Origin of the sequence: Bradyrhizobium sp. WD16, from assembly GCF_024181725.1 — a bacterium.
In the GTDB taxonomy this organism is placed as follows: Bacteria; Pseudomonadota; Alphaproteobacteria; order Rhizobiales; family Xanthobacteraceae; genus Bradyrhizobium_A.
Window position 1 is genome coordinate 3,226,932 of sequence record NZ_CP028908.1, and the last position, 115,343, is coordinate 3,342,274.

Sequence of the window (115,343 nt, forward strand, 5' to 3'; positions counted from 1 at the left end):
GGGGGCTCGCCGGCAGTGTGGTCGGTGGCCATGGTGTTCTTCCAGACGCTGCTGCTCGCCGGCTATGCCTACGCCCATGGCTTGATGCAGCTGAAGAGCCGCAAGCTGCCGGTGGTGATTCATCTCGTCCTGCTGCTGGTGGCGCTCGCTTCGCTGCCGCTATCGGTCGCCAGCGGCTGGACGGCGCCGACCGGCGGCTACGCGCTGTGGCTGCTGGCGCTGTTCACGGTGTCGATCGGCCTGCCGTTCTTCGCGCTCGCCGCCAACAATCCGCTACTGCAGGCCTGGTTCTTCCGCACCGGTCATCCCGCGGGCTCCGACCCGTATTTCCTCTATGCGTCCTCGAATATCGGCAGCTTCCTCGCGCTGCTGTCGTATCCGGTGCTGCTCGAGCCGCTGTTCACCCTGCGCAGCCAGAATTTGATCTGGACCGGCGGCTATGTCGCCCTGGTCGTGCTGATCGCCGCCTGCGGGTTCCTGCTGTGGCGCTCGCCGCCCGTGCCGGTCGCCACGCTCGCCGAGACCGATGCGGGCTTGCCGGCGCCGGACTGGGCGACGCGTCTGCGCTGGATATTTCTCGCCGCGGTGCCATCGGGGCTTCTGATCGCGGTTACGGCCCATATCTCGACCGACATCGCCGCCGCGCCGCTGCTGTGGGTCCTGCCGCTATCGCTCTACCTGTTGACCTGGGTGCTGGTGTTCCAGGCGCGACCGCTGCTGCCGCACCGGTGGATGCTGATGCTCCAGCCGGTGGCGATCGCCGGCGACGTGGTGTTGCTCGCGGTGGGCGGCGAGCAGAACCTCCTGCTCACCCTCGGCGGCCATCAGCTCTGTTTCTTCATCATCGCCATGGCCTGTCACGGCGAACTCGCGCGCACCCGGCCGCCGGCGAGAGCTCTCACCGGCTTTTATGTGGCGCTGTCCCTGGGCGGCATGATCGGCGGCCTGTTCGCCGGGCTGATCGCGCCTTATGCATTTTCCTGGGTCGCCGAATATCCGATCCTGCTGGCGCTCGCAGCGCTGTGCCGGCCATTCGATCGCGAGCGCTGGCCGGCCCTGCGCGTCGCGCTGTGGGCGTTGATCGGCGCGGCTGCCGTGGCACTGGTCGTGCCGGCCTGGCGCGGCGGATCGATCGCCAGCTTCCTCGAGGATCACCGGGCTTGGCTCGCGGCCGCGGTCGCCGCCACCGCGGTGCTGTTCGGCGTTGGCTTCAAGGCGAAGCCGTTCAAGGTTGCCGCGCTGGTCGCCCTCGCGCTGGTGGCGATCCGCATCTATCCCGCTGACGAAGGCCGGGTCGAAACCGTGCGCAGCTTCTTCGGCGTGCACAAGATCGTCGAAACGCCGGACGGCCAGTACCATGTGCTGATGCACGGCACGACCATCCACGGCGCGCAGAAGATTCTCAACGCCGACGGCACGCCGGTCACAGGACGGCCGGAGCCGATCTCCTACTATCACAAGGACGGCGGTATCGGTCAGGCCATCGAGGCGGTGCGCGCCCGCAAGGGCGCGCCGTTGCGCGTCGCCGTGATCGGGCTCGGTGCCGGCACGCTCGCCTGCGCGGCGCTGCCCGGCGAGACCTGGAAGTTCTTCGAGATCGACCAGACCATGGTCGACACCGCGCGGGATCCGAAGAAGTTCTCCTATATCAGCTCCTGCATGCCCAACCTGCAGCCGGTGATCGGTGACGCCCGCCTGACCTTCGCCAGGGAGCCGGACGGCATCTACGACCTGATCGTCGTCGATGCCTACTCTTCGGACGCAATACCGATCCACCTCGCCACCGAGGAAGCGATGGCGATCTACAAGGCCAAGCTGGCGCCTCAAGGCGCAGTGGTGATGCATGTCTCCAACCGCCACCTCGAGCTTGCCAGCGTCGTGGTCGGGATCGCCGAGGAGAATGATCTCAAGAGCTGGGTTTACGACGAGGATTCCGGTCGCGACGACGAGTATATCTTCCCGACCAACGTGGTGGTGTCGGCGCGCGACGAGGCCGACGTCGGCACGCTGGCCGCGAGCAGCGTCTGGACGCTGACCGAGCCCGACGACAACCAGCGGGTCTGGACCGACGACTACTCCAACGTGCTCGGCGCGGTCTGGCGGCGGTTGCGTGGCAGCGAGTAGCCATTCGCTCCGATTCCATCGGAGCGAAAGCTCCAGCTCTCCGTTTGGGCGCGTCTTCTACGCGAGAACCGGTGCCCACTTCGCTCGAAAACGCTCTAACGCTCCGGCCAGTGCCACGGCGGCAGCTCGATGCGCTTGAGGCCCACCACCCGGGTCTCGCCGAAATCCTTCTCCAGTGCGGCCAGCCGGGCACTGGCCTCGGTCAGCGCTTCCACCAGCACTGCGTTGTGCGACACCACGATGACCTGGCTGCGCTGGGCCGCGGCGGCGATCAGGCGTCCGAGCGCTGGCACGAGATCCGGGTGGAGGCTGGTCTCGGGCTCGTTGAGCACCATCAACTCGGGCGGGCGCGGCGTCAGCAGCGCGGCCGTGAGCAGCAGATAGCGCAGGGTGCCGTCGGAGAGCTCGGCGGCTTTGAGCGGACGCAGCAGACCGTGCTGGCGCATGGTGGTCTCGAACCAGCCGTCCTCGTATTCGATTTCGACGCGTGTGCCGGGAAATGCGTCCTCGATCGCCGCGTCCAATTCCCGGCTGTTGCCGATTTCGCGGATGGTCTGCAGCGCTGCTCCGAGATCGGCGCCCTCGTGACTGAGAACGGGCGTGTGGGTGCCGACCTGACGTCGCCGGCAGGGGGCTTCGGCATCGGTACGAAAATGATCGTAGAACCGCCACGACAGGATCTTGTCCCGCAGGCGGATCATTTCCGGCGCGCTCCGCGGATCGGCGAAGGCCGTCATCATGCTTTCGAAGCCGGCGAGAGCGCCCGGGATGATTTCCCAGTTGCCGTCGCTATTGACCACGCGCAGCGAAGGTCCGCGACGGTCGATCAGCATGCTGGCGCGGCGGCAGAACGGCCCGGACCAGATGACCTCACGCTTGATTTCCGGATCGAGCATGAAGGCGGAAGTTGCATCGGGCATCGGGTAGCCGAGATCAATGGTGTAGCCGAAATCATCGGCGCCGAAGCCGAGGCGCAGATGATGGGAGTCCCTTCGAAGCGTGCCTTCGACGGCATGGCGGCCGCTGCGCACCGTCGCTCCGGTTTTTTCGGGGCCGGCCCAGAAGGTCGATTGCAGGCCGCCTTCGCGGGCCAGCGACTCGACCAGGCGGCCCCTCGCGGTATCGGCGAGCAGGCGCAGCGCGCGGTAGAGGCTCGACTTGCCGCTGCCGTTCGGCCCGGTCACCACATTGAGCGGCGCGAGCCCGATGACCAGATCGCGGATGGAGCGATAGTTCGAGATCGCCAAAGTCTGCAGCATGCGCAGTCCCTTATCCGACAGCGGCGAATGATCATGTCATTGTACAATCAGAGATGAGGGGCCGTCTTCCGTCATGGGTGAGCCGCGATGTCGCGGCGCGCCGACGCAGAAGGCCCGCCGGACGGCAGTCGGGCGGGCCTGCAACGGGAGGAGCGAGCCGCTCAGGCTGCGTCGGCGAAATCCACCTTGCCGCTGTCGAGATCGTAATAGGCGCTGATGATCTTCAGCCTGCCCTCTTTCGCGAGGCCGGCGAGGATCGCGCTGCGCTCGGTCAGGTGGGCCGCAGTGCGGCGTGCACTTTCGCGGACCGTATTGGTGACGAAGTCACCGGGGGCATCCTTGACCGCCAGCGCCGCCGGCAGGATCGGCTCGATCATCGTCCCGATCGCGCCCGGCAGGCTCAGATTCCTGGTTACCACCTCGCAGGCCGCCGAAACGGCACCGCAGCGCTGATGGCCCATGATGACGAGCAGCGGCGCGCCGAGCATGGCAGCACCGTATTCCACGGTCCCGAGCACGGCGGTGTCGACGAGATTGCCGGCATTGCGGGCGACGAACAGTTCGCCGAGGCCGAGGCCGCCGAACAGGAGTTCGGGCGGCAGGCGGCTGTCGGCGCAGGAGACGATCGTGGCCCAGGGGGCCTGGTCGCCGGCGACATGGGCGCGCTGGCCGCCCAGATCGGCGGCGCAGACCTCGGCATTGGCGACGAAGCGGGCGTTGCCCTGTTTGAGCTTCTCCAGTGCCTGGTCGGCGGTGAGTTCGGTCTTGTGGCCGGCCGCCGCTTCGGCAGGCGCGCTGAGCGCGAGACCCAACCCGCCCGCTGCGGCCGCCATGGTCGCGAGGGCGAGGAAATGACGTCGAGGAAGCGCCGCCGTGCGGCAGGAGATGCACATGTGAAAAAGGCCCTTTCGAAAAGCGAATGCTCGGCAATGCGAGCGGCGCCAGCATACAAGCGTCAGGTTTCAGACTGCTTGCGACTGGTGCGGTGGTTCATAAATCGACTTCATTGTCGCGGCTAGTGTCCCGTCTTCGAATGACCGTGCGAGGGTGAGGCAAATGAAGCGGTAATTCGGAGACAGGACACTAGTGTGGCGTCTCGCAATTGCCTATGCCCTTTACGGCAAGCCCCTGTAGGCAATTGCGAGACATAAGCCACACTAGCACTTTGATTTTGCTAGTGTCCCTATGTCTCCGAATGACCGTGCGAGTGCGAGGCAAACGTAGCGGTAATTCGGAGACAGGACACTAGTGTCCCTTGGTTTCCAACGTTCGTAGAAGCGCCCGCTGCAAGGGAATACGAATGTTGAAAACGATCGTTGCGTTGATCCGCGGGCCTGATCTCGGTCCGACCCGAAGGGCCTACTGGTTGAAAAAGAAGAACTGGGTCCGCGGCTGATAAGGCCGTCTGTAATAGGCATCCGACTCATAGCCGTCGTCGCGCTGAGCGGGCTGGCGGACCCGGCGGCCGCCATAGGACGAGCCGGCAAAGGGGTTCGCAACGTAGGCACGGTTGCGATTGCCGCCGAGCGGCCGGCCGTACTGGTCGACATAGACGTCGTCGGTGCGCGCATCCGCCTGGGAGTCGACGCTTCCCGGCGTCAATTGCACGGGATCGCCGACGTCGTCGCGGGCGGAGGCGGTTCGGCTGCCCGCACCGCGGGCGATGGCCACCTGCGACGAGCCGGTGAGCGTCACCGTGGTGTTGAGCACGCCCTCCCTCTCGACGAGGTCGTAGAGCGTTGCTGCGTTCTCGCGCGACAACCGCACGCAGCCATGGGACGCCGGCGAGCCGAGTCTGCGCACGGAATCGGTGCCGTGAATGGCGTGGCCGATCTTGGTGAAGAAGATCGAGTGGGGCATCGGAGCGTCGTCCCACTCCTTGGAATAGTGGTCCGCTTCCATCCGGAATGCACGGAAGCTGCCGTTCGGTGTCTCGTGCGACGGCACTCCGGTCGAGACCGGCCAGTTGTAGCGTTGCACGCCGTCGACAGCGACGGTCATCCGCTGGCTGTCCTTGTCGATGGTGACCTGCACGGCGGCGTAGGCTGCCTGGCCTGTCAGCGCAACGACGGCGATGGCGGCGATCAGGAGCAGACGGGCGAGAAAATGGCCCGAATGACCGACGGAGAGACCGACGGGGTGATGCTGACTCATGGCTGTCTCTGCTGTCTCTTTCGTCTGTCCCGGTTTGGTCCAGCTGTCTCCTCGGCCCAACACAGTATAAGCACGAAGGATGATGATGGTTCCAGCGCCTTACAATGAAGGTTTATTCATCTTTTTGCGAACGCGGCGAGTTTGACGCTCGCGCTGGGCCGTGTAACTTTGCATGCGCGGCCGCTTCGGTAGCAACAGCGCAACGACGAACGTTGGAAACGAGACACTAGTGTCCTGTCTCCGAATTACCGCTTCGTTTGCCTCACCCTCGCACGGTCATTCGGAGACATACGGACACCAGCAAAATCAAAAAGCTAGTGCGGCTTATGTCTCGCAATTGCCTACAAGGGCTTGCCGCAAAGGGCATAGGCAATTGCGAGACGCCGCACTAGCGTCACAATACCCAGCATCGACGAATGGAGCGCGAGCAGATGACACGTTATCGCAACCTTGAGGGGAAGAGCTGCCTCGACACGCGGCCGGTGCCGGCCCGCTGGCCCGTGATGGCGGCCTTCGCGGCGTTGACGCTGTTGGCGCTCCCGCACCTCGCGCAGGCCCAGGGTATCGTTGGCGGTGCCGAGGAGGGTGTTCGCCGCGGCAATCGGGCAGCCGGGCCGGTTGGCGGCGTTGTCGGCGGTGCCGTCGGCGGTGCCGTCGGTGGTGTGGTCGGCGGGGTCAAGGGCGTGCTCGGCGTGCCGGACCGGCGCTATCACCACCGTCGCCGCTATCATCGCCATTACTGATCCGGAGCCATCGACGCGAGACGAGCCGCCGCCTGAGGGCGGCGGCTGTCGTGGCCGATGCGGGAGCCGTTCCGGAGGATTTGGGGTACCGGCGTGAAATTTAAGCCCGCTGCACGAAGCTGTCGACGACGCGCTTCTCGCCGGCCTTGTCGAAGGCGATGGTCAGCTTGTTGCCGTCGACCACGGTGACCTTGCCGTAACCGAACTTCTGGTGAAAAACGCGGTCGCCGCGTGAATAGTCGGATTGGGTGCCGGTGGATTTCGCCACCAGTTCGCCCTCGATCGTCGTCGGCGCGCGCTTGTTGCGCCAGGAGCCGAAGGGCGCCTCGCCGCCGGACGTTTCCGTAAAACCGCCGGGCTTGCCCCGTCCGCGTTGCGCGCGTTGCCAGCCGGGCGTCTCGTAAGTCGAGCCGAAGCTCTCCATGGCGTCGAAGCGCGATGCGCCGTAACCGCCGGCGCCGCCCCAGCCGCCGCCCCCCTTGCTCTCGGTGATCTCGACATTGTCGGCCGGCAACTCGTCGAGGAAACGCGACGGCACGGTGGTGGACCAGGAGCCGTGGATGCGGCGGTTGGTGGCAAAATAGATCTTGGCGCGGCGGCGGGCACGGGTGATGCCGACATGGGCGAGACGGCGCTCCTCCTCCAGCCCGGCACGGCCCTGATCGTCGAGGGCGCGCTGATGCGGAAACAGGCCTTCCTCCCAGCCCGGCAGGAAGACGGTGTCGAATTCGAGCCCCTTGGCCGAGTGCAGCGTCATCACCGACACCGCGTCCTCTTCCGCGCTGCCCTCGCGATCCATCACCAGCGAGATATGCTCGAGAAAGCCCTGCAGGTTCTCGAATTCCTCCATGGAGCGCACCAGCTCCTTGAGGTTTTCGAGGCGACCGGCGGCATCCGCCGAACGGTCCTTCTGCCACATTTCGGTGTAGCCGCTCTCGTCGAGCACGACCTCGGCGAGTTCAGTGTGGCTCACCACCTCGCTCTGGCTGCGCCAGCGATCGAAACTCGCGATCAGGTCGCGCAGCGAGCCGCGGGCCTTCGGCTTGAGCTCGTCGGTCTCGATCACCGCGCGGGCGGCGGCGGTGAGCGGCACGCGGCGCTTGCGGGCGTGGTCGTGCAGGAGCTGCACGGTGGCGTCGCCGAGGCCGCGCTTGGGCACGTTGACGATGCGCTCGAAGGCGAGGTCGTCGGCGGGCGAATTGATCACCCGCAGATAGGCCAGTGCGTCGCGGATTTCGGCGCGCTCGTAGAAGCGCGGGCCGCCGATGACGCGATAGGGCAGGCCGAGGGTGACGAAGCGGTCTTCGAATTCGCGCATCTGGAACGAGGCGCGGACCAGGATCGCGATCTCGTTGAGGGGATGCCCCTTGCGCTGCAGCTCCTCGATCTCCTCGCCGATGCCGCGTGCTTCCTCCTCGGAATCCCAGGAGCCGGTGACGGTGACCTTCTCGCCGTCCACGTCCTCGGTCCGCAGCGTCTTGCCGAGGCGGCCCTCGTTGTGGGCGATCAAATGCGAGGCGGCGGCGAGAATGTGACCGGTCGAGCGATAATTGCGCTCGAGGCGGATCACCCGGGCGCCGGGAAAATCGTGATCGAAGCGGAGGATGTTGTCGACCTCGGCGCCGCGCCAGCCGTAGATCGACTGGTCGTCGTCGCCGACGCAGCAGATGTTCTTGGGGGCATTCCTGGGCGGTTCGGCGGGTGTCGTCTCCGCCGGCAGCGCGGCGCCAGCCATCTCGCCGGCCAGCGCCGGCGACGACGGCCGCGCCGAAGGTGTCTGGGACAGGAGCCGCAGCCACAGATACTGGGCGACGTTGGTGTCTTGGTACTCGTCGACCAGAATGAATTTGAAGCGGTTCTGATAGCTCCGCAGCACATCGGGATGTTCGCGGAACAGGCGGATGTTCTCCAGCAGCAGATCGCCAAAATCGGCGGCGTTGAGGATCTTCAGCCGCTCCTGATAGGTGGTGTAGAGCTTGCCGCCCTTGCCGTTGCCGAATACGGCGGCTTCGCCGGCCGGCACCTGCGACGGCGTCAGTCCGCGGTTTTTCCAGCCGTCGATCAGTCCGGCGAGCATGCGCGCGGGCCAGCGCTTGTCGTCGATATTCTCGGCCTGCAGCAGCTGCTTGAGCAGCCGGATCTGGTCGTCGGTGTCGAGGACCGTGAAGTTCGACTTCAGCCCGACCAATTCGGCATGACTGCGCAGGATGCGGCCGCCGATGGAATGGAAGGTGCCGAGCCACGGCATGCCTTCGACCGCCTGGCCGAGCATCTGGCCGAGGCGGTGCTTCATTTCACGCGCCGCCTTGTTGGTGAAGGTCACCGACAGGATCTCGCCGGGGCGGGCGCGGCCGAGCATGAGGATATGGGCGATCCGGGTGGTCAGCACCCGCGTCTTGCCGGTGCCGGCGCCGGCCAGCACCAGCACCGGCCCGTCCAGCGTCTCGACTGCGGCGCGCTGTTCGGGATTGAGCGCAGTCAGATATTGCGGCGCCGCCGCCGCGCGGGCGCGCGCGGCGATTCCCCCGGCCTGGGGCTGGTGAACGGGCGCCGCGATCGGGCGAGAGGGAGCTGGTTCGGTCATGCGAATCGGATACTCGCCACTGTGGCACCGTCGCCGCCGGCCAGCCAGCGGCCGGAGCGGCGCCGGGTCGGCGTCGGATCTGGACCCCTGATATAGGGAGGGTGGGCCATCGCGGACAGCGTGCCGGCGGTGTTGCCGGGCGCCAGGGACGCGGAAAGAATGGTTTTCCGCAGAAATCGCGTCGGAAACGAGGCGCAGGCCGGCCCAACCGCCTCTTCGTGGCCCTGGCCGGTCTCGCGGGAACGTTTGTTCCGGGCCGCGGTTGCTCCTGTGTGGGCCGCGCCGACCGGCTGGATCGGCCGACAGGGACCACCAAAATGCTGGGCTGGATCGCGATACTGCTGATCGTGGCAGCCATAGCCGGCTTTCTCGGCCTCACGGGTCTCGCCGGCCATGCGATCCATCTCGCCAAGGCGATTTTCTTCGTCGCCATCGTGCTGTTTCTGATCGTCGCCGTGATCAGCCTGGTGCGCGGCCGCACCCGGCTGCCGCGCCGCCATCCGGTCGAATAGCGTCTCCTCGGGCTCACCTCGCCGGCATGGCGATGCGCCGGCCGATGCCGTCCGGCCTCGGCACATCGGCCTGGGCAGCCACCACGGCCTGGATGCGCTCGGCGATATCGGCGGGGAAGGGCGCCACCCGGCGGACCGCCATGTCGATATGCAGCGTCATGTTTTCCGAGGTCGCCGAGACGAAGCCGTCCTCGGCGTGGCGCAGCTCCTCGAAGGTGTGCAGGCGCTTGTCGTCGGCGGCAAGCAGCAGCATGTGCACCCGCACCGGATCGCCGACGTGAATTTCGCGCAAGTAGCGCACATGGCATTCGGCGGTCATGGTCGACTTGTTGCGCCGGCGCAGGTAATCGGCCCCGATCCCGAGCATGGCAAGGAATTGGTCGAGCGAGCGGTCGAACAGTACGTTGTAATAGGCCATGTTGAGATGGCCGTTATAATCGATCCATTCCGGTTCGACCCGCATCGCCGAGCAGACGAAGAGGGCGGGTTCGAGATGCAGCGGCGGCGCGGCGGTCGAATCGGTCATGGCTCTCCTTGCAACAGGCTTGCGTTCGCATGGGCGGTTCGCCGCGGTGCGGCTTGACCCCTTATACATCCTTTGCCACGGTCAGCCGCAATCGCGCGGCCGCTGATGGCCGCTTCATAATCAACATCGGAATGCGGGGGCGGCCCGCGGCGCCGCGCGCGCCTGCCGCCTCCGGGAGGATCGATCGTGGTCGTCACTGCAGTCCCTTCATTGTCCCGGCCGGAGCCGCGCCAGCTCGCCAGCGCCCTCGAAGCCCTTGCGGCGCGCTTCGGCAATCGCCTCGTCACCTCGCAGGCGGTGCGCGAGCAGCATGGCCACACCACCACCTGGCTGGAGACGCAGCCGCCGGACGCGGTGGTGATGGCGCAGGAGACCGCCGACATCCAGGACGTGGTGCGGATCTGCGCCGCCAACCGGGTGCCGGTGATCGCCTTCGGCACCGGCACCTCGCTTGAGGGGCAGGTCAATGCGCCGGGCGGCGGCATCTGTGTCGATCTGCGGGACATGAACAAGGTGCTCGCGGTGCATCCGGAGGACCTCGACTGCGTGATCGAGCCCGGCGTCACCCGCAAGGCGCTCAATGACTATGTCCGCGACCAGGGCGTGTTCTTCCCCATCGATCCCGGCGCCGACGCCTCGCTCGGCGGCATGGCTTCGACGCGGGCGTCGGGCACCAATGCGGTGCGCTACGGCACCATGCGCGAGAATGTGCTGGCGCTCAAAGTCGTGCGCGGCGACGGCGAGATCATCACCACCGGGACGCGGGCGAAGAAGTCCTCGGCCGGCTACGACCTCACTCACCTCTTCGTCGGCGCCGAGGGCACCCTCGGCATCATCAGCGAGCTCACCATCAAGCTGCGCGGCATCCCCGAAACCATCGCTGCCGCGGCTTGCTCCTTCGCCACGGTGGAGGGCGCCTGCCGCGCCACCATCATGGCGATCCAGACCGGCATTCCGCTGGCCCGGATCGAGCTGCTCAATGAGGCCCAGGTGAAGGCCTGCAACGCCTATTCCAAGCTGACGCTGCCGCAGACGCCTTTGCTGCTGCTGGAATTCCACGGCACCGAGGCCGAGGTCGCCGCCCAGTCCGAGGCCTTCAGCGAGCTCGCCGCCGAATGCGGCGGCGGCGGGTTCGAATGGACCACGCGGCCCGAAGACCGCACCCGGCTGTGGCAGGCGCGGCACGACGCCTATTGGGCGGTCAAGGCGATCCGTCCCGGCGCCGGTGTCGTCGCCACCGACGTCTGCGTCCCGATCTCGCGCCTCGCGGACTGCGTGGTCGAAACCGAGGCCGATCTCGACCGGCTCGGTCTCATCTCGCCGATCGTCGGCCATGTCGGCGACGGCAATTTCCACTGTTCGGTGATGGCCGATCTCAACGATCCTGCCGAACTCGTCCGCGCCGAGGAGTTCATGCACCGCCTGGTCGAGCGGGCCCAGTCCATGGGCGGAACCTGCACCGGCGAGCACGGCATCGGCCAGGGCAAGCAGAAATACATGCTCGGCGAACTGGGCCCCGAGGCGCTCGACGCCATGCGGGCGCTCAAGAGCGCGCTCGATCCCCTCAACATCTTCAATCCGGGCAAGATCATTCCGGCGGCGTGAGCAGCTGGGACTTCGCCATACTTCCTTCTATATAAGGAAGTGCGCGGCCGGGCCGGCCGCCTGTGAGGGGACACCGTGCAGACGACGCTGCTCGGACTGGCGATCGCCGTGATCCTGGCCTTGGTCGCCGCGCTGGTCGGTCCATATTTCATCGACTGGAACCAGTTTCGACCGCAATTCGAGGCAGAAGCCTCGCGCATGATCGGCGCCCCCGTCCGGGTCGCGGGTCAGCTCGATGCGAGGCTGCTGCCGACGCCGTCGCTGCGGCTGCGTTCGGTCGAGATCGGTCGCCCCGGCACCGCCAGCCGGCTCGGCGCCGACGAGCTCGACGTCGAATTCAGCCTGAGCGCGCTGATGCGTGGCGAGTGGCGCGCGGCCGAACTGACGCTGAACGGCGCCGTGCTCGACCTCGCCATGGATTCCCGTGGCCGCCTTGTGCCGCCGGTGTCCGCCGGCAGCTTCGATCTGTCGTCGCTGACCGTCGATCGCCTCGCCGTGAATGGCCGCCTTGCCCTGCATGATTCGGCGAGCGGTGCCTCATTCTCGCTCGACGGTCTCGAATTCGACGGCGATGTTCGTGCCGCGGCCGGGGCGATCCGCGGCGCCGGCACGTTCGGCCATGACGGCGTGCGTTACCCGTTCCACCTGTCGACGAGCCGCAGCGGCGATGCCGCCGGGCTTCGGCTGCGCTTCGGCATCGACCCGGGCGAACGTCCGATCAGCCTCGATCTTGAAGGTGTGCTGACCACCGAGGATCAGGTGCCGCGTTTCGAGGGCAGCCTCAACATCGCGCGCGCCATTGCGCTACGCGGCGCCAGCGCCCGCAGCGGGCTGCAGACGCCCTGGAAAGTCACCGCCAAGGTCAAGGCAGATCCGACCGCCGTCAAACTCGACCAGCTCGAGACCACCTATGGCACCGAGGAGGTCGGCCTCAAGCTCACGGGCGCCGCCAATCTTCGCTACGGCGCCGAGCCGTTGTTGCAGGCGACGTTGTCGGCCCGCCAGCTCGATGCCGATCGGCTGCTCGCCAAGGAGGCCTCCGCCACCGAGCCTACCCATCTGATTCCGCGACTGCGCGGCCTCGTCGCCGACGTGCCGCGCCCGATGATGGCGACGCGCCTCGCCATCGACGCGGAGAACGTGACCTTCGGCGGGCGTCCGGTGCAGGCCCTCAGCGCCGAGATTCGCGGCGACCGCGACGGCTGGACGCTCGAGCGTTTCGCCGGCCGCGCGCCGGGCGCCACCCAGCTGGCACTGTCCGGCCGCCTCGCGCTGGTGCCGGCCAGACACTTCGACGGCGATCTGCAGATCGAATCCGCCGATCCCGAATCCCTGTCGGCCTGGCTGCGTGGCCGCGGTGATGCGTCGTTCCGCACCCGCCAACCGCTTCGTCTTTCCGGTCGCCTCGGCGTCGCCGGCGAGCGGATGGCGCTCGATAACGCCAGCGCCGAAATCGAGGGCGACAAGCTCACGGGCCAACTCGCCTTCACCGATCTCGCCCAGGCCGGGACGGCGACGGCAACGCGTCTCGAGGCCGCGGTGGCCGGCGAGCGGGCCGACCTCGATCGTCTGCTGTCGCTGGTCCGCGCCTTCGCAGGACCGGCATCGGACTGGCCGGACGAAGCGACGCTGTCGCTCGATCTTCGCCGGGCGGTGGTCAATGGCCAGGAATTGAGCCCGGTTGCGGCACGCCTCGGCTATTCGGCGAAGGCGCTGACACTGAGCGATTTGAGGATCGGGGGCATCGGCGAGGTTGGCGTCGAGGGCGAGGGGCGCTTCGACCGCGGTGCCGCCACCGGCCACCTCGATCTCGCAGCCTATGCACCGAGCGCAGCCCAACTCGCCGCCTTTGTCACCCCGGCATTGCCGGCGCCACTCGCGGCTCGCCTCGATACCCTTGGCAGCCTGAAGGGACCGGCCCAGGCGAGGCTGTCCTTCGACCTCGCCCGGGGCGCGAAGCCGGATCGCTCCGCCGCGAGCGCGACCCTCGAGCTCGCCACCGCCGCGCTGAAAGCGAAGCTGCAGGGCACGGCATCGCCATCCGCAGCGGCGCTACGCGCGGCCGATCGCGCCGCCCTGCGAAGCGGCGAGGTGGCGCTCGCGGTCAAGCTCGACGGCGCCGGCCGGCAAGTTGCGGCGCTGCTCGGGCTCGAACATGCGATCGGCGTCGGCGACGCGCCGGTGACCGCCGACCTGAGCGCCACCGGCAGCTGGCAAGCGCCGCAACAGGTCGAACTCAGACTGTCGGGTGCCGATATCGATGCCGACCTCGATGGCCGGATCGAATCCGCCACCGATTGGCTGGCACCGCAGAAGGCGACATTCACGCTCGCGGCACGCCGGCTCGACCTCGCGCCCCTGTTCGATCTGCCGCCGCGGCGGCTGCCGGCGCTGGCCGTCGGCGGCCGCATCGGTCTCGATGGCGATCGCATGACGTTCGACGATATCGACGGCACGGTTGCCGGCAGCCGGTTGCGCGGCCACCTCGCCGTGACGCGCGGCAACGAGCCCGCCTTCAATGGTGACATCGGCGTCGATACCCTGGATTTCGGCCCCTCGCTCGCCGTGCTGCTCGGCGCCTCCGATCGTGGTCCCGACGAGCCGCTCGGCCGCAGTCCGCTCGCCGGCGCGCGCGGCGCCATCCAATTCCAGGCCTTGCGCGCCGTGCTGCCGGGCGGCGCCGAGTTGCGGCCTCTCGCCGGCACGCTCAGCGCGGCGGCGAACTCCGTCAGCCTCGGCGGGATGACCGGCCGGATCGGCGGCGGCGAGGTCCGTGCCGACCTCAGCGCCGTGCCCGGCAGCGATGGAACGGCGCTCGACGCGCGGGTGCAGCTTTCCGGGGTCGATGTCGCTGCGCTCGGCTATCGCGGCCTGTCGCTGCCGAGCGGCAAGGCGTCGTTGCAGATGACGCTCGCCTCGCGCGGCCGCACCGCCGGCGTGCTGATCGCGGCACTGTCCGGCAGCGGCACCATCGCGCTCGATCAGGCCGCGCTGCCGGGGCTCGATCCCGGCGCGTTCGACGCGGCGATTGCCGCGAGCGACGCGAGGAGCGCACTGAGCGAGGCGGCGCTGCGCGAGCTGGTAGGGGCGGCGCTGCTGAAGTCGCCGCTCGTCGTCGCGCCGGTCCAGATTCCCTTCACCATGCGTGACGGCAGCCTGCGGGTCGCGGCGACGACGCTCCAGGCCGAACGCGCCCGGGTCGTGATCTCGGGCGGTTACGATCTCGCCGCCGACCAGGCCGATATCCGCGCCAATCTGGCGTCGACCACCATCGGCACCGACACCAACCGCCCGGAGATCCAGATCTTCGCCCACGGGCCACCGGATCACCTCACCCGCACCATCGATGTCGGCCTGCTGTCGTCATGGCTGGCGGTGCGGGCAATCGATCGCGAGACGCGGCGCCTCGATGCCATCGAGCGCGGCGAGCCGGTGCCGCCGTCGACCGCGGCGCTGCCCGTTCCGTCGGCTCCGGCCGATGCGCCCGCCGTGACGGCGCCGTCCGGTACCGTGCCGGTGCCGGTGCCGCGGCGTGCCGCGCCCCGGCCGAAACCGGCACCGCCGGTCGAGCCGGCCCGTCCGGCGCCAGCCTCACCCGGCCTGACCGGGGCCGATGCGGCGCCGCCTTTGCCGCCGGCGATCGAGGTGCGTCCGGCACCACGGCCGCATCCGGCGCCTGCCAGCCCGGGGCCGCGGCCGCCGCTGGTGCTGACGCCCGCTTTGCCGAACTGATTATCTGGCCGACGAACCGGGCTGGAGGAACGGCACCCGCCAGATGTCGGCGGCGTATTCGGCGATGGTTCGGTCGGATGAGAACCACGCGACGCGTGCGACATTGAGGATGCAGCTGCGCGTCCAGGCGGCGCGGTCGCGCCAGCGGGCGTCGACGGCGCGCTGAGCGGCGACATAGGCGTCGAAGTCCCGGCTCACCATGTAGTAGTCGAGGTCGCGCAGCGCGTGGGCGATGGCGCGGAAGCGGCCGGGATCGTCCGGCGAGAAGTCGCCGCGTTCGAGGGCCTGGATCACCCGCGCCAGCCGCGGCGATGCCTCGATCGCGGCGCTGGCGTCGTGACCTTCGGCCCGCTTCTCGAGCACGGCGTCGGCCGTGAGGCCGAAGATGAAGATGTTGTCGTCGCCGACCCGCTCGCGGATCTCGATATTGGCGCCGTCGAGCGTGCCGATGGTCAGCGCGCCGTTGAGCGCGAACTTCATGTTGCCGGTGCCGGAGGCCTCCATGCCGGCCGTCGAGATCTGTTCGGAAAGGTCCGCCGCCGGGATGATCCGCTCGGCGAGGCTGATATTGTAGTCGGGCAGGAAGGCGACGCGGAGTGCGCCGCCGATCGCGGGATCGCTGTTCACGGTGTGGGCGACGTCGTTGATCAGCTTGATGATCAGCTTGGCGTAATGATAGCTCGCGGCCGATTTGCCGGCGAACAGCCGCACCCGCGGTGGACGATCGCGGCCCGTGCCGTCCTTGAGCTCCAGGTAGAAGGCGATGGTCTCCAGGATGTTGAGCAACTGGCGCTTGTATTCATGAATGCGCTTGATGTGGGTGTCGAACAGCGCATCGGGATCGATCATCAGGCCATGGCGTGTGACGGTGTAGCGGGCCATTGCCGTCTTGTTGGCGCGCTTGGCGGCTGCGAACTTGTCCTGAAAGGCGGCGTCGTTGGCGAGGGGCTCCAGCGCTTCGAGCCGCTGCGGGTCGTCGAGCACGGCGTCGCCGCAGGCCTCGCGCAGCAGTTCGGTCAGCGCCGGATTGGCCTGCATCAACCAGCGACGGAAGGTGATGCCGTTGGTCTTGTTGGTGATGCGTTCCGGGTAGAGGCGGTGCAGATCGTGGAACACCGTCTCCTTCATCAGTTCGGTATGCATCGCAGAGACGCCGTTGATGCGATGCGAGCCGACGAAGGCGAGGTGGCCCATGCGCACCCGCCGCTCGCCTCTCTCCTCGATCATCGACGCTGCCGCCCGCAGCGCGAGGTCGCCGGGGAACAGCTCGGCGGCGCGGTCGAGATGCAGGGCGTTGATGCGATAGATGATCTCGAGATGGCGCGGCAGCAGCGTCTCGAACAGCGCCACCGGCCAGGTTTCCAGCGCTTCCGGCAGCAAGGTGTGGTTGGTGTAGGACAGCGTTGCCGAGGTGATGCGCCAGGCGTCAGCCCAGGGCAGCCCGTGCTGGTCGAGCAGAATCCGCATCAATTCGGCGACCGCGAGGCTCGGATGGGTATCGTTGAGCTGGATCGCCGCGGCGTCCGGCAGGGCCTGCAGGCTGCCGTGGGTCGCGAGCTGGCTATGGAGGATGTCCTGGAGCGACGCCGAGACGAAGAAGTATTCCTGGCGCAGCCGCAGTTCGCGTCCGGCCGGCGTCTCGTCGCTGGGATAGAGAAACTTGCAGATCGCCTCGGCGCGGGTTTGTGCCGCGACGGCGCCGGCATAGTCGCCGCTGTTGAAACTGGCGAGGGATAATGGGTCGGCGGGCTTGGCCGACCATAGCCGCAGCGCGTTGATGTGGCGGCCGCGCCAGCCGACGATCGGCGTATCATAGGCGATCGCGCGGACCGTTTCCCCTGGATGCCAGATCCGGCGCGAGATGCCGCGGGCATCGGTCACGGTTACGATCCGGCCGCCGAAGCCGACATTGTAAACCGTCTCGGGTCGCTGGAATTCCCAGGGGTTGCCGAAGGTCAGCCATTCGTCGGGAAATTCCTGTTGCCAGCCATCGGCGATGATCTGGCGGAACAGGCCGAAGTCGTAACGGATGCCGTAGCCGGTGGCCGGGATATCGAGGGTCGCCAGGCTCTCCATGAAACAGGCGGCGAGGCGGCCGAGGCCGCCATTGCCGAGGGCAGCGTCGGATTCGCATTCGCGCAACGACTGGAAGTCGAGGCCGAGCTCCTCCAGCGCCTGGCGGAACGCCGGCAACAGACCGAGGTTCGACAGGGCGTCGGTGAACAGCCGGCCGATCAGGAATTCCAGCGACAGATAGCAGACGTGCTTGCGGCCGAGATTGCGCCGCTCGGTCTCGAGCCAGCGCGAGGTGATGCGTTCGCGCAGGGCCAAGGCAGTGGCCTGATACCAGTCCCGTCTGGTGGCGAGACCGACATCCTTGCCGATCGACAGAGCCAGCTTCTCGAGGATGGCGCCCTTGATTTCCGACGCGGTAACCGGGCTGAAGCCGGAGCGTGACGATGCAAGCAATTGTTCCAAGGCGGTGGGGTCTCCTGGTTCCGTTGCGCCGGTCATGTTGTCATATGGATGTGGCACAATCGCGGTTCCGTCAGGGTGGGGTCAGCCGGGGCGCCAAGAGGCTGTCCCCCCTGCGTAAATGTAGCAGCAGTCGCATCGAACACCATTTCAGTCGGGGGGGCCGTCCGGCTTGTCCAGCGGTTTGTCTGGTCCGGTTCCATCGGATGGAACAGGCGAGGCTGCCGCAGCGCTGGAGGAGCGGAACGGATCTTGCAGCGCAAGGTTGTGGGGCGCGGCGGATGGACGCAATGTCGATCAGGGTTCTCTTCGTCACTCCGGAGCTCGAGGACTATGTGCGGGTCGGAGGTCTCGCCTCCGTGTCAGCGGCGCTCCCGCGCGCCATGAGATCCCGCGTTGATGTCAGGTTGATGCTGCCGGGATACCGCGCAGTCCTCAGGCAGCTCGATCGGCTCGAGATCGTCGGCGCCTGCGAGCCCCTTGGCGAGATGCCGGCCTGCCTGATCGGCCGCACCGCCACCGCCGACGGGCTGGCGGTCTATGTCGTGATCTGTCCCGAGTTGTACGATCGCGAAGGCACCCCTTACGGCGACGCCAACGGCAGCGACTGGATCGACAATGATCTGCGCTTTGCGCGGTTTGGCTCGGCCGCCGCGTTTCTCGCCGCCGGTTTCGTCGATCCGTCCTGGTCGGCCGACGTCGTTCACGCCAATGACTGGCAGAGCGGACTGGTGCCGGCCTACCTCGCCTGGCACAAGCTCAGGGTCCCGAGCCTGCTGACCATCCACAACCTCGCCTATCAGGGCCTGTTCCCGCGCGAGACCCTGCGCCGGATCGGTGCGCCCGACAGCTCGTTTCATATCGAGGGCGTCGAGTTCTACGATAAGGTGTCGTTTCTCAAGGGCGGTCTGGTCTATTCCGATCATCTCACCACCGTCAGCGCCACCTATGCCCGTGAAATCACCACCGCCCAGTTCGGCTGCGGGTTGGATGGCCTGCTGAAGAAGCGGGCAAATGCCGATCAACTCACGGGCATTCTCAACGGCATCGATGAGAGCTGGGATCCGCGCGTCTGCCCTGAATTGGCGACGCCGTTTGGCGCCGGCGACTGGCGGCAGCGTCAGGACAACACCCGCCATGTGCGCAAGCAGTTCAATCTCGCGCTGTCGCGCGGGCCGCTGTTTGCCCTGGTGGCGCGGCTGGTCCATCAGAAGGGCGTGGATTTCGTGCTCGACGCCGCCGAGACCATCGTCGCCGCCGGCGGTCAGATCGTGGTGATGGGGCGGGGCGAGCCACGCTTCGAGCGGGCGTTGCAGGAGGCCCAGAGCCGGCGGCCGCAGTCGATCGGCGTCGCCATCGGCTTCGAGGACGCCGAGGCCCGGCGGATCTTCGCCGGCAGCGACTTCACCTTGATGCCGTCGCGGTTCGAGCCCTGCGGGCTGAGCCAGATGTACGCCCAGCGCTTCGGCTCGCTGCCCATCGGCCACAAGACCGGCGGCCTTGCCGACACCATCGTCGACGGCCGCACCGGCTTTCTGTTCGCCGAACCGTCGACCCAGTCCTTCCTCGGCGCGGTCTGCCGCGCCTTCGCCACCTTCGGCCGCAAACGGCGCATCAATGCGATGCGGACCGATGCGATGGCCTCGTCCTTCGCCTGGCGCGATTCAGTGGCGACCTATCATGGCCTGTACCGGCAGGTGCGGTCGCCGGCCTGAACGCATCGAACCTGGTGCAAGTAGTCCGCTGAACGGCGCGGCCCGCCTTATGCGGCGCGGACCGTGTCGAGGAAGTGGCCGACCTCGCCCTTGAGCCGGCTGCTTTCGCTGGCGAGCGACTGCGCCGCAGAGAGCACCTGCGAGGAGGCGGAGCCGGTCTCGGCGGCGCCACGCTGGACATCGGTGATGTTCGACGAGACCTGCTGGGTGCCCTGGGCCGCATTTTGGATGTTGCGGGCAATCTCCTGCGTCGCGGCGCCTTGCTCCTCGACGGCTGAAGCAATGGTGGCCGCGATTTCAGACATCTGACCGATGGTTGCGCCGATCTCGCGGATCGCATTCACCGATTCCTGGGTTGCCGTCTGCATTCCGGCGATCTGTTGGCCGATCTCGCCGGTGGCTTTGGCCGTCTGATCGGCCAGCGCCTTCACTTCCGTGGCCACGACGGCGAAACCGCGGCCGGCTTCGCCGGCGCGTGCCGCTTCGATGGTGGCGTTGAGCGCCAGCAGGTTGGTCTGGCCGGCGATCGTCGTGATCAGGTCCAGCACGTCGCCGATGCGGCTTGCCGCTTTTGCCAGTTCACCGATGCGCTCGTTGGTGCGATGGGCCTGCTCGACTGCGTGCTGGGCGATCCGGGCGGAGTCCTGTACCTGCCGGCTGATCTCGTTGACCGAGGAGGTCAGCTCCTCGGTGGCGGAGGCGACCGACTGGACATTGTTGGATGCCTCTTCCGAAGCCGAGGCGACGATGCCGGCCAGCTTCTGGGAGTGGTCGGCGGTCGCGGTCAGGGTGCTGGCCGAGGATTCCAGCTCGTGGGAGGCGGAGGATACGGTCTCGATAATCCGGCCCACCGCCTGCTCGAAATCGTCGGCGAGCTTGTGCATCTCGTGCTTGCGCGCTCCGGCAATGGCGCGATCCTGTCCGGCCCTGGCTTCGGCTTCCTCGCGCGCCTTTTCCGCAGCCGCGATCTTGAAGCCTTCGACGGCCCGGGCCATATCGCCGACCTCGTCCTTGCGCTCCGTTCCAGGGAGCTCCACGGTGAAATTGCCGTCGGCCAGCGCCTTCATGCCGCTGGTGAGCCCGGCCAGGGGCCGGGCGATACCGCGCGCGATCACGAATGCGGCGAGGGCCCCGAGGATCGTGACGATGGCGACGATGACCCGCTGGAGCGTCATCGTGGTGCCGATGCGCCGCTCGGTCGCCGCCGTCGTGTCCTGGAATGCCTCGCCGATCCTGGCCCTGATATCGGCCATCTTCGCGATCGCGGTCGCGGTCAGGGGCACGATCGACTGATAATAGATCTGATCGCCGGCGAGCAGGTTGACGGAAGCCTCGATGAGGTTGGCGGTGTATTTTTCGAAGGCGGCCTTGGCGATCGCGAGCGGCACGGCGATCGCCGGCGGTGGGGCGATCTTCTCGATCGCTGCGATCCGTTCCATCACGGCGGCGGCTCCCGCCTTGAGTTCGTCGATCGACTTCTGGTCGCGCGTGGTCTGCAACCGCCAGATCACCACGCGCACCTTGAGGATGGCCACTTCCAGCCTCTCGGCTGTGGTGTTGAATTCCGTTCCGCCAGCTGCGGCGAGGAACTTCTCGAATTCAGCGTTGAGCCGTGCGATTTCGCCGAGAGCGCCGGCCTTGGCCGCGGTCATCCTGCCAAGCGCCGCATGGAGCGTCTGCCGCTGGATGACGATCTCGGCCACCACCTTCTGCAGATCGGCATAAGCCTGGCGGCCCTCCGCATCGGAGGTCCGGGTCATGGCACCGTTGAGTGCATCGACGGTTTTCGCCAGGCGCGCGGCGGCCTCCTTGTCGGACGCATCGTCCTGGTCGACGACATAGCGCAGCAGCGCGCGGCGGATCGCCTGCAGTTCGGTCTCCGTCTCGGTGCCGCGGATCGTGTTGACCGACTGGGTGTCCATGACCGCGACCTGCTCGCGAATCTGGCCGAGCTGGTAGACGCCGAACCCGGCCATGGCGAGGCCGGAGAGCACGAGGGCGCCGAAGCCGCCGTAGAGACGACCGCGGATACGGAGAGTGAGAAAAGACATGACGAGGTCCTGATCGCGCGCAAAGGCCGGCCCGGTAGCCGGTCGACTGCGGCGCAATCTGGACGGGATTGCTTAAGATACCATTTGTTCCCGGACTTCTTGGCGCAATCAGGAAATTTAATTCATTGATATGGCTGTTCTTTTTTTTCTGTCTTGCCGCCGGTTGCCTGACCGGGCGCGTTCGCGCGAGGCCCGAGCCTCGATCCACGTAGAAGTTGTTGAGCTAGATCAAAAGCTTAGATCGATACTCGGCGAAAATGACGCCATGTCGAAGTTGATCGTTTTCAAGTGCCCGCGGACCGGGCTGCAGGTTCAAACGCCGCTGGCTCATGGGGCGGATGACGGCGACGGCGAACGGTTCGAAGCGGTCAAGTGCCTCGCCTGCACGCAGATGCATTTCGTCAATCGCCGGACCGGCAAGGTATTGGGTGACCGCGGCGGCTGAGTCCGGCGCGACCTGATGCCGCAAGCGGCGGAAAAACCGCTGATTCTGCTCACGAAGTGCCGCCGTTGCCGCGAATCCGAATCGATCCGGGGCTCGAACTCGTCTCGCCCTTGGACGTTTTGATTGCGCCAGATCGAACATCACCTATGTGAATTGGATGATGATCATCCTGCGAAATGGGGTTGGCGGGGGTGATTTGCGCCTCGTGCTGATATTACCGAACCATTGCCGCTGTTGACAGGGACGCAGCCTGACATGGGACAAAAGGACAGAATACGGGACGACTGTTCGGGGACGGCACCGCTCGACGCCTTCGGCGTCATGCGGAGCGATGACGTGGAATTTGCCCGGCATGCCGTATTGAACACCTACGGCGCGACACGTTTCGACAGGATCGGGCGGGCGGCGGATTTTGCGGCCAAGGCCAATTTCGTCAAACTCGGGCCGATCGCGCTGTCGTATTGCGAATATTCCGGGCACGTCGAAATCGATTTTCCCGGCGCGCGCTTCTTGCGGCAGCAGTTCTGCCTGGGCGGCGCCGGCCGTACCCGCTACGGATCGCGACAAATCGAGATCGATGCCGAGAACTGGTCGGCCATGGTGCCGGCCGGGGCCGATGTCAGCTTCGACTACAAGCCCTCGTTCCGCCAGGTGATCATGTGGCTCGACTGCGACGCGCTCGAGCGCGCCTACGCGGCGATGACCGGCGGGCTGAACGGCAGCCTTGCCTTCAACGTCCAGGGCGATCCGAACTCTCCCGCGATGCAGGCGTTGCGCCGCGCGGTTGCCTTTCTGGTCGATGAACTGGACGTCGCCGGCAACGATGCATCACCGCTGGCGCTCGCCGAAATCCAGGACGTGGTGCTGGGCCGCTTCCTGCTCGGCCACCAGCCCGAACTGATCCGGGACGAGCCGATCAAGGTGCCGCAGCGACCGCGGATGCGCCGGCTCGAGGAATATCTGCGCGAGAACTGGAACCAGCCGTTGACGATCGAGGTGCTGGCGGAAACCACCGGGGTCGGCGCCCGCAGCATCTTCCGCTACTTCAAGGAGACGCGCGGCTGCACGCCGCTCGATTTCATGAAGACCCTGCGGCTCGAGCAGGCGCGGCGCGCGCTGCAGCAGCCCGGCGACGGCACCACGGTATCGGCGGAGGCCTTGCGCTGCGGCTTCAACAATATGGGACATTTCGCCAAGGACTACCGCCGCAAGTTCGGCGAATTGCCGTCCGAGACGCTGCTCAAGGCGCGGATGCGCTAGTGTGGCGTCTCGCAATTGCCTATGCCCTTCGCGGCAAGCCCCTGTAGGCAATTGCGAGACATAAGCCGCACTAGCTTTTTGATTTTGCTAGTGTCCCGATGTCTCCGAATGACCGTGCGAGGGTGAGGCAAATGAAGCGGTCATTCGGAGACAGGACACTAGTCGCTCGCTTCAAATAATTTGAAAGGATGGAGAATTTGTGATTCGATTCGATCGTCTCGACGCGAGCGCCGGAGAGGATCATGGCTGCGACGGAAATTTCGGTAAAGAAGTATGTTGTGCGGCTGAGCGGCGAGGAACGCGAACAGCTTGAAACGCTGATACGGAAGGGCAAGAGCGCAGCTCAAAAGCTGCTGAAGGCGCGAATATTGTTGAAGGCCGATGTCTCGGAAGCCGGCGAAGGTTGGAGTGACAGCCGGATCATTAAGGCGTTCGATACCAGCGTTTCCATGGTTTACCGAGTGCGGAAGCAACTGGTGGAAGAAGGCTTCGAGGCGGTATTGAGCCGTAAGCAGCGCGCAACACCGGGGGTTGCGCGGATTTTTGACGGTGAGAAGGAAGCCAAACTGATTGCCCTGGCTTGTTCCGAACCTCCCAAGGGACGCGCACGCTGGACCCTGCGGCTACTGGAGCAAAAAGTCGTAGAACTCCATATTGTTGATCGTGCCAGCGACTCGACGATCGGGCGGGCACTAAAAAAAACACTCTCCAGCCCCATCGCCGACAGTGCTGGGTCATCCCGCCGAAAGCCAATAGTGCGTTCGTAGCCGCCATGGAGGACGTGCTGGCCGTCTACACCCGGCCACGCGATCCCGACTACCCGCTGGTTTGCCTGGACGAGAGCTCAAAGCAACTCCTCGCCGAGACGCGCATGCCGATTCCGATGAAGCGTGGGCGCCCGGCTCGTTGCGATTACGAGTACAAACGCAACGGCACCGCCAATCTCTTCATGATGTTTGCTCCGCTCGAAGGCTGGCGCCATGTCAAAGTCACCGATCGCCATACCGCCGTGGATTATGCTCACGTCCTGAAGGACTTGGCCGATGTCCACTTCGCCGGCGCCAAGACCATCGTTCTGATCCAGGACAATCTCAACATCCACAGCAAGGCGTCACTCTATGAAGCCTTTCCGGCCCCTGAGGCCAGGCGGCTGGTCGAGCGCTTTGAATGGCATTACACACCAAAGCACGGCAGTTGGCTTGATCTCGCCGAGTCCGAACTCGGCGTCCTATCGTCCCAATGCCTCGATCGACGGATTCCCGACAAACAGACCCTCGCCGAGGAAATCGCCGCCTGGGAGAAAGACCGCAATGCCAACCACACCAAGGCAAACTGGCACTTCACAACTCCCAATGCTCGCATCAAACTCAAGCACCTTTACCCTTCAATCTGAATGAATCGGGCGACTAGTGCGGCGTCTCGCAATTGCCTACCGCCTTTGCGGCAAGCCTCTCGTAGGCAATTGCGAGACATAAGCCACACTAGCACTTTGATTTTGCTAGTGTCCTTATGTCTCCGAATGACCGTGCGAGCATGAGGCAAATGGAGCGGTCATTCGGAGACAGGACACTAGTGTCCCCTTGTTTCCAACGTTCGTATCCCTTTGCAGCGAACGCTCATATCAGCGTCTTGCTCCCGCGAGGCGGTGCCGAGGTTCGCAGCTGCTATGGTTGCGAGAGCGCCAGTCCCGCCAATGCCAGCAGCAGCGCCGGGGTCATCACGACGGCGCCGATCATCAGGAAGCGCAGCGCCGAGATGTGTTCGCCTTCGCGGCGCAGCGCGATCAGCCACAGGATGGTGGCGAGCGAGCCCGTCACCGACAAATTCGGACCGAGATCGACCCCGATCAGGATGGCCGCGGTGATCTCCGGCGTCACCGCGGCGTTCTGACTGGTGGTGGCCGCGATCAGTCCCATCGGCAGATTGTTGATGAGGTTCGAGCCGAACGCCACGGCAAGGCCGGTCATCCAGGCGGTGGCATGCGGCGAGGCGGCGGCCGCCGCCTTGAGCGCGCGCGCCAGGGCCGGCAGGACGCCGGTACGGTTGAGGCCCTCGACCAGGATGAACAGGCCGGCCACCAGCGGCAGCACCGACCAGGAAATGCCGCGCAGGATCAGGATCGGAGGGATCCTGCCGATGGTCATCACCACCAGCGCGACCGCGACACCGGCGACGAAGGTGGGCAGGCCGAGATCGGCGCCGCGCGCCGACGCGGCGATCAGAGCGGCTGCGGTGGCCAGGATGCCGATCGCGGCGACGGCGCCGCCCTTCGACAATGGCGGGATCGACGGCGCCTCCGCAACTTTCTGCCTGAGCGCGTGCCGCTGGGTCAGGCGCAGTGCGACGTAGGTCGCGGCGATGGCGAGCGCCGAGGGCACGGTGAAGAGGCGCAGCCAATCGCGCAGCGGCGGCATGGCCTCGCCGAACACGACGAGATTGGCGGGATTGGAGATCGGCAGCACGAAGCTCGCCGCATTGGCGATGAAGGCGCAGATCAGGAGATAAGGCAGCGGCTCGACCTTCGCCGTGCGCGTGGCGGCATAGACCGCCGGGGTCAGGACCACCGCGGTCGCGTCGTTGGAGAGGAAGGTCGTGACGACGATCCCGACCGCATAGACGATCAAGAACAGCCGCTTGGCCGAGCCGCGCGCCTCGGCCGCGGCGCGCGCCGCCAGCCAGTCGAACAGCTTCTCCTCGCGGGCCACTTCCGCGAGCAGCATCATGCCGATCAGGAAGAGATAGACGTCGAGGCCCTTGCCGGCGGCAGCAACGGCGTCGGGCCACGGCAGCAGGTTGAGGGCGACGAGCAGCGCGGCACCGGCCAGAGCAAAGACGAATTCCGGCATGTTCCACGGCCGTGCGATCACGCCGAAAGTGGCGAGCGCGGCGATGCCGCAGGTCAGCGCCAGCGACAGGCTGGGATCGGCTGGCAGCATCAACGCTCTCCCGGCGCGCCGATGCCGAAACGGAAGAAGCTCTTGCGATCGTTCAAGTCCTGCATCGTCGTCCTGCGCCTTCTTCCGCCAACAGCTGCGGTGCGTCCCCGGGATGCCACGGGCGTGGCATTCGCCGACCTGCCCGGCGATTGTCGCCGCGGCGCAGGCTGTGCGGCCTTGATGGCGCCGCGTCAAGTCGAGCGTCCGTGACCCGCGCCCGTTTCGGTTTGGTGTTCCTGCGGCGAGCTTGTAGAACGGCCGGACTTCCGAAGCGGCGGTGAGACGCCCACGCTCAGCACATCGAGGCAATATCATGGATTATCGCAAGCTCGGCCGCAGCGGCCTTACGGTCTCGCCGCTCTGTCTCGGCACCATGATGTTCGGTGACGCGACCGACGAGGTTGCGTCCGAAAACATCATCGCCATGGCCCGGGAAGCCGGCGTCAATTTCATCGATACGGCCGATGCTTATTCGCAAGGCAGGTCGGAAGTCATCGTCGGCCGGGCGATCGCGCGCCAGCGGCACGACTGGGTGCTGGCCACCAAGGCCGCCAATGCCATGGGCGAGGGCGTCAACCGCCGCGGCCTGTCGCGCAAATGGTTGCTGCAGGCTGCGGACGAGAGTCTGCGCCGTCTCGGCACCGACTATCTCGACATCTATTACCTGCACCGGGAGGACCACGCGACGCCGCTGGAGGAGACGGTCCGCGCCATGGCCGACCTGATCCGGCAGGGAAAGGTGCGCTATTTCGGCGTGTCGAACCATCGCGCCTGGCGCATCGCCGAGATCTGCAACATCTGCGACCGGCTCGGCATCGACCGCCCGGTGGTGAGCCAGCCCTACTACAACGCCATGAACCGAATGCCCGAGGTCGAGCAGTTGCCGGCCTGCGGCTATTACGGCCTCGGGGTGGTGCCCTATTCGCCGCTGGCGCGCGGCGTGCTCACGGGCAAATACGCGCCCGACAGCCGGCCGGAGCAGGGCACGAGGGCGGCACGCAACGACAGCCGCATGATGCAGACCGAATGGCGGCCGGAATCCCTGCGGATCGCCCAGATGATCAAGACCCATGCCGAGGCTCGCGGCATCACCGCCGGGCAGTTCGCCGTCGCCTGGGTGCTGAACAACCGTCTGGTCTCGTCGGTGATCGCCGGCCCGCGCACGGCCGAGCAATGGGACGATTACGTCAAGGCGCTCGCTTATCGCTTCACCGCCGATGATGAAGCCTTGATCGATGCGATGGTGGTGACCGGTCATCCCTCGACACCCGGCTTCAACGATCCGGCTTATCCGATCGAGGGCCGTTCGCAGCGCAACGCCTGAGCGGACGGGACAAGGGATGGCGCGCGCAGCGAAACACTTCGGCTCACAGCACTCCGAGGCGCCGGCCTCGCGATGGGCATTTCGGTCCTTCCGGGGTTACCGCGCCAGGGATATCGGGCGGGACCTGATCGCCGGCCTGACGCTGGCGGCCATCGCCATCCCCGAGCAGATGGCGACCGCCGGGCTCGGTGGTTTTGCGCCGCAGATCGGCTTCTTCGCCATGATTGCCGGCTCGCTCGCCTTTGCCGCGCTTGGTGGCAGCAGGTTCTTGTCGAGCGGCGCGGACTCGACCATCACGCCGATCTTCGCCGGCGGACTGGCGCTGCTGGCGGCCCAGGGCAGTCCCGACTATGCGGCGATGGCCGCCCTGCTGGCGCTGATGGTCGGTGTCATGCTGATGCTCAGCGGCGTGTTCCGGTTCGGCTTCGTCGCCGATCTGCTGTCGGTGCCGGTGACGACCGGGTTCCTGGTCGGGATCGCCGCGCACATCGTCATCTCCCAGTTGCCGGCGATCCTCGGCGTCCCAACGCCCCAGGGGGCGATGCTGCAGCGGTTGCTCGTTCTCCTCGGTCATCTCGGTCACGCCGACATGGCGCCGGCCGTCACCGGTCTCGGTGTGCTTGCCGTCATCCTGATCGCCGAACGGATCGACGGTCGCATACCGGGGGCGCTGATCGCGCTGGCGATGGCGAGCGCGGCGGTGGCGGCGTTCGGCCTGTCGCCACGGGTCGCCGTGCTCGGCGCCGTTCCGGCGGCTTCGCCACACCTCAGCCTGCCGCTGGTCGATCCCACGGCGGTGCTGCGGCTATTGCCGCTCGCCCTGATCATCGCGGTGGTGGTGATGGTGCAGACTGCCGCGACCTCGCGCTCATTTCCCGATCATCAGGACAGGTCGCCGGACGTCGATCGCGACTTCGTCGGGATTGGAGCCGGCAGCCTGCTCGCCGGTCTGATCGGCGCCTTCCCGGTGAATGCCAGTCCGCCGCGCACGGCCGTGGCGGCCGAGAGCGGCGCGCGCTCCCAGCTCGCCGGGATCGTCTCGGTGGTGACGGCGCTGGTGTTGTTGCTGTTCGGCTCGGCGTTGCTCGGTCGCGTACCTGACGCAGGTCTCGCCGGCGTGCTGCTGTTCGTCGCCATCCGCATCACGCGCGTGCGCCAGATGGCCGATATCCTGCGTCAGTCGCCAGGCGAATTCATGCTGGTGGTTGCCACCGCGGCCGCCATCATCGTGCTGCCGATCGAGGAGGGCGTGGCGATCGGCATCGTGCTGTCGCTTCTGCACGGCATCTGGAGCATCACGCGCGCGCGCGCCATCCGTTTCGTCCGCGTGCCCGGCAGTTCGATCTGGTGGCCGACGCATCCGGATCTGCAGGGCGAGGACGTCCCGAAGGTGCTGGTGATCGGCTTTCAGGCGCCGCTGTCGTTCCTCAATGCCGATCTTTTCCGGCGTGACGCCGATGCGTTGCTGCAGGCCGCAGGATCTTCGCCACGGCTGCTCGTCATCGAAGCTACCGGCGTGGTGGAGATCGACTTCACCGCAGCGCAGGTGCTGCGTGGCGTCATCAGCCGTGCCCGCGCCGCCGGCATCGATGTGGCGATCGCCCGGCTGGAATCCGAACGTGCTCATGCCGCCATGCAGCGCTATGGCATCGTCGACCTGTTGGGCGCCGATCACCTCACCCGCAGCGTTGAGGAAGCGGTGCGGGTTTTCGGTCCTGACCAGCATCAGGCCGTTCCGCCGGCGGATACGGCAGACGCGTGACGCTTGGCGTCAGCCGGCGGTGTGAAGATGAGCCAGCGGCGCCACGTCGGGACGGATGTCGGCTTCCGCCTGTTCGGCGCGCTTGCGAAAGTGATCAAGCACGAACAGACGGATGGCAGACGAGAGGTTGCCCTGCTGACGGCGATTGTCGATCTCGCCGACAAGTTCTGAAAGAGTCAGGTCGCGGGCACTGGAAATTTCTTTCATGGCGCTCCAGAACGCCTCTTCCAGACTGACGCTGGTCTTGTGACCAGCAACGACGATCGAGCGCTTGACCACCGGCGATTTCATGGTTCGTCCTCGCGTGACAGGCGGTGTTGGTCGAGATGCGTATCGTCGCGACGCGCCTGAGCTTCGTCGCGGAGACGTTCAGCCTTGCTGCGTCCATACTTGGCGCGGTTGGCGCCGGCCTTGCTGTCGGCTTCGGCCCGGGCTGCGCGCTTTCTGAAGCGGTTGAGGTTGACGATCTCACCCATGGTCTTTCCTCATGACCGAGATCGGTAGGGCGGTGTTGATCTTTGTCAAAAAGTCCCCGACCGCTCGAACCACATTTCAATAAATGATAATTTAACCACGCTATCGACTCAATAAATGATAATTTAACACGCTATCGACGGTAAAAACAGCGCCAGATCCTGCCAATTCGACGGTCGTCGATTCCAGGCGGATGCAAATAGTGGCCTCATTTTTGCGACTTGGCGCGAGGGGGGATTGCCGCGTTGCAGCGTATGCCGCCCAGGCTCAGCCCGGGTGCGTCATTTTGCCCGGCCGAACCAGCCGGTCGAATTCGGCGGCCGTGACAAAGCCCAATCGCACCGCTTCCTCGCGCAGTGTCGTGCCGTTGGCGTGGGCCGTCTTGGCGACCTTGGCGGCGTTGTCGTAGCCGATCTTCGGCGCCAGCGCGGTGACCAGCATCAGCGAGCGCTGCATCAGCTCGCGGATGCGGTTCTCGTCGGCGCGAATGCCGACGACGCAATGCTCCGTGAACGAGCGCGCGGCATCCGCCAGCAGGCGGATCGACTGCAACATGCAATGCGCCAGCACAGGCTTGTAGACATTGAGCTCGAAATGCCCCTGGCTGCCCGCGATCGAGATCGTCGTCTCGTTGCCGAACACCTGGCAGCACACCATGGTCAGCGCCTCGCACTGCGTCGGGTTGACCTTGCCGGGCATGATCGAGGAACCAGGCTCGTTTTCCGGCAGGATCAATTCGCCCAGTCCCGAGCGCGGCCCCGAGCCCAGCAGGCGGATGTCATTGGCGATCTTGAACAGCGCCGTGGCGGCGGAGTTGATGGCGCCATGCACCGCGACATAGGCGTCGTTGGCCGCGAGCGCCTCGAACTTGTTGGGCGCGGTGACGAAGGGCAGGCCGGTGATGGCGGCGACCTTGCGGGCGAACAGGCGGGCGAATTGCGGTTTGGCATTCAGCCCGGTGCCGACCGCGGTGCCGCCCTGAGCCAGCGCGAGGAGTTCCTTTGCCGCCATGCGAATGCGCCGCCGGGCGTTTTCGACCTGGGCGGCGTAGCCCGAAAATTCCTGACCGAGGGTGAGCGGGGTCGCGTCCTGGGTGTGGGTGCGGCCGATCTTCACGATCCTGGCGAACTGCTTCTCCTTCGCCTTCAATGCGCCGTGGAGTTCGCCGAGCGCGGGGAGCAGGCCGGCGGTGATGCGCTCGGCCGCCGCGATGTGCATCGCCGTGGGAAAGCTGTCGTTGGACGACTGGCTCATGTTGACGTGGTCGTTGGGATGCACGGGGCTCTTGCTGCCGCGTTTGCCGCCGAGCAACTCGTTGGCGCGGTTCGAGATCACCTCGTTGACGTTCATGTTGGTCTGGGTGCCGGAGCCGGTCTGCCAGACCACGAGGGGAAAGTGATCGTCGAGTTCGCCGCCGATCACCTCCCGCGCGGCGCGGCCGATGGCGCCGGCAAGCCGCGGCGACAACAGGCCGAGTTCACGGTTGGTCTGCGCCGCGGCCAGTTTGACGATCGCCAGGGCGCGGATGATCGGCTGCGGCATGCGTTCGTCGCCGATGCGGAAATTGTTGCGCGAGCGTTCGGTCTGGGCGCCCCAGAGACGGTCCGAGGCGACCTCGATCGGACCGAAGGTGTCGGTCTCGGTACGGCTGGCGGGTTTACGGGCGGGACGAGCGGGAGCGGCGGTGCGGCGGCGAGCCATGGCGTATCCGTCCTGGCGCATCCATCCGGGCTGATCAACGAGGCGTCACACCCGATCGGCGATGCGGGCTTACTTTCTTGCAGGGAAGCTTATTTCTTGCGGAAACGGTCGAGCCGCACCACCTCGGCGCCCTCGCTCGGCTTGGCGGCCTCGTCGGCGGGCGGCACGGCGACTTCGGGCGGTGTCGGCGCGGCCGGCTCCTCGGCAGCCGGCGCGGCGGTGGCCTCAGGTTCCGATGGTTCGAACTGCAGTCCGAACTGTACCGAAGGATCGAAGAAGCTCTTGATGGCGCTGAACGGCACCATCAGCCGCTCGGGCGTGCCGCCGAACGACAGGCCGACTTCGAAATGATCGTCGGTGACCACCAGGTCCCAGAACTGGTGCTGGAGGATGATGGTCATTTCTTCCGGATACTGGGCGAGCAGGCGCGGCGACAGCTTCACGCCGTCGGCCTTGGAGAGGAAGGTAATGAAGAAATGGTGGTCGCCCGGCAAGCCATGCGCCGCCGCATCGGTCAGGACGCGGCGCAACACGCCTCGTAGCGCGTCGCGCGCAAGAACGTCATAGCGGATATGATCGGTGGGCATCGCTCGTCCAGTCGTTTCGGCCAGGAATAGAGGGTGAGCCGGTCCGGCGTCTCTCCGCGCTTCTACGGAATTCGCGGCATCCGTAGAAGATGCGGTGGCGGACGGCCGCCCGCAAGCGCAGGTCAGAACAATAGCTTCCGACTCACGCGGTTGTTCCATGGTAGCCCGGCGACGGGCGGTGCGCAAAAGCGGCACGTTCCCGCATCGGCCAGCCATGTGAGCGGCGGCGCGCCGGTGACGGACCCTGGAATGAACTTCCAAAACCAGAGCAGAACGAGAGCGAGCAAAACGAGAGAAGGAGGAAAGTGGAGGCTTCTGTTGCCAGGTGCCTCCGAACCCCGCCTGACGGAGCTTAACCCGTCAGGGCTTTAAAGTGGTCTTTCAAACTGCGTTACGCAGCCTGAGCAACCGGAGCAAAGTTGTCGTTGGCAACTATTGCATAGCCCGATAACGGCGGAACAATACCGGGAAAAAACACGCCCTTTACGCCCTCGTCGATCCTGCTTCGCCCCCGCCGAAACCCGTGATCCCTGCGGATCAATGCGGCGGGCTTTGGTGGAGGCGCCGGGTGCTGCCCCCGGGTCCGAATGGTTTATTGCGACGGTCGTTTATTTCCATAGCCGGCGAACCGGCACCCCCAATATAGGCATCCCTGGCCGGCTCTGCAAAGCCCGGCGCGACGATGCCCCCCCGATCGCTTGCCCGGCGCACAGGCCGCGCAATTGCCGTCCCCAGGCGAAAAGCTGGTTGCCGCTGAAGGGTTTGACAAACATCCATCGCGATGGTTTGCAGACTTTCGTCGAATGACGCGAGCGCGGGCTGATTGCGCGCCGGGGGGGGATGGTCGAGATGGGCGGGACTGTTGGGGGGCGGGGCAAACCGATCCGGGGGCCGCAGGATTTCGTCGGCGGACTGGTGTTGATGGGGGTGGCGCTGTTCGCGTTCTGGGCCGCCAGCGACCTTGCCGGCCAGCGCGGCTTTTCGTTTGGCCCGGGGACCGCGCCGCGGCTGTTCGCAGGGCTGTTGCTGGCACTCGGCGCCGCGGTGTCGCTGACAGGTCTCCTCAAGGATGGCAGCCCGCTGCAGCGCTTCGGCATTCGGGGCCCGCTCTTTGTGACTGCGGCGATCCTGCTGTTCTCGGTGGCCATCCGCCCGCTCGGCCTGATCGTCGCGGGCATCATCACCTTCTTGGTCGCGGCGATGGGCTCGCCCGAGACCCGCTGGGGCGAGGCCATCATCGTCGGCGTGCTGCTGACGCTGTTCTGCGCCTTCCTGTTCCCCTATGCGCTGGGACTGCCGTTCCAGCTGCTGCCCGCTTTCATGCAGTGAGGACGTGATGGGGGACGTTTTCGCCAATCTCGGTCTGGGCTTCCAGACGGTCTTCCAATTCGTCTGGTGGGCGCCGGCCTTCCTGCACGGCGTCTCCATTCCGGTGCCGGTCAACATCCTGCTCTGCCTGATCGGCGCTCTGGTCGGCACCCTGGTCGGCGTGCTGCCCGGCATCGGCACCATCGCCACGGTGGCGATGCTGCTGCCGATCACTTTTGGCCTGCCGCCGGTCGGCGCCCTGATCATGCTCGCCGGCATCTACTATGGCGCCCAGTATGGCGGCTCGACCACCTCGATCCTGGTCAATATCCCGGGCGAGGCGACCTCGGTGGTGACGACGCTCGACGGCTTCCAGATGGCCAAGCAGGGCCGCGCCGGCCCGGCGCTGGCGATCGCCGCCATCGGTTCGTTCATCGCCGGCTGCATCGCCACCGTGCTGATCGCCCTGCTCGGAGCGCCGCTCACCAGGCTGGCGCTGGCATTCGGCCCGGCGGAGTATTTTTCGCTGATGGTGCTCGGCCTCGTCTTCGCCGTGGTGCTCGCCAAGGGCTCGGTGCTCAAGGCGATCGCGGTGATTGTGCTCGGGCTGCTGCTGTCGATGGTCGGATCGGACATCGAGACCGGCGTCTCGCGCATGGCCTTCAACATTCCCCAACTGGCCGATGGCCTCGGCTTCGCCACCGTGGCCATGGGCGTGTTCGGCTTCGCCGAGATCATCCGCAACCTCGACCATGGCGCCGAGGAGGACCGCAGTCTGGTGCAGGAGCACATCACCGGGCTGATGCCGACCCGCAAGGACATGCGCGACTCCATGCCGGCGATCCTGCGCGGCACCGTGCTCGGCTCCATCCTCGGCATTCTGCCGGGCGGCGGCGCGGTGATCGCCTCCTTCGCCGCCTACACCTTCGAGAAGAAAATCTCGCGCAATCCTTCGCGCTTCGGCCGCGGTGCCATCGAAGGGGTCGCCGCGCCGGAGAGCGCCAACAATGCCGCGGCACAGACCTCCTTCATCCCGCTGCTGACGCTGGGCATTCCGCCCAATGCGGTCATGGCGTTGATGGTCGGCGCCATGACCATCCATGGCATCGTGCCGGGACCGCAGGTGATGCAGAAGCAGCCCGAGCTGGTCTGGGGCATGATCGCCTCGATGTGGATCGGCAACCTGATGCTCCTGGTGATCAATCTGCCGCTGGTGGGCATCTGGGTGCGGCTGTTGCGCGTCCCCTACCGCCTGATGTTTCCCTCGATCGTGATCTTCTGCGCCATCGGCATCTATTCGATCAACAACGAGCCGATGGACGTGGTCCTCGCCGGTGCGTTCGGCCTCGTCGGCTATTGGCTGGTGAAGCACGACTTCGAGCCGGCGCCGCTGCTGCTCGGCATGGTGCTGGGACCGCTGATGGAGGAGAACCTGCGGCGCGCCATGCTGATCTCGCGCGGCGATCCCACGGTGTTCTTCACGCGCCCGTTGTCGGCGGGGCTGATGGCGGTCGCCGTCGCGCTGCTGGTCGTCGCGGTGCTGCCGGTCCTGCGGCGCAAGCGCGAAGAGGTCTTCGTCGAATCCGAGAGCTGAATCTCGGGAATCTCGCGCGAGGGGCCGGCGGATCGCACCGCCGGCCCCTCGCGCCTTGAGGTCGTGGCTGCGGCGGTTTGGCCTCTTCCAAAGCTGCGGAACTCTGCTACCCCACGATCCCGAGGTGCCGGGCAACGCGGCACGTTTCGGGAGTGGGGCTCACCATGAAGGTTTTGACCGCGCGGCTGTCGGCGGTTCTGGTTTCGAAGCTGGCTGGCGGAATGGCTCGGTTCGCCGTTGGCCTCGTTGCTCCGCTGTCACTGGCGCTCGGCGCCACGGCGGCGGGCGCCGCCGATTATCCCGAGCGCCAGATCACCATGATCGTGCCGTTCGCCGCCGGCGGGCCGACCGACGTGGTGGCGCGCATCGTCGCCGGCCACATGTCGCAGACCCTCGGCCAGACCATCGTGATCGAGAACGTGGTCGGCGCCGGCGGCACCACCGGCTCGACCCGTGCGGCGCGTGCCGCGCCGGACGGCTACACCCTGATCACCGGCCATATGGGCACCCACGCCGCCGCGGTGCCGCTCTATCCGAAGCTCGCCTATAATCCGCAGACCGATTTCGAGCCGGTGGCGCTGCTCGCCGGCACGCCGATCCTGATTCTGGCGCGCAAGGACTTCCCGGCCGAGAATCTCCAGCAATTCATCGCCAACGTGAAGGCCAACACCGACAAGCTGAACATGGCCCACGCCGGTGTCGGCTCGGTGTCCTATTCGGCCTGCGAACTGTTCAATTCGGTGATCGGCGTCAAGCCGATCGGCGTGCCCTTCAACGGCACCGGGCCGGCGATGAACGCGCTGGTGGCGCAGCAGGTCGATTACATGTGCGACCAGATCGTCAATGCGGTGCCGCAGATCAAGGGCGGCACCATCCGCGCCTATGCGGTGGCAACTCCGACGCGCAACGCCTCGCTGCCCGACGTGCCGACCACCAAGCAAGCTGGCCTGCCGGCCTATCAGGCCTCGGCCTGGAACGCGATCTTCGCACCCAAGGGCACGCCGGTCGCCATTCTCGACAAGCTCAACGCGGCTGCGGCCAAGGCGCTCGACGACGAGAATGTGCGCAAGCGCCTGCTCGACCTCGGCAGCGACGTTCCCCCGCCCGAAGGGCGCACCCGGGACTCGCTCCGCGAGCTGGTGAAGAGCGAAGTGGCCAAGTGGAGCGCGGTGCTCAAGCCGGCGCAGTAGCGAGCCGGCGCCATGCGGCGCAGGACCGCCCGGGCAGAAGCTCGGGCGCCTTTCCAGGCTCCCTCGGCCGGTCGTGGGGTGTCTGGCTGGGACGGAACTGTCCACAGGGCGGGGCCGGGGGCGGGATAACGCCCGCGGCGGTCCGTCGGCGGTCTTGTCCTTTGGCGCCGCGGCGGCCATGTTTGGGGCAGCGGTGGGCCGGCGCCGAATCGCCGCGCCGGCTCCCTTCCGTTCCCTCATCCAGGCCGCCACATCCAGGCCGCCTCTTTAGGCCCTTCTTTCATTCAGGCCATCTCGTAAGGGCCATGCACCAGTACCACGACCTGCTCGAACGCATTCTCGCCGACGGCGTCCAGAAGGGCGACCGCACCGGAACCGGGACGCAGTCGATCTTCGGCCACCAGATCCGGTTCGACCTCGCCGCCGGCTTTCCGATGGTGACGACCAAGCGGCTGCCGCTGAAAGCGATCATTCACGAGCTGCTCTGGTTTCTGGCCGGTGACACCAACATCGCCTATCTTCACCAGCACAATGTCGGCATCTGGGACGAGTGGGCCGACGCCAACGGCGATCTCGGCCCGGTCTACGGCCGGCAGTGGCGCTCGTGGCAGGCGCCCGACGGCCGGACCATCGATCAGATCAGCAACGTCGTGGAGATGATCCGCAAGTCGCCGGACTCCCGGCGGCTGATCGTCAGTGCCTGGAATCCCGCCGACGTCGACAAGATGGCGCTGCCGCCTTGCCACTGCCTGTTCCAGTTCTATGTGGCCCGCGGCCGGCTGTCGTGTCAGCTATACCAGCGCTCGGCGGACGTCTTCCTCGGCGTGCCGTTCAACATTGCCTCCTATGCGCTCCTGACCATGATGATGGCCCAGGTCACCGGGCTCGCGCCGGGCGAGTTCATCCATTCCTTCGGTGACGCCCATCTCTACGCCAACCATCTGGAGCAGGCGCGGCTGCAGCTCACGCGTACGCCGAAGCCGCTGCCGACCATGAAGCTCAATCCGAAGGTCGCCGACATCTTCACCTTCCGCTACGAGGACTTCACCCTCGAAGGCTACGATCCGCATCCGCACATCAAGGCCGAGGTCGCGGTGTGACGGCGGCCGCCGAGCGCTATACGCCTGCTATCGTCTTCGTCGTGGCGGTGGCGCAGAACGGCGTTATCGGCCGCGACGGCACCATGCCGTGGCGGCTCAAATCCGATCTGCAGCATTTCAAGGCGCTGACCTTCGGCAAGCCGGTGGTGATGGGTCGCAAGACCTTCGCCTCGATCGGACGGCCGCTGCCCGGCCGCACCAACATCGTGGTGACGCGTGATCCGGCGTTTCAGGTTGCCAGGGTGGTGACCGCGCCCTCGCTCGATTCCGCCTATGACATCGGCTGCGGCGACGCTTGGCGCCGGGGGGCACGCGAGATCGCCGTGATCGGCGGCGCCGACATCTTCGCCCAATGGATGGCGCGGGCCGACCGGCTCGAGATCACTGAGGTCCATGCCCGTCCCGAAGGCGACACCGTGATGCCGGCGCTCGACACCGCGCTATGGCTCGAGGTCGGCCGGACCGATCACAAGGCCGGCACCGACGACAGTTGCGATTTCAGCTATGTCAGCTACCGGCGGCGGCAGCCCCGCGCTTGAGCGTCGCGCTCCCGCTCGGTGACGAGCCAAAAGCGCCTGTGACACCGTGTCCCGCTGCGCCGGCGCACATCCCCCTCCTAAATGCGCCTCCATGGCGCCGTCATGGCGCCCGATTAACCTCGTTAGTTGATGGTCGACCCGGCCTTCTGTCGCGGCGCCAGTCGCGTTGTAAGGGTGCCGGGCGTCCCCTATAAAGCCCACCGGATCGCGCCGGTCCCGCTGCCGCCCTCGCCGGTCGGCCAGTGAAGCCGCGCCAGGGAGAGTTTGATGTCGTGGAAGAACCAGGGTGGCGGTCCGTGGGGCCCGGGTCCGAAGGGGCCCTGGGGCTCGGGACCGCAGTCGTCGGGACCGCGTCCGCCGGATCTCGAGGACATTCTGCGGCGCGGCCAGGACCGTCTGCAGTCGCTGCTGCCCGGCGGCCACTTCTCGACCATGGGGATCGCGCTCCTGGTCGTCGCCGTACTCGCGGTCTGGGGCCTGTCGGGGTTCTTCCGGGTGCAGTCTGAAGAACTCGGCGTGGTGCTGCGTTTCGGCAAGCACGTGCGCACCGTCCAGCCCGGCCTGAATTATCACCTGCCTTATCCGATCGAGACGGTGCTGCTGCCCAAGGCGCTGCGCGTCTCGACGCTGAGCATCGGCATGCGCTACGACGAGGCGCGGCGCGGCGGCGGCTTCCGCGACGTGCCGGAAGAGAGCCTGATGCTGACCGGCGACGAGAATATCGTCGACGTCGATTTCACGGTGCTCTGGCGCATCAAGCCCGATGGGGTCGGCGACTACCTGTTCAACATCCAGAACCCGGAAGGCACGGTGAAGGCGGTGGCGGAGAGCGCCATGCGTGAGGTGATCGGCCGCACCAACATCCAGCCGATCCTGACCGGTGCGCGCGCACCGACCGAGGCGGCGGTGCAGGAGCTGATGCAGAAGACGCTGGATACCTACAAGTCCGGCATCCTGGTGCAGCAGGTGCAGATGCAGAAGGTCGATCCGCCGGCGCAGGTGATCGATTCCTTCCGCGACGTTCAGGCGGCCCGCGCCGATCTCGAGCGCCTGCAGAACGAAGCCCAGACCTACGCCAACCGCGTCGTTCCCGACGCCCGCGGCCGCGCCGCCCAGATCCTCCAGGTGGCCCAGGGCTACAAGGAGCAGGCGGTCGCCGAGGCCAAGGGCCAGACCGCGCGGTTCCTCAAGGTCTATGACGAATACAAGAAGGCGCCGGACGTTACCCGCCAGCGCATTTATCTCGAGACCATGGAGCGCGTGCTCGGCGCCGCCGACAAGGTGGTGATCGATCCGGGCGCCGGTGGCCCAGGCGTCGTCCCCTATCTGCCGTTGTCGGAGCTGGCGCGGCGGCCACCGCCGGCCCAGGCGCCGGCGCAATCGAATACCAGTGGGAGCAACCGATGAGATCCAGCGTTTCGGGCGTCGTCGCGCTGCTGGTGCTGCTCGCCGTCATCATCGTCGTCTATTCCTCCGCCTTCACCGTCCGCCAGACCGAACAGGCCCTGGTGGTGCGCTTCGGCGAGCCGGTCCGTGTCGTCACCGAACCGGGGCTGAACTTCAAGGCGCCGTTCGTCGACGCTGTGATCAGCATCGACAAGCGGATCCTCGACCTCGAGAATCCGTCCCAGGAAGTGATTGCCTCCGACCAGAAGCGTCTGGTGGTGGACGCCTTCGCCCGTTACAGCATCAAGGACGCGCTGCGGTTCTATCAGCGCGTCGGCTCGATCCAGGCGGCCAATCTGCAGCTGACGACGTTGCTCAACTCGGCGCTCCGCCGGGTGCTCGGCGAGGCCACCTTCATCCAGGTGGTGCGCGACGAGCGCGAAGCCTTGATGCGGCGGATCCGCGAGCAGCTCGACCGCGAGTCCGACATCTACGGTATTTCGGTGGTCGACGTCCGTATCCGCCGCGCCGATCTGCCCGAGCAGAACAGCCAGGCGGTCTACCAGCGCATGCAGACCGAACGTCAGCGCGAGGCCGCCGAGTTCCGCGCCCAGGGCGGCCAGAAGGCTCAGGAGATCCGCTCCACCGCCGACCGCCAGGCCACCGTGATCATCGCCGAGGCCAACTCCCAGGCCGAGCAGACCCGCGGCGAGGGCGACGGCGAGCGCAACCGTATCTTCGCCGAGGCCTACAACAAGGATAAGGACTTCTTCGCCTTCTACCGTTCCATGTCGGCCTACGAGACCGGCCTGAAGGCGGCCGATACCCGTTTCCTGCTGCGGCCGGATTCGGATTTCTTCCGCTATTTCGGCAGCGCTGCCGGCGCGACGGCGAAGCCGGCACCAGCCCCTGGCCAGCCGGCGGGCGGTTCGGCTACACAGCAATAGCGTCTCAAGACCGCAAGGAAAGCCGGCATCGCCGGCACCAGCGCGGTGGATCTGACGCGCGTACGCCCGTCAGATCCAAAACCGCACTAGAATCAGATTGATGCTAGTGTCCCTTGGTTTCCAATGTTCGTATGAGCGCCTGTTGGAAACGGGACACTAGCGAGCCGCCCGGCTGCGGGCGGCTCGAACGAAACCTAAGGGGCGGGGAACAGGTGGCGATGAGGTCGATCGGGTTCGCGGATTTCCTCATCGGCATCGGCGTGCTCCTGGTGATCGAAGGCCTGCTGTTCGCGGCCGCTCCGAACTGGATGCGCCAGGCGATGCGCAGCGCGCTCGTCACCCCGGACAACATCATGCGCGCCGCCGGCATCGGATCGGCGGTGATCGGGCTGATCCTGATCTGGTTGATCCGGCGCTGAGCGCGATCGGTTGCGCCTGACTGATTGACGGTTGAACCGCCGCTCCGGCATGGCATTCTAGTGTCCCGTCTCCGAATTACCGTGCGAGGGTGAGGCAAATGAAGCGGTAATTCGGAGACAGGACACTAGCCGCTGGCCAGGCCTGTATTCCGCCGCAATCCGGGCCTTGATCGGCGCCGAGGCGTCGGCTCGCGCGAGGTGCTTGCGCCAGCAGCGCGGCCGGCGCAGTCTCAGATGGCCTGGCGCCAGATCTCCGTTTTACCAGGACCCGTTTTACCAGGACCCGTTTTCCAGGAGTCGACCACCCAATGACCGACGCAATCTCCGCATTGACCGCCTGCCGCGCCGCCCCCACCGTCCGTCGCGGGGTCTCGGCGCGAGGGCTGGTCCGTGCCATCGCCGGCGCAGGCCTGATGGCCATGCTGATGGCGTCGCCAGCCTCGGCGCGGGGTCCCGAGGCGATCGCCGACGTTGCCGAGAAGGTGATCGAGGCGGTGGTCAATATCTCCACCTCGCAGACGGTGGACGGCCGCGAGGGCGCCCAGGCGATGCCGCAGCTGCCCCCCGGTTCGCCCTTCGAGGATTTCTTCGAGGACTTCTTCAAGAACCGCCGCGGCCGCGGCGGCGACCGCAATGCCGACAAGGGCGGGTCGCAGCCGCGCAAGGTGAATTCGCTCGGCTCCGGCTTCATCATCGATCCGTCAGGCATCGTGGTCACCAACAATCACGTCATCGCCGACGCCGACGAAATCAACGTCATCCTCAACGACGGCTCGAAGTACCGTGCCGAGGTCATGGGCCGCGACAAGAAGACCGATCTGGCGGTGCTCAAGTTCAAGTCGGATAAGCCGCTCACGGCGGTGAAGTTCGGCGATTCCGACAGGCTGCGGCTCGGCGAATGGGTGGTGGCGATCGGCAACCCGTTCTCGCTCGGCGGCACGGTCACCGCCGGCATCGTCTCGGCCCGCAACCGCGACATCAATTCGGGCCCCTACGACAACTACATCCAGACCGATGCGGCCATCAATCGCGGCAATTCCGGCGGTCCGCTGTTCAACCTCGAAGGCGAGGTCATCGGCGTCAACACCGCGATCATCTCGCCCTCGGGCGGCTCGATCGGCATCGGCTTTGCCGTGCCTTCGAAGACCGTGGCCGGCGTGGTGGCGCAGCTGCGCCAGTATGGCGAGACCCGGCGCGGCTGGCTCGGCGTGCGTATCCAGCAGGTCACCGACGAGATCGCCGAGAGCTTGAACATCAAGCCGGCGCGCGGCGCGCTGATCGCCGGCGTCGACGACAAGGGGCCGGCCAAGCCCGCGGGCATCGAGCCGGGCGACGTCGTCGTCAAGTTCGACGGCAAGGACATCAAGGAGATGAAAGACCTGCCGCGCGCGGTGGCCGACACCGCGGTCGGCAAGGCCGTCGACGTGGTGGTGATCCGCAAGGGCAAGGAGGAGACCAGGCAGGTCACCCTCGGCCGTCTGCAGGACGACGAGAAGCCGATCCAGGCCGCGGCCAAGAGCTCGTCGCCCGAAGCCGACAAGCCGGTGACCCAGAAGGCGCTTGGTCTCGATCTTGCGGCGCTGAGCAAGGACCTGCGCTCCAAGTACAAGATCAAGGACAGCGTCAAGGGCGTGCTTATCACCGGCGTCGACAGCGGCTCCGACGCCTCCGACAAGCGACTGTCCACCGGCGACGTTATCGTCGAGGTGGCGCAGGAGGCGGTGATCAACGGTATCGACGTCAAGAAGCGCATCGAGCAGCTCAAGAAGGACGGCAAGAAGTCGGTGCTGCTGCTGGTCGCCAATGCCGACGGCGAACTGCGCTTCGTGGCGCTGAGCCTGCAGTAAGAAACGCGCCGCCGCTCATTCCAACGAAAACGGCCTGCGCGGGGCTCCCGCGCAGGCCGTTGTTATTTCCGGGATCAATATCGGGCCATCGACAGCATGCGCCGGATCATGTGATCGACGTTGAAACCGTGATGCATGCGGCGGTGGCGGCGTCAGCGCGTCTGCCGGCTGGCATGAGATCTTGAGCAGGTCTGCCGCCTTGGCCGCGGCGCTCTGCAGGGTCGCGAGATGTCCGCGCCCTCCGCGGACGACCGCCGGTTCATGCGAACGCGGCTTTGCTGAAATTCAAATCATCGCGGGATCAATCGTTCCGCCCCCACCGCGCCTTTCCGCGATTTATCTTGGCTGCATCATCCAAAAGCGCGGAACGGCGAGGACCTCGCCGTCAGCCGGTCACGAACTCACTGCGCTTGAACCCCTGGGCGTAGAGCAGGGCGGTGAGATCGCCATGATCGATGCGCGCACCGGCCGCGGCCGCCACCTTGGGCTTGGCATGATAGGCCACGCCGAGACCGGCCGCCTCGATCATTCCGAGGTCGTTGGCGCCATCGCCGACCACCAGGGTGTCCGTGGTGTCGAGGTCGAAGCTTTCGCGCAGTTCCTGCAGCGTTGCGAGCTTGGCGTCCCGCCCGAGGATCGGTTCCTCGACAGTGCCGGCGAAGGCGCCGTCCTCGACGATCAGGCGATTGGCCCGGTTCTCCTGAAAGCCGATCTTGGCGGCGACGGCTTCGGTGAACAACGTGAAGCCGCCCGACACCAGGCAGGTGTAGGCGCCGTGGGCGCGCATGGTGCGCACCACCGCGGTGCCGCCGGGGGTCAGGGTGATGTGCTTCTCCAGCACTTCGCCGACCACGCCCACCGGCAGGCCCTTGAGCAGGGCGACGCGCTCGCGCAGCGCCGGTTCGAATGCGATCTCGCCGCGCATGGCGCGTTCGGTGATGGCGGCGACATGGGCTTTGAGCCCGGCGAAAGCGGCGAGTTCGTCGATACATTCCTGGCCGATCATGGTCGAATCCATGTCGGCCAGAAAAAGTTTCTTGCGCCGTGTCGCGATCGGTTGCACGACGACATCGATGGGGCGGTCGCCGCGTGCCGCGCGCAGGCGGTCGGCGATGGCCCGGACGGGTTCGTCGCTGGAAAAGGCGATGTCGGCGGCGACTTCCTCGTGCAGCCAGACCGGATTCTGAGCCGAGGGCAGCAGCGTCGTGGCGGCCTCCAGCGCGGTGGAATCGAGTGCCGGAATGTCGGGATTGCAGATCAGCGTGGCGACGAGGGACATGATGAACCGGACGTTTCGAACGAGGGGCCAGCGGCGCGCGACGTGAGTGGAGAAGCAGACAGAAGACGCGGCAAGGCCGTGCTTATCGCAGGGCCGACCGCCAGCGGCAAGTCGGCCCTGGCGCTTGACCTCGCCGGCGCCGTCGGCGGCACCGTGATCAATGCCGATTCCATGCAGGTTTACCGCGACCTGCGCGTGCTCACTGCCCGCCCGACGGCGGCGGAAGAGGCGGCCGTGCCGCACCGGCTCTACGGGCATGTCGATGCGGCGGTGAATTATTCGGCGGGCATGTGGCTGGCAGACGCGGCGAGTGTTCTCGAAGACGCCCGTGCCGAGGGGCGGGTGCCGATCTTCACCGGCGGCTCCGGGCTCTATTTTAAGGCGCTGACGCGCGGCCTGTCGGCGGTTCCGCCGATTCCCGCCGAAATCCGTGAAGCCATCCGCGGCCGTCTGGAGCGTGACGGTCCCGAGGCTCTTCATCGCGAACTCGCCCGCCGCGACGAAGCCGGTGCGGGGCGGCTCAAGCCGCGCGACCGCGTCCGCATCGCGCGGGCCCTCGAGGTCATCGAGGCGACCGGACGGCCGCTGGCCGACTGGCATCGCGAGGAGCTGCCGCCGCTGTTGCCACCGGAGGGCACCGTGGCGGTGTTTCTGGCGCCTGAGCGTGCGGCGCTCTACGCCCGGATCGATGCGCGCTTCGTCGCGATGATGGACAGCGGTGCGCTCGAGGAGGTCGCGGCCCTGGCGGCGCGGCGGCTCGATCCGCTGCTGCCGGCGATGAAGGCGCATGGCGTGCCGGCCCTGATCCGTCATCTCGACGGCGAGATCAGCCGCGAGGAGGCGATCCGCATCGGCCAACTCGACACCCGTCATTACGCCAAGCGGCAGTTCACCTGGTTCCGGCACCAGCTCGACGAATTCCTCTGGGTATCCCCGGACGACGGGCGAGAAGTTCTCGCCATGATTGAATCACGCTTGAATCTTCCCTGAGTTGCTGCGCAGCGCCCGCTCGGATTGAATGGCGGCCTCAAGGAGGGGCGTCATGAGCATCTTCCGCCACGGCAGTCGGACGGCGATCGCGCCGGCATGTGCCGCTGTCGTGTCTGCTGCGGATGGCGGCTGCGCAACGGCCGGCGGCGACGACGGTTCGTTCAGGACGATCTCGCCGATCTTCGGCCAGCTTGTCGTCGTCAATCTGCCGAAGGGGTTCGTGCCGGCATCGGAAAAGGTGAAGGAGGACTTCTACATTCGCGAGGCTGTGCCCAAGGGCAAAAGCGTCCAGACCTGGCGTCAGATGATCACCCTCACCGGGGCCAAGGGTCTCGCGACGAAGCCGGGGGCGACGCCCGGGCCGAGCGTCAGATCCAAAACCGCTTGGCGGGGTCGCTATTTTCGGCCTCGCCGAACTGCAAATCCGGGAGTAAGCTTAATCCAAGGCGGTAAAGCTTGACATCCGCCGGGTCGGGGCTATAACCCGCGCAAGTTTACAGAAGTATGGGCGAAGTATGCGCAATAAAATTACCCACCTTGTGGTACTTATCGTCCCCAGGCACATCGCCGGGGGTGGCTGAGGCCACCTGCGCTGACTGGCGGTGTGCGAGGGCCCTTCAGAGGCCCTTTTTTATTGTCCGAACACGAGACCGAGATCACCGAAGACCCGACCACCAAGACGGCTGACGCGAAACAGAAAGACCTTGCCGGCGACGGCAGACGGAATCCGGAGCGGAACCATGAGCGAGCAGACGAGCCACGATCCCAATCAGATGACCGGCGCCGCGATGATCGTTCGCGCACTCATCGATCACGGGGTCAAGCACATCTTCGGCTATCCGGGCGGCGCCGTGCTTCCGATCTACGACGAGATCTTCCAGCAGAGCGACGTCGAGCACATCCTGGTGCGCCATGAGCAGGGCGCCGGCCATGCCGCCGAGGGCTATGCCCGCTCCACTGGCCTGCCCGGCGTCGTGCTGGTCACCTCGGGCCCCGGCGCCACCAACATGGTGACGCCGCTCGCCGATGCGCTGATGGATTCCATTCCGCTGGTCTGCATCACCGGCCAGGTGCCGACGCATCTGATCGGCAACGACGCCTTCCAGGAATGCGACACCGTCGGCATCACGCGGCCCTGCACCAAGCACAACTGGCTGGTGCGGCGGATCGAGGACCTGCCGCGCGTGCTGCACGAAGCCTTCTACGTCGCCACCTCCGGCCGGCCCGGCCCGGTCGTGGTCGATGTGCCCAAGGACGTCCAGTTCGCGATGGGGACCTATACGCCGCCGTGTAAATCCGACGTCCACGTCTCCTACAATCCGCGGCTCAAAGGCGACACGCAGCAGATCCGGAAGGCGGTGGCGCTGCTGGCCGGTGCCAGGCGGCCGGTGATCTATTCCGGCGGCGGCGTCATCAATTCCGGCCCCGAGGCCGCGCGGCTGCTGCGCGAGCTCGTCGAGGTCGCCGGGGTTCCCATCACCTCGACGCTGATGGGCCTTGGCGCCTATCCGGCATCGGGCAAGAACTGGCTGGGCATGCTCGGCATGCACGGCACCTACGAGGCCAACATGGCGATGCATGACTGCGACGTCATGCTGTGCATCGGTGCGCGCTTCGACGACCGCATTACCGGCCGCACCGACGCCTTCTCGCCCGGCTCCAAGAAGATCCATATCGACATCGACCCGTCGTCGATCAACAAGAACATCCGGGTCGACGTGCCGATCATCGGCGATGTCGCCAGCGTGCTCGGCGACCTGCTGCAGGTGTTCAAGGCGGAGGCCAAGGCGCCGGATGTCGCCGCCTGGTGGAAGCAGATCGCGACCTGGCGGGCGCGCAATTCGCTCGCCTACAAGAAGAACGACGAGATCATCCTGCCGCAATACGCCATTCAGCGGCTTTACGCCCTGACCCGCGGCCGCGATACCTACATCACCACCGAGGTGGGCCAGCATCAGATGTGGGCGGCGCAGTTCTACGGCTTCGAGGAGCCGCATCGCTGGATGACCTCCGGCGGCCTCGGCACCATGGGCTATGGCCTGCCGGCAGCGCTGGGCGTCCAGGTCGCCCATCCCGACAGCCTCGTTATCGACATCGCCGGCGATGCCTCGGTGCAGATGACGATGCAGGAGATATCGACGGCGGTGCAGTACGAACTGCCGATCAAGATCTTCATCCTCAACAACCAGTACATGGGCATGGTGCGCCAGTGGCAGCAGCTGCTCCACGGCAACCGCCTGTCGCATTCCTATTCGGAGGCGCTGCCGGATTTCGTCAAGCTGGCGGATGCCTATGGCGGCGTCGGCATGCAGGTGACCAAACCCGGCGATCTCGACGGCGCCATCGAGGAGATGATCCGCGTCAAGCGGCCGGTGCTGTTCGACTGTCGCGTCGCCGCGCTGGAAAATTGCTTCCCGATGATCCCGTCGGGCAAGGCCCACAACGAGATGCTGCTGCCGGCGGAAGCCAACGACGAGGCCACCGCCAGGGCCTTCGCCGGCGGCAAGGCGCTGGTGTGAGGAGACTGTCATGAGGTGCTTCCTCGCTTTCATTCGTCATCGGCGGGCTTGTCCCGGCCACCCACGTCCTTCTCCGTGCACGGCTTGTTAAGACGTGGATGCCCGACCAAGGCCGGGCATGACGAGAAAGACTGAACCACTGCGCGTTTCACATCGAGACCCACGCCATGAACCAGCCCGCTTCCGCCTACTTCCTCGAGGACCGCAAGGACCCCAACGAGACCCATACGCTGTCGGTGCTCGTCGCCAACGAACCTGGCGTGCTCGCGCGGGTCATCGGCCTGTTTTCGGGCCGCGGCTACAACATCGAAAGCCTCACGGTGTCGGAGACCGAGCACCAGAAGCACGTCTCCCGCATCACCATCGTCACCACCGGGACGCCGCAGGTGATCCAGCAGATCAAGCATCAGCTCGACCGCATGATCCCGGTCTACAACGTCGTCGACATGACGCTGGCCGGCAACGCCATCGAGCGCGAGCTCGCCATGGTCAAGGTGCGCGGCACGGGCGAGCCGCGGGTGGAATGCCTGCGTCTCGCCGAAGCGTTCCGCGCTCGCGTGATCGATGCCTCCACCGAGAGCTTCGTGTTCGAGATCACCGGCGCGACCGGCAAGATCGACCAGTTCATCGATCTGATGAAGCCGCTCGGTCTCGTCGACGTGGCGCGCACCGGCGTCGCCGCCATCACCCGCGGTCCGGAAGCGATGTGACTGGTTCAGCGTGGGGCAGGCGATGTCGTACGAACTGTTGCTCGGCTTTGTCGGCTTTGCGGTCGCGGCGCTCTATACGCCGGGGCCGAACAACGTGATGCTGATGGCTTCGGGCCTGAATTTCGGGTTCCGGCGCACGCTGCCTCATGTCGCCGGCGTCACCATCGGGTTCTCGGTGCTGGTCGCCATCGTCGGCATCGGCCTCGGCGCGGTGTTCGAGGCGCTGCCGCTGCTGCAGACGGTGCTCAAATATGCCGGCGCCGCCTATCTCGTGTACCTGGCGCTGGCGCTCGCCCTTGCGCAGCCCTCCGCGGCCACCGGGGACAAGGGCGGCCGGCCGCTGACCTTCTTCGGCGCGGCGCTGTTCCAGTGGATCAACGTCAAGGGCTGGGTCATCGCCATCGGCACGGTGACCGCCTATGCGGCGATCGCGCCCTATCCCTGGAACATGGTGGCGCTCTCCGCCCTCCTGCTGGCCATCGGACTGACCTCGTCGATGACCTGGGTGGTCTTCGGCACCGCACTGCAGGCCGTGGTGCGATCGCCGCGCGCCCTGCGGATCTTCAATCTCGCCATGGCGGCCCTGCTGCTCGCCTCGCTCTGGCCGGTGCTGGCGGGGGCATAAATGGACCAAATGGCATGCAGAATCGGGCGGTCGGGGCCGGCTTTCGGGCTTGTCTCGCCGCCTTGGCCGCCCTACACAACGGCGGCAATTCGACCGGGCCCCTGCCAGGCAGGGGGCCTCCTTCATCCGAAATCATGGTGATGCGGGCAATCATGCCCGCCAGACGAGAGGAACGACCATGCGTGTTTATTACGACCGCGACGCCGACATCAATCTGATCAAGGGCAAGAAAGTCGCCGTCGTCGGCTATGGCAGCCAGGGCCATGCCCACGCGCTCAACCTGAAGGACTCCGGCGTCAAGGACGTGGCGATCGCGCTTCGCAAGGGCTCGGCGTCGGCGAAGAAGGCCGAGGCCGCCGGGTTCAAGGTGCTCGAGGTCACCGAGGCCGCGAAGTGGGCCGACGTCGTCATGATGCTGACCCCGGACGAACTGCAGGCCGACATCTATCGCGATCACCTGCACGACAACCTGAAGAAGGGCGCCGCGCTGCTGTTCGCTCACGGCCTCAACGTCCACTTCAACCTGATCGAGCCGCGCGAAGACCTCGACGTCCTGATGGTGGCGCCGAAGGGCCCGGGCCACACCGTGCGTTCGGAATACCAGCGTGGCGGCGGCGTGCCCTGCCTGATCGCGATCCACAAGGACGCCTCGGGCAATGCCCATGATCTCGGCCTCTCCTATGCGTCGGCGATCGGCGGCGGCCGCGCCGGCATCATCGAGACCTCGTTCCGCGAGGAATGCGAGACCGACCTGTTCGGCGAGCAGGTGGTGCTCTGCGGCGGCCTCGTCGAGCTGATCAAGGGTGGTTTCGAAACCCTGGTCGAAGCCGGCTACGCGCCGGAGATGGCGTATTTCGAGTGCCTGCACGAAGTGAAGCTGATCGTCGACCTGATCTATGAAGGCGGCATCGCCAACATGAACTACTCGATCTCCAACACAGCCGAATACGGCGAATACGTCACCGGACCGCGCATCGTGACGGCGGAGACCAAGGCTGAGATGAAGCGCGTCCTCGCCGACATCCAGAACGGCATCTTCACCCGCAACTGGATGCTCGAGAACAAGGTCAACCAGACCTCGTTCAAGGCGACCCGCGCCAAGCTCGCCCAGCATCCGATCGAGGCGGTCGGCGCCAAGCTCCGCGAGATGATGCCGTGGATCAGGAAGGGCGCGCTGGTCGACAAGAGCAAGAACTGAGCGCGACCGGAACAGACGGGATCGCTCGACACTGCGATCGCGCAAGCATCAAAGGGCCCGCCGCAAGCGGGCCCTTTTCGTATCGGCGGACAGCTCCGCCGCCGGGACTGTGCCGGCATCTTCTACCGTCGACCTTGCGACCGGCAACGACATTGGCGAGCGTTTCGAAGACATGTTCGCCGCCTGGATCGCCTCGCTGCGCGGGTTAGCGCTTCCCGGTCGCCTGCCATAGCCAGCGCGCCACCTCGGCGGGCGAGGCGCCGCTGGTCGCCGCGCGCAGGTTCGCCTCGCGCATATGCGCCACGTCGAGCCTGCCGATCAGCGGCGTCAGCGCCGCCTTGAGCCGGGCGTCGTCGGCGCGGTGCGGCGCCAGCAGCAGCACCGCGTCATAGGGCGGAATCGCGTGTGCGGGATCGTCGAGCGCGACGAGATCGTCGCGGGCGATCTGGCCGTCGCTGGTATAGCCGGCGATGACATCGACCTCGCCGGCCTTGAGCGCCGCATACATGAAGTCGGGCTGCATCTGGCGCTGGCCGCGGAAGGAAAGCCCGTAGGCTTGCCGCAGCGTCGCCCATTCGGGCCGCGAGAAGAACTCGTAATCCCCGGCGATGGTCAGGCGGCCGGCCTTGTCGGCGAGATCGGCGATGCTGTGGAGGCCGAGCGCGGCGGCGCGCGCACGCGGCATCACCAGGGCATAGGCATTCTCGAAGCCGAGGGGCCCGAATAGGGTAATGCGCCGGCGTGCCAGCTCGCTGCGCAGGCTGTCCTGCAGCTGGCCGAGCGGCGGCAGATCGGTGCGGTGGAGCTGGTTGGCCCACAAGGTGCCGGAATAATCGACATAGGCATCGATGCTGCCGCTGGCGAGCGCTTCGAAGGCGACGCTGGAGCCCAATCCCTGGCGGCTGCGGGCAGAAAGTCCCTCGGCCTCCAGGCGCTGGGTCATCAGGGCCGCCAGCACATATTGCTCGGTGAAGGTCTTGGCGCCGATGACGTAAGTCGCCGAAGCGCGGCCAAGCCCCGGGGCGAGGGTCGCCGCGGCCAGGGCGAGAAGCCCGCAGGCGGCGAGGGCAATACGGCCGCGGCTGCGGCGCTGAACGCCGGCCTCCATCAGCGCCAGCACCTGATCGACAGCAAGCGCCAGCAGCGCTGCCGCGGTGCAGCCGACGACGACGAAGATCCAGTTCTGCGTCTGCAGCCCGGCGAAGATGTAGTTGCCGAGGCTGGTCTGGCCGATCGGTGTCGACAATGTCGCGGTGCCGATCACCCACACCGCCGCGGTGCGGATGCCGGCCATGATCACCGGCAGGGCCAGCGGCAATTCAATCATCCACAGCGCCTGGCGCTCGGTCATGCCGACCGCGTCCGCCGCTTGGCGCAGCACCGGATCGATGCCGTCCAGTCCGGTGATGGTGTTGCGCAGCACCGGCAGCAGGCTGTAGAGCGCGAGCGCCAGCACCGACGGCAGGAAGCCGAAGCCGGAGAACCCGATGCCGAACCAGCGCTGCGAAACCGCCGAAAGCGCCAGCAGCAAGGGAAAGAACAGGGCGAGCAGCGCAAGGCCCGGCACCGTCTGAACCACGCCGGCAAAGCCGAGCAACGCGCCGCGGAGCAGCGGCCGGCGCCGCACGATGAGCCCAAGGGGGAGGGCGACGACAAGCCCGAGCGCCAGCGCGGCAAGACTGACACGGACATGGTTGCCGAGATAGTCGGGCAGATGGCCGAGCGCCTCGTGCCAGCGGGGATCGATGGTCATGATGCCTCGCCGGGCAGCGGCGGCATCAGATCCTGCAGCCGCGCGGCCTGGCGGCGTGGGGTGCGCAGCAGCGCCAGGACACCGGCATCGCTGCTGGCGGCGAGTTCGCGCGCCGTCCCGACGGCGACAAGCCGGCCCTCGCGCATCACGGCGATGCGGTCGGCGAGCAGGACGGCCTCGGCCATGTCGTGGGTGATCATCACCGTGGTGAGCTCTAGTCGGCGATGCAGCGCCAGATAGTCGGAGCCGAGGGCGTCGCGGGTGAGCGGATCGAGGGCGCCGAACGGTTCGTCCATCAGAACGATGTCGGGGCGGGCGGCGAGGGCGCGGGCGACGCCGACGCGCTGGCGCTGGCCGCCCGACAGATGCTCCGGCAGGTGATCGCGATAGTTGCGGTCGAGACGGACGAGATCGAGCAGGTCGTCGACCCGTGCCGCGATCGCCGCCGGATCGCCGCCGGCGAGGCGCGGCGTGATGCCGATATTGGCGGCGACGGAGAGGTGCGGAAACAACCCGCCGCTCTGGAAGACATAGCCGATGTGGCGCCGCAGCGCGATCTTGTCCATCGAAAGGGTGTTCTCGCCGTGGATCCGGACCTCTCCCTGGTCGGGATCGAGCAGGCGATTGACGAAGCGCAGCAGCGTCGATTTGCCCGAGCCGGAGGCGCCGACGACGGCGACGAACTCGCCCGCGGCGATGTTGAGCGTCACCGCGTCCACGGCCTTGGCGGCAGCGGTGCCGTAGCGCTTGGAGACGGCGTCGAAGGCTACGGCGGGGACGGCGGCAATCATGGCGGAGATGCTGCCACAGCGGGCTCGCGGCACCAAGCTCGGCAGGGCGCCATCCGCAGGCCCCCCTTGCATCTTGGCGCGGTCCGTCCGATTTTGCCGGCCCAAAACCGAGCCCGCTGCCGCGGGCTCGTCCAAAGATCGGTCCAGGATCGCCAAGATCAGCCAGGGAGCAAAATGTGGTGCAGGACGGAACCGCGGCGGCCGTCGCGCTGAAGGATGCGACGGTGGCATTCCGCCTCGCCGCGCGCCGCGCCTATACGGCGGTCGCGCAGGCCAGTCTCGCGGTTGCGCCGGGCGAATTCGTCGCCATTGTCGGCCCAACGGGCTGCGGGAAATCGACCCTGCTCAACGTCGCCGCGGGCTTGCTGCGGCCGGCGTCCGGCAGCATCGAGATCTTCGGTGAGCCGCTGCGCGGCCTGAACCGGCAGGCCGGCTATCTGTTTCAGGCCGATGCGCTGTTCCCATGGAAGACCGCGATCGAGAATGTCGCGATCGGCCGCGAAATCGAGGGCCGGCAGCGCGCCAGGACGCGGGAGGAGGCGCAGCGCTGGCTCGACAAGGTGGGGCTCGGCGCCTTCGCAAACCGCTATCCGCACATGCTGTCCGGCGGCCAGCGCAAGCGGGTCGGCCTTGCCCAGGTCCTGATCCGCGATCCGCAGATCCTGCTGATGGACGAGCCGTTCGGTCCGCTCGATGCCCAGACCCGGCAGATCATGGGCAACCTGCTGCTCGACCTGTGGAGCGCGGCGCGCAAGGCGGTGCTGTTCGTCACCCACGACCTCGAGGAGGCGATCGCGCTCGCCGACCGGGTCGTGATCATGTCCGCCGGTCCCGGCTCCCACATCATCGGCGACTGGCGGGTGAGCCTGCCGCGGCCCCGCGACATTTTCGAGATCCGGCTGTCAAAGGAGTTCCACGAGCTGCATCGCGAGATCTGGGGCGTGCTGCGTGCCGAAGTGGTGAAGAGCTATGCAGCCTGACCTCGCCCGTCCGCGCACCGTGCCGCTGCCGATGTCGGTCGCGAGGCCTCGGCCATGAACCGCGCGGTGCTGTTCCTGCTCCAGGCCCTGGTCGCGGTGGTGGCGATCGCGCTGTGGCAGATCCTCACCACGGTGCCGATCTTCGGCGTCACGGTGTTGCCGCCGTTCTTCTTCTCGACGCCGGGCGCGGTCTGGACGCGCATCGTCAAGTGGGTCGCCGAGGGCACGATCTGGCGCCATCTCGTGGTGACGCTGATCGAGTCCATGCTCGCCTTCGTCATCGGCGCGCTCGCCGGGACCCTGATCGGCTTCTGGTTCGCCCGCCAGCAGTCCGTTGCTGCGGTGTTCGACCCCTACGTCAAGATGATGAACGCGCTGCCCCGCGTGGTGCTGGCGCCGATCTTCGCGCTGTGGCTCGGACTAGGCATCTGGTCGAAGGTGGCGCTCGGCATCACCCTGGTGTTCTTCGTGGTGTTCTTCAACGTCTACCAGGGCGTCAAGGAAGCGAGCACGACACTGGTCGACAACGCCCGCATGCTCGGCATGAGCGAGCGCCAGCTCCTGCGCCATGTCTACTGGCCATCGGCGCTGTCCTGGATGTTCTCCTCGCTGCATACCGCAGTGGGATTTGCCGTGGTCGGCGCGGTCGTCGGCGAATATCTCGGCGCTTCGGCCGGCCTCGGCTACCTGATCCAGCAGGCGGAGGGGGTATTCGACGTCGCCGGGGTCTTCGCCGGCATGATCGTGCTTGCCGTCTTCGTCGTGATCATCGACATGGTGGTCAGCCGGATCGAACGGCGCCTGCTGGTATGGCGGCCGGCGGCTGGCGAACGGACGTGACGGATCGACAATCAATTCAAGCAGAACAATCAGGGTGGAGCCCAAGATCATGACGAGGACCATGACCGTGTCGTTGACCACGCGCAGATTGATCGCTCTCAAGCGCCTCGCCGCCGTCGCGGCGCTCGCCATCGGACTGGGGGGGCCGGGGTGGGCGTCGCAGGCCTGCGCCCAAGCCGTGGAAAAGCCGGATCTCGTCCTCGGCGTCGGCGGCAAGAACCTGCTGTACTACCTGCCGCTGACGCTTACCGAGCGGCTCGGCTATTTCAAGCAGGAAGGGCTTAACGTCACGATCACCGATTTCGGCGGCGGCGCCAAGGCGCTGCAGTCGCTGATCGGAGGCTCGGCGGATGTCGTCACCGGCGCCTATGAGCACACCATCCGCATGCAGGCCAAGGGGCAGGACATCGTCGCGGTGATCGAGCTCGGCCGCTTCCCCGGCATCGTTCTCGGGGTCCGCAAGGACAAGGCGGCGCAGGTCAGGTCGTTCAAGGATCTCAAGGGCATGAAGATCGGCGTCACCGCGCCGGGCTCATCGACCAATTTCTTCGTCAATGCGCTGATCGCCCGCGAGGGATTGAAGCCGGACGATGTCGCCATCATCGGCGTCGGCGCCGGCCTCAGCGCGGTCGCCGCCATGAAGAAAGGCGATCTCGACGCCATTTCCAATCTCGACCCGGTGATGACCAAGCTCGAGCAGGACGGCGACATCGCGGTGCTGGCCGATACCCGCACCGAGGAAGGCAACATGAAGCTGTTCGGCGGCAACAATCCGGCGGCGGTGGTCTATCTCAAGCGGGACTTCGTCCGGAAATATCCGGTGACGACCCAGCACGTCGTCAATGCCTTTTACAAGTCGCTGGTATGGCTGAGGACGGCGAGCCCCGAAGACATCGCCAGGATCGTGCCCGAGGAATATTATCTGGGCGATCGCGCGCTCTATCTTGCCTCCGTCAAGGCCTCCGCGCCGATGTATTCCAGGACCGGGGTGATCCCGCCGGCCGGCATGGCCAATGCGCTCGATATGCTGCTGCGCTTCGATCCTGAACTCAAGGACGCCAAGGTCGATCTATCCAGGACATTCGACGGCGGCTTCGTCGCCAAAGCAGGAGGGCAGTAGTCATTTTGTCCGGCTCCAATTTATCCAAGTCCACGCCGGCCACGTCGGGTCCGTCGTCGTCTAATCCAGTGATCCGGGAGGTCGGCAGCCTCGCATTGTCGTTCGAGTCCTGGGACTGGCCCTTTGCGATGGAGCGGCGCGCCGACATCCTGAAGCATTTCGCCGATCTGAAGGCCGAGAAGCCGGCGCTGTTCAATGGCCGGGTGCTGCTGCTGCGTGAGCCGCGACATCAGGACGGGGTGTTTCACGCCCGCTATTTCGAAACCGACTATGCCACGTTCCTGGCGTCTCGCGACTGGGGCTGGCCGGACCGGGCGGTGTTCAACGGCTTCGGCATGGGCGCGCTGCGCGGCAGCGACGGCGTCTTCGTGCTGGGCGAGATGGCCCAGCAGACGGCCAATGCCGGCCGGATCTATTTCGCGTCCGGCACCCCCGACCCCAGTGACTTGCGCGGCGCCGAGGTGGACATGGCCGGCAGCGTCGCCCGTGAGCTCGCCGAGGAGACCGGATTGACCCCCGGCGATTATCGCGCCGCGTCGCGCTGGCACACGGTGCAGATCGAGCAGTATATCGCGCTGATGCAGCCGCTCGATGCGCACGTGCCCGGAGCCGAACTGCGCCGGCGAATTCTCGACAACCTCGCCGCTCAGGCGGAGCCGGAACTCGCCGGCGTTCATCTGGTCCGCGCCCGGCGCGACCTGTCCGCCGCGATGCCGTCGTTCATCAGGGCGTATATCGAGGCGATGCTGGCAGCTTGAGCGGGCTGCCGTCCCCCGCGGTTCTCAAGTGGTGGAGGACGCTGCGCCGTGCGGCTGCAGCAGGTGCTGGCGGGCGAAGCCGATCAGGCTCTCGATGTGATCGTGGACCGCGGTGCGCGTTCGCGCCGCATCGCCCGATTCGAGCGCTTCGATGATCTGGAGGTGCTCGGTGGAATCGGGCTGCAGTCGCTCCTTCAACCGGTCGATTTCGAACAGGCGGGTGGTCACTCGCAGGTTTCGCAGGACCTGCGCCATCACTTCGTTGCCGCAATGGTCGATGATCAGGTTGTGCAGATTGTCGTCGGATACCCAGTGCATATCGGTGTGATAGGCGGTCGCGCCCATCAGGTCGGCGATCTCGCGCCGCACCTCGATCATCCGTCGTCGGGGAATGGTGCCGATGCCGGCAACGGCAGCATCGGGCTCGATGAGCTGCCGCAGCCGCAGACTCTGCAGATATTCGCCGATGTCGACGCGACGAACCACGTAATTGCGACCATCTCCCTTGCGCACCAGGCCTTCGCCTTCGAGGCGCTGCAAGGCTTCGCGCAGGGGCGTGCGCGAGATGCCGAGGGTGTCGGCGAGACGAGCCTCGACGATGACGTCGCCACCGCGCAGCCGGCGGTGGCGGATCATGTCCGATACCGCGCGATAGGTCAGCATCGACAGGCTGTGGCCCTCGCCGGCCATCTCGATGCGCTCGATTGACTCGGGCGGAGCGGCAATGTCATTCACGGTTGTGGTCTCGGGTCGGCGGTAGACGGTCATCGGCTGATCCTTATCATGCGCCAGACGCAGGTGGAGCGCCACACCAGGGACGCGTATTCTTGATCAGCAAAACCGCCGAACCGAAATCGACCACGAGCCTCGCCGAGGATACCTATCGCCAGCTGCTGGCCGACGTCGTCAGCACGCGTCTTCCCGGCGGAACCATCGTTCAGGAGCGGCGCCTTGCGGCGCGACTTGGCGTATCGCGGTCGCCCTTGCGCGATGCGCTCGGCCGTCTCGAAGGACAGGGCTTGCTGGTGCGTGACCGCGAAGGGGTGCTGACGGTCCGCGTCGTCACGCTGCAGGATTATCTCAACAGCCTCGATGTCAGGGTGCTGCTCGAGCCGGCGGCGGCGGCGCTCGCCTGCGGCGCGATCGGCCGGCAGGTCCTGGCCGAGATCGGGGCGCAGCTCGCAGGTCTCGACGCCGATCCGGATCCAGATCCCGAGCTGGTCTGGTCGTTCGACGACCTGCTTCACAACACGATCGCCGCCGCCTCCGGCAATCCCTTCATCGCGCGGGCCGTGGCGGAGATGCGCCGCTATACGACGATGTTCGAGCGGCAGATGCGTGTCCGCCGGATCAAGCCGGGCGTCGCCGAGCATCGGGCCATCCTCGAGGCTCTCGACCGCGTCGCGCCCGAGGCGGCGAGTGCGGCGATGGCGCGGCATCTCGCGCTGGTGCGCGAAGGCGTCCTGCAGAACTACTGATCCCGTCCCTGTCACGCTTCGTCGCCTCGCTCGCTGGGGTGCCGCTGCCGCCGCGGCGCGACCGGCGGCGAAATTCTCCGGCACAGCCGACCGGGGCCTTTCAGCTCCGATGGAAAACGCTGCGGACTAGTGTGGCGTCTCGCAATTGCCTACCGCCTTCGCGGCAACCCTCTCGTAGGCAATTGCGAGACATAAGCCACACTGGCTTGCCAGCCCTGCAAGCGTTGTGTATCATAGTGGTATACCAATCGAATGCAACGACATTTCGACTGATCGACCGATTACCGAACGCAGGGGGTCTCATGCTCTTTCGCTATCTGACGATGTCGCTGGCCGGGCTGGCGGCGCTGGCCGCCGGCGGGAGTGCCGCATTCGCCCAGTCGTGCCAGCCGAAGGTGCCGGCCGCCGAGCTGATCAAGCCCGGCAAGCTGGTGATGTCGGTCAACCCGACGCTGCCGCCGCTGCAATTCGTCGAGTCCAGCGGCGCGTTGAAGGGGATGCGCATCGAGCTCGGCACCGAGATTGCGCGCCGCCTGTGTCTGGAGCCGGAATATATCCGGATCGAATTTTCGGCGATGATTCCCGGGCTGCAGTCCGGCCGCTGGGACATGATCAATACCGGCATCTTCTTCACCGAGGAGCGGGCGAAGACGATGCAGATGATCCCTTACGAAAATCAGGCGATCAGTGTCTCCGTCGAGCGCGGCTCGCCGCTGAAGATCGCGAGCAGGGATGACCTGGCCGGCCTGTCGATCGGCGTCGAGCTCGGCGGTTTCGAGGAGAGCAAGACGAGGCTGCTCGACAAGGAGCTGCGCGAGGCCGGCAAGGCCGGCCTGACCATCCGCACCTTCGACAACTTCGCGCTGGCCTTCCAGGCGCTGCGCGCCGGCCAGGTTCAGGGCGTGGTGTCGATCGACGCGGTCGCCAAGGAATACGACGGACGCGGCGACTTCAAATGGGCGATCAGCGGCCTCTATCCCGCACCGGTCTCGGTGGCGTTCAAGAGCCCGGTTCTGGCGGATGCCGTCTCGGCCGTGTTCAAGGAGATGAAGGCGGACGGGTCGTTGAAGAAGCTGTTCGATTCCTACGGACTGCCGGTGATCGCCGGCGACTATGCGGTGAAGGGGCCGAACCGCTAGTGTCCTGTCTCCGAATTACCGCTTCGTTTGCCTCACCCTCGCACGGTCATTCGGAGACATCGGGACACTCGAGTGGTGGATCTGACGCTCGTTTCAGTATTGCAGCGAGTTTTTCGAACGAGCGTCAGATCCAAAACCGCACCGGAATCATGATGATGCTGCTGTCCCTTTGGTTCTAACGTTGGTTTAGGCGCGCCCGACAGGCGCGACGATCGTCTCATTCCGGATCTCTCGGCCGTCTGGACCTTTCGACCATGGCGCATTGGAACTGGCCCGGCTTCTTCGGGTATCTATTCAATCCTTTCATCCTCGGCGGCGTTCTCACCACGGTTCTGCTGACCGCGGTGTCGCTGGTGTGCGGCTTCGCCCTGGGCTTCGTCCTCGCCTTGATGCGACGCGCACCGCTGCGGCCGGTCCAGGCCGCCGCCAAGTTCTATATCTGGCTGTTCCGGGGCACGCCGCTGCTCGTCCAGCTCATCGTGATCTACACGGCGCTGCCGCAGCTCGGCATCCGCTTTTCGGTGGTCGAGGCCGCGCTGCTGGGGTTGTCGCTCAACGAGGCCGCCTACCTTGCCGAGATCATCCGCGCCGGCATCGAGGCCGTGCCCGAAGGCCAGGTTCGCGCGGCGCGCGCGCTCGGCATGAGCGAGCGCCAGATCATGCGCCACATCGTCATGCCGCAGGCGTTCAAGGTCATCATCCCGCCGCTCGGCAACTCCGTGAACGGCCTGCTCAAGACGACGTCGGTGACCTCGGTCATCTCCATGGAGGAGCTTCTGCGTCGCACCCAGGTGCTGATCCAGGAGCGCTTCATGGTGCTCGAACTGTTTGCCGTCGCAGCGATCTACTACCTGCTGCTCACCACGCTGTGGGACCTCGTCCAGCGCCGCATCGAGCGGCATTTCGGCCGGTCCGGCGCCGAAATCGCGGCTGCCGACCGGCGTTGACCCATCAGCAAAGCCCGATAAGGAACGAATAGAATGACGAAGAATTTTCGCGGCGTCTTCACCGTAATGATCACGCCGCTCGACGCCGGCGGCGCGGTCGATACCGGCGCGCTCGCGGCGTTCACCGACTGGCAGATTCGCCAGGGCATTCACGGCCTCATTCCGCTGGGTTCGACCGGAGAATTCCTGTCGCTGAGCGAGGACGAGCGCGACGCCGTGATCCGCACCGTGGTCGGGACTGCGGCCGGCCGCGTCCCGGTGCTGATCGGGACCGGCGCCGAAGACACCCGCGAGGCCGTCCGGCTCAGCCGCAAGGCCGAGGCCATGGGCGCCGACGGCGTCATGATCATCCCGCCGTTCTATTCGACCCCGACCGACGACGAACTGGTGCATCATTACGCCGCCATCGCGGCGGCGATCTCGGTACCGATCATGGTCTACAACAACCCGGCGACGGCCAATGTCGACCTCAAGCCGGAGCTGGTGGCCCGTATCGCCGCCATCGCCGGCTGCGACTACATCAAGGAATCGACGCTGGAGGTGACGCGCGTGCGCGACATCATCCGTCTGGCGGGCAGCGACATGACCGTCTTCGGCGGCATCCTCGGCTTCGAGTCCTTCGTCATGGGCGCCCAGGGCTGGGTGGCGGTAGCCTCCAACGTCGCGCCGGCGGCGATGACGCGGATCTTCGAGCTGGTGGCCGACGAGCACAAGATCGACGAGGCGCGCGCGCTCTATCTGAAATGGTTGCCGGTCATCGAGGCGGTAGGCGGGCAGGCCTATGTCGCCGGTACCAAGTCGCTGCTGACCCATATGGGATTGCAGGCGGGAGCGCCGCGGCCGCCGCGTCTGCCGCTGCCGGCGGCGCAGGATGGCGCCATGAAGCGGCTGGTCGAGGCTTTCGGCCTGAAGTTCGGGGCGTGAGATGAAGCGGAGGGTGGTGCGCCGTGGCCGCGGTTGACGTCCCCGCCGTGGCGCGTGGCACGGTTCGCGTCGAGATTGACGGCGCTCCGGTGCAGGTTCCGGCGGGGCTGAGCGTTGCGGCCGCGCTGACCGGTCTTGGCACCAGTGCCTTCGCAACCGATATCGGCGGGGCGCCGCGCGGCGTCTTCTGCGGCATGGGGGCGTGCCACGACTGTCTCGTCACCGTGAATGGCCGTCTCGGTCAGCGCGCCTGCATGACGGCCGTCCGTGACGGCATGACGATCGCGCGTCCAAGGCCGCGGCCCGATCTGTCCGATCCGACCCTCGCCGATATCTGCGATGTCCCGGCGGCGCTGCCGCGCCGGCACATGGATGTCCTGGTGATCGGCGCCGGTCCTGGCGGGTTGGCGGCGGCGGAAGCCGCCGCGGCCGCGGGCGCCTCGGTGACGGTCGTCGACGAGCGCACCTCGCCGGGTGGCCAGTATTACAAGCAGCCCGCAACCGCTCTCGCCGCGGCGCGTGTCGGGCGCGACGTGCAGGCGGCGGCGGGGCGTGACCTGATCGGCCGCGTCATCGAGCGCGGCGTCGCACTGCTCGCCGGAACGCTGGTGTGGGGCGGCGCCCGGGAGGAGGGCGGGCTCTCGATCGGATGCTACGGAGCCGACGGGGCATTTTACTGCCGGCCCCGGATGCTGATCATTGCGACCGGCGCCTTCGAGCGGCCGCGCCCGATTCCCGGCTGGACGCTGCCGGGGGTGATGACCACCGGTGCGGCCCAGGGGCTGCTCCGCAGCTACGGCACCGTGCCCGGTCGGCGCATGATCGTGGCTGGAAACGGCCCGCTCAACCTGCAGGTGGCGAGCGAGATCTTGGCGGCAGGCGGCGACGTGGCAGCGGTGGTCGACGTCGCGCCAGCGCCGTGGACCCGGCCGGCCGAAGTGCTGGCAATGCTGGCCGCCGACGCCGGATCGTCGCTGCGTGGCCTGCGCCTCGTCGCCGCTCTGCGGCAGGCCGGCGTTCCGATGCTGTGGGCGAGCGAGATCGAAGCCATCGAGGGCGGCGATCACGCCACCGGCGTGCGGATCCGCGGCGCTTCGGGCGTGTCCCGCCTCGCCGCAGATACCGTGCTGCTCGGCGGCGGCTTCACCCCGGCCAACGAATTGTCGCGGCTGCTCGGCTGCCGTCATGTCGTCGCCGGCGGCGGGCTGAAGGCGCTCACCGCGGAGGACGGCGCAACCTCTCTCGCCGATGTTCACGTGATCGGCGAGGCGGCCCGCTTCGCCGGAGCCCAGGTCGCGCTTGCCGAGGGCCGGCTGGCCGGTCAGGCGGTGGCGGCCAAGCTCGGACTGAGGGCGGGCGCCGATTCCGGCACGGCGGCGCGGCTCGCCCGGGCAAAACGTTTTCAGACGGCGCTGTGGCGGGCGTTCGCGCCCGCGCGCGGCGGCGAGGCGCAGATCGCGCCCGAGACCGTCGTCTGTCGTTGCGAGGGCGTGACCGCAGGCCAGCTCGCCGAACTCATCGCGTCCGGCGCGCGCGACATCGCCACGTTGAAGCGGTTGTCGCGCGCCGGCATGGGGCGCTGCCAGAGCCGCTACTGTGCCGGCACCGTGGCCGGGATGATCGGCGAGGACGGCGGGGGCGGAGAGACGGCAGGCTTCCTCGCGCCGCAGATGCCGCTGCGGCCGATCCCGCTCGCGGCGCTGGCGGTGGAGAAGCCGGAATGGGGCGGGCACAGGCGGGCATGGCTGCCGCAGACCTCACCGCGAGCGGACGTCGAGCCGCTGGCGGCGACGAAGGCGGCGACGGTCGTGATCGGCGCCGGCATCTGTGGATTGGCGACGGCGCTGTTTCTCGCCCGCGGCGGCGAGGACGTGGTGGTGGTCGATCGCGCCCAGCCCAACGCCCTCGCCTCGGGCGGCAATGCCGGCAGCCTTCACGCCCAGCTTTTGTCCTTCGACCATGGCGCCCGCGCCGAAGCCGGCGGCGGACCGGCGGTCCGCACCCTGCCGCTGCAGCGGGATTCGATCGCGCTGTGGGCCGAGATGCAGCGCGATTTCGGCGTCGATTTCGAAATGAAGATCACCGGCGGGCTGATGGTCGGCGAGACGCCGGCGCATCTGCGCTTTCTCGAGGCCAAGGCCGCGGCCGAACGCAGCGTCGGGATCGATTGCGAGGTCATTGACCGAACCATGCTGCGCCGGATCGAGCCGGCGCTGTCCGACCGTTTCATCGGCGCGGCCTTCTGTCCGCAGGAGGGCAAGATCAATCCCCTGCTGGCGACGCAGGCGGTGCTGCGGGCGGCGCGGGCCGCAGGCGCCCAGGTCTTCTCGGGCGCGGAGGTGCGCGCGATCGAGCAGGTGGCGGAAGGCTTCCGGGTGGCGACGTCGCGCGGCTCGATCACCGCCCGCCGCGTCGTCAACGCCGCCGGCGCCTTCGCCTCGCGGATCGGCGCCATGCTCGGCGTCGATGTGCCGGTGTTCGGCGCGCCGTTGCAGATGGTGGTGACCGAGGCGGCCGCGCCGCTGATCTCCTGCCTTGTCGCCCATGCGGATCGCCACCTCACATTGAAGCAGGCGGCGAACGGCAATTTCATCATCGGCGGCGGCTGGACGGCCGGGCTCGATCCGGTGCACCAGCATCCCCGTCCGCTGCTGTCGAGCCTCGAAGGCAATCTCTGGGTGGCCCAGCATGTGGTGCCGGCGCTGCGCAAGCTGCATGTGATCCGGAGTTGGGCGGCGATGAACATCAACATCGACGGCGCGCCGATCATCGGCGAGCACCCCGACCGTCGGGGATTCTTCACGGTGGCGACATCCAATGGCTACACCCTCGGCCCCCTGGTCGGGCGGTTGACGGCGCGCCTCGTCAGGGGCCGCGACCCCGGACGCGATCTCGTGCCCTTCGCCATCTCCCGCTTCGTCAAAGACCGGTAATCCGGGTTCGATAACAAGGATCGTCAATGATCGAGATATCCGGCGTCAGCAAATATTACGGCGACTTCCCGGTGCTGAAGAACTGCTCCACGCGCGTCGGCAAGGGCGAGGTGGTGGTGGTTTGCGGTCCCTCCGGCTCGGGCAAGTCGACCCTGATCAAATGCGTCAACGCCCTCGAGCCCTTTCAGAAGGGGTCAATCCGGGTCCATGGCATCGACGTCGGCGATCCGGCCACGGACCTCGGCAGCCTGCGCAGCCGCGTCGGCATGGTGTTTCAGAATTTCGAGCTGTTTCCGCACCTGACCGTCCTCGACAACGTCATGCTGGCGCAGCAGATCGTGCTCGGCCGCAGTGGAGATGCCGCACGGATGAAGGCCATGATGCTGCTCGATCGGGTCGGCCTCGCCGATCACGGGCCGAAATATCCTGCGCAGCTCTCCGGCGGCCAGCAGCAGCGGGTGGCGATCGCGCGGGCGCTGGCCATGGATCCGATGGCGATGCTGTTCGACGAGCCGACCTCGGCGCTCGATCCGGAGATGATCGCGGAGGTGCTGGAGGTGATGACCGGTCTGGCGCGGGAGGGCATGACCATGATGGTCGTGACCCATGAGATGGGTTTCGCCCGTCGCGTCGCCAGCAGGGTGATCTTCATCGACCAAGGCGAGATCGTCGAGGACGAGCCGACCGAAGCGTTCTTCTCCGCCCGCCGCAATCCACGGACGGAGGCATTTCTCGGCAAGATCCTTCAGCACTGAGGCGGCCGTTTTCGGCGCGGGCGGCCTCGCCAGGGTGCGCGCAACGGCGAATTGTGCAACGATGCGGCAAGCCGGAGTCGCCATCTCATGCCGAAGAAGCGCAACAACAAGTCCCTGACCGATGAGCTCAAGCCCTATGTGGTGCCGTTTCGCTCCGACGGCAGCCGCTCCTTCCGCCTCAAGACCCATCGCACCGACGAGCGGGGCGGCCTCGACAAGGAGGCGGCGACCGCCATCATCGAGGCCAATCGGCAGCGGCTCTCCGACCTGCAGGAGCGGCTCTACGCCACCGATCGCTGGGCGGTGCTGCTGATCTTCCAGGGCATGGATGCCGCCGGCAAGGACAGCGCCATCGACGCGGTGTTTTCCGGCGTCAACCCACAGGGCGTCGACGTGGCGAGCTTCAAGGTGCCGTCGACGCTGGAGCTCAACCATGATTTCCTGTGGCGCGCCAGCGCGCGGCTGCCGCAGCGCGGCCGGCTCGGCATCTTCAACCGCTCCTATTACGAGGAGTGCCTGGTGGTTCGCGTCCATCGCCCCGTGCTGGCGAAGCAGAAGCTGCCGCCGCCGCTGCTGACCAGGAACATCTGGCGCGAGCGCTTCGAGGACATCAACGGCTTCGAGCGCTATCTGTCGCGCAATGGCACGCTGGTCCTGAAGTTCTTCCTCAACGTCTCCAAGGAGGAGCAGCGCCAGCGTTTCCTCGATCGGCTGGAGCAGCCGGGCAAGCGCTGGAAATTCTCCATGGACGACGTTGCCGAGCGCAAATTGTGGGACAAGTATCAGGCGGCCTATCAGGATGTGATCGCCCACACCTCGACCGACATGGCGCCCTGGCACGTGGTGCCGGCCGACCACAAGTGGTTTGCCCGCGTGGTGATCAGTTCGACCATCGTCAGCGCGCTCGAAAAGCTCGACCTGCACTTTCCCAAAATCGACAAGGCTGAACTGCCGGAATACGAACGGGTGCGGGTCGCCCTCGAGGCGGAAGGCAAGCGGCGCGGCAAGGGCAAATAGTCGGGGGCGGTCGTCCGGGCGGTTGAAGGCCTGGTCGGGCGCCGGTGCCGGAGGAGCGGTGTCCGGAGCCCTCCGGGGAGATAGGACAGTGGTATTGACCCATGTGCGAGCCGCTCGCAAAAGCGGCTTTCCCTTCGCGCCGGCTTGCCTTACAAGACCACCTGCGCTGGCAACCAGCCGTAAACCCTTTGCGCCGAGACTTGTCCTGATCGCGGGTCAGGTTTCGGACGGGATCCGCTGGACCTCTTGAGGTGGGCCGGGCGTATGGACAACAGGTCACGGGACCGGTTTGAGATGATGCGCAAGTTGGGCCAGTTCAGCCAGACGTCGGCGGCGATCGCCGCGCGGCCGGCTGCACGCCTGCGCCTCGCCGGAGCGCCCGGGCTTCTGTCCGGCGGGCTTCTGCTTCTTAGCTGCCCCTGAGGCCGGCTGGGCGTCTGCGCCTGGGCCTTCAGGGGAACAGCGGAACCACCCCCTCCCACGAGCGCCCAACCCGATGTGGCGCGACAGTTTCTAGGAAGCCAGCCGATGACCACCACCAGCCATAACGATTCCGCCAGCCACGATGCTGCCCCGGGCGCCAAACCTGCGCCGGGCACCTGCGGGTCCGACAAGGACCGCGTCGTCATCTTCGACACCACCTTGCGCGACGGCGAACAGTGCCCTGGCGCGACCATGACCTTCGAGGAGAAGCTCAACATCGCCGCGATGCTGGACGCCATGGGCGTCGACGTCATCGAGGCGGGCTTTCCGATCGCCTCGGACGGCGACTTCGAGGCGGTCAGCGAGATCGCCAAGCGCAGCCGGAACGCGGTGATCTGCGGTCTGTCGCGTGCCGGCGCCAAGGACATCGACCGCTGCGGCGAGGCGGTCCGCCCGGCGCGGCGGGGCCGCATCCACACCTTCCTGTCCACCTCGCCGGTGCACATGAAGTACAAGCTGCAGATGGATGCCAAGCAGGTCTACGAGCTGGTGATCTCCTCGGTGACACGGGCGCGCAATCATACCGACGACGTCGAATGGTCGTCGGAGGACGGCACCCGCACCGAGTTCGATTTCCTCTGCCGCTGCGTCGAGGCCGCGATCAAGGCCGGCGCCACCACCATCAACATTCCCGACACCGTCGGCTACAGCGTGCCCGAGGAGTATTTCGATCTGTTCCGCAGGGTGCGGGAGAGCGTGCCCAATTCCGATCGGGCGATCTTCTCGGTCCACTGCCACAACGATCTCGGCATGGCGGTGGCCAATTCCATGGCCGGCGTGCGCGCCGGCGCCCGCCAGATCGAATGCACCGTCAACGGTATCGGCGAACGCGCCGGCAATGCCGCGCTGGAAGAGGTGGTGATGGCGATGCGGGTGCGGAACGACAAGCTGCCGTTCTGGACCGGGGTCGATTCCACCATGCTGACCCATGCCTCCAAGGTGGTCTCGGCGGCGACCTCCTTTCCGGTGCAGTACAACAAGGCGATCGTCGGCCGGAATGCCTTCGCCCATGAGAGCGGCATCCATCAGGACGGCATGCTCAAGAATGCCCAGACCTACGAGATCATGCTGCCCGAGACCGTGGGCGTGAAGCAGACCTCGCTGGTGATGGGCAAGCATTCCGGTCGCCACGCCTTCATCCACAAGCTGGAGGAAATGGGCCACAAGATCAGCGGCAACCAGCTCGAGGACGCCTTCGTCCGCTTCAAGGCGCTGGCCGACCGCAAGAAGCACATCTATGACGAGGATATCGAGTCGCTGATCGACGAAAGCCTGGTGCATGCCTATGACCGCATCAAGCTGTTGTCGCTGACCGTGATCGCCGGCACCCATGGCCCGCAGCGCGCCACCATGAAGCTCGACGTCGACGGTCAGACCCGGATCGAGGAAGCCGAGGGCAATGGCCCGGTGGATGCGGTGTTCAACTGCATCAAGTCACTGGTGCCGCACGAGGCCAAGCTGGAGCTCTACCAGGTGCATGCGGTCACCGAGGGCACTGACGCCCAGGCCGAGGTTTCGGTGCGACTGTCCCAGGACGGCCGTTCGATGACGGCGCGGGCGGCTGATCCGGACACGCTGGTGGCCTCCGCCAAGGCCTATCTCGGCGCCCTGAACAAGATCGTCATGAAGCAGCAGCGCGACACATCGTCGCCGGCCCAGGCCGCTGCCGCGCATTAAAGCGCACGGGCTGCGCAGAACCGATCAGCGGCGCGTCGCTTGGCGCGCCGCTTTTGCGTCGCAATAACTCCGCCGAAAAAATCCGCCGCCTCAGCACAACGAAGAATGGCCTTTCGCGCAAAGGCTTGGCAAGCTGCGCCCGGTTCGGACGCCGGCGCGGCGATCCGACAGAAGACGTCTCTGGGAGGAGAACAACAATGCGCCTCTTCATGCTGGCCGCCTTGACGGCCGCTGTCGCCGTGGTTGCGGCGCCCGCCGCAGCTCAGCAGCCGATCGTCATCAAGTTCAGCCACGTGGTGGCGGCCAACACCCCGAAGGGTCTGGCGGCGGAGAAGTTCAAGGACCTCGCCGAGAAATATACCGAGGGCAAGGTCAAGGTGGAGGTGTATCCGAACTCGCAGCTCTACAAGGACAAGGAAGAACTCGAGGCGCTGCAGCTCGGCGCCGTGCAGATGCTGGCGCCGTCCAACTCCAAGTTCGGTCCGATCGGCGTCAAGGAGTTCGAGGTCTTCGATCTGCCCTACATCCTTCCGGACCTCAAGGCGCTGCGCAAGGTCACGAACGGGCCGCTCGGCGCCAGGCTGCTCAAGCTGCTCGATGCCAAGGGGATGACCGGTCTCGCCTACTGGGACAACGGCTTCAAGCAGATGAGCGCCAACAAGAAGCTGGTGGCGCCGGAGGATTACAAGGGACTGAAATTCCGCATCCAGTCGTCCAAGGTGCTGGACGCCCAGTTCCGCGCGCTCGGCGCCATTCCCCAGGTGATGGCTTTCTCCGAGGTCTATCAGGCGCTGCAGACCGGCGTGGTCGACGGCCAGGAGAACACGCCCTCCAACATCTACACCCAGAAGATGCACGAGGTGCAGAAATACATCACCCTCACCAACCACGGCTATATCGGCTATGTGGTGGTGGTGAACAAGAAGTTCTGGGACGGTCTGCCGCCGGATATCCGGGCCCAGCTCGACAAGGCCATGAAGGAGGCCACCGAGTTCGGCAACAGCCAGTCGGCCATGGAGAACGACGACGCGCTGGAGGAGATCCGCAAATCCGGCAAGGCCGAACTCATCAAGCTGACGCCCGAGCAGGATGCGGCGATGCGCAAGGCCATCGAGCCGGTCTACAAGGATGTTGCCTCGCGTGTCGGCAAGCCGCTGATCGACGAATTCCTCAAAGAGACCCGCGGCGCCACCAACTGATCGCGGCCCTTGCAGCGGAGCCCGGGGCTCCGCTGCAACGTGTTCTCGCCTTCGCGGCGGTCCCGCGCAGGCGCGCTTCGGGCCATGATCGACCGCCCGGCCCGGCCGGGGTGTCGTGACCGGCAGGTCGTGATGAAAGCGCGGGAAACACGCGCGGCAACGACGGGTAGGGGGACGGTTTCTTGAATATTGCGCTGCGCATCCTCGACCGGCTCGAGGAAACCCTGATCGCATTCCTGATCGCGGCGGCGACGACGATCATCTTCGTCGCCGTGCTGCATCGCTATCTCGTCGGCATTCCGCTTTTTTATCCGCTGCTGTTCCCCATCGACATGTCCTGGGCCCAGGAACTGTGCATCTACATGTTCGTATGGATGGCGAAGTTCGGCGCGGCTTATGGCGTGCGCACCGGCATTCATGTCGGTGTCGATGTGCTGGTCAACAAGCTGGAACCGCGCTGGCGCAAGGTGACGATCCTGTTCGGCCTGTTCTGCGGCGCGCTGTTCACGGCCGTGATCGGCACCATGGGCGCCAAATTCGTCTACGGCCTGTCCCAGACCGACCAGGTCACGCCGGACATGGAGCTGCCGAGCTGGCTCGTCTACCTGTGCATTCCGCTCGGCTCCTATCTGATGTGCTTCCGCTTCCTGCAGGTGGCCTACGGTTTCTGGCGCAGCGGCGCGCTGCCGCATCATGACCACGCCTATGTCGAAGGTGTCGAAGTCGAAGACGTGGAGATCGCGCGATGAGCAGCCTCCTGATCTTCAGCCTTCTGATCGCGCTGATGCTCACCGGCATGCCGATCTCGATCGCGCTCGGCCTGACGGTGCTGTCCTTCGTCTTCCTGATGACCCAGGTGCCGGTCGAGTCGGTGGCGCTGAAGCTGTTCACCGGCATCGACAATTTCGAGATCATGGCGATCCCGTTCTTCATCCTGGCCGGCAACTTCCTGACCCATGGCGGGGTGGCGCGGCGGATGATCAATTTCGCCACCTCGATGGTCGGGCACTGGTATGGCGGTCTCGGTCTCGCCGGCGTCATGGCCTGCGCGCTGTTCGCCGCGGTTTCCGGCTCCTCGCCGGCGACCGTCATCGCCATCGGCTCGATCATGCTGCCGGCCATGGTGCGCCAGGGCTTTCCCAAGCGCTTCGGCGCCGGCGTCATCACCACCTCCGGCGCGCTCGGCATCCTGATCCCGCCCTCCATCGTCATGGTGGTCTATGCGGTGGCGACCGGCGGCAGCATCGCGCTGGATCCGGCGGGACACCGGGTGTCGTCGGCCTCGGTCGGCCAGTTGTTCATCGCCGGCGTCATCCCCGGCATCATGCTGGCGACGCTGCTCGGCCTGACCACGTTCTACCGGGCCTGGAAGAACGACTATCCGCGGATGCCGAGGGCGAGCTGGAAGAAGCGCTTCGAGGCCTTCCGCAACTGCGTCTGGGGGCTGCTGCTCATTGTGATCGTGCTGGGCGGCATCTACACCGGCAAATTCACCCCGACGGAAGCGGCGGCGGTGAGCGCGGTCTACGCCTTCTTCATCGCGGTCTTCGTCTATCGCGACATGTCGCTCAAGGACGTGCCCAAGGTGCTGCTCGGCTCCGCCAATATGAGCGCGATGATCCTCTACATCATCACCAATGCGGTGCTGTTCTCGTTCCTGATGGCCAACGAGAACATCCCGCAGCAGATCGCCAGCTGGATGGCGGGCGCGGGAGTGAACTGGGTCGTCTTCCTGCTGGTCGTCAACATCCTGCTGCTGGTCGCCGGCAACGTCATGGAGGCGACCTCGATCGTGCTGATCATGGCGCCGATCCTGTTTCCGGTGGCGGTCAAGCTCGGCATCCATCCGGTGCATCTCGGCATCCTGATGGTCGTCAACATGGAGGTCGGCATGTGCCACCCGCCGGTCGGGCTCAACCTCTATGTCGCTTCCGGCATCGCCAAGATGGGCATCACCGAGCTCACCATCGCGGTGCTGCCGTGGCTGATCACGATGCTGGCGTTTCTCGGCCTCGTCACCTATGTACCGGAGATCTCGCTGTGGCTGCCGCGCGCGCTCGGCATGCTGTGATCGCCATCGCGCGCCGCGGCAGGGCCGGCGCGCGCCAATTCTTTCCGAAGATTGCCGAACCATTGCAACGTATTCGCGGCAGCGCTGGTTTCTGTCGCGCTGCTCGTCTTCCTGTCGAATCTTTAATTTGAACCGTGTCGTGGTCGCGCCCATGTTCGCCGGTGCGCGATGCGCGGACCGGGTCCGGTATCTGCCTGCGCGCGAACAGGTGGGGGCATCTGGAGATTCACATGAAGAAGGTCATTCTCGCCGGTGTCGCCGCGGTGGCGCTCCTCGGCTCGAGTGCGGTTTATGCCCAGCACCATTGGGACGGCGAGGGCGGCTGGCGTGGCGAGCACGGCTGGCGCCACCATGCCAAGCTCAGCCCGGAAGATCGCCTGGCGCTGGTCGACGCCCGGATCGCCGCGGTCAAGGCCGGGCTCAAGCTGACGGCCGATCAGGAGAAGAACTGGCCGGCGGTGGAGACCGCGGTGCGCGATTTCGCCAAGGAGCGGATCGCGGGCGCCAATGCCGCGGTGCCCGACGAGAACGATCCGGTGGCGCGGCTGCGCACCCGGGCCGATCGCATGGCCGCGGCCGCCGCCGGCCTCAAGCGTATCGCCGACGCCGCCGACCCGCTCTACAAGTCCCTCGACGAGGGCCAGAAGCGGCGCCTCGCCGTTCTGACCCATATGGATGGCCGGCACGGCTTTTTCGGCATGGGTCGGGGCATGGGGCCGGGCCGGGGCATGGGTCCGATGGACCGCGAGGGCGGTGATTCCGGCCCCGGCCGCGGCGGCCCGGGCATGATGGACCGCGACGGCGGCGGCCGCCTGTAGGGGCCGCCCCCCGCCGTCCTGCCGGGCTTCGACGACAAGCGAAAAGCCGCTGAATCCAGCGGCTTTTCTGCGCCGGAGGCCGCCGGCGGCGGTCCGCCAAATCAGCGCGGGAAAACTTGCATCGCATTGCTGGACAGGGCCCGATCCCTTTGCTAAACGACCCCCGCCTGCAAGGAATTCCGGACAGGTTCCGGGCGCATAGCTCAGTTGGTAGAGCAGCTGACTCTTAATCAGCGGGTCCCAGGTTCGAGCCCTGGTGCGCCCACCACCCTTAAGAGATTGGCCCGCAAGGGCTTTTTTAAATTCCTCAGCAGAACAACCGGGTCTTGTGCGACGCTTTTAATGGTCGCACGCCGTGCGACGGGTCGGATAATTAGGACCGAAGCCCATCCACCCCTGTAACGCGAGACCTACCGGTCTGCGTTCAGCTCTTCATGCCTTCCTTCCGCACCTGCACTTCAAGCCTGTCGATACCGGAATCGGCGCGAGCCGCATTGCGGGCGCGGTAGTGCTTCAGGATGGTCTGCGCGCTTCGGTATGAATGCCCAGTGATGTCGCAGATCGTCAGCAAGTCGCAGCCAGCCCGATCGAGAAGCATAACGCAGGCATCACGTAGGTCTTGGTCGTGCTTTTGGTCGAGTTCACCGGCGCCGTTGACGAACATCAGCGCGGGGCAACGCTTTAGACGCCGTGCTGTCTCATGGCCGTTGCTGTCGCGTGCGGTCGGTGCATCCAGCCATTTCCGCTCATGCGCGCTTGCGATCTGCCGGCTCGTACGACGATGAAAAAAGGGCGCGTGCGAGAAGGGAATTGCGCCGCAGCAGCTCTCGCGCCTGCAGGGTGGCGATCTGCTGACGTTGATCGCTTGCCAAAGCGGATGATGCCCGGTTTCGGAGATCGACGATCGTCAAAGCGACCTGCAAACACGAACGACCAGCTCGATGAGCCAGCGCAGCGCCGGGTCGGCCATGGCACGGCGCGTGTGCAGGAGGTCGATGGTGAACGCTTCCACATCGTAGGGAAGTGAAACGACGGATACGCCGGCGGCTGCGACGAAGCGGCTTGCGATACGCTCGGCCATGGTCGCCACGAGATCGGTGCCCGCGACGGCAAACGGCACCGCAACGACATGGGGGAGCGTGATCGCAGTGCGCCGTTTACGCCCGTGCCGAGCCAGCATCGTGTCGATCGCGCCGGGAATTCCGTCGCCGCCGGCCGACGAGAACAGCACGTGTGGAAGGCGCGTGTAGTCGTCCCTTGTGAGTCGGGCCCTTTGCCGGGCGCGCTTGCCATCGCGAATGCAGACGAAGTGTTCCTCGAACAAGGTGCGCCGGGTGATGCGTGCGGAGGCAGGAAGATGGCCGCCAATCAGTGCGTCGATGTCGCCGTGTTCGAGGCCGGCAACGCTCAAAGCCGTGTCAATGACGGGACGCACCACCAGATCGATACCAGGGGCCTCCCGCCGCAGCGCCGTGACCAGTGGCGGCACGATGATGAGGTCGCCGTAGTCGGTCACCGCAATGGATAGGCGGCGGCGGGCTGTTGCGGGATCGAAGCCTGAACCCGGCTCCAGCACGCCCCTGATCTGCCCGAGTGCGTCGCCGATCGGCCGGGCCAGCGACAGCGCCTTGGCGGTGGGCTGCATACCGGAGGCCGAGCGCACAAACAGATCGTCGCCAAACAGCGCCCGCAGGCGGGTCAAAACACTGCTCATGGACGGTTGTGCCAGGCCGACGCGCCGGCCGGCGCGGGTCACGTTGCGCTCCTCCATCAGCGCCTCGAAGGCGACCAGGAGGTTCAGATCGACGGAAGCCAAATTCATTGTGGCAATGTTAGGCATAGTCAAAATCGATTTCAAGAATGTCGCGGGGAGTGATTTATTATGGCGGACGACCTGATTGGATGAGGCATATGCAATCCTCACTCCTGCGCCTCATCCCGCGCGGCCCGACATTGCTGGCGTTTGGCGTGCTGCTCGGACTTATATGTCCGGCGCTCGCGGACCTGGCTCACCCGATGATGCCGACCACGATCTTCCTGATCGTGCTGGGGACGCTGCTGCGGATCGACGGCGAGGCCGTTATCGCCGCGCTGCGCCAGCCATCGCTGTCCGTGCTCTTGCCGGCCGTTGTCATGGTTGCCTGTCCGTTGACGATCGGCGTTGCCGGTTATGCCCTCGGTCTTTCTCCGGAACTCGCGCTTGCAATCGTGCTCGCCGTCTCCGCGCCGCCGTCGAGCGGCACGGCGGCGGTAGCGCGCATGCTCGGGTTCGACGGCGCAGTGCCGCTCGTCGTGACGGTGTTGTCCATGGTGCTGGCTCCGGTCACCGTACCGCTTCTGGCAGGCTGGTTTGGCGGACTCGAGATCAGCGCGTTCGAACTTGCGCTGCGGTTGGCGCTGTTGATCGGCAGCGCAGAGGGCGTCGCCTTCCTGCTCCGCCGTCATGCGGCGCCAATGCTGACGGCCCATGGTGGCCTGGTCGACGGGATCATCGTCGCAGCGCTTCTCGTCTTTGCGGTGGCGACCATGGCCGGCATCCGAGCGCAGATCGCGGCGGATCTGCAGGCCGCAATGCTGTGCCTGGTGCTCGCCGTCGCCTGCAATATCGCCCTTCAGGTTGCGGGTGCCGCGTTGCTGCCGGGGACTTTTGCCCAGCGGCTGACGGTCGGGCTCATTCTCGGCAATCGCAATGTCGGGTTGGTCTGGTCGGCGCTCGGAACTGCCGCCTCGCCGCGCATGGCCTTATACTTCGCCGCGACGCAATTGCCGATTTACATCCTGCCGCGCCTGATCGAGACCTTGATCGGCCGTGACAAACGAAAGGCCAGAGCATGACCACGTCCCGTCTCACCCGCGAACACGCCGCGTATTTCGCCGGCATCGCGCTCGGCCATGTCGGGCGTGAATATCCCAACAACGTGGACCACGCGCTTGCCGAACCTGCGGATGCCCGCACGCCGAGTGAGTTGCACCCAATCTTCTACGGCAGCTACGACTGGCACTCCTGCGTGCATAGCTATTGGATGCTGGCGCGACTGTTGCTCCGCTTTCCGGATGTGGCGGCGGCGTCTGATATCCGTGGGCTGTTCGACGCGCAGTTCGTCCCCGACAAGGTCGCCGCCGAGTGCGCCTACTTTGCGCGCCCGACTGCCCGCGGCTTCAAGCGGCCCTATGGCTGGGCCTGGCTGCTGAAGCTCGCGACCGAGCTGGCGCTCCAACCCGACGATCGTTGGGGTCGCAGTCTCGCGCCGCTTGCCGAGGTCATCGCGCAGCGCTTTCGCGACTTGCTGCCGTTGTCGTCTTATCCCGTTCGCGTCGGAACACATTTCAACACGGCCTTCGGTCTGCGAATGGCGGCGGACTACGCTAACATCACAGGCGATGACGCGCTCGCCAAGCTGCTGCGTGAGACTGGATGGCGCTGGTATGGTGGAGATCGCGACTGCCCGGCCTGGGGCGAGCCGAGTGGCGACGATTTCCAGTCCTCGACGCTCATCGAGGCCGAATGCATGCGGCGCCTGTTGCCGCCAAACGAGTTCTTGCCCTGGTTCGATCGGTTTTTGCCGCAACTATCAGAAGAGCAGCCGGCAACGCTGTTCCGGCCCGCGATGGTGACCGATCGCACGGATGGCAAGATCGCTCATCTCGACGGACTCAATCTCAGCAGGGCCTGGTGCTGGCGTTCTCTCGGCAAGGCCTTGCCGGCAGGCGACCCAAGGCGCGTCATTGCCCACGAGGCGGCGCAGGAGCATCTGGCCGCCGGTCTTCCCCATCTCGCCGAGCATTACATGGGAGAGCACTGGCTGGCGAGCTTCGCCGTTCTCGCGCTCGATGATGAGGAATGAGCGCGCCACGAACGTCTCCGCATTTCCCTCGATCAATCTGTTGCCATGACCAGTCGCGTGCGTGGCTGCGGCACGTGCGCGACACCGGCGCCACCTGACGGCATCGACGCCAGCAGCGACCTCGTATAGGGCTGCCGCGGACTATCGAAGATGTCGGTGACGGTCCCGTGGCGGTCTGGTTCGACCCGCTCCCTGTCGGTTCCGATCTTGAACCGGTCGAGCGGCTCGCGCACCAGCCGCTCGACGGTCCAGGCCGGGTCGAGCGAGGTGAACACCCCATCGTAACCGTTCAAAACCGATCAGCCTGAAGTCGCCAGTCGTCTCTGTCCACCTCTCCCCCTGCTGTGGCGGAGTGATTTTGTAATCGATGGATTAATCTCGTCGCCCGAGCGCTGGGCATGAGCGAGGTTGCCAAGGCCGCTGGCGTGACCGGCGTGGGGCTTTACAAGACACTCGGCGAGAATGGCAATCCGGAGTTCGCAACCGTCCTGCGGGCCATCGGGGCGAAGGGAATGCGGCTTACGGCAAAACCGCCCCGCGCCAAGCCCAAGCCGAAGAAGAAATCCGTGGCGTGATGCTGAAGTTCATCGTCACCGTCGCGCGGGCAATCACTTGCCAGCCGAGCCAGGGCGGACCCACGGCGATCTCGCGGTCCGACTGATCAGAATTGGTTCAGCGCCTCACCGTTGACGCCCGACAATCACCGCGACCGGGACGATGCGCCCGTTCATTCCTGCGCAAGCTCGCCGGCCGCCGCCGCAACGTCGTTCCGATCCGACAACGTTCTGTACGGTCTAGAGCAATACGTGGCGGGCGCGCCAGCGTATGTCTGCACGCGACGGCCAATGATGGCCGATCAAAATGACGTGCATGAACAGCCCGGATCGTCGATCTCGGCAGTCGTTCGGGTTGGATGGGGGTCGTGTTGCGCAAACGCGCGCTGGTGACCGGAGCGACGGGCCAGGATGGTCGGTATCTGCTCGAGCTTCTGGTGCGGGCCGGCTACGACGTTCATGGCCAAACACGTGGCGTGTCGCCGATCGCGCCGGCCGGCGTGAGCTGGCATCGCGGGGTGCTGACCGATCCGGCATTCGTGGAATTTCTGGTGGCCGATTTGAAGCCCGACGAGATCTACAATCTCGCGGCGTTGTCACGGCCGATCCTGTCGTGGGGCGCGACGCGGGAGACCGCAGAGATCAACGGATTCGCGCCGCAGGCGATTTGCGATCTGCTGGTGCGCCACCGTCCAGGCTGCCGGTTTTTCCAGGCGACCTCATCGGAAATGTTCGGCGATTCCGTCGGGCCGTGGCAGGACGAGACGACCCCATTTCGGCCGCGGTCGCCGTACGGCATCACCAAGCTTTACGCTCATCACGTCATCGGCGCCTATCGACGGCAGTACGGGCTGCACGCCTGTTCGGGCATTCTCTTCAACCATGAGAGCCCTCATCGGCCGCTGTCCTTCGTTTCCCAGAAGATTGCCCATGCGGCGGCGGCCGCCTCCTGTGGTCTGCGCGATACCGAGGCGCTGGACGAGCGTGGCCGGCCCATTCTCTCGGGAGGCGTCCTGCTGCTCGGTGACCTGACGGTGCGCCGCGACTTCGGCTTCGCCGGCGATTATGCGGAGGCGATGCACCTCATCCTGACGCATCGCGATCCGGACGACTACGTGATCGGTACGGGTGAAACCCATTCGATCGAGGACTTCTGCAAGGTGGCGTTCGCCGCCGTCGGTCTCGATTGGCGGGATCACGTCAGGGTGGACAGCGCGTTGATCCGGAAGGCGGACAACCACTTCACCCGCGCCAACACCGCGAAGATCCGGCAGGCCACGGGCTGGCGACCTCGTCTGAGCTTCGCCGAACTCGTCGCGTGCATGGTCCGGGCCCAGGTCGGGCTGCTGCGCCGTGAGGCATCCGATGCAAGACCACGGGCCGCGACGAGTTCCTCTCGCGTGACGGCCTGACGTGATGCGCGCGGTCCATGCCTACAAGATCTATCGGCCGGATATTCGCGGCGGCATTCCACATGTCGTCGCCGCGCTGGGCGGCATCGAGGGCATCGAAAGACTGGTCCTGGTGGCGCGCAGGTTTGGTCTGCGGCGCCGGTTTCGGGACGGTGCCGACGAGGTCGACGCGGTCAGCTCCCTGGGTACGCTGTTCTCGACGCCCTTGGCGCCGGCCTATCCGTTCGCGTTGGCGCGTCAGGCGCGGAGGGCGGATCTTGTGGTTCACCACGCACCGTTTCCGCTGGTCGATATCGGCATCCTGCTCGGGCTGCGGCCTTCCACGGCGCTCGTCGTCCATTGGCATGCGGAGATCGTCGGCAAGCCGCTGCTGGCGCAACTGGTCGCTCCTCTCGTCCGCCACACCTTGGAGCGGGCCGATCGGATCGTCGTCTCTGATCGGATCATCGCCGAAAGATCGAGCATGCTCGCACCGCACGTCGCCAAGTGCGTTGCCGTTCCCTATGGTTGCGACGTGGACTATTGGCGCAACCTCGACGCGGCCGGGCACGAAGCCGTTCAGCGGATCAAGCTGCGCTCTCCAAACCTGATCGTCGCGGTGGGTCGCCTCGTCGGCTATAAGGGGTTCGACGTTCTCGTGCGGGCGATGCAGTTCGTGGACGGCGAAGCCGTGATCATCGGTGAAGGCCCGTTGCTGGGGTCTCTCAAGGCGCTCGCGCACGAGCTCGGACTGGCCAGCAAGCTGACGTTCGCCGGCGGCTTGCCGCGGAACGAGGTGCGAACATATCTTCACGCGGCCAGCGCCTTTGCATTTCCATCCGTCACCGACGCCGAGGCTTTCGGGATCGCCCAGATCGAGGCCATGGCGGCTGGTCTGCCTGTCGTCAATACAGCGCTGGCCACGGCTGTGCCGCGCATCGCCCGTCACGGGCGGGAGGCGTTGACCGTGGCGCCGGGAGATCCGTCAGCGTTGGCAGCGGCGCTTCGAACCCTCCTCGAAAATGGCGAGTTCGCGCGGCAGCTCGGATCGGCAGGATACCAGCGCGCGCGTGCGGAGTTCGACCACGGCATTTTCGTCGAGCGGGTTGCTGCCATCTATCGCCAGGAGGTCAAGCGACGGAATGCGGCCGTGACGGCACTTCGGGCGGAGCTGCGCAGTCCGTGATGGACGTCGATTCAGCGCATATGCCGCCATGAGCATGTGTCGTGCGCTTTAGGTCAAGAATGGAAGTGTCCGGTTCGCTATCTCTGACGATGCCAGTGTCCCGGTTCTAACGTTCGTATCTCTTTGCCGCGAGCGCTTATGCGAACGTTAGAACCAAAGGGACACTAGCAATGATCATGATTCTAGTGCGGTTTTGGATCTGACGCTCGTATGAAGAGTTCGCTGCGATACTGATACGAGCGTCAGATCCACCGCACTAGTGCGGTGGGTCCGGCGCTCGTTTTACATCGGAAAATCGGGATTCCGCAGGCGAGCCTGTGGTCCTCAACGGGTCCTGCCGGAGAGCTGTCGCGCAATGGAAGAATTTGGAACGCGGGGCACTCGGCGGCAGGCGGATGCGGGCGAGCGGCGGGTTATCTTGCAGTGGCGGCGATCGTGACGAGTCTGAGCGAGCCGGTTGTGGGCAGGGCGGCGGCGCGCGCCAGCGCTTCCATTGTTCTGGGAGGTGGCCGAGCCAGTCAGGCGGCGCTTGCCGCGAACGACGTCAGGCGCGGGCTTGCGTTGTGGCGGCTCTGGAGCAAACTCGGATGGAATGACATCCTGCAGCGTTACCGCCGCTCCGTGCTCGGACCGCTCTGGCTGACGATGAGCATGACGACCACGGTGGTCGCCCTCGGGATCGTCTATGCGCACATCTTCAAGATGCCGCTACAAGACTTCATGCCGTTCCTGTGCGTCGGCATGCTGGTCTGGGGACTGCTGAGCTCGTTCCTGTCCGAGGCGGGCACGCTGTTCGTAGGCGCGGAATCCTTCATCAAGCAGGTGCGGTTGCCCTATTCGGTATACGTTTTCCGATTCATCTGGAGCCGCGTGATCATCTTCGCCCATAATTTTCTGATCTATTTTGGAATTCTGGTCTATTTCCAGCTGTGGCCCGGGGCCGGAGTGCTCTATGCCATCCCGGCTCTCGCCGTTCTGATCCTCAACGGGCTATGCGCCGCGACCACGCTGGGGATCCTGTCGGCGCGCTTTCGCGACATTCCCCAGATCATCGTAAGTCTGGTCCAGATCCTGTTTCTCGTCACGCCGATCATGTGGAAGCCGGAGTTGCTGTCCGGTCGCGAGGCGTTGATGACCTTCAATCCGGTATTTCATCTCCTCGAGCTCATTCGGGCGCCGCTGCTGGGCCAGCTGCCAACGACAACCAACGTCGGCGCGGCGGCAATCATCACGACGATCAATTTTGCCGTCGCGTGCAGTCTGTTCGTACGATTTCGGTCGAGACTGGCCTATTGGGTGTGATGTCGATGCCAAATGACGAAGTCGCCATCCGCCTGGCACGGGTATGTGTTTCGTTTCCAATTTACCAAATCGGCTCGCGTTCGCTGAAGAAGCGCCTCGTGTCGCGCACGAGTGCGGGCCGCTTCGCGCGAGACGCCGATGATCGGGTCACCATCGAGGCGCTGAAGGACGTCGACCTGACTGTCGCGCAGGGGGATAGGCTGGCCCTTATCGGTTCGAACGGTGCGGGCAAGACGACGCTGCTGCGCGTGATGGCGGGGATCTACGAGCCGGCAACCGGAGAGATTGAGCTGAAGGGGCGGGTGTCGCCGATGTTCGACATCGCCCTGGGGACCGATCCGGAGTTGTCCGGTTACGACAACATCCGCCTGCGGGGGCTACTGCTCGGACTGAGCGGAAGCGAGGTGGAAAGGATGATGCCGTCGATTGCCGAATTCACCGAGCTCGGCGCCTATCTGGACGTCCCGGTGCGAACCTATTCGTCGGGAATGATGCTGCGGCTCACGTTTGCGGTCGCAACCTGCTTCGCACCGGAGATTCTCCTGATGGACGAATGGATTCTCGCCGGGGACGCTCACTTTCTCGGAAGGGCGCAGGCGCGCATCGCCTCGTTCGTCCAGCAGGCCAGCACGCTCGTGCTGGCATCCCACAATCAGGACATCTGCCGCCAATGGTGCAGCAAGGGGGCGTGGCTCCATGAGGGGCGTGTGCGCTCGTACGGAGCGATCGACGAGGTGCTGGAAGACTACAACAGAGCACACGGATGATGGGGCGAGGACCTTCCCCTGCGTCCACGGCGCCTGTGTCGAAGGCGGAGGTGACGTCGTGCAGCGCAGCCGTCGGCCCGCGGGACCTCGTGCCCATGGTGCGGAATGGCAAAGCGGCTGCGGCACCGCGGTGAAAAGATGAAGCACGGGCCTGAAAGACGTGTCCTCGTCACCGGCGGCGCCGGCTTCATCGGATCCGCAGTGTGCCGGCATCTGGTCGGATCCGGCGCATGCGTGTTGAATGTCGACAAGCTCACCTATGCCGGCAATCTCGCGTCGCTGCGCGATGTCGAAAACGAGGAGAACTACCGGTTCGCGAGGGTCGATATCTGCGACGACGTTTTGCTGGCCGATGCCTTTGTCGGTTTCCGCCCTAACCAAGTCATCCATCTCGCGGCCGAGAGCCATGTCGATCGATCGATCGTCGGAGCGCGTGGCTTTCTCGATACCAATGTCGTTGGTACGTTCGTTCTGCTCGAGGTCGCGCGTCGCTATTGGCAGAAGCTGGATCCGGCAAAACGCTCCAGCTTTCGATTTCTTCACGTCTCGACCGACGAGGTTTACGGCTCGCTCGGCGAGGGCGGCTTCTTCACCGAAGAGACGGCCTACGATCCGAGCTCACCCTATTCTGCCTCGAAGGCCGCTGCGGACCATCTGGTGAGCGCATGGACCCGCACGTACGGATTTCCGGCGCTGATTTCGAATTGCTCGAACAATTACGGCCCGTACCACTTTCCCGAAAAGCTGATTCCTCTCGCCATCCTCAATGCGCTGCACGGCAAGCCGATTCCGGTCTACGGCACCGGGGAGAATATAAGGGACTGGCTCTACGTCGAGGATCATGCGCGCGCGCTCGATCTCATCGTGCGAGAGGGACGAGTTGGCGCCAAGTACAATATCGGCGGCCGCAATGAACGACGCAATATCGATGTCGTGAGAACGATCTGCTCGAGCCTGGACCGCCTGCTGCCGCGCGCAAAGCCTTATGAGACGCAGATCGCCTTCGTCGCCGACCGGCCGGGCCACGACCGCCGCTATGCGATCGATGCCACCAGGCTGGAGACCGAGCTCGGCTGGAGCGCGCGCGAGAATTTCGACAGCGGCATTGAAAAGACGATCCGGTGGTTCATCGCCAACGAATGGTGGTGGCGACCGCTACAGGACCACGTCTATGCCGGGGAGCGGCTGGGACTGATCGACGATGGAGGTGGGCATGCGGGTCGTGGTGATGGGGTGCGCCAGCGGGATCGCTCCAGCGCTCTCTGAGGCAGCAGCAGTCGCGGGGCGGCCGGCCGAGCGTGTTGCTCTCGGCCGACTTCACGGACATCGCCGCTCGTCGTGGCGCCAGGCAGATCGGCGCTGCATGGATCGGCTGCGGCGCGAGTTCGAAGGGGGGGCATCGGCATGAAGGGAATCATCCTCGCGGGGGGCAAGGGTACGCGATTGTATCCGATTACGCTCGCGATCTCGAAGCAGCTGGCGCCGATCTACGACAAGCCGATGATCTATTATCCGCTGTCGATCCTGATGCTGGCCGGCATCCGCGACATTCTTGTGATCTCGACGCCGACCGATTTGCCGATGTTCAAGCATCTCCTCGGCAGCGGCGAGGGCTGGGGCGTTCGCTTCTCCTATGCTGAGCAGGCGGTGCCGAACGGCCTGGCTCAGGCGTTCGTCATCGGCGAGGAGTTTATCGCGGGAGACAGGTGCGCACTGATCCTGGGGGACAACATCTACTATGGCGCCGGTTTGTCGAATTTGCTGTCCGCCGCGGCCGCCGAGCAGTCCGGGGCGACGGTGTTCGCCTATCATGTCCCGGATCCGGAGCGTTATGGCGTCGTCGACTTTGATCGCGATGGGCGTGCCATTTCAATCGAGGAAAAGCCGGCGCATCCGCGCTCCAGCTGGGCGGTAACCGGGCTCTATTTCTACGATCGGAAGGTGGTGGAGATCGCCAAATCGATCAAGCCGTCCGCGCGCGGCGAGTATGAAATCACCGACGTCAACCGCGTTTATCTCGAGCGCGGCGCGCTGCACGTGCAGCGAATGGGACGCGGCTATGCCTGGCTGGATACGGGAACCCCCGACAGTTTCGCCGACGCGTCGAATTTTGTGCGCGCGATCGAGCGGCGGCAAGGGCTCCGGATCTGCTGTCCCGAGGAGATCGCGCTGGAAAAGGGGTTCATCAATGCCGCTCAATTCGCGGCATTGGCGACCCGGCTCAAGGACAGCGCCTACGGTCAGTACCTCCATCGGCTTCTGGTCGAGCACGGGGCGTTGGCGTGACCTTGTCCGCGATCGCGCGCCGCTGATCGAGCCGATCGGCTTGCCGACGGGAGAGCGGCGCCGGTCGAGGCGTTCAGGGCGATGAGGTCGGGGCTGTGGCAGATCTCCGCCGCATCGTGGAAGTCCTTTAGCTCTCGCCGGAATGGCGGCGAGCGCACCGGCAGGTTCTAACAATTCCTCGCGCGGCAGCCGGGGACAGGTCGACGGTGAAAATGACGATTATCTCGTACGCTCAGAACTTCGAGGACGTGATTCTATGGCGCGCGCTCGGAAAGATCGAGAGCGGCTTCTACATCGATGTTGGGGCCTGTTCTCCGGACGAGCATTCTGTGACCAGACTGTTCAGCGAAAGAGGCTGGCGCGGCCTCAATATCGAGCCGAATGCCCAGCACTATCGTGATCTCGAGAAGAGGCGGCCGCGGGATATCAATCTTCGCATCGCGCTGGCGGAATGCTCGGGGAAAATGCCGATGCATTTCTTCGGGACGACGGGTCTCTCGACGCTTGACGAGACGATCGCAACGCGGCATCGCGCAAGCTATCCCGAGAACGTCGATGTGGTCGAGGTGCGTCCGTTGCGCGACGTATGGTCGGAGCACGTGCCGAACGGCCAGCCGGTTCACTTTCTCAAGATCGATGTGGAGGGCTTCGAACGCCAGGTGCTCGCTGGATGTGATTGGAAGGCGCAGCGGCCCTGGGTCGTTGTCATCGAGGCAACGTCGCCACTTAGCCCCGAGCCGAGTCATCTTGCCTGGGAGCACCTGCTGATTGATGCAGGCTATCGCGCCGTCTATTTCGATGGACTCAACCGATTCTATCTGGCGCGTGAGCGCGAGGATCTTGCGTCCGCGTTCGGCGCGCCGCCCAATGTATTCGATGACTACATCTTGTTTGCGCAAGTCGCGAGCGGCGAACTCATCGGCGATCTGAGGAACTCGCTCGAAGAGAAAGCCAAGCAGCTCGACACCATGTCGCAAGAGCTCGGCGAAAAATCTCAGGAAATGGGCGAACTGCGCGTCGCGCTTGAGCGAAGGGATCAGGAGGCTGAAAGAAAGCAGCTTGCCGTTTCCGAGGCTCGTCATCAGCTTGAAAGAAGCTCCCGGGAGCTCGTCGAAAAGGATCAGGAAATGGATCGCCTGCGCGAGGAGGTCGCCGCAGCTCGTCATCGGCTCAAGAGAAGGTCCCGGGAACTCGTCGAAACGAATCAAGAGATGGATCGCCTGCAGGAGGAGATCGTCGAGGCGGCTTCGCAGCTTGAAAGGAATTCCTGGGAACTCGTCGTGAAAGACGAGAAGATGGATCGCCTGCGGGAGGAGGTCGCCGGCGTCAACCGATCGCTGGTCGGGCAGCAAGCGGAGGTTATGCGATGTGATGGCGAACTGCGCCGGCTGACGAGTGAAAACGCTGGTCTTCAGGGGCTGGTTCAGCACTATCAGCAGGAAAAGCAGCTCATCGTTTCGTCGATGAGGTGGCGGATCACGGCGCCATTGTGGCGGATGGCGCAGGATCTGCCGCCGTCGCAACGAAGAGTTGCGCGCCGCCTGATGAGGGCGGCGTGGTGGGTCGTCACGCCGTGGCACACCCGCACGCGCCTCCGCGCTCTTCGGGATAGAATCGTAAGAGAGCGAGCGGCGAGACCGACCCTCGGGGCCGCGGCGTTTCCGGCCGTACTTGGGATTAATGCCCTCCGGCCCCTGCTGGCAAGGGCGACCGGAGCGCGATTTCCGGACGGTGAGGGGCCGAAGCTCAGCTTTCTGGTCGCCGCTGGAGATGACCCATTGGCTCTGTCGCGCACAATCGGCTCTCTGAACGCTCAGGCGCAACAGGCCTGGGAGGTGGTGGTGTACGAGCCTTCCCAGGAGCGGGCGCGCGATCCGGCCGTCTCTGAAGCTTTGGAAGGCGACGCGCGCATCCGTTTTGCACCCTCGGGCTCAGGTCTGGCGGGCGCGTTCGCCGGTGCGCTCGGCGAATTCGTCGCGTTCCTGTGCCCTGGGGATTTGCTCGTGCCGTCCGCGCTCGACGAAGTGGCGGCGGCGATCGCCGGATGTCCCGAGGCCGATATCTTCTACAGCGACGAGGACCAGGTCTCGGAGGCAAATCTACCCGGCAAGCCGTATCTGAAGCCGTCGTGGTCGCCGGACCTGCTGCACGCCTTCAACTACTTTGGACGGCTGACGTTGTTGCGGCGGGCACTCGCGCAGAAGGCCGGCGGCATCGACGAAACTGCGGGATCTGCAGTCGAGTGGGAACTCAACCTGAGGGCGTCCGATGACGCGCAGATCATCAGGCGGATCCCGCGAATCCTGTGCCATCGCGGACCGGGAACTCACCTGGACAGGTCGGCGCCGGATACGCCCGCTGCGGCAGATGCGCGCCGTGTGATCGAGGGCTACTGGTCCCGGCGGGGGTTCGAGGCGACAGCCGTTACCACTGAACAAGGTATACAATCCGTCAGCTGGCCGTTGGTGCGGCCTCCGCTCGTGTCGGTCATCATTCCGACCAGGGACAAGGAGCAGCTGCTGCGGATGTCGACGACTGGCATTCTTTGCCACACCGACTACGAGGCCATCGAACTCGTCATTGTCGATACCGGATCGCAAGAGAAACAAACCTTCGATCTCTACGATCAGTTGCGGCTCGATCCGCGCGTCAGGATCGTCAATTTCGCGGGTCATTTCAACTATTCGGCTGCCTGCAATTTTGGTGCGTCGGTCGCCAAAGGCGAGATTCTTCTGTTCCTCAATAACGACATCGAGGTGGTGACGAGGGGGTGGCTCGCCGCGATGGTTCGGCACGCAATGCTTCCAGGTGTCGGATGCGTCGGCACGAAACTGATTTTCCCCTCGCTCGAGCTGCAACATGGCGGAGTGGGCATCGGTCCGCATCTCGCTGCGCTGATGTACCGTAGCGCCGAAGGGATGGAGTTCGACGTGTTCGGCTCGCCCGATCACCCCCGGAATTGGCTTGCGATCATGGGCGCATGCCAGATGGTGACGCGAGAGGCGTTCGACACTGTCGGCGGTTTCGACGAGGCGTACCAGATCGCCATGAGCGACGTGGCGCTCTGCCTCCAGATGTGGCGCGCTGGATATCGTACCGTCTATGTACCATCGGCGTGCCTCGTCCATCACGAAGGTGCGACGCGCGGCGGTGCCAATCCGCCTGAAGACGTGAAAAGGCTGGCCGACGATATTCGAGCGCTCGGCATCGACGAGGATCCCTATCTCCATCCCGAGCTTGACGGGGCTGCTGCCACGCCGCGGCTGCGCATGCCGGGCGCGGAAGGCATGGTCGAGATCCTGCGCCGCATGATCGCCGAGAGCGGGTCGTTTGATATTCGTGCCGTCGAACTGGACCTTGCCCACGACGGCGAGATTCTTGCCACTGTTGATCGCCGCAGAGCCGAGGTCTTGTGGGCGCCGCAAGCGGCGTGGAAGGTCGTCGACGAATGGAGTGCGGCGCGGTGGTGCCTTGATCTGCTGCGGCGGCGGCCGGACATTCGGGCCCGATTTCCCCGCGCGTTGTCCGAGGGCGTCGACGGCGCCTTTGCACGTTGGCTGGTGGCCGAAGGGCCGAGCCAGTTCGGGCTGCCTCGGGAGATCGGGAGGGCGCTCCACGGTATGTTCGCCGCCGATCTCGGTGGACGCGCACGACGGCTGTTCATGGCACGCGAGGATGTGCGTCGGCTGTGGCCACACGGTTTGACGCCGGCGGGACGTCTGCCGTTGTTTCGTTGGTTCATTCAGTGCGGCAAGTCCGAGGGACGGCTCCGGCTGGAGGAGATCTGGTGGCTGTTCTGGGAGGCCAGCGAGTGTCCGGAGCGAGAAATCGTCCAGGCATATCTGTTTACGCCGGCTTGGCAGGCGAGATTCCCGGACGCGACGACGCCATTCGGCGCCGATCGCTTCGTTCGCTGGTTTGCGGCGACCTATCGCGTCGACGGTCCTTGGCGCGATCCGGCTCGCTGGCCGTTGCCGGGCTCGCCCGGCGATCAGGTCCGGCTTGCCTGGCGAGCTCGGGAGGAATGGCGTACGCAGCATCCGAATGCGCTCAGGGATGTCGGCGCGGCTCGCGCGCTCCTGGAGTGGCTCGCCTCTGGCGCGGTGTCGATCGAGCCTTGGGCGCGAGGCTGGCTGGCCAATCTCGATCTCGGGTCCGTCGCCGGAGAGATCGCGCTGCCTGGCGTCAATGTGATGGCGCATTTTTGCTATCCGTCAGGGCTTCGGATCTCGGCAGAGGCGCTGGTCGAAGGTCTCCACGCGGTCGGGATGGGGACTTCGCTGCGGGACGTGCGCACCGACACGGGTGATGATCCGGGGCATGAGCGCTATGATGGCTTCGAGGTCTACGACGTCACGGTCATCCATACGCAGCCGGAGCCGTTTTTCGAGTCCGTATATGAACGCGTGGATGTCATTGAGCGGCGGCCTCGGAGCTACCGGGTGGCCTATTGGTATTGGGAATTTGGTGTCATCCCCGAGGGCTGGAAGCGGCAGGCCGCACAGGTGGACGAGGTGTGGGCCGCGACGGAGTTCGTTGCCGCGGGCCTCCGCGATCGCCTTTCAGTGCCAGTGCGGACGTTGTTTCCGGGGGTCCGTCTTGCTCCCTTCGAAAGCCGAGGGCGAGCCCATTTCGACGTTCCGGAAAACGAGACCGTGTTCCTGTTCATCTTCCATATGATGAGCGTGATGGAGCGGAAGAATCCGCTGGGGCTGATCCGGGCGTTCAGGCGCGCGTTCCGCCCGGACGAGCCGGCGCGTCTCGTGATCAAGACATCATTCGGTGAGCGCCATCCAACCCAGCTCGCGAAGCTGAAGGAAGCTGCCAAGGGAGCGCGGATTACCATCATAAACGAGGTCTACCCGCCCGATGACGTTCTGGCGCTGATGCAGTGTTGCGACGTTTACGTATCGCTCCACCGCAGCGAGGGCCTCGGGCTGTCGATGGCGGAAGCGATGCTGATGGGCAAGCCGGTGATTGCGACCGGCTATTCAGGCAACACCCATTTCATGACCGCGGATAACAGTCTGCTGGTCGACTACCGTCTGGTGAAGCTCGGCAAGCCGATCCCGCCTTACGATGCCGACTTCGAATGGGCCGAACCATCGGAGGAGCATGCGGCCGAGCTGATGCGCAAGCTGTACGACGATCCGGCGTTTGCTCGTTCGCTCGGCGAGCGTGCCAGGGAGGAGGCACGGCAGACGCTGTCCGTCGTGGCGGCGGGACAGCGCGTTGCTGCAAGGCTGGCCGAAATCGACGCCGAGCGCTTCGGCTGACGCTAGTGTCCCTATGTCTCCGAATGACCGTGCGAGCATGAGGCAAACGAAGCGGTAATTCGGAGAAAGGACACTAGTGCGGTTTTGGATCTGACGCGCGTTCGAAGAACTCGCTGCAATAGTGAAACGAGCGTCAGATCCACCGCGCTAGCCTTTTGGCGTCGCCGCCGGGTCGGCGGCGCTATTCGTAGTGATTGAGATGCTTGTACCCATGCTGCCGGACCAGCTCGTCGCGCTCGGCCGTCTGCAGATCCTCCCGGACCATCTCCTGGACGAGGGCGGCGAAGGATGTCGTTCGCGACCATCCCAGTCGTTTCGCGGCCTTTGAGGGATCGCCGAGCAAAGTCTCGACTTCGGCAGGCCGGAAATATCGAGGATCGACCTCGACGAGGCATTTGCCGGTCGCCGTGTCGTATCCCCGTTCGTTGACGCCGGATCCCTCCCATCGAATAAAGATGCCGAGCTCGCGCGCGGCGATTTCGACGAATTCGCGGACCGAGTGTTGCTCGCCGGTCGCGATAACGTAGTCCTCCGGCGTCTCCTGCTGGAGCATCATCCATTGCATCTCGACGTAGTCGCGAGCATGTCCCCAGTCCCGCAGGGCGTTGAGGTTGCCGAGATAGAGCTTCTCCTGCAGTCCGAGCTTGATGCGAGCGAGAGCGCGGGTGATCTTTCTCGTCACGAACGTCTCGCCCCGCACCGGCGATTCATGATTGAACAAGATGCCGTTGCAGGCGTAGATGCCGTAGGACTCGCGATAATTTATCGTGATCCAGTACGCGTACAGCTTGGCGACGCCGTACGGCGAACGCGGATAGAACGGCGTCGTCTCGCTCTGGGGAGTTTCCTGCACCAGCCCGTAGAGCTCCGAGGTGGACGCCTGGTAGTACCTGGTCTTCTTCTCCAGCCGCAGAATGCGGATGGCCTCGAGCAGTCGAAGCGGCCCGAGCGCATCCGAATTCGCGGTATATTCCGGCTCTTCGAACGAAACCGCGACATGGCTCTGGGCCGCGAGATTATAGATCTCGTCCGGCTGCACCTGCTGGACGATGCGGATCAGTCCCGAGCTGTCGGTCAGGTCGCCGTAGTGGAGAGTGAGGTTGGGGCCCTGCTGGTGGAGGTCGTGGTACAGATGGTCGATCCGGTCGGTATTGAAAAGCGAGCTGCGTCGCTTGATGCCGTGGACGGCATAGCCCTTCGATAGGAGAAACTCGGCGAGATAGGACCCATCCTGTCCCGTGATGCCTGTGATCAGGGCGACTCTCTTGCTCATCGGATATTTCTGCTCCTGGCCGTCTTACTAGCGTCCCGTTTCCAACGTTCGTATTCCATTGCAGCAGGCGCTTATAGGAACGTTGGCATGGGACACCGGCGCTGCCGATACGAAGTCGCGTCGCGCAAATGCTCGGCCGGCGAGCGGCCGAGAAATGCGAATGCGGCGGTCAATACAGGTGTGGTTGGAATGAACCGTCGAACCATTGAGAATGGAATTCTCGCCACCGGAGTGTAACAGCTGCAACGATCCTCGGTTCGATTAGACCAGTCTCCCGCCCGCCGCGTCTTGTTCGCGGTCGCGCAAAACTTGGATCGGCGGGCGAAGTCGTCCGTCGGCGCGCGCCGTCAATGAGCTCGATGCGGTGTCGATCAACATATGTGCGAGTTTCGACATATAACGATCCATTCAGTGCAATTACTTGCGGCGCCGATCAATTAGGTGATTCCGGCTGAAGCGATGCCCGTCCAAGTGGAGTATCTGGTTGGCGATCGAGTCGTCTCGTTTGACTGCGCATTCATCGAAGCCGGAAGGTGTCTTTCGTGGACGCGGTGACGGGCGCAAATGGCGGTCTGTTCTGACCGGGATCGGCGAGCGGCATCAGGAGGGGCTCGCGGTCGTCCGGCGCGCGCTGAAGCCTGAGGGAGGCGAAGAGCGCCAGCTGATCCGCGAATATATCAGACGCAAATTCGGCCGGAGCGGGACGTTTCAGGGCAACTATCAGCGGTGGATCGATCGCTTCGATCGGCTGAGCGCCGAGGATACCGTCGAGATTCGGCGGGAAGTCGCCGCCGGAGGCCTGCCGCGGATCGGCGTGATCGTCGATCTGCGATCGTTCGCAGCCGTCGATATCCAGCGCCTCGCGACGTCGCTGGCAACGCAGCTCTATCGGCCGACGGTGATCACTGCGATCGGCGCTGAACGACTGTCGCGGTCGCAGGCGGACGCGGTTGGCGCAGCGTTCAGCAAAGCCCGGATCGCGATCGACCTCGAACAACTGCCGGAGGGCGACGCGCCTCGGGTCGACGCGTGGCTGTTGGTCGATGCCGCGATCGTGCTGGCCGAGCATGCCTGCGTTGCCTTCGCCTGTGCCATGCGCGATCACTCGGCAGAGCTTGTCTACGCCGACGAAGATCTCGTCACGCCCAGGGGGAAGCGGACCGATCCATTCTTCAAGCCGGCGTACTCGCCGCTGTTGGCCAGAAATACCGATTATATGGGCGATTGCGGATTGGTGAGATGGAGCGCTCGCCCCTCGTCGGAATTGATCGCGGAGCTGAAGAGCGCCGGCGGTGTCGCCGAGCTGCTCACTGCGCTGGCTGCCCGATTGCCGGCCAAGGACGTCGTGCATACGCCGTTTGTGTTGTTCAGCGAAACCCGCGCCAGCCGCCGGAATGGCGTCGCCGCCACGCCCGATCGACCCGGCGCGCGCCGGCATGCCCGGGTATCCATCGTCATCCCGACCAAGGACAAGGTCGAGCTTCTGCAATCGTGTATCGCCAGCATCGCCGCGACGACGGCCTATCCTGCCGAAAGATACGAGATCATCGTCATCGATAACGGTTCGACGGAGCCGGCGACCGTCGCCTACATCGAACGCCTGGTTATGGACAATGTGGCTTCGGTGGTCAGGGACGACCGGCCGTTCAACTATGCCCGGCTCAACAACGAAGCCGTCAAGAGCGCGTCCGGCGATGTCCTGGTGTTCCTGAACAACGACACCGAGGTCATTCAAGCGGATTGGCTCGACCGGCTGGTCATGCAGGCGACGGAGCGCGACGTGGCCGCCGTGGGTGTCAAGCTGCTCTATCCGGACACGAGCGTCCAGCACGGCGGGGTCATTCTCGGCCTGCGCGGCGGCGCCGCGCACGCCTTCACCGACCTGCCGCGGCACCATCCCGGCTATTGCGGGCTTTCCAACGCCGATCATGAAGTTTCGGCCGTGACGGCGGCATGCCTCGCGATGCGGCGGACAGTGTTCGACGAGATCGGCGGATTCGACGAGGATCTGGCGGTGGCGTTCAACGATACCCTGCTCTGCATCGAGGCGCGACGCCACGGCTATCGCAATGTGGTGCTCGAAAGCGTCGTCGTCCTGCACCACGAATCGAAGTCCAGGGGAGCCGACGACACGTCCGAGAAAGCGGCGCGGGCCAGGAGAGAGTGCCTTGCCCTATGGGAGAAAGGCGGTGAATTCCTCAGGGAGGATGCGTTCTATTCGCCGAACTTGAGCCTGATCGAGCCCTATTCGCTCGCATATCCGCCGCGGCGGAAGAAGCCGTGGCATGGCGGAGCGAAGGCGCCGCTCAAGGTTCTGCTGTTGACCGACCTGTCGTCCGCCGGCGGCGGCCGAGGCCTGTTCGGCTCGCGCGGTGCGGCCTTGCTTGCCGGCATGGGTTACGACGTTCATGTCGGGGCGCGTCGGCCGGCGGGAAAGATCGAGAATGGCGGGTTCTGCGAGCATGTCACGCTTCGAACCGCGTCGGACGCCGCGAACTACGCGGTGCTGAACAACATCGATTGCATCGTGAGCGAGGTCGAAGCGTACAATCGCGTCGTGCGGTGGGTCGGCGATTATCCCAAGGTCATCCTCTGCGCGCATTCCATTGCGGAGGGTGCCTCGCGACCGATCGCGCGCGAGTTCGCTGTCAGGGCGCTTCCGCTGGTGATGGCCCATCGAATATTCCGCGCCGTCGGCGCCGCGAACGAGGCCATGCGCGGCGAGGGGAGTTTGCACCGGGAAGCCCGCGATGAGGCAGCCGGGCATTGCGTCGCCGATCTGGCGGGCGCGATCGACGACGTTTGCCGACGCGGGCGATCGTGACTGCGATGCCGGCCAATGAGTCCGGCGCCGCCGCGAAGTCGCAGCGGACCGACAGAGAACCGCACCGAAGCCGTGGAGGCCTCGGTGCGGCAAGTCGATCTTGGAGGAGTGGAACCGCCTGCCGGCTTCGGGTCGCCGACAGCCGCTATCTCCGCGTCGGGAATCGCGTGATCGCAGAGACGGCAGCGATGATGCGGCATCGCGGCGTGGTGGTCCATCGACCGGAGCGCCGGCGGCTTGTCTCATGCGGCATAGATCGTCACTCCGGCGTGAGGTCGATCGCCGCCGCGGACTGCTCCCACAACAGCTCCGCCGGCGGAAGGCGGAGATAGCCTTTTCCGGGGCGGAAGGTCCGCAGCGCCACATGGCCGCAGCTGCCGCAGATGACGAGGTGGGTCTCGACGCCGAAGGCGCCGAAGGTTTCGTGGGCGCGCCTCACCGCGCTATTCATCGGACGATTGCAGCGGGGACATTCGCCGGGGTCCGCGGTGCTCGCGGGAGCGTTGAGCTCTTCTCTCAGGGGGGCGCAGGGACCGCTTCGATGGTCTGGCATGGCACGACACCGGCGAATTGTGAGGCCGAATGGACGATGGTCGAGAAAGAAGACGATGTCTTGCCTGCCATACGGCTGCATTTGTCGCGTGCGGCACGCGCCGGGCGGCGCGCACTGTGCGTCGCCGGACATTTACTGCGCCGGTTGCGAAGGGCTTAGCTTACCGGCGAGCGGCCGGCATGTCGGCGAAGGCGGAGCGGCGGCGTTGAGCCGCGCGGTTGCGCGTCGCCGGCCTGCGGGATGGACGCTGGTTTTGACATTGGGGAGTTTGGACCATGGGATTGATTGCGTGGCTTATCGTCGGCGGCGTTGCCGGCTGGCTGGCTGGACTTCTGGTGAAGGGTGCGGGCTTCGGCATCATCGGCAACATCGTCGTCGGCATCGTCGGCGCACTTCTCGCCGGATGGCTCCTGCCGCAGCTCGGCATCAGCCTTGGCGGCGGCCTCGTCGGCGAGGTGATTGACGCGACGATCGGCGCCGTCATCCTGCTGCTGATCGTGCTGCTGATCAGCCGGCGATAATTTAGCGCGGTGAATCTGACGCTCGTGCCGGCATTGCAGCGAATTCGTCGCACGCGCGTCAGATCCAAAACCACACTAGAATCATAATGATGCTGGTGTCCCCTTGTTTCCAACGTTCGTATGAGCGCCTGCTGCGATGGGATACGAACGTTGGAAGCGGGACACTAGCACTTTGATTTTGCTAGGGCGCCGCGTCTGTGACGTTGCCGATGGGCCGCCTTCGCTTTTTTGAAGTCGAAGAAGGACGCCAAAGCAGACGTCCGGCATCGCAGACAGGTTCACGCAGTCTGCGCGAGGCTGACGGCCGCGGCCGGGCAGGTCGATCGAACAGCTCAAGGGGTGGTGCTGTCTGCCGGCGGACGTTTCGCCTGCTATCGAAGGGCGTCGCTGATCTGCCGGGCCGCGCGCAGATCGCCGAGCAGTTTGCTCTTGATCTTGTCGGTGACTTGGTAGCGATCGAGCGCTCCGGCAACATCGCCGGCGACGCCCGGAAAGTTCCGCGCGAGCTGATCGGTGGCGTTGCGTACGCAGTCCTGGTCCCGTCCGCTCGCGCATAGCGCCGCGCGCAACAGGAATGTGAGTGCGATCGGCGAGGCCTCCGGCCGGAAGATGATGCGCCGGGCCGTGACGTCGTCGCCGCGCATATAGGCGGCGAGCGCCGTAGACGACGGCATGAAGGCGGTCTGCTGGAACGATCTCGCCTGGATCTGCGCCCCGAGCGCCGCGCCGTCGTCGTAGCGGCCACGCAGGATGTAGGCGGCCGCCAGCAGCGACTGGCTGAGGCTGGAAACGGCGGAGGGATGGAGGATCTGCGGCGCCAGTTCGAAGGCGCCCTCGATATCGCCGCCGAAAAAACGCGACGCGAACAGCGAGAGCAGCGCGATGCCGAGCTGCGGCGCCCGGGCCGCGGCGCGCTCGCCGAGCTGGCGGGCACGGGCAATGGTCGCGGCGGGATCGGGGCCGGGCGGCGCATCGAGATATTCGGAAACCAGCAGCGCCGACAGCAGCGCCATGAGGCGTGGATCGTCCGGCGACCGGGCGACCTCCGCCTCGAGGCAGGCGATCGATCGCGACAGGTTGTAGGTATAGCGCACGATGGTATCGATCGCGCTCAGAACACAGGTGTCCCCCTCGAGGCTCCGCGGGAGAGAGGCGCCGTTGCGGCGGCGCACATCGGCCATGATCGCGCCGCCCGCGAGGTCGCCGACGTTGGCGGCGACCAGGTTGACCATGCTGTCGAAGGCCGTGCCCTGGCCGTCGACGTCGACGGCCTGCACCGCGCGAGACCAGATGATCTCGCGGGAGCGGGCGCTGAGCAGCCGGAAGACGAAATCCCGCTTCGATCCGTTCGATGCGCCGGCCCGCACCAGCAGCTGATAGTCCGCATCGTTCTGTCGTGCTGTGTCGGCATAGCTGTGAACCAGGATGAAATCGTAGTGGGTCAGCGCGCTCTCCAGCGACGCGGCGACGAGACCCGCCTGTTCGTCGGCGTTGGGGCTCGCGCTCGGCGGATCGGTCTGGACCACGACGATCGGAAGCCCGGGCACCCGCGTGCCCGACGCCGTTGCGCCGAGCGGCAAACCGAGCAGGCGCGAGATGTCGCTCGAGAACACCGCCGAGCCGATGATCAGCGCGATCACCAGCAGGAGGATGTCGCGCGGGGCGAATCGGCGGCCGGCATCCAGCGCCACGGCCCGCGCGGCGGCGTCAGGCCGCGCGCGCGGCGCCTCGACGGGCGCGATGCGCTGAAACTGAGGCTGATAGGAGCCGACCGGCAGTACGATCTGGATCGGGTTCTGTGCGCCGGCGGCCTTGTAGTAATGCTCGAGCAGTTCGCGAAGGCGTTTGGCCTGGACGCGGACCACCGAATTGGCCTGCGGATCGAAATCGCTGCCGCGTCCGAGAACGGAGGTGGCGATGGTGAAGGCCTTGAGCCGGTCGCCGCGGCCCTCGAGGGTCTCCTCGACCACGAACCGCAGAAACTGCGCGGCGGCGGCGTTGCGGCGGAACTCGGCGTCTCGCAAAATGCGCACCAGCTCGGCTTCAACCTCGTAACGTTCGACGTCGTTCAGTGAGCCATCGACGTCTGGCTCTGGATCATTCATCTTCATCGATCTGGCGAATCCGCGCGGTACTGGGCTTCATCGGGCGCGGCGCGGCGGATCAGCGAAGCCGAAGCCGAAGCCGAAGCTGATGTCGTTGGCGGTCGGGTGCGGCGCCTGCGCGGATTGCGGTCGATCGTTGCAGCCATCTGGCACTGGCACTCCCGAAAAAGCCGGACCGGCACTTGGACGTGCCGCAGGTCCGGCTCCTTGATCTGAAAGCGTCGAATCTAGGATGTCTAAGCCTTGAATGTGACGATGATGAATCTTGCGGGCGCGGGTCATTTCGGAAAATGATTCAAACTCAATTCTTCGATCGGAAGAGTGGTCCGAAGGTTACCTATATGCAACAGCCGGCACGGCGATTGCGCGATCGGTGACAACAAATGCGCTGTGCCGGATAATAGATAGTTTTAGGCACGGGCGATACGCGATGACGATCGACTTTCGCGGCGATGAATGCCCGTCATGCGTGACATCGGTGCGCGCCGCCGGCCTGTCTCGCTCGGCCAGTCTCACTTAGCCGTTGCGTCGGTCGAGATGATCGCGCAGCGCCTGGATCGAATCGAATCGGATGACGCCCTCGGCCATCCGGGCCTCGATGGAACCGTCGGAATATAACGAATAGGCCATGCCCGCGACTTCCCCCGATTGCATGATGGTGATTGCGGCGGCTTCCGCGACGGGCCGTCGCCCGGTCGGCATCTTGTCCTGAGTAGCATTGACGGGATTTTCGTCCGGTCCGGCGCCCGGCCGCGGCAGCTGGGATGATGCCGGCCCGCCACGGTCGCGCCACGAGGACGGCAGCGGCGGCCGCTGGCGCGAGGCCTCGTCCGGCGCCGGTGCTCGCGCGCCGCGCTCGCTGACCGCCGGCGCGTCGGGGCTGGCCGTTGCGTCGGCGACAGCCGCGGATTGCGCCGGCGCGAGCTCGGAAAGCGCCTCGTCCGGCGGCGCGGACTGAAGGATGTCCGCGATCGTTCCCAATTCGCCTAAAATGAGCGCCAGCGCGACCAGCAACAGCCCCGAACAGGCGCCGAACACGCCGGCCAGCATGATGGTGTTGGCGAACACCGTCTCTCTGGTGATGACGCCGTAACCGCAAGCCAGAACACCGGCAAGAACGGCGGCCGCGCCGATCAGCATTATTCCACGCATTTCACCCCCTTTTGGCGCCGCACGCCGCGTCACTGGCCGGTCGTGCCCGCCACGTCGAAGCAAATGACGGGCCGGTCTTGTCGTCGAACGGCGCGCGGTCGTTGCCGCCGCCGCGTCGGTCGCCGCGGCCTTCTATTTGCCGAACCAGGTCTGGCTCGTCACCACGACGCAGCTCGAGGCCGACGCCGGCAGCAGGAAGGAGCGGGCGCCGGGCTCGCGATAGCTGAACATCTTCACGTCGGACGTGAGTTCCCCCTTGGCGGCGCCCTTGGCTTCGAGCGCCGCGCCGATCGCCTCGCAGCTCGAGGCATAGGACTGCACCACCAGCGAGCTGGCGTCGCAGCCCGAGCTCGGCAGCGGCGTGACGCTGGCGAAGCTCAATAGCAGGGGGGCCGCCGGGTCGCCCGAGGCGACTGCATTGGCGACCGCGAAGATATGCTTGTCGGCGGCGTCCTTGTTCCAGAACGCGGTGGCGGCGTGGCGGCCATTGGCGATCTGGGAGGACACCACGCCGAGGAGCGGCGCGCAGGTCCGCACGCCGGCAGCATCCGCGATCTGCAGCGCGGCGATCTTGCTCTTGTCCGGCTGGGCGGTCTGCGCGGCCGGCGTCCCGACGAAAAGGGACAAGAGATCCGAGCCCAGAGGCGTGAAGATGAGCACCGCCAATGCAGTCAATGCGATCAATAGCGTGGCGATGACGGCGATCAGCTTCGAGGCTTGCATGGGGCGATGCGACAACAATGACATCTTGCCTTTTCGAGGAAACGCGCGGGCTTCGGCTGTTTCGAGACACCGATTCGGATACCGGAATGGGCTCAGCCTATTCGGTTCCGCGACGAAGATATTGTCGCGTGCGGCCGCGGGATTGTCGAACGGCGTCCGGTCGGAAGGCGAGACGTCGATCGGCGACAAATTCCGTGCGGCCTGGTCGAAGATTTCGCATCTCGGCGGCCTTAAGGTTCCAGGAGTTCGCGGCGCGATTTGAGCCGACCGTTGGCGCGAGCAGGCATGAGCAGCCGAGAGCGAGCAGCAGCGAAGACGTTTCGCGACGTCGCTCCCGTCTCGGGAGGAGGAACAGTGACCAGCGCAACACCTCGTCCTCTGTCGTCTGGTTCGTGCGTCGCCGCCGGTGAGGAAGTGCGCCCGGTCCAGGCGTCGAACGGCGCCGATCCGGCGCCTGCGGACTGGATGCGCCGGCGCTGGACGCCGCTGAAGAAGTTCGAGATCCTCGAGGCCGTGCGGTCCGGCGAGCTCGCCATCGGCGATCTCTGGGACAGGCTCCGGATCAGCGAGCCTGAATTCGCCTCATGGCGGCAGACCTTCGACGAGTTCGGTTACTCCGGGCTCAAGACCACTCATCTTCAAAGCCTGCGTCGACTGCGCGGACGAGCCGGCCGGTTCCGCTGACAGGAGCCGGCTGCGGATGAAGCCGGCGACGACGGCGGAGATTGTGTCGCGCCTCGGTCAACACCTGCCTCGGCTGGGCCGTGCGCTCGGCCAAGAGGGAAACGCGCCATCGGCATATTCTACCGTCACCGCCCGACTTGATCGGGCGGCCCAGTACTCCGTGTCATCGCAATGGCGCGGAGCGGCCGACGCTGTGCCCTTCACCATCGTCACGGCGTACTGGTTCGCCCGCTTGAAGCGGGCGATGACGGCGGAGATTGTGGCGGCGCCTCGGTCAACACTTGCCTCGGCCATCGGCACATTCCGCCGTCACCGCCCGACTTGATCGGGCGGCCCAGTACTGCGTGTCATCGCAATGGCGCGGAGCGGCCGACGCTGTGCCTTTCACCACCGTCACGGCGTACTGGTTCGCCCGCTTGAAGCGGGCGACGACGGCGGAGAGAGGTGCGGCGCGCGGGCCCACTCTCCGTCGTCATCAGCGATTTGGCCGAGGCGCCGACCCACTCACTCACCGTCGCCCTCCGCGAAGGCGGAGGGCCCAGTACGCCGTGTCGCTGATTTGACGCGCAGCGGCTGACGCACGCGCTCCTCACCGCGGATACGGGTTACTGGTCGCCCGCTCGAAGCGGGCGATGACGGCGGAGATTGTGGCGGCGCCGCGGCCAACACTTGCCTCGGCCATGCGGCACATTCTGCCGTCACCGCCCGACTTGATCGGGCGGTCCAGTCATCCGCGTCATCGCAATGGCGCGGAGCGGCGGACGCTGTGCCTTTCACCATCGTCACGGCGTACTGGTTCGCCCGCTCGAAGCGGGCGACGACGGCGGAGATTGTGGCGGTGCCTCGGTCAACACCTGCCTCGGCCATCGGCACATTCCGCCGTCACCGCCCGACTTGATCGGGCGGCCCAGTACTCCGTGTCATCGCAATGGCGCGGAGCGGCCGACGCTGTGCCCTTCACCATCGTCACGGCGTACTGGTTCGCCCGCTTGAAGCGGGCGACGACGGCGGAGAGTGGTGCAGGCGCGCGGGCCCACTCTCCGTCGTCATCAGCGATTTGGCCGAGGCGCCGACCCACTCACTCACCGTCGCCCTCCGCGAAGGCGGAGGGCCCAGTACGCCGTGTCGCTGATTTGACGCGCAGCGGCTGACGCACGCGCTCCTCACCGCGGATACGGGTTACTGGTCGCCCGCTTGAAGCGGGCGACGACGGCGGAGAGAGGTGCGGCGCGCGGGCCCACTCTCCGTCGTCATCAGCGATTTGGCCGAGGCGCCGACCCACTCACTCACCGTCGCCCTCCGCGAAGGCGGAGGGCCCAGTACGCCGTGTCGCTGATTTGACGCGCAGCGGCTGACGCACGCGCTCCTCACCGCGGATACGGGTTACTGGTTCGCCCGCTCGAAGCGGGCGATGACGGCGGCGGTTGTGTCGGCGCCTCGGTCAACACCTGCCTCGGCTGGGCCGTGCGCTCGGCCAAGAGGGAAACGCGCTATCGGCATATTCTGCCGTCACCGCCCGACTTGATCGGGCGGCCCAGTATTCCGTGTCATCGCAATGGCGCGGAGCGGCCGACGCTGTGCCTTTCACCATCGTCACGGCGTACTGGTTCGCCCGCTTGAAGCGGGCGACGACGGCGGAGAGAGGTGCGGCGCGCGGGCCCACTCTCCGTCGTCATCAGCGAGTTGGCCGAGGCGCCGACCCACTCACTCACCGTCGCCCTCCGCGAAGGCGGAGGGCCCAGTACGCCGTGTCGCTGATTTGACGCGCAGCGGCTGACGCACGCGCTCCTCACCGCGGATACGGGTTACTGGTCGCCCGCTCGAAGCGGGCGACGACGGCGGAGATTGTGTCGGCGCCGCGGCCAACACTTGCCTCGCGCTATCGGCAAATTATTGGAAGGCCGCGTCATCGCAGGTTCGCATGCCATCGCCGCGGCGCGCCCAGGTGGTGATCGGTCGAAAGCACAACAGCGCCTGACAGCGCCGGTTGTCTGGTGTCGAGCCGTCAACCCCGGGCGAATCACCGAGGCCCCGTCGCGATGTCGTCGCGCCGGCGATCTGTCGGATTAGCGGCAACATTGTTCATTTTCGTGTCGATCGTGCGGCGACGGTCAACCTTGATGCGGGCCTGAGCAATACGAACAGCCTTCGAGCTGTCTCTCATGGCCGGGTCATCAACAGGTCAGCGCCACCAGAATGCGGGCGCTGTCCGGATCGTGACGCGGCTAGCCGGGGGGAGCCGGACGTGAGTGATCGATTTGAACTGTTTCCGAGTGATCGTCGCCTGCATGGGGTTGCAGGCGAGGCAAGCGCAGTGCCGCCAGAATGGCCGCTGACGTCTTCGCGCCATGGGCGCGCCACCGGGGCTGTCTCTTTCGAGCAAGAGGCGAGTGCCCTGGAGCACCGGACCGGCCGGACCAACCGGTCAGGCCATCATCAGTTGTCATCAGGAGCTCTTTCCATGAAACCGCATTCGGATCAGGCCGGGCGTCGCACCAGGACCGGCTTCGTCAACAACTGGGTCGATGGCGGCGAGGACGGCAGCCGCGCGCTGCGGCGACGGGTGATGGCCATCCTGCGGGGTGCCCACCGGATGCTCGGCATCCGCCGCAAGAGCCTCGGGCTCGGCGCGCTGGGGCTGCGCGGGGCGCGGGTTGCGGGCGTGTCGCTTAGGTCGCCAATCAGCGTTGATTTGAATCGGAGCAGAGGCTGGCAAAGCGATCTTGTTGCGACGATCGGGATGTTTGCCGCAAGTTCGGTTCTCGGCGGCCTGATGTTCACGGAATCGGCTATGGCGGTGGATTCGTCTGTTACCTGTGCGTCCGTGGCCGGATCGGCCTCCTACATTCAAATGAATAATAGTGGTGGCGCCACGCCCGGTGGCTATTACCCGCCTGGCTCCCACTGCGCTTTTTATAGTCCAGTCGGGTCGGCAAATGACGCTTATGCGACGATTTATGCGAACGGAGCTACGGCCAACGCAACAAGTATTGTCACTGACAACACCACCGCCACCATATCAATGACTCCGGGCGGATCGGCAGCAAACTACGTACTTATGACGAACGGAAATGATGCGATTACGAACGCTTCCGGCGTAGTTATCTCAGGTGTCGCATCTCCAGCGTTGAGCCCAACAAGCACTTATGCTGTCAATGGTGGTCAACTCTATTACTATACGAAATACTTCCGGGCCAATTCGACTGGTCCGGAGAGCCAGGCCGGTGGAACGGACAGTGTTGCGATTGGCCCAGGCGCGTCCGTGGACGCCAACTCCGCTGCATCGATAGCCCAGGGCAATGGCGCCGCTGTAACCTACGCACTGAACGCCATCGCACTTGGCAACGGCGCAAAGGTCGCCGGGGCGTCCGGTAACCTGTCGACCAGTTCGATGGCGATCGGCAACGGGGCGACGGTCGCCGCCGGTGCGACCAAGGCCATCGCTGTCGGCAACGCCGCGAATGCGGGCGGGCCGTCGGCCGTCGCCATGGGCGATACGGCCAACGCCAAGACTCCCAATGCGGTGGCGGTCGGCACCAATGCCTCGGCGCTCGGCGGCGCTGCGGTTTCGATCGGCAACGGCAACGTCGCCAACGGCAACGGTGCCGTGGCGATCGGCGATCCCAACACCGCGACCGGCACCGGCGCCGTCGCCCAGGGTTTCAACAACACCGCGACCGGCGACGGCACCACCGCGATCGGCAACAACAACATGGTCGGCGGCGGCGGCCAGGCGGTCGGCACCGCCGGCACCGCGGCCCAGGGCGCCGTCGGCATCGGCTTCTCCAACACGGTGGTCGGCCAGGGCTCGGTGGCGCTCGGCAACCAGAGCAAGGCGCTGCAGGCCGGATCGATCGCAATGGGCGACACGGCCACTGCCAATGCGACCAAGGGGATGGCGCTCGGTTCGGGCGCGACCGCGACCAACGCCAACGATGTCGCCCTCGGTTCCGGCAGCGTGACGGCGGCGCCGAACCCGACCGCGAGCATGACGGTCAACGGCACGACCTATAATTTCGCCGGCACGGCGCCGACCAGCGTCGTCAGCGTCGGCGGCGTCGGCAGCGAGCGCCAGATCACCAATGTCGCCGCCGGCCGGATCAGCGCGACCTCGACCGATGCGATCAACGGCAGCGAGCTCTATGCGGTGCAGCAGCTCGCCGGCTCCGGCTGGAACGTCACCACCAAGGCGACCGGCACCGGCACGGCGACCGGCACCACGGTGCAGAACATCGCGCCGGGAGCGACCGCGACCTTCACCGCCGGCAACAACATCGCGGTGACCCAGAACGGCGCCGAGGTCCAGATCGCCACCAGCATGACGCCGAGCTTCACCTCGGTGACGACCGGCAACACCACCATGAACAGCAGCGGCCTGACCATCACCGGCGGGCCGAGCGTCACCTCGACCGGCATCGACGCCGGCGGCACCAAGATCACCAATGTCGCGGCGGGCACCAATCCGACCGACGCGGTCAATCTGTCGCAGGTGACCACCGCGGTCACCGGGGTCCAGACGCATTATTACAGCGTCAACGACGGCGGCACCCAGCAGGCGAACTACACCAACAACGGCGCCACCGGCACCAATTCGCTGGCGGCCGGCGTCGCCGCGGCGGCGGCGGGCACCTCGGCGGTCGCCGTCGGAAACGGGGCCACGGCTGGCGCCAGCGGCGTTGCCAATGATATCGCGATCGGCAACGCCGCGAATGCGACCAAGGGGAACAGCGTCGCGATCGGCGGCAGCACGGTGTCCGCGGCCAATGCCGTCTCGATCGGCAACAAAGCCAACGGCGGATCGTTCGCGGTTGCGGCCGGCGACAGCGCCGTGGCCGGCATCAATGCCGTCGCGGTCGGCAAGAGCGCATCTGGTGGCGGAGGCAATTCGGTCGCGGCCGGCAATGGCGCTTCTTCCGGCGGCGGCAATTCCATCGCGATCGGCAATGCCGCGACTGCGCCCGGGGCCTCCGCCGTCGCGATGGGCGACACCGCCAGCGCCCAGACCGCCAGTTCTGTTGCGATCGGCACCAACGCCACCGCGACGGGCGGCAAGGCGGTCTCGATCGGCGCCGGCAACACCGCCAGCGGCGACGGCGCGGTGGCGATCGGCGATCCCAACTCCGCGACCGGCACCGGCGCGGTCGCCATGGGCGCCAACAACACCTCGAATGGCCAGGGCGCGGTCGCATTGGGCAATGCGAACACGGCGACAGGCCAAGGCGCGGTGGCGCTGGGCAACAGCTCGAACGCGGCGGCGGCGGGAGCGATCGCCCTCGGCGACACGGCCGCCGCCAATGCGACCAAGGGGGTGGCGCTCGGTTCGGGCGCGACCGCGACCAACGCCAACGATGTCGCCCTCGGCTCCGGCAGCGTGACGGCGGCGGCCAACCCGACCGCGAGCACGGTGATCAACGGCACGACCTACAACTTCGCCGGCACGACGCCGACCAGCGTCGTCAGCGTCGGCGGCGTCGGCACCGAGCGCCAGATCACCAATGTCGCCGCCGGCCGGATCAGCGCGACCTCGACCGACGGCATCAACGGCTCGCAGCTCTACGCCACCAACCAGGCGGTCACGGCGGTGCAGCAGCTCGCCGGCTCCGGCTGGAATGTCACCACCAAGGCGACCGGCACCGGCACGGCGACCGGCACCACGGTGCAGAACATCGCGCCGGGCGCGACCGCGACCGTCACCGCCGGCAACAACATCGCGGTGACCCAGAACGGCGCCGAGGTCCAGATCGCCACCAGCATGACGCCGAGCTTCACCTCGGTGACGACCGGCAACACCAAGATCGACAATACCGGCCTGACCATCACCGGCGGGCCGAGCGTCACCTCGACCGGCATCGACGCCGGCGGCACCAAGATCACCAATGTCGCGGCGGGCACCAATCCGACCGACGCGGTGAACCTGTCGCAGATGACCACCGCGGTCAGCGGCGTCCAGACCCATTACTACAGCGTCAACGACGGCGGCACCCAGCAGGCGAACTACACCAATAACGGCGCCACCGGCACCAATTCGCTGGCGGCCGGCGTCGCCGCCGCGGCGGCGGGCACCTCGGCGGTGGCGATCGGCAATACCGCCAGCGCCCAGACGACCAATGCCGTCGCCATCGGCACCAACGCCACCGCCATGGGCGGCGCGGCGATCGCCATCGGCGCCGGCAACATCGCCAACGGCACCGGCGCCGTGGCGATCGGCGACCCCAACACCGCGACCGGCACCGGCGCGGTGGCGCAGGGCGCGAACAACACCGCCACCGGCAATGGCGCCACCGCCATCGGCGCCAGCAACATGGTGGGCGGCGGCGGCCAGGCGGTCGGCGTCGCCGGCACCCCTGCGGAGGGCGCCGTCGGCCTCGGCTACCAGAACACGGTGGTCGGCCAGGGCGCGGTGGCGCTGGGCGACCGCAACACGACAAACGGCTCCGCCGCGCTCGCGCTCGGCCGTCAGAGCAATGCGACCGGCGCCGGCACGATCGCACTCGGCCTGACAGCCAACGCCACCAACACCTATGCCGTGGCAATCGGGACCCTTGCGGCGGCTTCGGGGACAAATGCGGTTGCCCTCGGACAGGGCGGGACCGCGACGACGAACGACGGCCTGGCGCTCGGCTCCAACGCCGTCGCCGGTACAAACACTGGTGACGTTGCCCTCGGCGCGAACAGCGTGACCGCGGGGCCGAACCCGACGGCGAGCACGACGATCAACGGCACGACCTACAATTTCGCCGGCACCACGCCGACCAGCGTCGTCAGCGTCGGCAACGTCGGCGCCGAGCGCCAGATCACCAATGTCGCGGCCGGCCGACTGACCTCGACCTCGACCGACGCCATCAACGGCTCGCAGCTATACGCCACCAACCAGGCGGTCACGGCGGTGCAGCAGGTTGCCAGTAGCGGCTGGAACGTCACCACCAAGGCGACCGGCACCGGCACGGCGACCGGCACCACGGTGCAGAACATCGCGCCGGGCGCGACCGCGACCTTCACCGCCGGCAACAACATCGCAGTGACCCAGAACGGCGCCGAGGTCCAGATCGCCACCAGCATGACGCCGACCTTCACCTCGGTGACGACCGGCAACACCACCATGAACAGCAGCGGCCTGACCATCACCGGCGGGCCGAGCATCACCTCGACCGGCATCGACGCCGCCGGCAACAAGATCACCAACGTCGCGGCGGGCACCAATCCGACCGACGCGGTCAACCTGTCGCAGATGACCACTGCGGTCACGGGCGTCCAGACCCATTATTACAGCGTCAACGACGGCGGCACCCAGCAGGCGAACTACACCAACAACGGCGCCACCGGCACCAATTCGCTGGCGGCGGGCGTCGCCGCATCGGCGCTCGGCACCGGTTCGACCGCCCTCGGCCTCGGCGCGACCGCCAACAATGCGGGCGATGTCGCACTGGGCTCGAACAGCGTGACCGCGGCGGCCAACCCGACCGCGAGCACGGTGATCAACGGCACGACCTACAACTTCGCCGGCACGGCGCCGACCAGCGTCGTCAGCGTCGGCGGCGTCGGCACCGAGCGCCAGATCACCAATGTGGCCGCCGGCCGGATCAGCGCGACCTCGACCGATGCCATCAACGGCAGCGAGCTCTATGCCACCAACCAGGCGATCACGGCGGTGCAGCAGGTTGCCAGTAGCGGCTGGAACGTCACCACCAAGGCGACCGGCACCGGCACGGCGACCGGCACCACGGTGCAGAACATCGCGCCGGGAGCGACCGCGACCTTCACCGCCGGCAACAACATCGCGGTGACCCAGAACGGCGCCGAGGTCCAGATCGCCACCAGCATGACGCCGACCTTCACCTCGGTGACGACCGGCAACACCACCATGAACAGCAGCGGCCTGACCATCACCGGTGGGCCGAGCGTCACCTCGACCGGCATCGACGCCGCCGGCAACAAGATCACCAACGTCGCGGCGGGCACCAATCCGACCGACGCGGTGAACCTGTCGCAAATGACGACGGCGGTGACGGGGGTCCAGACCCACTATTACAGCGTCAACGACGGCGGCACCCAGCAGGCGAACTACACCAACAACGGTGCCACCGGCACCAACGCGCTGGCGGCGGGCGTCGCGGCCTCGGCGGCGGGCACCTCGGCGGTGGCGATCGGCAATACCGCCAGCGCCCAGACCGCGAATGCGGTGGCGATCGGCACCAACGCCACGGCCCTTGGCGGCGCGGCGATCTCCATCGGCGCCGGCAACACCGCCAACGGCAACGGCGCGGTGGCGATCGGCGATCCCAACACCGCGACCGGCACCGGCGCCATCGCCCAGGGCTTCAACAACACCGCGACCGGCGACGGCACCGCCGCGATTGGCGCTACCAACACCGCGACCTTCACCGGCGCCGTCGCCCAGGGTTACAACAACACCGCGACCGGCACCGGCGCGACCGCGATCGGCGCCAACAACAACGTCGGCGGCGTCGGCGGCGTTACTCCCGGCCTCGCGGGCGAGGGCTCGGTGGGCATCGGCTCAGTCAACACTGCAACCGGGCGGGGATCCGTCGCGATCGGTGACCATAACTCTGTAACCGGTGGCAGCTCGGTCGCGATCGGCCAATTTTCGGGTGGAACTGGCAACGAGGTCGTCGCGATCGGTAGATCCACCGGCGCGATTGGTTCAAACAGCGTTGCGATCAGCTCCTTCGCGACTGCGACGGGTCTGAGATCGTTGGCCCTGGGCAGCAACACGTTGGCGCAGACGACGAATGGCGTGGCTCTCGGCGCTGGCGCGCAGGCGACGGCGAGCGCCGGCGACGTCGCGCTCGGCTCCGGCAGCGTGACGGCGGCGGCCAACCCGACCGCCAGCACGACGATCAACGGCACGACCTACACCTTCGCCGGCACGACGCCGACCAGCGTCGTCAGCGTCGGCGGCGTCGGCACCGAGCGCCAGATCACCAATGTGGCCGCCGGCCGGATCAGCGCGACCTCGACCGATGCCATCAACGGCAGCGAGCTCTATGCCACCAACCAGGCGGTCACGGCGGTCGGCGACCGGGCGGTCAAGTACGACCTCAATCCGGATGGCACCGTCAATTACGGCAGCTCGACCCTGCAGGGTCCGGTCAGCACCGATGGCGGCGTCACCGGCGGCACCAGGATCACCAACCTGGCCCAGGGCGCGGTGACATCGACCTCGACCGACGCGATCAACGGCGCCCAGCTCTACTCGGTGCAGCAGCTCGCCGGCGCCGGCTGGAACGTCACCACGGCGGCGACCGGCACCGGCACGGCGACCGGCACCACGGTGCACAACATCGCGCCGGGGGCGACCGCGACCTTCACCGCCGGCAACAACATCGCGGTGACCCAGAACGGCGCCGAGGTCCAGATCGCCACCAGCATGACGCCGACCTTCACCTCGGTGACCACCGGCAACACCACGATGACGACCAACGGCCTGACCATCGCCGGCGGGCCGAGCGTCACCTCGACCGGCATCGATGCCGGCGGCACCAGGATCACCAACCTGGCGCCGGGCACCGCCGGGACCGATGGCGTCAACGTCTCGCAGTTGAACACCGCGGTGACTGCCGTCAAGACCCACTATTACAGCGTCAACGACGGCGGTACCGTGGCCGGCAACTTCAACAACGACGGCGCCACCGGCACCAACGCGCTGGCGGCGGGCGTCAATGCCGTCGCGACGGGAACCGGTTCGACCGCGATCGGCTTCGGCGCGACCGCCAACAACGCCAATGATGTCGCGCTCGGTTCCGGCAGCGTGACCGCGGCGGCCAATCCGACCGCGAGCACGGTGATCAACGGCACGACCTACACCTTCGCCGGCATCTCGCCGACCAGCGTCGTCAGCGTCGGCGGCGTCGGCACCGAGCGCCAGATCACCAATGTCGCGGCGGGGCGGATCAGCGCGACCTCGACCGACGCCATCAACGGCTCGCAGCTCTATGCCACCAACCAGGCGATCGACACGCTCAGCCAGGGCAGCGTCAAATACGACACCGCCGGCGGCACGGTGAACTACAACAGCATCACCCTCGCAGGACCGGGCGGCACCAAGATCACCAATGTCGCTCCGGGAGCGGTGACCTCGACCTCCACCGACGCGGTCAACGGCTCGCAGCTCTACTCGGTGCAGCAGCTCGCCGGCGCCGGCTGGAACGTCACCACCAAGGCGACCGGTACCGGCAAGGTCACCGGCACCACGGTGCAGAACGTCGCGCCCGGTTCGACCGCGACCTTCACCGCCGGCGACAACATCGAGATCACCCAGAACGGCTCCGAGATCCAGATCGCCACCAGCAAGACGCCGAGCTTCACCTCGGTGACGACCGGCAACACCAAGATCGACAGCAACGGCCTGACCATCGTCGGCGGGCCGAGCGTCACCTCGACCGGCATCGATGCCGGCGGCAGCAGGATCACCAACGTCGCGGCGGGCATCGCCCCGACCGACGCGGCGAACATGTCGCAGGTGAACAATGCGGTCAACGCCGCCAAGACGCACTACTACGGCGTCAACGACAACGGCGTGATCCAGGCCAACTACACCAACGACGGCGCCACCGGCGTCAATTCGATGGCGGCGGGCGTGGCCGCGGTCGCCTCCGGCGCCGGATCGACAGCGATCGGCTTCGGCGCGACCGCCACCAACGCCGGCGATGTCGCGCTCGGCCAGGGCTCGACGACCGCGGCGGCGGTGGCCACGACGAGCACCACCATCGGCGGCAAGACCTACACCTTCGCCGGCACTTCGCCGACGAGCACGGTGAGCGTCGGGTCCGTGGGAGCCGAGCGGACCGTGACCAATGTCGCGGCCGGGCGGCTCGGCGCCACCTCGACCGACGCCATCAACGGCAGCCAGCTCTACGCCACCAACCAGGCGGTGAACGTGCTGTACAACGGCGGCGCCGGTCCGGTGCAGTATTCGAACTCTTCGACGCCGACGACGCCGAACGGCGGCACGCCGACCAACGACCTCACTTTGGTCGGCGGTTCCACCGGGCCGGTCGTGCTGCACAATGTCGGCGACGGCGCGGTGTCGTCGACCTCGACCGACGCGGTCAACGGCAAGCAGCTCTACAACATGCAGGCCAACGTGCCGGGTTCGTGGCAGTCGCCGACCTCGAACACCTATGTGCTGAGCAATCCGGCCGGCGGCGGCGGAGCGGTGACCCTGAGCAATGTCGCGCCGGGCGCTCTGTCCCCGACGTCAAACCAGGCGGTGAACGGCGCCCAGCTCTATGCCACCAACCAGGCGATCAACAATATCGCCACCGGCTTCGGCAACCTGCAGAGCCAGATCGACAGCAACGCCAGGCGCGCCGACGCCGGTATCGCCACCGCCGCGGCACTCGGCATGATCCGCTACGACGATCGCCCGGGCAAGCTCTCGACCGGCGCCGCCGTGACCTACCACCACAGCCAGGCGGGCCTGGCCATGGGCGCCGGCTACACCACCGAGGATCGCCTGTGGCGCGTCTCGGCGGGACTGGCCTTCTCGCCGACCAACGGCAGCGCGGCCGACGTCACCGCCGGCGCCAGCGCGACCTACACCTGGAACTGATCGCCGCGCGCCGGAAACGGCGCGCCCCCTTTGGGTACCAACATCGGGATTGTCAGATGAAATCCAAGATCATGATCTGCGCCGCCGCTGTGTTGCTGTCGCTCGCGGCCGTTGGCGGTCCGTCCCGCGCCGCCGACATGGAGGTTCCGGCCGCGGCTTGCGGCGAAGGCGTCGGGGAATACCAGCGCGTCGCCATGCACCGGATTGCCGCGCAGACCGAGCGCGATCCTTCGGGACTGTGGACGGACTACGAGCTCTGGAATGTGAACACCCCGCACAAGACCGACATCTGGGAGGGGTCCTACCGCGACTGCCATGGCCAACGCATCGTCGTCTCGCAGATCGTCAACCGGCAATGCAGCAGCGCGACGGCCTGCCCGGTGCGGGTGGTGCTGCGCGACGACGCCGGCGCCGGACGGGTCCTGCTCAATTACAAGCAGGCCTGCACCATGCACGGCAGTTTCGCCATGCGGCGGGACGGCGCGCAGCTCATGGCCTGCGACGTTCCGTATAACTTCGATTGAATCGCGTGAGCGATGCGCGGGGCGGGGCGCGGGAGCGCTCCGCCTGCTCTGTTTCGGCCAGGAAGGAAATGACGGACGTGAAAGCGCGCGGGCGAGCGATCCTGTTGTCTATCGGCTGCCTCATGGCGGCTGTCCATGGAGCTGCGGCCGAGCCGGCCGCGCCGGCGCCAGCCGCGCCGGCGGCGTCGACGACGCCGAAACCGATCGACCGGTCTTTCGTCCTGCTGCTTCTGCGCTCGACGCTGCTGGCGCTCGATGACGCCAACAGGACCGGCAATTACGCGGTGCTCCATGCGCTGGCGTCGCCGAGCTTCCAGAAGGTCAATACGCCGGCGAAGCTCGCGGAGACTTTCGCCAGCTTCCGCCGCGACAAGTTCGACCTCTCGGCCGCGGCCGTTCTCGATCCGCAACTGGCCTTCGAGCCGAAGCTCGAGGCCAATGGCCTGCTGCATATCGCCGGTTCGTTCGTCGGACGACCGAGCCCGTTCCAGTTCGATCTGATGTACCAGCCGGTGGACGGGCGCTGGCTGCTGGAGGCGATCGCCGCCGGCACGCCAGGCAGTCAAGACGCGTCGAAACAGGGCCAGGCGCCGGCCGCGGCCCAGACGGCGGCGACGCCGCCTGCCCAGGCGACGCCGAGGCAGGCTCAGAAGCCTGCCGCCGGACCCTCGCTGCTGGCCCCGCCCGACAAGGCCAATGCGGCGGCGACGTTCCGCAAGCCGTTGCCGCCGCCGCCGCCCAAGCCCGATGGACTGCGGCGGAACTGAGCGGCCGCGGATCGCGGTGCCGCGCGCCGTCGGCGGCGCGCGAGCTGCACACTCCGTTGTCGTCGCCCGGCTTCGACCCTACGATATGCACACATCTCCGGATCCTCTTGCGGCGCCTCCCATTTTCTGAATCGATGGTAGTCGCAAGATTCTGGGGAACAGAAATGGAAGGTGGTTTGGGACGGTTCGGCGACCGGCGCCTGGAAAAAGGGGGGCCGGCTTGCTGGCCCGTCTGGTCAGTGTCGGTCAATCCGGCATCAGCGTGCGTCGCGTGGGGGGCAATCGCGCCGGCGAGATGCGCATTACGCGTTTTTTGCGTAACCCGCGTGTGAGACCGGACGAGATGGTCGCGACCGCCCGCGCGCGTACCGCTGGGCTGGTCAGGGGGCGGCACATCCTGGCGATCCAGGACACCACGACCCTGCGCGACGATGGCAAGCAACGCAGTTTGAACCTGCATCCAATGATCGCGGTGGATGCCCATGATGGCGGGCTGCTCGGACTTGTCGATGCGGTGTTCCTTAGCCACGTTGGTGGCAAGAAGCACCTATGCAAAAAGCGGCCCTTCGCCGAAAAGGAGAGTAGCCGCTGGCTCGACGCGACCAATACAGCAGCCAGCCTGGTTGCGTCCGGAGCGGCCTGCGTCACCGTCGTGGCCGATCGGGAAAGCGATATTTATGAGGAATTCGCCTGCCGTCCCATTGAGACCGAACTGCTGATCCGCGCCCATCATGATCGCGTGCTGGAAGACGGAGGCATGCTCTATGAGTGCATGGAGGGTGTCGCTGAACTGGGCCGCGAGACGATCGATCTGCCGGCCAATCCGGGCCGAGCCGCCCGTCAGGCAGTGCTGGCGCTGCGGGCGCGTGAGGTCACCCTGAAGCGGCCGAAACGCAACCGCCCCGCCGAGGCGGCCAAACTGCCGAAGACAGTCACTCTCACCTTGGTGGAAGCACGTGAGATCGATCCGCCGGACACCGTGACGCCGGTACATTGGCGGCTGCTGACAACGCACAGGGTGGCGACGCTGGCGCAAGCATTACTGATCACACACTTTTATCGCCAGCGCTGGACCATCGAGCAGGTCTTCCGGGTGATGAAAACGAAAGGCTTCGACATCGAGGCGGTGCGGGTTACAGAGGATGGGCCATTCGAGAACCTGACCACCGCGACGTTGATCGCTGCCATTCAAGTACTGCAGATGGTTCGCGAGCGCGACGGCGCGGCCGGGCGGCCGCTGCAAGACGCGCTCGACCCCGAAGACCAGCCCGCGCTGGAGGCGATTTGTCAAACCCTTGAGGGCAAGACCGAGAAACAGAAGAACCCTCATCCCAAAGGGTCGTTGGCATATGCCAGTTGGGTGTGCGCTCGGCTTGGCGGATGGACCGGCTATTATGGAAAGCCAGGCCCCATCGTAATGATGCAGGGGCTGCAATCCCTCAAGGCAATACTTCGCGGCTGGAGACTCCGCAGAGATGTGTGAATCTCGTAGGGCTTTGACCGGGCGACCCAGTAGCCGTGGCGGTCGTGATGGGCAGCGCGTCCGCCGCAGTGCACCGTTGCGATGACCCGGGGTACTGGGCCCCCCGGACAAGCCGGGGGGCGACAGCAGAATGTGCCGATAGTCGGCGCATCCCCTGTTGTTCTGGCAAAATCTGTGCGCCGGCAGCGGAGAGAGCCGTTCTGCAAAGCCTCCGCTTGCGGGCATGACGTTCCCGGACAGGTACTCGTCCCGCCAGAACAAGATCGCCAGCCCGATCCGGTCTATCGAGATGCAGGCTGCCGCGATCACGGCCGCTCATCACCGGAGCTTCCGGAACGGGCCGGGCGTCGACGTCGTCATGCCCCGGATGCTCGCGACCCGATCTACCATTCCAAGAGCGCATGCGGCCTGTCGTCGAAACCGTTGAAGTGATCGCAGCCGCCACCATCATGGTGAAGTGGCGGGACAGCGTCCAGCCGAGCACGGTGCGGCTCGACGGCTGGATCCGGTCTGGAGGCACGCAGCGGGCAGGCCTGCTGCGGCCGGAATGCTTTCGAAAGCTCCTCGTCTCGCAGTTTGGCAACGCCATCCTGTGGGAGGGATGCGAAGGAGCGGTGATGACCGCCCTCCTGCTATGGCACCTGGCCGAGGAGCAGCGACCGTTCACGGGCGAAGACGCGCGGGCCTGGCAGGCGCGGACGAAGCTCACCAACGACGAGGTGGCCGACCTGTTCGGCATCAGCATCAGGACGTGGCGGTCTTACCGGAGGGGTGGCAGGGTTCCGCGGTCCGTCGCCATGGCATGCCGCGCGATGTCGCGCGATCCGCTGCCGCTGCAGGCTCATCTCCATTGTCCGCGCCACCTGCGGATTTACGCCGATCCGCTTGCCGAAGGCTGAAGTCCCGAGGCACCTGCCTGGCAAATGCAGATCGCGCAGTGCGCGACAAGTTCCGTTCGTCGCGAGAAAATACCCGGGCCTGACAAAGCCGGTATCGTTCGGCTTCGCAATGCGACGGTCGGAGCCATGGTCGATCAGCAGGACGCAGACGGGGACTGGCCCGAACGGGTGAGAAAGGTGCAGATTCATCCGAGTGTGCCGGAGCAGCTGCGCGAAAATCTCAAGATGAGCGCCAAGAAGGGCGGCCGCTCGCTCAATCAGGAGATCGTCGATCGTCTGACGAGATCGCTCGCCGAGGACGGCTTCTGAGCGGCAACGAAGACGATTGCGCAAATGGCGCTGGTGCTGTGGCGGCGTCGACTGACGGCCTGCGGCGGCGCCATGCGCAATCCGTTCGGCGACGACGGGCGTCGCGCTGAACTCGGCCGTCGCCGATCGCCGTCGTAGCAAATGACGAAGCCGCTCCACTGGACGAAAGGGGGCTCCCATGCAGGTCCAATTGGCGTTCGTTCTCATGGTTGCGCTGGTGCTGGGGCTTGTCGGCCTCGCCTTCTGGCTGATCCGCGAATTCGCCGCTGAACGCCGGGTACAGACCCGGGACGCGACGCGGCGGATCTCGGTCGTCGAGTTCGCGGCAATCAAAGGCGGCCGTCAGCTCGTGCTGGTTCGTTACCGGGAAACGGAGCATCTGCTGCTGATCGGCGGGGCGGCCGACGTCGTGGTCGAAAGCCGCATTGCCCCGCCGCCTGCTCGATTCGAAGCTGAAGCCCGGCCATTCGCCATCCGCGACGAGGAGGGGGCGGCGGCCCCGTCGGCCGACGTCGTGCCCTACGCCCCGACACTCCAAAGACCGGCCGCGCCGACCCTGCCGTGGGATCTCCCGGAGATGTCGGCGGCGCCCCGGGATCCGGCGTTCGAGCCGCTGGAGCTGCGGCGCCGGTTCATGGCGGAGGCCGGGGCGCGGACGGAAGACCATCGCGCGCCGATGATGTCGAGCGGCGACATGGAGAGGCTTGCGGAGCTCGAGGACCAGATTGCCGATCTGCTGAACGGATCGCGACCGCAGGTCTCCGGGCTCCGCACACCGGGGCAGGAGGGGCGAGGGGGGCAAGAAGGCGTGCCGGCCCCGCATTCCTCTCGATTCGACCGCACCTGAACCGGCCGGCACGCCTTGGGCGCATCGCACGACGTCGGCGGCGCGCGAGCTACATACGCCGGTGCCGTCGCCCGGCGCAGATCCTACGAGATTCAGACATCCGGGCGGCGACAACGGAGTGGAAAGATGCGCCCTGACATTCATTCTCGTCATGGCCGGGCTTGTCCCGGCCATCCGCGTCTTTTTCGTTGATGGCCTGCAAAGTCGTGGATGCCCGCGGCAAGCGCGGGCATGACGATGGAGAGGCTGAAGGAGTGGCTGCCCTTTCGCATCCTCGCGGAATACTGGGTTCCCGCTTGCGCGCCGGGCGGCGCAGAGAGCCGTTCTGCAAAGCCCTCGCCTGAAGCGGGCGATGACGGTGGAGATTCCAATATTCGCAAACCGGCAGGGCCGCGGCGCGTTCACGCCGCAGCCCTGCCGGAGGGATCATGCCTTATGAGCCGACGGCGCGAGCAGCGCGCGGTGGATCAGCCCGCCGAAGATGCCGCCGGCGATCGGCGCAACCCAGAACAGCCAGAGCTGCTGCAGCGCCCAGCCACCGGCGACCAGCGCAGGGCCGGTCGATCGTGCCGGGTTGACCGAGGTGTTGGTGACGGGAATCGAGATCAGGTGAATGAGCGTCAGCCCGAGACCGATGGCGATCGGCGCAAAGGCCGACGCGGCACGGCTCTCGGTCGAGCCGAGGATGATCAGAAGGAACATGGCGGTGAGGATGAATTCGATCAGGAGCGCCGAGGTCATTCCGTATTTCCCGGGCGAGTGTTCGCCGTAGCCGTTCGACGCGAAGCCGCCGGCAAGGGAGAAAGTCGAGTTGTCGGATGCGATCAGATAGAGCGCTGCGGCCGCCGCGCTTGCCCCGATCACCTGGGCGGCGACATAGGGAAGGAATTCGCCCCAGGAGAAGCGACCGGCCGCGGCCAGCCCCGCCGAGACGGCAGGATTGAAATGCCCGCCCGAGATCGGGCCGAAGGCGAAGGCGCCGGTGAGGACGGTCAGCCCGAACGCCAGCGCGACGCCGGCGAAACCGATGCCGAGATTGTCGGGAAAGGCCGCAGCGAGAATGGCGCTGCCGCAGCCGCCGAAAGTCAGCCAGAAGGTGCCGATGAATTCGGCGGCAAGTTTCTTGGGAAGATCGCTCATGTGATGGTCCTCTGCTCAGGTCGGGAGAAGGAGCGTTACGGGGGGCGGTCGGTACGG

The 115,343-nt window shown here is 66.1% G+C and carries 88 protein-coding genes, 1 tRNA gene, 1 other RNA gene and 1 pseudogene (1 of these 91 only partly in view); 63 read left to right on the top strand and 28 right to left on the bottom strand.

Going from position 1 to position 115,343, the window contains the following annotated elements; all coding sequences use genetic code 11:
* Positions 1-2,124, top strand: the 3' portion of a protein-coding gene (locus DB459_RS14925) for a fused MFS/spermidine synthase (protein ID WP_253706047.1). It extends 147 nt beyond the left edge of the window; only the last 2,124 of its 2,271 coding nucleotides appear in the window; its start codon lies off the left edge, out of view; it ends in the stop codon at positions 2,122-2,124.
* 95 nt (positions 2,125-2,219) lie between these two features.
* Here the strand turns inward: DB459_RS14925 and DB459_RS14930 are convergent, their stop codons facing one another.
* The 3 genes from DB459_RS14930 to DB459_RS14940 form a co-directional block, all read right to left on the bottom strand.
* On the bottom strand, positions 2,220-3,383 hold the full coding sequence (locus DB459_RS14930; protein WP_253706048.1) for an AAA family ATPase: 1,164 nt from the start codon (positions 3,381-3,383) through the stop codon (positions 2,220-2,222).
* 161 nt (positions 3,384-3,544) lie between these two features.
* The gene (locus DB459_RS14935; protein WP_253706049.1) at positions 3,545-4,276 is read right to left on the bottom strand and encodes a carbonic anhydrase; all 732 of its coding nucleotides are present in this window, start codon (positions 4,274-4,276) and stop codon (positions 3,545-3,547) included.
* Positions 4,277-4,742: 466 nt separating this feature from the next.
* On the bottom strand, positions 4,743-5,537 hold the full coding sequence (locus tag DB459_RS14940) for a L,D-transpeptidase (protein ID WP_253706050.1): 795 nt from the start codon (positions 5,535-5,537) through the stop codon (positions 4,743-4,745).
* 431 nt (positions 5,538-5,968) lie between these two features.
* On the opposite strand from DB459_RS14940, the gene DB459_RS14945 reads away from it, so the two are divergent.
* On the top strand, positions 5,969-6,280 hold the full coding sequence (locus DB459_RS14945; RefSeq protein ID WP_253706051.1) for a hypothetical protein: 312 nt from the start codon (positions 5,969-5,971) through the stop codon (positions 6,278-6,280).
* Positions 6,281-6,380: 100 nt separating this feature from the next.
* On the opposite strand, the gene DB459_RS14950 is transcribed toward DB459_RS14945, so the two are convergent.
* Positions 6,381-8,864 carry an ATP-dependent helicase gene (locus DB459_RS14950; protein WP_253706052.1) on the bottom strand — a complete coding sequence of 828 codons (2,484 nt, stop codon included), beginning with the start codon at positions 8,862-8,864 and terminating at the stop codon, positions 6,381-6,383.
* A 317-nt stretch (positions 8,865-9,181) separates the two neighbouring features.
* Here DB459_RS14950 and DB459_RS14955 point away from each other — a divergent pair, with 317 nt between their 5' ends.
* The gene (locus DB459_RS14955) at positions 9,182-9,376 is read left to right on the top strand and encodes a DUF1328 domain-containing protein (protein WP_253706053.1); all 195 of its coding nucleotides are present in this window, start codon (positions 9,182-9,184) and stop codon (positions 9,374-9,376) included.
* A gap of 13 nt (positions 9,377-9,389) precedes the next feature.
* Here DB459_RS14955 and DB459_RS14960 read toward each other — a convergent pair whose 3' ends face one another.
* Positions 9,390-9,902, bottom strand: a complete 513-nt coding sequence (locus DB459_RS14960; RefSeq protein ID WP_253706054.1) for a thioesterase family protein — start codon at positions 9,900-9,902, stop codon at positions 9,390-9,392.
* 186 nt (positions 9,903-10,088) lie between these two features.
* Here DB459_RS14960 and DB459_RS14965 point away from each other — a divergent pair, with 186 nt between their 5' ends.
* Both DB459_RS14965 and DB459_RS14970 read left to right on the top strand, forming a co-directional pair.
* On the top strand, positions 10,089-11,507 hold the full coding sequence (locus tag DB459_RS14965; protein ID WP_253706055.1) for an FAD-binding oxidoreductase: 1,419 nt from the start codon (positions 10,089-10,091) through the stop codon (positions 11,505-11,507).
* 75 nt (positions 11,508-11,582) lie between these two features.
* On the top strand, positions 11,583-15,239 hold the full coding sequence (locus DB459_RS14970) for an AsmA-like C-terminal region-containing protein (RefSeq protein ID WP_305884133.1): 3,657 nt from the start codon (positions 11,583-11,585) through the stop codon (positions 15,237-15,239).
* On the opposite strand, the gene DB459_RS14975 is transcribed toward DB459_RS14970, so the two are convergent.
* Complete coding sequence (locus DB459_RS14975) at positions 15,240-17,753, bottom strand: glycogen/starch/alpha-glucan phosphorylase (protein WP_371926749.1); 2,514 nt, start codon at positions 17,751-17,753, stop codon at positions 15,240-15,242.
* A 251-nt stretch (positions 17,754-18,004) separates the two neighbouring features.
* Here DB459_RS14975 and glgA point away from each other — a divergent pair, with 251 nt between their 5' ends.
* Positions 18,005-19,429: a glycogen synthase GlgA gene (glgA, locus tag DB459_RS14980; protein WP_253706056.1), complete on the top strand. Its 1,425-nt coding sequence runs from the start codon at positions 18,005-18,007 to the stop codon at positions 19,427-19,429.
* Positions 19,430-19,476: 47 nt separating this feature from the next.
* Here glgA and DB459_RS14985 read toward each other — a convergent pair whose 3' ends face one another.
* Positions 19,477-21,480, bottom strand: coding sequence for a methyl-accepting chemotaxis protein (locus tag DB459_RS14985; RefSeq protein ID WP_253706057.1), 2,004 nt, complete (start codon positions 21,478-21,480; stop codon positions 19,477-19,479).
* A gap of 223 nt (positions 21,481-21,703) precedes the next feature.
* Entirely contained in the window at positions 21,704-22,066 is a 363-nt protein-coding gene (locus DB459_RS14990; RefSeq protein ID WP_253706058.1) for a hypothetical protein, read from the bottom strand.
* A 195-nt stretch (positions 22,067-22,261) separates the two neighbouring features.
* Between DB459_RS14990 and DB459_RS14995 the strand changes: the two genes are divergently transcribed.
* Together DB459_RS14995 and DB459_RS15000 are read left to right on the top strand one after the other, a co-directional pair.
* A complete protein-coding gene (locus DB459_RS14995; protein ID WP_253706059.1) occupies positions 22,262-23,185 on the top strand; it encodes an AraC family transcriptional regulator in 924 nt (307 codons plus the stop codon).
* Between the two features lie 242 nt (positions 23,186-23,427).
* Positions 23,428-24,578, top strand: a protein-coding gene (locus DB459_RS15000) for an IS630 family transposase (RefSeq protein ID WP_253706060.1) whose coding sequence is annotated in 2 segments (ribosomal slippage) — positions 23,428-23,878 and positions 23,878-24,578 — 1,152 coding nt in all. Because the reading frame shifts where the segments join, the coding sequence is not laid out codon by codon here.
* 271 nt (positions 24,579-24,849) lie between these two features.
* Here DB459_RS15000 and DB459_RS15005 read toward each other — a convergent pair.
* Positions 24,850-26,121: an arsenic transporter gene (locus tag DB459_RS15005; RefSeq protein WP_253706061.1), complete on the bottom strand. Its 1,272-nt coding sequence runs from the start codon at positions 26,119-26,121 to the stop codon at positions 24,850-24,852.
* Between the two features lie 313 nt (positions 26,122-26,434).
* Between DB459_RS15005 and DB459_RS15010 the strand changes: the two genes are divergently transcribed.
* Both DB459_RS15010 and DB459_RS15015 read left to right on the top strand, forming a co-directional pair.
* A complete protein-coding gene (locus DB459_RS15010) occupies positions 26,435-27,445 on the top strand; it encodes an aldo/keto reductase (RefSeq protein WP_253706062.1) in 1,011 nt (336 codons plus the stop codon).
* Between the two features lie 16 nt (positions 27,446-27,461).
* Complete coding sequence (locus DB459_RS15015) at positions 27,462-29,207, top strand: SulP family inorganic anion transporter (protein WP_253706063.1); 1,746 nt, start codon at positions 27,462-27,464, stop codon at positions 29,205-29,207.
* Between the two features lie 9 nt (positions 29,208-29,216).
* Here DB459_RS15015 and DB459_RS15020 read toward each other — a convergent pair whose 3' ends face one another.
* The 5 genes from DB459_RS15020 to ssrA all read right to left on the bottom strand — a co-directional run bounded on the left by DB459_RS15020 (position 29,217) and on the right by ssrA (position 32,641).
* Complete coding sequence (locus tag DB459_RS15020; RefSeq protein ID WP_253706064.1) at positions 29,217-29,498, bottom strand: ribbon-helix-helix domain-containing protein; 282 nt, start codon at positions 29,496-29,498, stop codon at positions 29,217-29,219.
* Positions 29,495-29,683 carry a DUF4169 family protein gene (locus DB459_RS15025; RefSeq protein ID WP_253706065.1) on the bottom strand — a complete coding sequence of 63 codons (189 nt, stop codon included), beginning with the start codon at positions 29,681-29,683 and terminating at the stop codon, positions 29,495-29,497. The genes DB459_RS15020 and DB459_RS15025 overlap by 4 nt, the downstream gene beginning before the upstream one ends.
* Positions 29,684-29,948: 265 nt before the next feature.
* The gene (fumC, locus tag DB459_RS15030) at positions 29,949-31,382 is read right to left on the bottom strand and encodes a class II fumarate hydratase (RefSeq protein WP_253706066.1); all 1,434 of its coding nucleotides are present in this window, start codon (positions 31,380-31,382) and stop codon (positions 29,949-29,951) included.
* A gap of 89 nt (positions 31,383-31,471) precedes the next feature.
* Positions 31,472-31,969 carry an SspB family protein gene (locus DB459_RS15035; RefSeq protein ID WP_253706067.1) on the bottom strand — a complete coding sequence of 166 codons (498 nt, stop codon included), beginning with the start codon at positions 31,967-31,969 and terminating at the stop codon, positions 31,472-31,474.
* Positions 31,970-32,273: 304 nt separating this feature from the next.
* Positions 32,274-32,641: a transfer-messenger RNA gene (gene ssrA, locus DB459_RS15040) on the bottom strand.
* A gap of 177 nt (positions 32,642-32,818) precedes the next feature.
* Between ssrA and DB459_RS15045 the strand changes: the two genes are divergently transcribed.
* The 9 genes from DB459_RS15045 to DB459_RS15085 all read left to right on the top strand — a co-directional run bounded on the left by DB459_RS15045 (position 32,819) and on the right by DB459_RS15085 (position 42,299).
* Positions 32,819-33,298 (top strand): tripartite tricarboxylate transporter TctB family protein, encoded by a 480-nt coding sequence (locus DB459_RS15045; RefSeq protein ID WP_253706068.1) that lies wholly within the window; start codon positions 32,819-32,821, stop codon positions 33,296-33,298.
* A 7-nt stretch (positions 33,299-33,305) separates the two neighbouring features.
* Positions 33,306-34,871 carry a tripartite tricarboxylate transporter permease gene (locus tag DB459_RS15050; protein WP_253706069.1) on the top strand — a complete coding sequence of 522 codons (1,566 nt, stop codon included), beginning with the start codon at positions 33,306-33,308 and terminating at the stop codon, positions 34,869-34,871.
* A 221-nt stretch (positions 34,872-35,092) separates the two neighbouring features.
* Positions 35,093-36,061 (top strand): tripartite tricarboxylate transporter substrate-binding protein, encoded by a 969-nt coding sequence (locus DB459_RS15055; protein ID WP_253713577.1) that lies wholly within the window; start codon positions 35,093-35,095, stop codon positions 36,059-36,061.
* 305 nt (positions 36,062-36,366) lie between these two features.
* Positions 36,367-37,161, top strand: a complete 795-nt coding sequence (locus tag DB459_RS15060) for a thymidylate synthase (RefSeq protein WP_253706070.1) — start codon at positions 36,367-36,369, stop codon at positions 37,159-37,161.
* Positions 37,158-37,700: a dihydrofolate reductase gene (locus tag DB459_RS15065; protein WP_253706071.1), complete on the top strand. Its 543-nt coding sequence runs from the start codon at positions 37,158-37,160 to the stop codon at positions 37,698-37,700. The genes DB459_RS15060 and DB459_RS15065 overlap by 4 nt, the downstream gene beginning before the upstream one ends.
* Before the next feature lie 267 nt (positions 37,701-37,967).
* Entirely contained in the window at positions 37,968-39,107 is a 1,140-nt protein-coding gene (hflK, locus tag DB459_RS15070; RefSeq protein WP_253706072.1) for an FtsH protease activity modulator HflK, read from the top strand.
* Positions 39,104-40,033 (top strand): protease modulator HflC, encoded by a 930-nt coding sequence (gene hflC / locus DB459_RS15075; RefSeq protein WP_253706073.1) that lies wholly within the window; start codon positions 39,104-39,106, stop codon positions 40,031-40,033. The genes hflK and hflC overlap by 4 nt, the downstream gene beginning before the upstream one ends.
* A gap of 218 nt (positions 40,034-40,251) precedes the next feature.
* Positions 40,252-40,452 (top strand): DUF2065 domain-containing protein, encoded by a 201-nt coding sequence (locus tag DB459_RS15080; protein WP_253706074.1) that lies wholly within the window; start codon positions 40,252-40,254, stop codon positions 40,450-40,452.
* Between the two features lie 413 nt (positions 40,453-40,865).
* A complete protein-coding gene (locus DB459_RS15085) occupies positions 40,866-42,299 on the top strand; it encodes a Do family serine endopeptidase (protein WP_253713578.1) in 1,434 nt (477 codons plus the stop codon).
* Positions 42,300-42,684: 385 nt separating this feature from the next.
* Here DB459_RS15085 and serB read toward each other — a convergent pair whose 3' ends face one another.
* A complete protein-coding gene (serB, locus tag DB459_RS15090) occupies positions 42,685-43,578 on the bottom strand; it encodes a phosphoserine phosphatase SerB (protein ID WP_253706075.1) in 894 nt (297 codons plus the stop codon).
* A gap of 78 nt (positions 43,579-43,656) precedes the next feature.
* On the opposite strand from serB, the gene miaA reads away from it, so the two are divergent.
* From miaA to ilvC, 6 genes are all read left to right on the top strand, one after another.
* The gene (gene miaA / locus DB459_RS15095; RefSeq protein WP_253706076.1) at positions 43,657-44,568 is read left to right on the top strand and encodes a tRNA (adenosine(37)-N6)-dimethylallyltransferase MiaA; all 912 of its coding nucleotides are present in this window, start codon (positions 43,657-43,659) and stop codon (positions 44,566-44,568) included.
* 52 nt (positions 44,569-44,620) lie between these two features.
* A complete protein-coding gene (locus DB459_RS15100; RefSeq protein WP_253706077.1) occupies positions 44,621-45,028 on the top strand; it encodes a hypothetical protein in 408 nt (135 codons plus the stop codon).
* Positions 45,029-45,308: 280 nt separating this feature from the next.
* Complete coding sequence (locus DB459_RS15105) at positions 45,309-47,087, top strand: acetolactate synthase 3 large subunit (RefSeq protein ID WP_253706078.1); 1,779 nt, start codon at positions 45,309-45,311, stop codon at positions 47,085-47,087.
* A 167-nt stretch (positions 47,088-47,254) separates the two neighbouring features.
* A complete protein-coding gene (ilvN, locus tag DB459_RS15110; protein WP_253706079.1) occupies positions 47,255-47,797 on the top strand; it encodes an acetolactate synthase small subunit in 543 nt (180 codons plus the stop codon).
* Between the two features lie 22 nt (positions 47,798-47,819).
* On the top strand, positions 47,820-48,422 hold the full coding sequence (locus DB459_RS15115; RefSeq protein WP_253706080.1) for a LysE family translocator: 603 nt from the start codon (positions 47,820-47,822) through the stop codon (positions 48,420-48,422).
* Positions 48,423-48,600: 178 nt separating this feature from the next.
* A complete protein-coding gene (ilvC, locus tag DB459_RS15120; RefSeq protein ID WP_253706081.1) occupies positions 48,601-49,620 on the top strand; it encodes a ketol-acid reductoisomerase in 1,020 nt (339 codons plus the stop codon).
* A 205-nt stretch (positions 49,621-49,825) separates the two neighbouring features.
* Here ilvC and DB459_RS15125 read toward each other — a convergent pair whose 3' ends face one another.
* Both DB459_RS15125 and DB459_RS15130 read right to left on the bottom strand, forming a co-directional pair.
* The gene (locus tag DB459_RS15125; protein WP_253706082.1) at positions 49,826-51,373 is read right to left on the bottom strand and encodes an ABC transporter permease/substrate-binding protein; all 1,548 of its coding nucleotides are present in this window, start codon (positions 51,371-51,373) and stop codon (positions 49,826-49,828) included.
* Positions 51,370-52,164 (bottom strand): ATP-binding cassette domain-containing protein, encoded by a 795-nt coding sequence (locus DB459_RS15130; RefSeq protein WP_253706083.1) that lies wholly within the window; start codon positions 52,162-52,164, stop codon positions 51,370-51,372. The genes DB459_RS15125 and DB459_RS15130 overlap by 4 nt, the downstream gene beginning before the upstream one ends.
* A gap of 179 nt (positions 52,165-52,343) precedes the next feature.
* Between DB459_RS15130 and DB459_RS15135 the strand changes: the two genes are divergently transcribed.
* The 4 genes from DB459_RS15135 to DB459_RS15150 all read left to right on the top strand — a co-directional run bounded on the left by DB459_RS15135 (position 52,344) and on the right by DB459_RS15150 (position 55,862).
* Positions 52,344-53,144: an ABC transporter ATP-binding protein gene (locus tag DB459_RS15135; RefSeq protein ID WP_253706084.1), complete on the top strand. Its 801-nt coding sequence runs from the start codon at positions 52,344-52,346 to the stop codon at positions 53,142-53,144.
* A gap of 54 nt (positions 53,145-53,198) precedes the next feature.
* Complete coding sequence (locus DB459_RS15140; RefSeq protein WP_253706085.1) at positions 53,199-53,984, top strand: ABC transporter permease; 786 nt, start codon at positions 53,199-53,201, stop codon at positions 53,982-53,984.
* A gap of 49 nt (positions 53,985-54,033) precedes the next feature.
* Entirely contained in the window at positions 54,034-55,104 is a 1,071-nt protein-coding gene (locus DB459_RS15145; RefSeq protein WP_253706086.1) for an ABC transporter substrate-binding protein, read from the top strand.
* Between the two features lie 68 nt (positions 55,105-55,172).
* The gene (locus DB459_RS15150; RefSeq protein ID WP_253706087.1) at positions 55,173-55,862 is read left to right on the top strand and encodes an NUDIX hydrolase; all 690 of its coding nucleotides are present in this window, start codon (positions 55,173-55,175) and stop codon (positions 55,860-55,862) included.
* A 24-nt stretch (positions 55,863-55,886) separates the two neighbouring features.
* Here DB459_RS15150 and DB459_RS15155 read toward each other — a convergent pair whose 3' ends face one another.
* Positions 55,887-56,597 (bottom strand): GntR family transcriptional regulator, encoded by a 711-nt coding sequence (locus DB459_RS15155; protein WP_371926986.1) that lies wholly within the window; start codon positions 56,595-56,597, stop codon positions 55,887-55,889.
* A 95-nt stretch (positions 56,598-56,692) separates the two neighbouring features.
* Here DB459_RS15155 and DB459_RS15160 point away from each other — a divergent pair, with 95 nt between their 5' ends.
* From DB459_RS15160 to DB459_RS15220, 13 genes are all read left to right on the top strand, one after another.
* Complete coding sequence (locus tag DB459_RS15160; RefSeq protein ID WP_253713580.1) at positions 56,693-57,340, top strand: GntR family transcriptional regulator; 648 nt, start codon at positions 56,693-56,695, stop codon at positions 57,338-57,340.
* A gap of 302 nt (positions 57,341-57,642) precedes the next feature.
* Positions 57,643-58,479, top strand: a complete 837-nt coding sequence (locus DB459_RS15165) for an ABC transporter substrate-binding protein (protein WP_253706088.1) — start codon at positions 57,643-57,645, stop codon at positions 58,477-58,479.
* Between the two features lie 254 nt (positions 58,480-58,733).
* Positions 58,734-59,426: an amino acid ABC transporter permease gene (locus DB459_RS15170; protein WP_253706089.1), complete on the top strand. Its 693-nt coding sequence runs from the start codon at positions 58,734-58,736 to the stop codon at positions 59,424-59,426.
* A gap of 33 nt (positions 59,427-59,459) precedes the next feature.
* Positions 59,460-60,350 carry a 4-hydroxy-tetrahydrodipicolinate synthase gene (gene dapA, locus DB459_RS15175; RefSeq protein WP_253706090.1) on the top strand — a complete coding sequence of 297 codons (891 nt, stop codon included), beginning with the start codon at positions 59,460-59,462 and terminating at the stop codon, positions 60,348-60,350.
* 23 nt (positions 60,351-60,373) lie between these two features.
* Positions 60,374-63,283 (top strand): FAD-dependent oxidoreductase, encoded by a 2,910-nt coding sequence (locus DB459_RS15180; RefSeq protein ID WP_253706091.1) that lies wholly within the window; start codon positions 60,374-60,376, stop codon positions 63,281-63,283.
* 26 nt (positions 63,284-63,309) lie between these two features.
* Entirely contained in the window at positions 63,310-64,038 is a 729-nt protein-coding gene (locus DB459_RS15185; RefSeq protein ID WP_253706092.1) for an amino acid ABC transporter ATP-binding protein, read from the top strand.
* An 87-nt stretch (positions 64,039-64,125) separates the two neighbouring features.
* On the top strand, positions 64,126-65,055 hold the full coding sequence (locus DB459_RS15190) for a polyphosphate kinase 2 family protein (protein WP_253706093.1): 930 nt from the start codon (positions 64,126-64,128) through the stop codon (positions 65,053-65,055).
* Between the two features lie 528 nt (positions 65,056-65,583).
* The gene (locus DB459_RS15195) at positions 65,584-67,215 is read left to right on the top strand and encodes a 2-isopropylmalate synthase (protein ID WP_253706094.1); all 1,632 of its coding nucleotides are present in this window, start codon (positions 65,584-65,586) and stop codon (positions 67,213-67,215) included.
* Between the two features lie 197 nt (positions 67,216-67,412).
* Positions 67,413-68,414: a TRAP transporter substrate-binding protein gene (locus DB459_RS15200; RefSeq protein ID WP_253706095.1), complete on the top strand. Its 1,002-nt coding sequence runs from the start codon at positions 67,413-67,415 to the stop codon at positions 68,412-68,414.
* 182 nt (positions 68,415-68,596) lie between these two features.
* Entirely contained in the window at positions 68,597-69,163 is a 567-nt protein-coding gene (locus DB459_RS15205) for a TRAP transporter small permease (RefSeq protein ID WP_371926750.1), read from the top strand.
* Positions 69,160-70,485, top strand: coding sequence for a TRAP transporter large permease (locus DB459_RS15210; protein WP_253706096.1), 1,326 nt, complete (start codon positions 69,160-69,162; stop codon positions 70,483-70,485). The genes DB459_RS15205 and DB459_RS15210 overlap by 4 nt, the downstream gene beginning before the upstream one ends.
* 230 nt (positions 70,486-70,715) lie before the next feature.
* Entirely contained in the window at positions 70,716-71,303 is a 588-nt protein-coding gene (locus tag DB459_RS15215) for a Spy/CpxP family protein refolding chaperone (protein WP_253706097.1), read from the top strand.
* A 192-nt stretch (positions 71,304-71,495) separates the two neighbouring features.
* Positions 71,496-71,571 (top strand) — tRNA-Lys (locus DB459_RS15220).
* Between the two features lie 156 nt (positions 71,572-71,727).
* Here the strand turns inward: DB459_RS15220 and DB459_RS15225 are convergent.
* Together DB459_RS15225 and DB459_RS15230 are read right to left on the bottom strand one after the other, a co-directional pair.
* Positions 71,728-71,967: a hypothetical protein gene (locus DB459_RS15225; protein WP_253706098.1), complete on the bottom strand. Its 240-nt coding sequence runs from the start codon at positions 71,965-71,967 to the stop codon at positions 71,728-71,730.
* A 243-nt stretch (positions 71,968-72,210) separates the two neighbouring features.
* Positions 72,211-73,125 (bottom strand): LysR family transcriptional regulator, encoded by a 915-nt coding sequence (locus DB459_RS15230; protein WP_253706099.1) that lies wholly within the window; start codon positions 73,123-73,125, stop codon positions 72,211-72,213.
* 89 nt (positions 73,126-73,214) lie between these two features.
* Here DB459_RS15230 and DB459_RS15235 point away from each other — a divergent pair, with 89 nt between their 5' ends.
* Together DB459_RS15235 and DB459_RS15240 are read left to right on the top strand one after the other, a co-directional pair.
* Complete coding sequence (locus DB459_RS15235; RefSeq protein ID WP_253706100.1) at positions 73,215-74,138, top strand: hypothetical protein; 924 nt, start codon at positions 73,215-73,217, stop codon at positions 74,136-74,138.
* Positions 74,135-75,148: a DUF2891 domain-containing protein gene (locus DB459_RS15240; RefSeq protein ID WP_253706101.1), complete on the top strand. Its 1,014-nt coding sequence runs from the start codon at positions 74,135-74,137 to the stop codon at positions 75,146-75,148. Before DB459_RS15235 ends, DB459_RS15240 begins: the two co-directional genes overlap by 4 nt.
* Before the next feature lie 32 nt (positions 75,149-75,180).
* Here the strand turns inward: DB459_RS15240 and DB459_RS15245 are convergent.
* A pseudogene (locus DB459_RS15245) lies at positions 75,181-75,432 on the bottom strand (hypothetical protein); the annotation flags it as partial.
* 87 nt (positions 75,433-75,519) lie between these two features.
* On the opposite strand from DB459_RS15245, the gene DB459_RS15250 reads away from it, so the two are divergent.
* The 8 genes from DB459_RS15250 (at position 75,520) to DB459_RS15285 (ending at position 87,910) form a co-directional block, all read left to right on the top strand.
* Positions 75,520-75,723: a DNA-binding protein gene (locus DB459_RS15250; RefSeq protein ID WP_371926987.1), complete on the top strand. Its 204-nt coding sequence runs from the start codon at positions 75,520-75,522 to the stop codon at positions 75,721-75,723.
* Between the two features lie 347 nt (positions 75,724-76,070).
* Complete coding sequence (locus DB459_RS15255) at positions 76,071-77,114, top strand: GDP-mannose 4,6-dehydratase (protein ID WP_253706103.1); 1,044 nt, start codon at positions 76,071-76,073, stop codon at positions 77,112-77,114.
* Positions 77,115-77,118: 4 nt separating this feature from the next.
* Positions 77,119-78,279: a glycosyltransferase gene (locus tag DB459_RS15260; protein ID WP_253713582.1), complete on the top strand. Its 1,161-nt coding sequence runs from the start codon at positions 77,119-77,121 to the stop codon at positions 78,277-78,279.
* A gap of 264 nt (positions 78,280-78,543) precedes the next feature.
* Positions 78,544-79,581 (top strand): ABC transporter permease, encoded by a 1,038-nt coding sequence (locus DB459_RS15265; protein ID WP_253706104.1) that lies wholly within the window; start codon positions 78,544-78,546, stop codon positions 79,579-79,581.
* Positions 79,582-79,586: 5 nt separating this feature from the next.
* Positions 79,587-80,348: an ABC transporter ATP-binding protein gene (locus DB459_RS15270; RefSeq protein ID WP_253706105.1), complete on the top strand. Its 762-nt coding sequence runs from the start codon at positions 79,587-79,589 to the stop codon at positions 80,346-80,348.
* A gap of 138 nt (positions 80,349-80,486) precedes the next feature.
* On the top strand, positions 80,487-81,614 hold the full coding sequence (gene rfbB, locus DB459_RS15275; protein ID WP_253706106.1) for a dTDP-glucose 4,6-dehydratase: 1,128 nt from the start codon (positions 80,487-80,489) through the stop codon (positions 81,612-81,614).
* 138 nt (positions 81,615-81,752) lie between these two features.
* Complete coding sequence (rfbA, locus tag DB459_RS15280) at positions 81,753-82,634, top strand: glucose-1-phosphate thymidylyltransferase RfbA (protein WP_253706107.1); 882 nt, start codon at positions 81,753-81,755, stop codon at positions 82,632-82,634.
* Between the two features lie 212 nt (positions 82,635-82,846).
* Complete coding sequence (locus tag DB459_RS15285) at positions 82,847-87,910, top strand: FkbM family methyltransferase (RefSeq protein ID WP_253713583.1); 5,064 nt, start codon at positions 82,847-82,849, stop codon at positions 87,908-87,910.
* Positions 87,911-88,091: 181 nt separating this feature from the next.
* Here DB459_RS15285 and gmd read toward each other — a convergent pair whose 3' ends face one another.
* Complete coding sequence (gmd, locus tag DB459_RS15290; protein WP_253706108.1) at positions 88,092-89,183, bottom strand: GDP-mannose 4,6-dehydratase; 1,092 nt, start codon at positions 89,181-89,183, stop codon at positions 88,092-88,094.
* A gap of 517 nt (positions 89,184-89,700) precedes the next feature.
* A complete protein-coding gene (locus tag DB459_RS15295; RefSeq protein ID WP_253706109.1) occupies positions 89,701-90,252 on the bottom strand; it encodes a hypothetical protein in 552 nt (183 codons plus the stop codon).
* Between DB459_RS15295 and DB459_RS15300 the strand changes: the two genes are divergently transcribed.
* Complete coding sequence (locus DB459_RS15300) at positions 90,220-92,007, top strand: glycosyltransferase (RefSeq protein ID WP_253706110.1); 1,788 nt, start codon at positions 90,220-90,222, stop codon at positions 92,005-92,007. The two genes, DB459_RS15295 and DB459_RS15300, sit on opposite strands and share 33 nt — an antisense overlap.
* Positions 92,008-92,266: 259 nt before the next feature.
* Here the strand turns inward: DB459_RS15300 and DB459_RS15305 are convergent, their stop codons facing one another.
* Positions 92,267-92,446, bottom strand: a complete 180-nt coding sequence (locus DB459_RS15305; protein ID WP_253706111.1) for a hypothetical protein — start codon at positions 92,444-92,446, stop codon at positions 92,267-92,269.
* A gap of 389 nt (positions 92,447-92,835) precedes the next feature.
* On the opposite strand from DB459_RS15305, the gene DB459_RS15310 reads away from it, so the two are divergent.
* A complete protein-coding gene (locus tag DB459_RS15310) occupies positions 92,836-93,081 on the top strand; it encodes a GlsB/YeaQ/YmgE family stress response membrane protein (protein ID WP_253706112.1) in 246 nt (81 codons plus the stop codon).
* A gap of 371 nt (positions 93,082-93,452) precedes the next feature.
* Here the strand turns inward: DB459_RS15310 and DB459_RS15315 are convergent, their stop codons facing one another.
* The 3 genes from DB459_RS15315 to DB459_RS15325 all read right to left on the bottom strand — a co-directional run bounded on the left by DB459_RS15315 (position 93,453) and on the right by DB459_RS15325 (position 96,965).
* Positions 93,453-95,186 carry a hypothetical protein gene (locus DB459_RS15315; RefSeq protein ID WP_253706113.1) on the bottom strand — a complete coding sequence of 578 codons (1,734 nt, stop codon included), beginning with the start codon at positions 95,184-95,186 and terminating at the stop codon, positions 93,453-93,455.
* A gap of 516 nt (positions 95,187-95,702) precedes the next feature.
* Positions 95,703-96,371 (bottom strand): hypothetical protein, encoded by a 669-nt coding sequence (locus DB459_RS15320; RefSeq protein ID WP_253706114.1) that lies wholly within the window; start codon positions 96,369-96,371, stop codon positions 95,703-95,705.
* A gap of 99 nt (positions 96,372-96,470) precedes the next feature.
* Positions 96,471-96,965, bottom strand: coding sequence for a hypothetical protein (locus tag DB459_RS15325; protein WP_253706115.1), 495 nt, complete (start codon positions 96,963-96,965; stop codon positions 96,471-96,473).
* A 25-nt stretch (positions 96,966-96,990) separates the two neighbouring features.
* Between DB459_RS15325 and DB459_RS15330 the strand changes: the two genes are divergently transcribed.
* The 9 genes from DB459_RS15330 (at position 96,991) to DB459_RS15380 (ending at position 114,146) form a co-directional block, all read left to right on the top strand.
* The gene (locus tag DB459_RS15330; protein WP_253706116.1) at positions 96,991-97,323 is read left to right on the top strand and encodes a hypothetical protein; all 333 of its coding nucleotides are present in this window, start codon (positions 96,991-96,993) and stop codon (positions 97,321-97,323) included.
* 92 nt (positions 97,324-97,415) lie between these two features.
* Positions 97,416-97,745, top strand: coding sequence for a DUF1153 domain-containing protein (locus tag DB459_RS15335; RefSeq protein ID WP_253706117.1), 330 nt, complete (start codon positions 97,416-97,418; stop codon positions 97,743-97,745).
* A gap of 3,262 nt (positions 97,746-101,007) precedes the next feature.
* Positions 101,008-109,317: a hypothetical protein gene (locus DB459_RS27470; RefSeq protein WP_305884134.1), complete on the top strand. Its 8,310-nt coding sequence runs from the start codon at positions 101,008-101,010 to the stop codon at positions 109,315-109,317.
* 56 nt (positions 109,318-109,373) lie between these two features.
* On the top strand, positions 109,374-109,841 hold the full coding sequence (locus DB459_RS15355; protein WP_253706118.1) for a hypothetical protein: 468 nt from the start codon (positions 109,374-109,376) through the stop codon (positions 109,839-109,841).
* A 68-nt stretch (positions 109,842-109,909) separates the two neighbouring features.
* The gene (locus DB459_RS15360) at positions 109,910-110,608 is read left to right on the top strand and encodes a hypothetical protein (protein ID WP_253706119.1); all 699 of its coding nucleotides are present in this window, start codon (positions 109,910-109,912) and stop codon (positions 110,606-110,608) included.
* 220 nt (positions 110,609-110,828) lie between these two features.
* The gene (locus DB459_RS15365; protein WP_253706120.1) at positions 110,829-112,091 is read left to right on the top strand and encodes an IS4 family transposase; all 1,263 of its coding nucleotides are present in this window, start codon (positions 110,829-110,831) and stop codon (positions 112,089-112,091) included.
* A gap of 401 nt (positions 112,092-112,492) precedes the next feature.
* Positions 112,493-112,990, top strand: coding sequence for a hypothetical protein (locus DB459_RS15370; RefSeq protein ID WP_253706121.1), 498 nt, complete (start codon positions 112,493-112,495; stop codon positions 112,988-112,990).
* Between the two features lie 24 nt (positions 112,991-113,014).
* Positions 113,015-113,299: an Arc family DNA-binding protein gene (locus DB459_RS15375; protein WP_253706122.1), complete on the top strand. Its 285-nt coding sequence runs from the start codon at positions 113,015-113,017 to the stop codon at positions 113,297-113,299.
* A gap of 178 nt (positions 113,300-113,477) precedes the next feature.
* Positions 113,478-114,146: a flagellar biosynthetic protein FliO gene (locus DB459_RS15380; protein ID WP_253706123.1), complete on the top strand. Its 669-nt coding sequence runs from the start codon at positions 113,478-113,480 to the stop codon at positions 114,144-114,146.
* A gap of 426 nt (positions 114,147-114,572) precedes the next feature.
* On the opposite strand, the gene aqpZ is transcribed toward DB459_RS15380, so the two are convergent.
* Complete coding sequence (gene aqpZ / locus DB459_RS15385; protein ID WP_253706124.1) at positions 114,573-115,286, bottom strand: aquaporin Z; 714 nt, start codon at positions 115,284-115,286, stop codon at positions 114,573-114,575.
* Positions 115,287-115,343: the final 57 nt, after the last annotated feature.

Bases quoted from the DNA above. Each gene is read 5' to 3' on its own strand.
- DB459_RS15355 (WP_253706118.1), top strand. From the start codon at position 109,374: ATGAAATCCAAGATCATGATCTGCGCCGCCGCTGTGTTGCTGTCGCTC.
- glgA (WP_253706056.1), top strand. From the start codon at position 18,005: ATGTCGATCAGGGTTCTCTTCGTCACTCCGGAGCTCGAGGACTATGTG.
- DB459_RS15100 (WP_253706077.1), top strand. From the start codon at position 44,621: ATGAGCATCTTCCGCCACGGCAGTCGGACGGCGATCGCGCCGGCATGT.
- DB459_RS14985 (WP_253706057.1), bottom strand. From the start codon at position 21,480: ATGTCTTTTCTCACTCTCCGTATCCGCGGTCGTCTCTACGGCGGCTTC.
- DB459_RS15035 (WP_253706067.1), bottom strand. From the start codon at position 31,969: ATGCCCACCGATCATATCCGCTATGACGTTCTTGCGCGCGACGCGCTA.
- DB459_RS15200 (WP_253706095.1), top strand. From the start codon at position 67,413: ATGCGCCTCTTCATGCTGGCCGCCTTGACGGCCGCTGTCGCCGTGGTT.
- DB459_RS15225 (WP_253706098.1), bottom strand. From the start codon at position 71,967: ATGTTCGTCAACGGCGCCGGTGAACTCGACCAAAAGCACGACCAAGAC.
- DB459_RS15015 (WP_253706063.1), top strand. From the start codon at position 27,462: ATGGCGCGCGCAGCGAAACACTTCGGCTCACAGCACTCCGAGGCGCCG.
- DB459_RS15230 (WP_253706099.1), bottom strand. From the start codon at position 73,125: ATGAATTTGGCTTCCGTCGATCTGAACCTCCTGGTCGCCTTCGAGGCG.
- DB459_RS15085 (WP_253713578.1), top strand. From the start codon at position 40,866: ATGGCCATGCTGATGGCGTCGCCAGCCTCGGCGCGGGGTCCCGAGGCG.
- ilvC (WP_253706081.1), top strand. From the start codon at position 48,601: ATGCGTGTTTATTACGACCGCGACGCCGACATCAATCTGATCAAGGGC.
- DB459_RS15045 (WP_253706068.1), top strand. From the start codon at position 32,819: ATGGGCGGGACTGTTGGGGGGCGGGGCAAACCGATCCGGGGGCCGCAG.
- DB459_RS14955 (WP_253706053.1), top strand. From the start codon at position 9,182: ATGCTGGGCTGGATCGCGATACTGCTGATCGTGGCAGCCATAGCCGGC.
- DB459_RS14990 (WP_253706058.1), bottom strand. From the start codon at position 22,066: ATGTTCGATCTGGCGCAATCAAAACGTCCAAGGGCGAGACGAGTTCGA.
- ilvN (WP_253706079.1), top strand. From the start codon at position 47,255: ATGAACCAGCCCGCTTCCGCCTACTTCCTCGAGGACCGCAAGGACCCC.
- DB459_RS15310 (WP_253706112.1), top strand. From the start codon at position 92,836: ATGGGATTGATTGCGTGGCTTATCGTCGGCGGCGTTGCCGGCTGGCTG.
- fumC (WP_253706066.1), bottom strand. From the start codon at position 31,382: ATGGCTCGCCGCCGCACCGCCGCTCCCGCTCGTCCCGCCCGTAAACCC.
- DB459_RS15240 (WP_253706101.1), top strand. From the start codon at position 74,135: ATGACCACGTCCCGTCTCACCCGCGAACACGCCGCGTATTTCGCCGGC.
- aqpZ (WP_253706124.1), bottom strand. From the start codon at position 115,286: ATGAGCGATCTTCCCAAGAAACTTGCCGCCGAATTCATCGGCACCTTC.
- rfbA (WP_253706107.1), top strand. From the start codon at position 81,753: ATGAAGGGAATCATCCTCGCGGGGGGCAAGGGTACGCGATTGTATCCG.
- DB459_RS14935 (WP_253706049.1), bottom strand. From the start codon at position 4,276: ATGTGCATCTCCTGCCGCACGGCGGCGCTTCCTCGACGTCATTTCCTC.
- DB459_RS15375 (WP_253706122.1), top strand. From the start codon at position 113,015: ATGCAGATCGCGCAGTGCGCGACAAGTTCCGTTCGTCGCGAGAAAATA.
- DB459_RS15185 (WP_253706092.1), top strand. From the start codon at position 63,310: ATGATCGAGATATCCGGCGTCAGCAAATATTACGGCGACTTCCCGGTG.
- DB459_RS15315 (WP_253706113.1), bottom strand. From the start codon at position 95,186: ATGAATGATCCAGAGCCAGACGTCGATGGCTCACTGAACGACGTCGAA.
- gmd (WP_253706108.1), bottom strand. From the start codon at position 89,183: ATGAGCAAGAGAGTCGCCCTGATCACAGGCATCACGGGACAGGATGGG.
- DB459_RS15260 (WP_253713582.1), top strand. From the start codon at position 77,119: ATGCGCGCGGTCCATGCCTACAAGATCTATCGGCCGGATATTCGCGGC.
- dapA (WP_253706090.1), top strand. From the start codon at position 59,460: ATGACGAAGAATTTTCGCGGCGTCTTCACCGTAATGATCACGCCGCTC.
- DB459_RS15295 (WP_253706109.1), bottom strand. From the start codon at position 90,252: ATGCTCGGCCAGCACGATCGCGGCATCGACCAACAGCCACGCGTCGAC.
- DB459_RS15270 (WP_253706105.1), top strand. From the start codon at position 79,587: ATGCCAAATGACGAAGTCGCCATCCGCCTGGCACGGGTATGTGTTTCG.
- hflC (WP_253706073.1), top strand. From the start codon at position 39,104: ATGAGATCCAGCGTTTCGGGCGTCGTCGCGCTGCTGGTGCTGCTCGCC.
- serB (WP_253706075.1), bottom strand. From the start codon at position 43,578: ATGTCCCTCGTCGCCACGCTGATCTGCAATCCCGACATTCCGGCACTC.
- DB459_RS14975 (WP_371926749.1), bottom strand. From the start codon at position 17,753: ATGACCGGCGCAACGGAACCAGGAGACCCCACCGCCTTGGAACAATTG.
- DB459_RS14950 (WP_253706052.1), bottom strand. From the start codon at position 8,864: ATGACCGAACCAGCTCCCTCTCGCCCGATCGCGGCGCCCGTTCACCAG.
- DB459_RS15370 (WP_253706121.1), top strand. From the start codon at position 112,493: ATGCGGCCTGTCGTCGAAACCGTTGAAGTGATCGCAGCCGCCACCATC.
- DB459_RS15050 (WP_253706069.1), top strand. From the start codon at position 33,306: ATGGGGGACGTTTTCGCCAATCTCGGTCTGGGCTTCCAGACGGTCTTC.
- DB459_RS15330 (WP_253706116.1), top strand. From the start codon at position 96,991: ATGAGCACCGCCAATGCAGTCAATGCGATCAATAGCGTGGCGATGACG.
- DB459_RS15165 (WP_253706088.1), top strand. From the start codon at position 57,643: ATGCTCTTTCGCTATCTGACGATGTCGCTGGCCGGGCTGGCGGCGCTG.
- DB459_RS15020 (WP_253706064.1), bottom strand. From the start codon at position 29,498: ATGAAATCGCCGGTGGTCAAGCGCTCGATCGTCGTTGCTGGTCACAAG.
- DB459_RS15145 (WP_253706086.1), top strand. From the start codon at position 54,034: ATGACGAGGACCATGACCGTGTCGTTGACCACGCGCAGATTGATCGCT.
- DB459_RS15115 (WP_253706080.1), top strand. From the start codon at position 47,820: ATGTCGTACGAACTGTTGCTCGGCTTTGTCGGCTTTGCGGTCGCGGCG.
- DB459_RS15190 (WP_253706093.1), top strand. From the start codon at position 64,126: ATGCCGAAGAAGCGCAACAACAAGTCCCTGACCGATGAGCTCAAGCCC.
- DB459_RS15215 (WP_253706097.1), top strand. From the start codon at position 70,716: ATGAAGAAGGTCATTCTCGCCGGTGTCGCCGCGGTGGCGCTCCTCGGC.
- DB459_RS15235 (WP_253706100.1), top strand. From the start codon at position 73,215: ATGCAATCCTCACTCCTGCGCCTCATCCCGCGCGGCCCGACATTGCTG.
- DB459_RS15125 (WP_253706082.1), bottom strand. From the start codon at position 51,373: ATGACCATCGATCCCCGCTGGCACGAGGCGCTCGGCCATCTGCCCGAC.
- DB459_RS14930 (WP_253706048.1), bottom strand. From the start codon at position 3,383: ATGCTGCAGACTTTGGCGATCTCGAACTATCGCTCCATCCGCGATCTG.
- DB459_RS15285 (WP_253713583.1), top strand. From the start codon at position 82,847: ATGACGATTATCTCGTACGCTCAGAACTTCGAGGACGTGATTCTATGG.
- DB459_RS15140 (WP_253706085.1), top strand. From the start codon at position 53,199: ATGAACCGCGCGGTGCTGTTCCTGCTCCAGGCCCTGGTCGCGGTGGTG.
- DB459_RS15010 (WP_253706062.1), top strand. From the start codon at position 26,435: ATGGATTATCGCAAGCTCGGCCGCAGCGGCCTTACGGTCTCGCCGCTC.
- DB459_RS15025 (WP_253706065.1), bottom strand. From the start codon at position 29,683: ATGGGTGAGATCGTCAACCTCAACCGCTTCAGAAAGCGCGCAGCCCGG.
- DB459_RS14945 (WP_253706051.1), top strand. From the start codon at position 5,969: ATGACACGTTATCGCAACCTTGAGGGGAAGAGCTGCCTCGACACGCGG.
- DB459_RS15170 (WP_253706089.1), top strand. From the start codon at position 58,734: ATGGCGCATTGGAACTGGCCCGGCTTCTTCGGGTATCTATTCAATCCT.
- rfbB (WP_253706106.1), top strand. From the start codon at position 80,487: ATGAAGCACGGGCCTGAAAGACGTGTCCTCGTCACCGGCGGCGCCGGC.
- DB459_RS15105 (WP_253706078.1), top strand. From the start codon at position 45,309: ATGAGCGAGCAGACGAGCCACGATCCCAATCAGATGACCGGCGCCGCG.
- DB459_RS15210 (WP_253706096.1), top strand. From the start codon at position 69,160: ATGAGCAGCCTCCTGATCTTCAGCCTTCTGATCGCGCTGATGCTCACC.
- hflK (WP_253706072.1), top strand. From the start codon at position 37,968: ATGTCGTGGAAGAACCAGGGTGGCGGTCCGTGGGGCCCGGGTCCGAAG.
- DB459_RS14960 (WP_253706054.1), bottom strand. From the start codon at position 9,902: ATGACCGATTCGACCGCCGCGCCGCCGCTGCATCTCGAACCCGCCCTC.
- DB459_RS15130 (WP_253706083.1), bottom strand. From the start codon at position 52,164: ATGATTGCCGCCGTCCCCGCCGTAGCCTTCGACGCCGTCTCCAAGCGC.
- DB459_RS15195 (WP_253706094.1), top strand. From the start codon at position 65,584: ATGACCACCACCAGCCATAACGATTCCGCCAGCCACGATGCTGCCCCG.
- DB459_RS15080 (WP_253706074.1), top strand. From the start codon at position 40,252: ATGAGGTCGATCGGGTTCGCGGATTTCCTCATCGGCATCGGCGTGCTC.
- DB459_RS15380 (WP_253706123.1), top strand. From the start codon at position 113,478: ATGCAGGTCCAATTGGCGTTCGTTCTCATGGTTGCGCTGGTGCTGGGG.
- DB459_RS15060 (WP_253706070.1), top strand. From the start codon at position 36,367: ATGCACCAGTACCACGACCTGCTCGAACGCATTCTCGCCGACGGCGTC.
- DB459_RS15360 (WP_253706119.1), top strand. From the start codon at position 109,910: ATGACGGACGTGAAAGCGCGCGGGCGAGCGATCCTGTTGTCTATCGGC.
- DB459_RS15005 (WP_253706061.1), bottom strand. From the start codon at position 26,121: ATGCTGCCAGCCGATCCCAGCCTGTCGCTGGCGCTGACCTGCGGCATC.
- DB459_RS15055 (WP_253713577.1), top strand. From the start codon at position 35,093: ATGGCTCGGTTCGCCGTTGGCCTCGTTGCTCCGCTGTCACTGGCGCTC.
- DB459_RS14940 (WP_253706050.1), bottom strand. From the start codon at position 5,537: ATGAGTCAGCATCACCCCGTCGGTCTCTCCGTCGGTCATTCGGGCCAT.